Consider the following 115,343-nt stretch of genomic DNA (forward strand, 5'->3'; position numbering starts at 1 on the left):
ATTTTTAAGTTGAGAATGATAATGATTCTTCATTTTTTCCAGGGTTGAAGCTGGTAATTTAAGGACGACTTGTGGCATGTTTAATTCCTTTCTGTAAACAAAAATGGTATGAATAGTATAGCAAAATCTATTTGAAATTAGAACATTTGCAAATTAGATCCATATTGGTTTCCTAATTCAATATCTTCATGTTACTATTAAATTTAGGATTGAGAAACTAGGGGGTATGGACGTGGCACAATCGGACCAAGACAAGAAAAGAATTACAGTGGAGATCAATAAGCGGTCTTACACTATAGTTGGTCATGAAGAACCCCATCATATCCGTATGGTATCCAGCTTAGTGGATCAGAAAATGCGAGAAATTCACGAAGCAAATCCAAGTCTGGATACGGCTAAGCTCGCCGTTTTGACTGCTGTTAATACGATGAATGAATATATAAAGTTAAAAGAAGAATGCACGGAACTGATGGATTATATAGAAAAGAAAGAGGAAAAGGACGACCACAATCATGATTGACTTACTGTTGTTTTTTATATTAATAATTGGAGTTCTAATTGGCCTGAAGAGAGGATTTATTCTCCAGCTCTTCCATCTAATTGGGTTTATTGTCTCTTTTGTAGTAGCGGCTATGTACTACGATGACTTATCCCCAAAGCTAACCCTTTGGGTTCCATATCCTGAATTGCCCGCCGATTCATCCTGGGCTATTTTCATGGAAAATATGCCATTGGAACAAGCGTTCTATAATGCGGTAGCTTTTGCTATATTGTTTTTTGGAGTGAAAATCATTATACATATCATCGCATCCATGTTGGATTTTGTCGCTGAGCTTCCAATCTTGAGTTCATTGAATTCACTATTGGGAGGTATTCTTGGTTTCATAGAGAATTATATTCTGCTTTTTGTCTTACTGTATATAGCAGCATTAGTTCCTCTGGAGATGGTACAGAACGCACTGGATCGTTCTTTCTTAGCTCAGTTTATCATTGAACACACCCCGGTGTTTTCCGAACAATTGAAAACATTATGGATCGAACACGTGGCTGACTGATGATAATGTAGATATGGGTAAACTAAGCCGCTGTGATGAGGATCATAGCGGCTTTTTCTTATGTATATAAGGAGATTGAACAGGAAAATTATCTATTAGAGGAGACGATAAAATATGGCTGTTGATAAAAAGCAAGTAATCAAGTTACTAGATAAGATTGCTGTATATCTTGAGTTGAAAGGGGAGAACCCTTTTAAAATATCTGCCTATCGTAAAGCCGCACAAGCTTTGGAAGCCGATGATCACTCTTTGAATGAAATAGAGGACTTCACTAAGATGAAGGGGATAGGAAAATCTACAGCATCTGTGATACATGAATTTATTGAGAATGGCGAATCGGATACATTAAAGCAGTTACAATCTGAAGTTCCTGAAGGATTAGTTCCATTGCTAGACCTCCCTGGCCTTGGAGGAAAGAAGCTGGCGAAGTTATATCAGGAGTTAGGAATTATAGATGCAGAAACGTTAAAAACAGCAGTAGAAAAAGGTAAGGTAGAAGAATTGGAAGGCTTTGGGAAGAAGTCTGCTGAGAAGATAAAGAAGGCTTTAGAAGAAGCAAATACTCGTCCAGAACGTCTCCCGATTGCTTTAATGCTGCCTCTCGCTGATAAAATAGAAGGTTTTCTTCAGAATGCAAAAACAGTGAAACGCTATTCACGAGCTGGCAGTCTTCGGCGCATGAGGGAGACGATCAAGGATATTGATTTCATCCTGGTCTCTGAAAATCCGGCAGATACAAGAGATGAACTTCTTAACTATCCAGATATAAAAGAGGTAGTGGCTTCAGGGGAGACAAAAGTTTCCATTGTTGTTAATGAAGGCTATGACATTGGAATAGATTTCCGTATTGTTGCCCCTGAGGAGTTCGCAACTACTCTACACCATTTTACGGGCTCTAAGGACCACAATGTTTCAATGAGACAGCTTGCGAAGCAGCAAGGTGAAAAAATAAATGAATATGGCATCGAAAATGCGGAAACAGGTGAAGTTCAGACTTTTGAAACGGAAGAAGATTTCTTTAACCATTTCGGACTTCATTACATTCCCCCGGAAGTCAGGGAGAATTATGGAGAAGTAGAGAAGTATAAAGAACCGGTAGAACTGATTGAATTGAGTGATATACGCGGTGACCTGCATATGCACTCGACTTGGAGTGACGGGGCTCAGTCCATTAAGGAAATGGCTGCACAGGCAAAAAATAAAGGCTATGATTTCATCGCTATAACGGATCACTCCAAGTATTTGAGAGTAGCTAATGGACTTAATGAAGAACGCTTACGCAAACAGCGTGAAGAGATTAACAAAGTGAACGAGTCGATGGAGGATTTCCATATATTTGCGGGTATTGAAATGGACATTCTTCCGGACGGCTCCTTGGATTTTAGTAATGAGTTTCTGGAAGAAATGGATTTTGTTATCGCATCTATTCATTCCAGTTTTAACCAGTCAGAAGAGAAAATTATGGAGAGACTGAATACAGCATTAGAGAATCCTCATGTTGATATGATTGCCCATCCAACAGGCCGCTTAATTGGAAGGCGAAAAGGCTACGATGTAAATGTAGAGGAATTGATTCGTGGAGCGAAGCGCACGGGAACGATTCTGGAATTGAACGCTAACCCTAACCGGCTGGACTTAAACTGGGAATGGTTAATGAAAGCCCAAGAAGAAGGCGTAAATATCGCTATAAATACGGATGCTCACAGTTACCCTATGTTAGAACATATGGAAGTTGGAATTGGCGCGGCCCGAAAAGGATGGCTCAGGAAAGAAACAGTAGTAAATACTTGGACCAAAAAGCAGCTTATGAATAAGTTCGGTATTTGAGTGTTGTTATAAAGGAGACAGATCTACATGAATCAGCGAATCCTTCATGTCTTAGAATATAAAAAAATTATCGATCAATTAAGTGAACATGCAGCCTCCTCACTTGGTAAAGAAAAGGCAGCAGCACTAAAACCTTCCTCTAAACTGGAGGAAGTAAAAGAATGGCAGTTGGAAACAGACGAAGCTGCTCAAGTACTTCGGTTAAAAGGACATGTACCGCTTGGCGGTATTTTTGATATCAAACCTAGTCTAAAAAGAACAACTATTGGTGGTATATTAAGTGCACTAGAGTCTCTGGATGTGGCGAGCACTATTTATGGTGGACGTCAGCTGAAACGGTTTATCGAAGAGGCAGAAGAACCTGAGATGCCTAAGCTCAGGGAAATAGTGACAGGTATTTTGCCCCTCAAGGAACTGGAACAGTCAATACGCAGCTGTATTGACGAGCATGGAAATGTTATGGACGGAGCGTCGGACAAGCTGAGAACCATTCGTTCGAGAGTCCGTACATATGAGAGTCGCGTACGTGATAAAATGGATTCATTTACTAAATCCAAGACTAAAATGCTTTCGGATGCCATTGTAACCATCAGAAATGAGCGGTATGTCCTGCCTGTGAAACAGGAATACCGGGGAGCAATTGGCGGTATTGTGCACGATCAGTCTTCGTCAGGAGCTACACTCTTCATAGAACCCCAATCTGTCGTAGATTTGAATAATCAGCTTCAAGAAGCACGGGTTCAAGAAAAGCATGAGATTGAAAAGATTTTGAAAGAGTTGTCTGAGGAGATTGCGGATCATTATTCTGCTTTATATGAGAATGTAACCCGCTTAGGACACGTTGATTTTATGTTTGCCCGTGCGAAGCTCGGTAAGCAAATGAAAGCTTCTATGCCGTCCATGAACGATGAAGGACGTATTAAAATGCTTCAGGCCAGACATCCATTAATTAATGAGGAGGAAGTGGTTCCCAATGATATAGAAATTGGAGAGGACTATACCTCTATCGTTATTACCGGCCCCAATACCGGAGGGAAGACCGTCACTCTGAAATTAGTAGGCCTATGTACACTGATGGCTCAGTCCGGTCTTCAGATTCCTGCTCTGGATGGTTGTGAAATGGCTGTATTCGAAGAGGTTTATGCTGATATTGGTGATGAACAATCCATCGAACAGAGCTTATCTACTTTCTCTTCTCACATGACTAATATTGTAGATATTCTAAAGCACGTCGATGACAAAACCCTTGTATTATTTGATGAGCTGGGAGCGGGTACCGATCCACAGGAAGGTGCCGCACTTGCAATGTCTATACTGGATGAAGTTGTAAACCGGAATGCTCGTGTAATCGCCACGACCCACTATCCTGAATTAAAAGCTTATGGTTATAACCGTGAAGGTGTAATCAATGCGTCCGTGGAATTTGATATCCAGACTTTAAAGCCTACCTACCGGTTATTAATAGGTGTGCCGGGGCGTAGTAATGCTTTTGAAATTTCGCGTAAGCTTGGATTACATGAATCCGTAATCACGTCAGCTCAGGAGAAAATTGGCGTCGACTCTCAAAGTGTAGAGAATATGATCGCCTCACTGGAAGAATCAAAGCGGGGAGCAGAACAGGATTATGAAGAAGCGGAACGTTTACTGCAGGAAGCGCAAGATCTGCGTAACGAACTGAAGAACAAATGGGATCAGTTCGAGCAAAAACGCGAGGAGCTTTATGAAAAAGCTGAAGAAAAAGCTGAGAAAGCTATTCGTCAGGCACGTGAAGAAGCTGAAACTATTGTCGGGGAAATTAGAAATATGAAATCCCAGGCTGGTATGAAAGAACATGAATGGATTGAGGCACGGAAGATGTTTGACGAGGCTCAACCCGAACTGGCTAAAAAGAAAAAAGAATCAAAACCTGAACCTCAAAAAGAAGTGAAAGAACTTAAATCAGGAGATGAAGTAAAACTTCTTACTTTAAACCAGAATGGGACAATTGTTGAACAGACTGGAAAAAACGAATACCAGGTTCAAGTAGGTGTAATGAAAGTGAAAGCCAAACGAAAAGACTTGGAGTTCATTAAGGCGGAGCAGCCTTATAAAGAAAAACCGATGGCTACGGTTAAAGGGAAAGGGTACCATGTAAAAACGGAACTTGATTTGCGGGGTGAGCGATACGAGGACGCCCTCAATCGACTTGAGAAATATATTGATGACGCATTACTTGCCGGTTACCCAACCGTCTCTATTATACATGGAAAAGGGACGGGAGCATTGAGAACCGCGGTACAAAATTATGCGAAGAATCACCGGAATATAACCAATCACCGTGCCGGTGGAATGAATGAAGGCGGTAGCGGGGTCACCGTACTTGAACTCAGCTAGTAGATTATAAAGGGAGCGTTAAGATATGACAGACTTTTGGGAATATACGTTAATTGAGACAGCCGCGCGCTACAGTGTTGTCATCTTATGTCTGGTCGTCTTTATGGCTATTTTTGAAATCGTCACTTCTTATAATAACTGGAAAGAAATAAAAAATGGAAACCTTGCTGTAGCAATGGCTACAGGAGGTAAAATATTCGGTATTGCTAATATTTTCCGTTTTTCCATTGAACATAATGATTCTCTTCTCGAGACAATGGGGTGGGGGTTGTTTGGATTTATTCTTCTTTTGTCCGGCTATTTTATTTATGAATTCTTAACGCCTTCCTTTAAAATTGACGAAGAAATAGCAACAGATAATCGTGCCGTTGGTTTTATATCATTCATCATCTCGGTAGGTCTTTCGTATGTAATTGGAGCGAATATCATTTAAGGGGCGACATCATGGAAACCTTAGCAAAAGTATTAATGGTTGTTGCAGCTGTTTTTCTACTGATTGGAATTTTATTTTTTATTCTTTATTAGAAGGAAGCCTTCTTCACACGTGAAGAAGGCTTTTTCAATAGGATCTGTTAAACTTACGTGTTGATATTAAGGTAAAGATCCCGATACTGTAAGACTTGATTTCGAGATATTCGTTATGAGGAAGGTACTCCGGGGGACGATTTCGCTTTCCGGCCCTGCACGAAGCAAGGTCGTTCGACGTTGCCACAGGAAGTGCCGATCTTAGTCGAACACCCCTTGTGCTGAACTTCCTCGAGCAAGCTCTGCGGAGGCTCACCGATCATGTTGATGAGGTGAGTGAAAAACTCCTTTCTACCCAGGGGAGTTGTTAAAGTTTGTTGTTGCTTCTCACGAATCGCTTATCGGTGGATGCTTGCCGCGGGCACGGCCTCAGCTAACTAGGTCAAGAAGTTCACTTGACCTAGTGGATCTTCGGCTCGCGCTGTTCCCGCAGGTGTCACCACCGAACGCTCATCGTGGAAGCAACGGAGATCTATCTAAAAAGAGGGGGTATTCTGGAACTTAAAAAAGTAAAAGAAAAGCGTGCTGGAGGAAAGCTAAATCCATCCAGGCCGCTTTTTTGGAGTCTACCTTTCATAAATTCTCAGTTTTCAGCGACCTCATGTTTATCCCGCAGGAGTCTCTCTGTTCCCCTCCGGACCTAGCCGAATCAGAAACTCGAAACCATTTAAGACATTAACGGGTTGATGAGAAAAAAAGCATGTGATCATGAGGCTATTTTCATGCTATAACGATGTGAAATAGCTTGTCATAAAAGCATTTAGGTCCGATTAAGAAGGAGAGCATTCTCTGTTATAAAAGCGTTCGTTATTCTCACCAATCCTATACTTTTTAACGTAACGAACCCAAATTATCTCGAAATCGAGTCTTCCACAATCCGGCCCTATTGCGTAATAAGCTTCTTGTGAAAAATCAACAATAAACTATAATAGAGCTTTTTATTAAAGCGTAACTCGGGAGAAGATCCTTTAGCCAGCTATGACCTAGAGACGCAAAAAGCCATGAGACGGCGTATAAGATGATTGTTATGATAGGCCAATATTTACAGTTAATTTTTTCAAAATTTAAAATTATATTTCAATTTTTTTTCATTAATCGTTATAATGGATATATAAGACTAAAGGGAGGCAATACGATATGGACACTTTTCAACGCCCCTGGCATGAACATTATCCACCAGAAGTACCTACCACTTTGGAATATGACGAAAAGCCACTGCATGATTATTTAGAAGCAAGTGCACAGGCATACGGCGAAAAGAAAGCGCTTTATTTTATGGGTAAGGAATTGACCTATCAGCAAATTTATAAGGAATCACGGTTACTTGCCAGCTATTTACAAGAGAAAGGTTTAAATAAAGGGGACCGAGTATCAATAATGCTACCTAATTGCCCACAGTCTGTGATTGCATATTATGCTATCTTAATGGCAGGAGGAATTGTGGTCCAAACCAACCCCTTATACATGGAGAGAGAGCTTGAGTATCAAATGAAAGATTCTGGAACCAAAATGATTATCTGCCTGGATATTCTTTATCCAAAAGCAGCTAATGTTAAGCCGAACACTCCGCTTGAACATATTATTGTTACCGGAATTAAAGATTATTTACCATTTCCAAAAAACAGACTGTATCCATTTGTACAAAAGAGACAATATCAGGTATTAGTAAAACCGGAACAATCGAGTGACACTCATATTTGGAAGAATATACTAAAAGCAGCAAGTGGAAATGTAACGCCTGTTAAGGTGAATCCCAAAGAAGATTTAGCTCTTCTTCAATATACCGGTGGAACTACTGGTTTTCCAAAAGGAGTTATGCTGACTCATTATAATCTTGTAGTAAACACGCAAATGGCTAAAAGATGGTTGTACAAATGTGAAGAAGGTAAGGAAGTGGTACTCGCCATTCTTCCATTCTTTCATGTGTACGGAATGACATCCGTTATGAACCTTTCCGTTATGATGGGAAACAAGATGGTCCTAATGCCTAAATTCGACGCAGAAGAAGTGTTAAAGGTGATTGAAAAGCAGCGGCCAACTTTATTCCCAGGAGCCCCTACGATTTATATTGCCCTTTTAAATCATCCGAATTTGGAGAAATATGATTTATCTTCAATTGAGGCATGTATCAGTGGTTCAGCGCCTCTTCCTGTAGAAGTTCAGGAAAATTTTGAAAGAATAACAAATGGGAAGCTTGTAGAAGGGTACGGGCTAACGGAGACTTCTCCCACCACTCATTCCAATTTAATATGGGGACGGCGAGTCAGTGGAAGCGTAGGAATTCCTTGGCCTGATACTGATGCTAAAATATACCGGATGGAAGCCGACGTGGAAGCAGAAATCGGAGAAATTGGGGAAATTGTAGTCAAAGGTCCCCAAGTGATGAAAGGCTATTGGAACAAGCCTGAGGAGACAGCGCAAGTTCTCAGTGAAGATGGCTGGTTCCGTACAGGAGACATGGGACGTATGGATGAAGAAGGTTACTTCTATGTAGTAGACCGTAAAAAAGATATGATTATTGCGGGGGGGTATAATATTTATCCTCGTGAAGTGGAAGAAGTATTGTATGAACATTCAGAAATTCAGGAAGCAGTTATCGTTGGTGTTCCAGATCCTTATCGAGGTGAAACCGTCAAAGCATTTATCGTGAAAAAGCAGGGAAGCGAAATAACCGAAGAGGAGTTAGATGAGTATTGCCGTCAGAATATGGCCTCCTACAAAGTGCCCCGCATCTATGAATTCCGTCGGGAACTTCCAAAAACGGCAGTAGGTAAAATTCTGAGACGTACGCTGGTGGAAGAAGAAAAGAGAAAATTAGAGGGTAAAGAAAGCATTCAGTAAATTTTAAAAGAGTGTTAAAAGAAAGTTGACAGATATTTTTCTGGATAGTAGTATAATAGATGAATGACCATTCATTCATTTTCAACAAAGATAGGCAGGAGATTGTAGTGAAAAAGAATAAACCTAAATACAAACAAATAATTGATGCAGCGGTAGAAGTCATTGCTGAAAATGGATACCACTCTTCGCAAGTTTCAAAAATCGCCAAGAAAGCGGGAGTGGCGGATGGTACAATTTATCTTTATTTTAAAAACAAGGAAGATATACTTGTTTCGCTATTCCAGGAGAAAATGGGCCAATTCATAGAGAGAATTCAGGAGGAAACCACTTCTAGACAATCAGCTGAGGAAAAACTTCTTAAATTGATTGAAACTCATTTTGAGCAGCTCGCTGCAGATCATCATTTAGCGATAGTAACTCAGTTAGAGTTGCGTCAATCTAATTCAGAACTCAGACAGCAAATCAATGAAGTTTTAAAAGGGTATTTAAATGTCATTGATGAGATTGTTCAAGAAGGGGTAGAGGAAGGGCTGTTCCGTGATAACCTAGATCGCCGTCTTGTCCGACAAATGATTTTTGGAACCATGGATGAGACGGTGACGAACTGGGTTATGAAAGAACAGCGCTATAACATAGTAGACCAGGCAAAAGAAGTCCATAGTTTGTTTATCCATGGATTAGCCCATTCCAAAAATTAAAGGAGGGAATTTGGTTGTCAACTCTTACATTACAGGTGAAAGAACAAGTAGCAGAAATTACAATACAGAGTCCACCAGCGAATGCTCTGTCCAGTACTATCCTTCAGGATTTGTCAGAAGAAATGGATCGGATTGAACAAGATGAGTCGATTAAAGCCATTTTACTTAAAGGGGAAGGAAAGTTTTTTTCAGCAGGAGCTGACATTAAAGAATTTACCTCTTTACAAGGAGCCTCTGATTATGAAGGACTTTCAAGTAAAGGGCAGGACCTGTTCAACAGAATAGAAAACTTTCATATCCCGGTTATAGCGGCGATTCATGGAGCTGCACTGGGCGGAGGCCTGGAGCTTGCTATGGCATGCCATATACGTTATGTGGCAGATGAGGCAAAGATTGGTCTGCCTGAAATCAACCTTGGGATTGTACCAGGGTTTGCCGGAACTCAGCGACTGCCAAGATATGTTGGAGCTCCTAAAGCATATGAGATGATATTAACAGGCGTTCCAATAACGGGAAGTGAAGCTGCTTCACTCGGTTTGGCAAATCAAAGTTTTCCGGGTGAAGAAGTATTTGAACAAGCTGAAAAGCTGGCTCGTACGATTGCTTCTAAAAGCGGACCGGCGATTAATCAGGTGATGAACTTGATCCCCTATGCTCATACATCCACGTTTAGTGAAGGCGTAAACGCGGAAGCTTCAGCATTTGGAGAAGTTTTTGGCAATGAGGATGCCAAGGAAGGCATTCAAGCTTTTATAGAAAAAAGAAAACCGGAATTTAAAGATAAATAGTCCAGGAGGTTATGTAAATGAACATTTTTGTCTTACTTAAAAGAACCTTTGATACAGAAGAAAAGATAACGGTCGCTAATGGAAAGATTGAGGATGATAGCGCAGAATATATTATCAATCCTTATGATGAATATGCGGTTGAAGAAGCAATTAAGATTCGTGATGAACACGGGGGAGAGGTCACTGTAGTAACAATTGGTGAAGAGGATGCAGAGAAACAATTACGGACAGCATTAGCCATGGGAGCTGATCAGGCCGTTCTTATTAATACAGAAGACGATTTAGAGGAAGGAGATCAGTTTACTACGGTGAAAATTCTGGAAGCTTTCTTCTCTGACCGTGATGTAGATCTTATCCTGGGTGGAAATGTTGCTATTGATGAGGCAAGCGGGCAAGTAGGGCCTCGATTGGCTGAAAGACTTGATATGCCTTGTGTTACGACCATTACAAAAATAGAAATTGACGGCACCACTGTTACGATAGACCGAGATGTCGAGGGAGATGTAGAGAAAGTAGAAACATCGCTTCCGCTGCTTGTTACGTGCCAGCAAGGTTTGAATGAGCCGCGCTATCCATCCTTGCCGGGTATTATGAAAGCGAAGAAAAAGCCATTGGAAGAGCTTGAACTGGATGATTTAGATTTAGAAGAAGACGATGTGGAGCCTAAAACGAAAACTACTGAAATTTTCCTTCCACCTGAAAAGCAAGCAGGTAAAGTTTTGGAAGGTGAAACTGCTGATCAGGTTAAAGAATTAGTATCATTGCTTAAAACCGAAGCTAAAGTACTGTAAATAGAGGACTGGGAAAGGAGAATCGTTATGAGTAAAAAAGTTTTAGTAATTGGGGAAGCTAGAGAAGGATCCCTGCGTAATGTGACTTTTGAAGCGATTGCTGCAGGCAATATAGTTAGTGATGGTGGAGAAGTAGTAGGGGTGCTTTGTGGTTCAGGAGATTTGAATTCAATGGCACAAGAAATGGTGTACTACGGAGCGTCACGTGTGATTACCGTTTCAAACGAAGAATTGAAAACGTATACATCTGATGGGTACGGTCAAGCGATTTATCAGGTAATTCAAGATGAATCGCCTGAAGGCATCATCATGGGTCACACCGCCATTGGAAAAGATGTTACTCCAAAACTTGCAAGCAGATTAGAATCTGGACTAGTTTCAGACGCAACAGAAGTAGTCGTGGAGAACGGAAATATTGTATTTACCCGCCCAATTTATTCAGGTAAGGCATTTGAGAAGAAGGAAGTTACGGATGGACTTGTGTTCGCGACGATTCGTCCAAATAATATCCCCGCCTTAACCCGTGATGATTCTCTGGCTGGGGAAGTCACGGAAAAAGAGGTTGAGGTAACAAATATTCGAACGATCATTAAAGATGTCATCAAAAAATCTTCTGAGGGTGTGGATTTATCAGAAGCTAAAGTTATCGTGGCCGGCGGCCGCGGCGTTAAGAGTTCGGAAGGGTTTGAACCCTTACAAGAGCTGGCAGATACACTTAATGGAACAGTAGGAGCATCGCGCGGTGCTTGTGACGCAGGATACTGTGATTATTCACTTCAGATTGGTCAAACTGGTAAAGTAGTTACTCCGGACTTATATATTGCCTGCGGGATTTCTGGAGCTATTCAGCACTTGGCAGGTATGTCGAACTCTAAAGTAATTGTTGCAATTAATAAAGATCCTGAAGCAAATATCTTTAATGTAGCAGATTATGGGATAGTAGGGGATTTATTTGATGTAGTACCAAAGCTTATTGAGGAAGTGAAACAAATGAAAGTCAATGCATAAAATTTAAAGAGCCGAAGCCAATTAGTTGGCTTCGGCTTTCGTTCCATGTTTAAATAGGGTATAAACAAATTGTTAGTCACTAAAAATAGATAGTGATATACTCTAAACAGAATAAAAGTTCGAGGAGGAATAGAGAATGGCAATTGTAAAAGCAACAGATCAAAATTTCACTAACGAAACAAATGAAGGTTTAGTATTAGCAGATTTCTGGGCTCCATGGTGCGGACCTTGCAAAATGATCGCACCGGTTCTTGAAGAACTGGATGAAGAAATGAACGATCAAGTGAAAATTGTTAAACTTGATGTAGATGAGAACCAGGAAACAGCTGGTAAGTATGGAGTTATGAGTATTCCGACATTATTGCTCTTTAAAGACGGCAAAGTCGTAGACCAGGTCATCGGCTTCCAGCCAAAAGAACAGTTGGCCGAACTCATCTCAAAACACGCGTAAGGAAAATCGTTGATAAGAACCGCGTTGCATAGCAGCGCGGTTCTTTTTATAGGAAGGGAATTCAAATGCACTCTCCTAAGGAAGAAAGCACATTGTAATCGTTTATTTTTGTATAATATTTCCTGCGTATGATACGTTTAATATAGATTTCTAATATATGGAGTGAAATCCTATGAATTCAACAATTAAAGAAAAGCTGGCTGTGTTACCAGACCAGCCGGGCTGCTACCTCATGAAAGATAAAAATGGAACGATTATTTACGTAGGTAAATCCAAAGTTTTAAAAAATCGCGTGCGTTCCTATTTTACTGGAGCACATGATGGAAAAACCCAGCGTCTAGTGAGAGAAATTGTAGACTTCGAATATATTGTTACGACATCTGAGATAGAAGCGCTAATTCTTGAAATGAATTTGATAAAAAAATATGATCCTAAATATAATGTTTTATTGAAAGATGATAAAACTTATCCTTATTTAAAAATCACTGCAGAACGGCATCCCCGTCTGATTGTGACCCGAAACGTAAAAAAAGATAATGGTAAATATTTTGGACCCTACCCGAACGTAATTGCTGCCAGGGAAACAAAAAAATTGCTGGATCGTTTATATCCCCTTAGAAAATGTAACACGATGCCTGATCGTGTTTGTTTATATTATCACATGCATCAGTGTCTAGGTCCTTGCGAATACCCTGTATCTAAGGAAACAAATCAGGAAATTGTACAGAACATTACCTCTTTTTTGAGCGGCGGCCATGCGGATATTAAAAAGGATCTTAAAAAGCGAATGTATGAAGCATCAGAATCTCTTGATTTTGAGCGAGCTAAGGAACTTCGTGATCAAATTGATCATATCGAGTCGGTTATGGAACAGCAGAAAATGACGATGAATGATCAAGTAGATAGAGATATTTTTGGATATTCATACGATAAAGGGTGGATGTGCGTACAGGTGTTCTTTGTACGAAGAGGTAAATTGATCGAACGAGATGTTGCTTTGTTTCCATTCTTTGATGATCCAGAGGAAACGTTCCTCAGTTATATTGGCCGGTTCTATCTCCATCAGAATCATCCTTATCCGAAGCAAGTACTTGTACCTGTGGCTACCAGCACAGAAGTTCTTGAAGGGGTGCTTGAAACCAAGGTTCACATCCCTATGAGAGGGCGTAAGAAAGAACTAGTCGAACTTGCTATGAAAAATGCAAGTATTGCTTTAGAGGAAAAGTTCGCGCTTATCGAAAGAGATGAAGAGCGTACTATTAAGGCTGTAGAGGCATTAGGGGAGCACATGAACATCGAAACTCCACATCGTATTGAGGCGTTTGATAACTCGAATATACAGGGGACAGACCCAGTATCTGCTATGGTAGTATTTATTGACGGAAAACCAAATAAGAAGGAATACCGAAAGTATAAAGTACGTGATGTAAGTGGACCGGATGATTATGACACGATGAGAGAAGTAATTCGAAGAAGGTATAAACGAGTTCTTAAAGAGGAATTGCCTCTACCAGACTTAATCGTGGTGGACGGTGGGAAAGGTCAAATGTCAGCTGCTATGGATGTGCTTGAGAATGAACTTGGACTCGATATTCCTTTATGTGGTCTGGCGAAAGACGATAAACATAAAACCAGTGAACTCCTCTATGGAGAACCACCGGTTATTATGAATCTTGATCGTAATTCTCAAGAATTTTATCTTGTTCAGAGGATTCAGGATGAAGTCCACCGATTCGCTATTTCGTTCCATCGTCAGCTTAGAGGAAAAGGAGCGATTCAGTCTGAATTAGATAAAATTCCAGGAGTCGGCCAAAAACGTCGACGATTACTGCTGAGGCATTTTAAGTCTGTACCTGAGATTAAAAGTGCTGGTCTTCAGGATCTGACTAAATTAGGGATTCCTGAGCCTGTAGCCAATACCATTCTTATCCATTTAAATCAGGAGGAAGCAGAGTCGGCTGAAGAATAGCTGGCTGGTTCTATATTACGTGATTATAGCTGTAAGTTCTATGTATTTCTCTTTTGTGTACTTTTCTTCCAGGCATTCATAGGTTTCACCTGTGAGTGTCTGGATGGTTTCAGCTAAAAATCCGCATTCTATTCTGTAATCAATGTGAAAGAGGTCCTGACATAATCGTTTCTCGATTATATGCCCGGTCAGCCTGAAAATCATTTCTTTTTTCTTTTCTTTGACCAATGAGAGGTCTCCCCACCCCATATATTGAAAAAATTCATAAAGTTCATCGTAATTATTAATCAATGTCTTGCGTGCCATGTTTTTACCCATAAGGTATAACAGGTAAGGGGCATCCTGGCCAAGGAAATCAGGTAAGGTTTGGTAGCGCATGATATCATAACCTGCACCTGTGGTGACAAGCGATGATATGATATTCTGGTCTATTTTTGTAGATTCTTCCAATACACTCATTCCTTTCTATATTATTATCACCCGAAATGCGACATGGCGCAATAATTATTGTTTCATTTTATGGAAAGGAAATAAATGTGTATTTTTGAGCATTTTATAGACTGGCTTTCTTGACGCTCCTAGTGGATAGAAGTACAATAAATATGTCACAAACTGTACATTTAACAGAGGATGAATGGATAAAGGGGATTTGTTTATTATTTTTGAGCGATTGTAAAGCGCTTAACTGTCTGAAAAATTTTCAAATTCATTCTTTCTGTTACTATTTTGAGGGGGGTAAACATGGCGGGAACACGCGGATATGTTAATCGAAGGCTACATTCATTATTAGGGGTAGTTCCCATCGGGATTTTTCTGCTTCAGCACTTAACTGTGAACTTTTTTGCAACACGTGGTCCAGAAGCATTCAATGCAGCAGCTCATTTTATGGAGAGCTTGCCATATCGATATGTTTTGGAAATATTTATTATTTTCTTACCACTATTATTCCATTCAATTTATGGAGTATATATCGCATTCACAGCTAAGAGTAATTTGTCGAACTTCGGGTATTTCAGAAACTGGATGTTTATGCTTCAGCGTATTACAGGTATTCTGACTTTAATTTTCGTAGCTTGGCACGTGTGGGAAACAAGGATTGCCATCGGCTTCGGCTGGGCAGAACTTAACTATTCTTTAATGGAAGGTATCCTTACGGAGCCATTCTTTTTCTGGTTCTACATAGTAGGGGTGATTTCAACTACTTTCCACTTTGCTAACGGTCTTTGGTCTTTCTGTGTAAGCTGGGGAATTACTGTTTCTCCACGTTCACAGCTAGTCATGACTTATGCAAGCATTGTAGTTTTTGTCGCTATATCTTATGTCGGTGTACGTACACTGATTCAATTCGCATACGGAATATAATTATACGCAGATATATAGTATTTAAGGGAGTGAGCTTCAATCATGACTAATCGAAATATTATTGTTGTCGGAGGGGGTCTAGCAGGCCTGATGGCAACAATTAAAGCAGCAGAGCAAGGGGTTCACGTGGATCTGCTCTCTATTGTACCTGTTAAACGCTCTCACTCTGTTTGTGCTCAGGGAGGAATTAACGGCGCAGTTAATACAAAAGGTGAAGGAGACTCTCCTTGGGAACACTTTGATGATACCGTTTATGGTGGAGATTTCTTAGCTAACCAGCCTCCAGTTAAGGCTATGTGTGATGCAGCACCTGGAATTATTCACTTGTTAGATCGTATGGGTGTCATGTTTAACCGTACTCCTGAAGGTCTTCTTGACTTCCGTCGTTTCGGAGGAACTCAGCACCACCGTACGGCTTTTGCTGGCGCTACGACCGGTCAACAGCTTTTATATGCTCTTGATGAACAAGTAAGAAGGCACGAAGTTAATGGACTCGTAACGAAGTATGAAAACTGGGAATTCCTGTCAGCCATTATTGACGATGATGGAGTCAGCCGCGGCGTCATGGGTCAGAATTTAAGTGACCATGAAATTAAAGCATTCCCTGCAGATGCTGTAATTATGGCAACTGGTGGTCCAGGAATCATCTTTGGTAAGTCAACAAACTCTGTCATCAATACAGGGTCAGCAGCAGGGGCGCTATACCAGCAAGGTGTAAGTTACGCTAATGGTGAATTTATTCAAATCCACCCAACAGCGATACCAGGTGATGATAAGCTTAGACTAATGAGTGAGTCAGCACGAGGAGAAGGTGGACGTGTCTGGACTTATAAAGACGGTGAACCGTGGTATTTCCTGGAAGAGAAATATCCAGCTTACGGTAACCTTGTACCAAGGGACATAGCAACTCGTGAAATATTCGATGTATGTGTAAACCAAAAACTTGGTATTAACGGTGAAAACATGGTGTACTTGGATCTTTCTCATAAAGACCCTAAAGAATTAGATGTAAAACTTGGAGGAATCATCGAAATCTACGAAAAATTCGTAGGAGATGATCCTAAGAAAGTACCAATGAAGATTTTCCCTGCGGTTCACTATTCTATGGGAGGCATGTGGGTTGACTTCGATCAAATGACTCATATTCCTGGGATATTTGCTGCTGGAGAATGTGATTATACTCAGCATGGCGGTAATCGCTTAGGCGCTAATTCCCTGTTATCTTCCATTTATGGCGGGATGGTAGCTGGTCCAAATGCAGTAAAATACACGGAAGGTTTGGAAACCATATCAGAGGATATGAATTCAACCCTATTCGAGAAGAAACTGAAAGAAGAACAAGCTAAATTTGATGAAATCATGAAGATGGACGGCGATGAAAACGCGTATCAAATCCACAAAGAGCTCGGGGAATGGATGACTGATAACGTAACAGTGGTTCGTGAGAATGAGAAATTACTTAAGACAGATGAAAAAATACTTGAGCTTATGGATCGTTACAAACGGATCAATATTAATGATACGTCCCGCTGGAGTAACCAGGGAGCAATGTTTACACGTCAGCTTTGGAATATGCTTCAGTTAGCGAGGGTAATTACACAGGGTGCTTATAACCGAAATGAAAGCCGCGGTGCCCATTATAAGCCTGAATACCCTGATCGTAATGACGAAGATTGGTTGAAAACAACGGTAGCGAGCTATGATAAAGAAAATAACAAACCAGTTTTCAATTACGAGGAAGTTGATACTTCATTAATCGAGCCTCGTAAACGTGACTACTCGAAGAGCAAATAAAGGAGGTCATTGATGATGAGCGAAAACAAAACGATTACGTTTATTATTACACGCCAGGATCATCCGGATGAATCTGCCTATGATGAAAAGTTCGAAATTCCTTATCGTGAAAATATGAATGTTATCTCAGCACTTATGGAAATCCGCCGAAATCCTGTGAATGCGGATGGTGAAGCCACCACTCCCGTTTATTGGGATATGGGATGTTTGGAAGAAGTATGCGGAGCATGTTCGATGGTTATTAACGGTACACCCAGGCAGTCCTGTACGGCTCTAGTCGATCAGTTGGAGCAGCCGATAAGGCTTGCGCCAATGACAACTTTCCCTGTAACACGCGACCTTGCGGTTGATCGAAGCCGCATGTTTGATTCACTGAAGAAAGTAAAAGCATGGGTGCCAATTGACGGAACTCATGACCTTGGACCAGGACCGAAAATGGCAGAAAGTAAGCGTCAGTGGGCATATGAGTTATCTAAATGTATGACATGCGGTGTGTGTCTGGAAGCATGTCCAAACGTTAATAGTAAAACTGATTTTATCGGCCCGGCTGCTTTGTCTCAAGTCCGTTTATTCAATTCTCATCCTACAGGTGCAATGAACAAAAGTGAACGATTGCAGACAATTATGGATGCAGAGGGACTTATGGGATGCGGAAATGCTCAAAACTGTGTCCAATCTTGTCCAAAAGGAATCCCTTTAACTACTTCTATTGCTGCTTTATATCGCGACACAGCTATTGAATCCTTTAAGAGTTTCTTTGGTAGTGACTCAAGAGTGTAAGATCATAAGGTAAGTAAAACCCCCTTCCTTTTAGTGGAAGGGGGTTTTGTTTTGGTATATTTAATGGTTTGAGAGGCTTGCCAGTCATAGTATAATAGATATAATTGATTTTGAGGTAAGGGTGATTTTATGCAGAAATTCAAGTGGAGTCACTTGATTGTATTAATGTTCTTTATTATATCCGCTGGTTACTTATCCGTACTTTCCATTACCCAGCCTTTCCTTGGAATCGATTTGGAAAAACAAGGGGACACCTGGGTAATTACACATGTTGACATGGGGAGCTGGGCTGATCGTGAAAATATACCTATAGGTTCAAGCATCTCTAGTATAGAAGGGAATGCACCAGAGGACCATTTTAGTGTTTCTATGTTTGAGGAAGTAGAGTTAGCCAACTCTTTTACAATTCAGACCTCCGAGCAACCACTCGTTTATGAGAACATTGAGCAGAAAGGTCCTCTGCACTGGACTCTTTTTATCATTATCCCAATTTTATTTTTTCTTTCTATACTGGCGATCGCTTATCTTGTTCATAAACGAGTTCCTAAAAGGTATTCTGCGAACCAATTAATTATTTTCTTTTTAACTATAGCGACAGGGTATTTAAGCAATAGTGGGGCTGTGCGGGATGATTTGTACAGCATATTTCTAAACACTTCTTTATTCTTAGTGGCTCCTGTTATCCTCATGCATTTTTTATACAATTATTTTCAAGAGCTAAATATTTATTGGTTTTCCAAGAAAATCGTCTATTCTTTATATGTTTTCGTTATTGCCGTTTCCAGTTTGGAAGGAATATTTTTATATAGCCATAATTATCCTGACGCTTTTGATTCTATCCCTGGATGGCTGCTTCTGGTACTTTACATTTTTTTATTTAGTGTCATTTACAAAGGTCTTTATATTCATAAAGAATCACCTGTGGGGTCCATTTTCAAATACATGAGTGTTGGTATGACTGTTGCTTTCTTCCCCTACATTTGGCTGTACCTTGTTCCTGCTTTACTGTTCGGTGTGAAAATTATATCAATTGAGGTAGGGGCTTTTTTCTTAGTAGCCTTACCAGTAACATTTATGTATCTAATTACTCGCGAACGTCTAATTGATATAAATTTTGTTATCAGCCGCGTTCGTTACTATGCTTTATTATCTATTATCCCGAGTGTTCTATTAACGCTGGGAATCACCTGGCTGATGGAAACAATATCATCTGAAGTTACTTATGTTCAGATTTACTTACTCATTCATATAGGCTTTATTATGTTTCTTTCTATAAAGGAAGTATTGGATTTCCGTTTACAAAGGTATTTGTTTTCGGCTCGGTACAGCTATCAGGAAAGTATGCACCGAATGTCTAAGGACATGAAAGATCAGTCGAACGCCGTTGATTTGATGAAGGTCATGCGAGATGAAATTAAAAATGTAATGAATGTTAAAGAAATTTATATCTATTCTAAGCATAATAAGAAGAATATGTATTGTGTGTACGATCAAATTCCCGATGATATTTTGCAACACTTTGACCGCGAGCTTATCAGTTATAATTATGATATAGGCTCCATTATAGAAACTGAAAAAGGGTTTGGCGTTATTGTAGGATATTCTTTAGAGAAATTAACAATGCTCTGGTGTAAAGGAAAAAAAGATTATACTAACTTGAACCGTGACGAAAAGACCTATCTTCAGACGATATCCCATAACGCAAACATTGCCATTGAAAATATGAATCTTATTGAAGATCTAGTAAAAGAATTGCAAACTCTAAAAAGTGATAATACTCAAAAGTATCCCACATGGTTATCCCGTCTGCTTTTCACGATTGCCGAAAATCAGCGGAAGCAATTGTCTATTGATCTTCATGATACCGTTTTACAGGAACAACTGTATTTATACCGTAAGATGGATGATTTGATCGCGCACCGTCATGCTTTGGAGCCAACCCTTCAAGCAGAATTAAATATGTACAAAGAATCACTGCTTGATAGTATTCACTTAATTAGAGAAACCTGTAATGAACTAAGACCTGCTTTCATAGAAGAGCTAGGATTGGTGCAATCATTAAAAAACTTAATTCATCAATATCAATTACGCTCAAATTTCACGGTATATTTTAGAAGTGATGAATTTAAGGCTGGCTTAGACCAGGAACGTATTCTTGCTATCTTTCGTGTTGTGCAGGAATTACTTACCAATGCTATGAAACATTCTGAAGCTAAAATAGTAAAACTATCATTATCGAATGATGAGGAACTAGTCCACTTATTTTACTCAGATAATGGTCTGGGGATGGATTATTCTTTTAAGCGTGATCTTTTTTCACACATCGGGTTGTCTGGGATTGAACAGCGAGTAAACGGGCTGAATGGAAATCTTGAAATTGACACAGCACCCGGTGCTGGATTTAGAATGACGATAACTTTTCCTTATGCAGCTAAGAAGGAGGTCCATGTATGACTAGAGTATTAATTGTAGATGATCACCCGGCAGTTGGAGCAGGAACTAAAGCTATGCTGGAGCAAGAAAGTGATATGAAGGTAGATGTTATTGACCATTGGGATAAAGTAGAAGGCCTTCTCGAGCAGTACTTGTACGACATTTTGTTACTTGATTTATATATGCCTGGCATGAATGGAATTGAACTTGCCAAGCAAATACGTAAACACTATCCGGATCTCACCTTATTAATTTATACAGGGTTTGATCTCAGTACTCACTTTAATATGCTTGTGGAAGCAGATATTAATGGTTTCGTAAGTAAAACAGCTGCGAGTGAACAACTCGTCACTGCTATTCGTTGTGCACTTAGGGATGAAGTGGTTATTCCGCTCCACCTCTTTAAACAGTTAAGGCGTTCTGAGGCAAGTGTCAGCCAAACGAATGAATCCCAGGAAGGTTCAGGGCTTTCTTTAAATGAAAAGGAACAGTCGATTCTCAAGGAGGTAGCTTCAGGGTTTACCAACCGAGAAATTGCTCAAGCGCTTCATATGTCTCAAAGGAGTGTAGAATACACACTTACTGGTATTTTTAATAAACTTAATGTACGATCAAGAACAGAAGCTCTTTTCAAAGCCCAGGAACTCGGGCTTGTGTCTAAATCATAATAGGTTGACACAACGCAGCCTGTAAAGTCATACGATAAATTGACTAAATAATTCCCCTCGATCCTCATGCTCAAGGACAACAAGGAGGGGTACGCTTGTGAAGGAGGAGGGCTATCGGCCAACACAAATTCTAACCAAGCGGGAGCGAGAAGTTTTTGAGCTTCTGGTCCAAGACAAGACAACGAAGGAAATCGCAAAAGAGCTCTTTATTTCAGAGAAGACTGTGCGGAATCACATTTCAAACGCCATGCAAAAGCTAGGGGTGAAAGGACGCTCACAGGCAGTTGTAGAACTGCTACGTATGGGTGAACTGGAACTTTAAGTCTCCATAGAACAGCAAAGATATGGCTTGTTTGTAATGGGAGGACCTTTCAGGTATTGCTATCTATAGCAATACCTGAAAGGGTTTTTAATAAGGAAGAATTTTTATCTTGAATTTTTGTTTATAAACCACGAGAATGAGACATACAGAGAATTTCGTTAGGAGTGCTGAATGTGTCCAATCAATTACAAGCGTCCATTATAGCGGATGTGGAAAAAGAGCTCAGATACATATCTGGAATTATCAAACAAAGAGGACGAGTAATTCTAAATCACTATCTTATTACCGCTCCGCAATTTGTTGCTTTGCAGTGGCTACTTGAAAAGGGGGATATGACCATTGGTGAATTATCCGATTATATCCACCTTGCATGCAGTACCACTACTGATTTAGTGGATCGCATGGAAAAAAATAAACTGGTTGAAAGAGTTAGGGATTTAAAAGATCGCAGAGTTGTAAGGATTCATGTTCTTCAAAAAGGTGAACAAATTATCCATGAGGTAATTGAAAAGCGTCAAGATTATTTAAAAGAAGTGTTGAAGGATGTTCCCACAGATGATGTGGAAACCTTAAATAACTTATTGCATGTCCTTCATGAAAAAATGCGTGACGCTGATCAGGAGCAATTTGATTAAGGATTAAAAGAGGGATGTTACGTGAAGCAGCAGTCAATTGGTGTAATTGATTCAGGTGTAGGTGGATTGACAGTAGCTCGTGAGCTAATGCGTCAATTGCCAAAAGAATCGTTCGTTTATTTAGGAGATACGCGAAGATGCCCGTATGGACCTAGATCTGAAGAAGAAGTCCGGGCCTTTACATGGCAAATGGTCAATTATTTGCTGGCAAAAAATATAAAAATGCTTGTGGTAGCTTGCAACACGGCTACTGCTTATACACTCGCAGAACTGCAGGATGAACTTGATATACCAGTGGTTGGTGTTATTGAACCGGGAGCAAGAGCAGCTATTAAATTTAGTAATAATAAACGTATTGGAGTTATTGGCACAGAAGGAACAATAAAAAGCAAGGCTTATCCTGAAGCGTTAATGTCCATTGATCAGTCTATCAGGGTCAATGATTTAGCTTGCCCATCATTTGTGCCTATGGTTGAGGAAGGCATTCTTTCTGGACCTGAAGCAGAAGGAATTGTCGCTCGCACTTTGCAGCCTTTAAAAGCTATGAATCATATTGATACGTTAATCTTAGGCTGCACTCACTATCCTTTGATTAAAGATCTCGTTCAAAATGAAATGGGAGATCATATTCAAGTAATAAGTTCCGGAGAAGAGACAGCAAGAGAAGCGAGTTTCATGCTTGCCTATCATAAAATGCTGGAAAAAGGAAAAGAGCCGCCTGTCTATGAATTTTATACCACAGGGGACGTAGAGAAGTTCCGTATCATTGCAAACAGCTGGTTCGATGATCCGGTGGAGATCGTAAGACTGGTAGAATTAGAACACCTACAAAGCACTGCTTATTAAGGATAAGCGGTGTTTTTTTCTGGATTTAGAAAATAGGAGCAGCAAAAAAATCTGTGGTCTATTCCTTTCTTGGGCTCGTATATATGGTAGTACAATCAATCTCAGGAGGGGAAACGATGAAGAAGTCTGGTTACAAACCCTATTTAATTGCGGTTTTGTTATTAATAAGCTCAGGACTTTTAAGCGGCTGCTTATTTGAGGGAGAGCAAACTTTAGAAAAAATGGATCCACCGGAGGAGACTACCGTCACTGAACCAGAAATGGATAGTGAAGCTGCATCACCGGAAGGAGAGACGAAAGAAGAGGGAGAAACTACTGAAGAGGAACCGGCATCCGGTACGGTAGAGAGGGAGCTTTATCTATTGGATGCGAGCGGCATGGTCGTGCCTCAGACGCTAGAACTGCCTGCATCCGAAGAAGCGGCGACTCAGGTACTTGAATATTTAGTTAAGGATGGTCCAGTTACGAATTTACTGCCTAATGGATTTCAAGCTGTACTGCCAGCAGGTACTGAAATTTTAGGGCTTAATCCGGAAGCCGATGGCACAATGGTGGTAGATGTTTCAACAGAATTCAAAAATTATGAGGAGAAGGATGAACAGAAAATCCTTCAAGCCATGACCTACACATTGACGCAATTTGACAACGTAAAACGAATAAAGCTTTGGATCAACGGTCATGAACAAGATGTTATGCCCGTCGGCGGAACCCCGATAACGGATGGGGTTTCTCGTTCCGACGGAATCAATGTTCATGTAGGAGACCAAACAGATGTAGTGGATAGTGAAGCGGTAACCGTCTATTTTCCAACTCAGAATGGCGATCAGATTTATCAAGTTCCTGTTACCACACGAGTTAAAAAGAATGACGATAACTACTCCTCTGTGGTCCAAGCTCTTCTAAACGGACCTGAACTTGGATCGTCACTTCTTCACCCTTTTAATGAAGGTGCACAGGTGATAGGTACAGACTTAAAGAATGGGGTTTTGAAGCTATCCTTTAACGAAGCAATATTATCTGGTGAAGAACAAAAGTCTCTATCTGATGAAGCGTTAGCCAGCCTGGTCATGAGTTTAACCGATCTTTCCGACGTTGAATCCGTAGAAGTGCAGGTGGAGGGTACGGAGCAGGTTATCAAAGAATCAGGGGAACCTCTGGTAGAACCAGTAAGTCGATCAGATATCAATAAATCTGAAGAATTCTAAAATGGAAACGGGTGCCTGCAAAGGTGCCCTTTTTCTTTCTAAAAGCGGAGAAGAACAGACTTACTACCGAGCAGCTATAAATTGTGTTAAGATGGGCTAGGATAATGGAGTAGAAGAAGGAGGCGGCTTTAATGAGAAACGACCAAAGAAAAGTAAATCAATTAAGAAAAGTGACGATAGAAACTGATTATGTTAAACATCCGGAAGGTTCGGTATTAATAAGTTTTGGAGATACAAAAGTAATTTGTAATGCCAGTATTGAGGACCGTGTCCCGCCATTTTTACGAAACCAAGGAAAAGGCTGGATCACGGCTGAATATGCCATGCTCCCGAGAGCGACGGAGAATAGAAACATCCGGGAGTCTTCAAAAGGAAAAGTTTCAGGACGTACGATGGAAATACAACGCTTAATAGGACGTGCGCTCCGGGCAGTAGTGGATTTAGATAAAATTGGCGAGCGCACACTATGGGTAGACTGTGATGTTATTCAAGCAGATGGAGGCACACGAACAGCTTCTATTACAGGGGCATTTGTTGCTGTGGTTCTTGCATTAGGTAAATTAGTCCATAACAAATCCATTAAAGAGCTGCCGATTAGTGATTATTTAACCGCTATATCTGTAGGTGTACTTCCAGAAGGAGAAGAAGTACTGGATTTATGTTATGAAGAAGATAGCAAAGCACAAGTAGATATGAACGTCGTCATGACAGGAAATGGGGAATTTGTAGAACTTCAGGGTACGGGAGAAGAAGCGACGTTCTCTATGCCTCAGCTCCAGGCGATGCTTTCATTGGCTCAAGAAGGAGTTACTGAACTTGTGGAACTTCAGCGGGAAGCAATTGGAGAATGGGCAGAGGTTATTTCTGCTAAACAAGCAGCACAAACGGGGGGTCAATCGTGAAAGAGGTTTTAATTGCAACAAAAAACGCCGGAAAAGTCGGCGAGTTTCAGGAGCTTTTTGCTGCTTATAATATAGCAGTTAAGTCTTTACTTGATTTTGATGAAGAGATAACGGATATTGAAGAGACCGGTACCACCTTTGCTGAAAATGCAGCTATCAAAGCAGAGGCTGCAATGGATCACTATCAAATTCCAGTGATCGCAGATGATTCAGGTCTTGAAATTGATGCATTGGATGGAGCACCGGGTGTTTATTCGGCCCGGTATGCCGGGAAAGAGAAAGATGACGATAAGAACATGGAAAAAGTGCTTGATGAGCTAATAGATACGCCATTAGAAAAGAGAACGGCCCGTTTTGTCTGCGCCATAGCCGTAGCCCGACCGAATGAAGATACCTTCGTGAAAACCGGGGTATGTGAAGGCAGTATTGCTTTAATGTCCAGAGGAACGAATGGTTTTGGATATGACCCGATTTTCATACCAAAAGGGTCTGATCGAACGATGGCTGAGCATACTTCAGAAGAAAAGAATTCCATCAGTCATCGACATTATGCTATCCTGCAAATAGAGGAATGGTTAAAAGATCAATCGTAAAGAGGTGGTCCAGATGCCAAAAGTATTAATCATTAGTGACAGCCACGGGCTGGAACAAGAGTTAATGGACGTGAAGAAACGTCATCAGCATGAAGTAGACGCCATGCTTCACTGTGGTGATTCTGAACTTAGTTATGATTCAAAGGAATTAGAAGGCTTTTATTATGCAAAAGGGAATTGTGATTTTGAGTCTGAAATGGAAAATGATCAGGTGGTTACAGTCGGTGATATTACTTTTATTGTGACTCATGGTCATCTTTATCAAATTAAATCTACATTGATGCCGCTTTCCTACAAAGCTGAAGAAGCAGGAGCTCAAATAGCATGTTTTGGTCATTCCCACATTGCAGGGACTGAAAAAGTGAATGAAAAACTGTTTATTAACCCAGGGAGCTGCCGTCTTCCAAGAGATCGTGAGGAGCCAACGTACGCCATCCTTGAATGGACGTCCCTTGATCAATTGAAGTTGCAATTCTTTCATATCAATGGGGATGTTATGCCGGACTTATATCTGGAAACATCACTTGCAGCAAAGGAATAATTCTTTGCTGCAATCCTGTTGACAAATACAAGAGTTCTTATTATAATAGTTTTTGTCCGCTTAAACGATATAGAAAAATTCGAGTTAATAATTTTTATCAATGCGGGTGTAGTTTAGTGGTAAAACCTCAGCCTTCCAAGCTGATGATGAGGGTTCGATTCCCTTCACCCGCTCCATAACATACTTGATTTTTAGAATACTTAATCTTGTCCCAGTAGCTCAGCAGGATAGAGCAACAGCCTTCTAAGCTGTGGGTCGGGAGTTCGAATCTCTCCTGGGACACTAACTTAAAACAGCTGATTCCTTTTTATAATGAAGGAATCAGCTGTTTTTTTTTTTTAGGTTATACCATCGGTTTAAATTATCCTACTATAAGATGCAACCATTTTTTAAGTATAAAAAGTTAAAAGAATACCATTAGGTAGTATATAAAAGTCCAGTTTTGAAAAAAACCTGGTGCACTTCCATTTAATGGAGAAGGTTATGGAGTTAAAAGAAGCCATAAATGCTCTAAGAGCATTTATGGTCGTGGTAATTTATTCAAGACTACGGATTTTCTAGGATGACAATTTAAATGAATCTAAGCTGCTTTCGGTCAGATCGAATTTCAAGCAACTTTGGTCATAAAAGACTTCCAGGTATGGTTGTGTTTCGAGGGGATAATATCGGATGAAGAATAGGTGATGTCCCGTTAGGTTTCTTAAGTACGAATCAGTAAGTAATTCTTTTAATGAAATCAATTCTTGATTGGGTGTGTTGGCATTCCCTTCTACTGAGCTGAAACCATCGCTTTCAAGTCTATGCAACAAATTCAATAGTAAAACCCTCCTTTTATAAGATAAATAGATCTATACCACTATTATTTGCTTACTGAAGGTTTAACGCAATCAGAGTTTTTGTCGGATTAGACAGAATAAAGTCTCATAGGGGTGGCTGCTTGCTACATTTTGGAGGATTCAGAGAAGTGTAAATTAAGATGGGATCAGAGCTATATATTTATATTTATATTTATATTTACTTTAACCACTACTCTAATTCGATTCTAACTTTTTAATTAATAAAAGCGCTGAAATCTTATGTAAGCTTTCAGCGCTTTAGTTATGAAATTGGAATAGACCGGCTACTGCTTCTAAAGAGGTCGGTCATCAAACTCATAATGAACGGGACTAGGCGCAACCCGTGCTTTTTCAAGCGCTGGAGTATCTGGACGTGCAATTTGATAGACAGCAGCTCCAACAATTTCTGCGGTTTCTTTCAACTTATCTTTACTAATTTTATCCACTGTATCTTCAGGAGAATGATACCATGGCTCAAGGGGGGCATGAATGAATAAAGCAGACGGGATGCCGCGTTCAAAGAATGGGACGTGGTCACTGCGGCCGAGCTGCCCGTATTCCACGACTTCTGCTACCCTGGCTCCCGCAGCTGCTCCTAAATCTGTTGCCAGATTCTTTTCTCCATCAGGTGTAAACATAATTAAATCTCCTGAATCACGACTTCCTATCATATCCATCTGAAAATGGGCGACTGTTCGATGAACTTCATCTTCACTTAATGTGCCTGCATAGTAGTAAGAGCCAATTAGCCCCTTTTCCTCAGCACCGAATGTCATAAATCGCAATTCAGTATCTGTTGGAGTATTGGCCATTATTTTGGCTAGTTCCAGCACTCCGGACACACCTGATGCGTCATCGTTAGCACCTGGACCCCCTGCTACAGAATCATGGTGAGCACCAACCGTAATAATTTGACCATTATCTTTGTTTTTATGAGGTTTCATTGTAGCTATGACATTGTATGAAGTTTTATCAATTACTCCCGCATCTTGAACGGATATTTCTGCATTTACTTCTTCTGATTTGAGTTGGTTCACAAAGGATAAACCTGTTTCGCGGTCTATAGCTACAGCTGGTATATCCTGTCCCTCGTATGTATAACCAAAATCATTGCCTTGTTCTCCTTCTCGGTTAAACATGATCACTCCTATAGCGCCTTTATTTAAAACATTTTGGACTTTTTCATAAAAACTAATAGAGCCTCGTTCAATTAAGGCGATTTTACCTTTAACAGAGTCCGTTACTTCTTCTGAAGATGCTAAACCAACAAATTGAAGTTTGGATTTTACTGTCCCGTTTACTGACCCATTAAAGGTGCGAACGTCTTCGCGAAAAACCGTGTCATTAATAAAGAGGGAAGAAATACCTCCGTACCAGTCTTGAAAAGTAAAAGGCTGTAATTCCGTATCATATCCATAACTTTCAAACTTTTCTTTAATATACTGAACCGCGAGATACTCGCCTTCTGTTCCAGCTTCTCTTGGTTTTTTTGACAGGAAATCTACTCGTTCATAGAGGCGGTCAGCACTAATTTTTTTAATAATCTTGTTATCGAATGCATGATCACACTTGCTGTTAAAAACAGGGGGGGGCAGCATCAACTGTGGCTGGAGCAGAGCTTAAAATTAATCCAGCTGCTAACATCATGTTTATTGCTTTTTTTAGCATTTACTTATTCCTCCTTAATGTGGCTTGTAGTACTCTAACTATATTCCATTTCATAAAAAATGGAAATAGAGTTTCATATAAGATTAATAGAAGGTTATATTTTTGTGCCAACTAAGGACCTATACCAAGAATGGAAGTTTCTGAAGCAAGCTGTCGAATGTATGATTACAAGTGTCTGTTTTATTAATTACGGGTAATAGTAGAACAGGCGAATGATACGTAAGAATCAATTTCCTGAAAAATTTCAGGAAGTGGTATTTTACCATGTATTAAATACCGTTCTGGCGTTTAGAGGAGGGAAAAAATTATTTATGGAACAAATGAATTTGTTTAACGATGACCAGCTGGATATACCGGAAACGGTTCTTTCTCCAATTGAGTGTAATAAAAAATTAAATTCTCAGGACTTTGCAGCGAACCAGAAATTGTTTTCAGAATATGTAAAGTTGATCCAAAGACAACATAAATGTTCATGGTTTGAAGCAAGGCAGCTTTTTTTTAAGATCAGGGATATATCATAGAACGTCCTGAATAATAGCTTAACCAGAGAATGATCCATCTTCCGACAAACAGTATGTAGCCTTATCAATTGGATAATCGCTGAATAACTGTAATGAAGGGGCTTAAATTACAAGCCAATAAACGAATGTCAAATCATAGGATGCCAACTAGAAAATTTATTGTAAAGTGTGAGAGATCAATGACAATTTTATTAACTTGAGCTATTATTCTACAATTTTTGCTATAATACAGGCAGTTGGCACTAAAAATAGAATGTACCTAATTAGATAGAATAATAGAAAAGGAGTGTACTTCTCAGTGAAAAACATAAACAGGTTGTTTAAAAAGGGATTGGCTTTATTGCCGCTCAGTCTGGTCTTGCTGTTAAGCGGCTGTGAGTTAGCTGTTTTCGATCCGAAGGGTCCTGTTGCACAGTTACAAAAAGATCTTATTTTATACTCCGTCTATTTTATGTTGTTCATTGTAGTCGTGGTTTTTGCAGCCTTTACGTATATGGTCGTGAAATATAGAGAGAACAGACCAGGTCGTAAGGAGACTGATTATGACCCCGATATGCACGGAAACAACAAAATTGAAGTGATTTGGACGGTTATTCCATTTATTATCGTTATTGCCTTAAGTATTCCAACTGTGAATTCATTGTTTACATTGGAAAAACCACCAGAGGCAGAGGCAAACGAAGAAGAACAGGAACCACTAGTCATTCACGCAACCACAGCGGACTGGAAATGGTTCTTCAGTTATCCGGAAGAAAACATAGAGACGGTGAATTATTTGCATATTCCTACAGATCGGCCGATTGAGTTTAAATTATCTTCTGCTGATGCTATGACTGCTCTATGGATTCCGCGACTTGGCGGTCAAAAGTACAATATGGCAGGAATGATGAACACTCATTATCTTGAAGCAGATGAAGAGGGTGTCTATAAAGGCAGGAACTCAAACTTCAATGGAGAAGGTTTTACGAAGCAAACATTTGAAGTTTATGCAGAAAGCCCTGAAGCGTATGAGCAATGGGTGAGTGAGACCCAAAACCAGGCGCCAAAATTAACTCAGGAAAGGTATGATGAATTACTCGCGCCCGGTTTGACGGAAGAACATGAGTTTTCCTCTACTCACTTAGCCTGGGTTAATCACGGAAACCCTGAGGGGATGGATTATGCCATTAATCGTCATTTTGAAAAATATGGTGAATTGATGCATTTAGAAAGTCATCAGGATGCTGGAGACTTTATGGATGAAGAAAATAATGACGATCACGAAAGCGACAGAGATCATTAGGAAGCAGGTGAGTAATTTTGCAACTAGACGAATTTTTTGTAACCGGTGAACCGCTCATTTACGCGGGAATGGTTTCCATTGCCCTCGTGACGATCTCCCTTTTATTTTTCCTAACGTATTATAAGAAATGGGGATGGCTCTGGCGTGAGTGGCTTACGACGGTTGACCATAAAAAAATAGGAATTATGTATATTTTAAGTGCTCTTGCGATGTTATTCCGCGGGGGCGTAGACGCTATGATGATGAGGACGCAGCTGGCGTTTCCGAATATGAACTTTTTAAACGCCCAGCATTATGACGAAATTTTTACCACGCACGGTACCGTTATGATTATCTTTATGGCCATGCCGTTTTTGATTGGGCTTATGAACTTTGTTGTTCCTTTGCAGATTGGAGCAAGGGACGTAGCCTTTCCTTATTTAAATGCTTTAAGCTTCTGGTCCTTTTTGTTCGGGGCTATGCTGTTTAACATATCGTTTGTTATTGGTGGCTCTCCAGATGCCGGATGGACAAGTTACACGCCTCTGGCGGGAGCTGCCATGAGTCCGGGACCAGGACAAAACTTTTACCTCCTGGGCTTACAGCTATCAGGTATTGGTACATTAGCAACTGGTATTAACTTTATGGTAACCATCTTAAAAATGAGAGCTCCAAAAATGAGAATGTTTCAGATGCCGATCTTTACCTGGTCCACTTTGATTACATCTTTCATTATTGTATTTGCTTTCCCTATTTTAACGGTTGCTTTAGCTCTAATGACGCTCGACCGTATATTCGGAGCTCAATTCTTTACCTTAACAGGTGAAGGTATGCCGATGATGTGGGCGAACTTGTTCTGGATGTGGGGACATCCTGAAGTTTATATTGTGATACTTCCTGCATTCGGTATATTTTCTGAGGTCATTTCAGCATTTGCCCGTAAGCAATTATTCGGTTACAAAGCTATGGTGTGGGCGATCATATTAATCGCTGGATTGAGTTTCCTTGTATGGGTCCACCACTTCTTTACCATGGGTGCTGGTGCTTTTGTAAACTCGGTCTTCTCTATATCGACCATGCTTATTGCTGTGCCCACCGGGGTGAAAATATTCAACTGGCTGGGGACATTGTATAAGTCTAAGATTAATAACACAGTAGCTATGATGTGGGCGCTTGCTTTCATACCAAGTTTCGTAATTGGTGGTGTTACCGGAGTTATGCTTGGTATGGCATCTGCGGACTATCAATTCCATAACACCTACTTCCTGGTCGCACACTTCCACTATGTATTAATTGCTGGCACGGTATTTGCCTGCTTCTCAGGTCTTGTGTTCTGGTATCCGAAAATGTTCGGTCACAAGCTAAATGAAAGACTCGGAAGATGGAGTTTCTGGTTCTTTGTTATTGGATTCCATGTCTGTTTCTTCCCGCAATACTTTGTAGGTTTAGATGGAATGCCACGTCGTGTCTTTACCATCATTCCGGAGTGGATGCCACTGAACATTATTTCTACAGTAGGTGCATTTGGGATGGGTGTTGGCTTTGCCATTTTCGTATTCACCATTCTTTACAGCTACCGTTATAGTGAACGCGAGAAAACGGGAGATAGTTGGGATAATGGAAGAACGCTTGAATGGGCCACTCCTACTCCTGTACCTTTTTACAACTTTGCAACGCTTCCGCATATCGACAGTCAGGATGCTTACGTGAAGTTAAAACAAGAAGGTAAAACGACGTTTGAAGAAGATAAAGTAGAGCCTATTCATATGCCGAGTAACACGGGACAACCGTTTATTATGATGGCTTTCATGTTTGTATCTGGATTTGGACTTGTATTTGAATGGATGTGGATGGCTATTGGCGGCTTACTTGCCGTATTCGTCATGATGATCATTCGTTCCTTCGACTACGATGAAGGTTTCCATGTTGATGTTGATGAAATCAAGCGTACGGAACGCTCGGCAAGGAGGTTATAATATGAGTTCTCATGAACTGAAAACAGGACCACTTGAATATAGAAGCGAAGAAGGCCGACTGAGCATTCTTGGCTTCTGGATATTCTTAGGTGCAGAAATTGTATTGTTTGCTACACTCTTTGCCACTTATGCAGTTTTATTCGGAAGAACAGCTGATGCTCCTCCTCCAGGGGAACTCTTTGGAGCAGAGATTGTACTGATCATGACGTTTATGCTTTTGACAAGTAGTTTCACTTGTGGAATAGCTATTCACGAAATGAGAAGAGGATCTGCGAAAGGTTTGAGGAACTGGATTATAGTGACCTTGCTTTTAGGGCTTGGATTCTTAGGTTTTGAGATCTATGAGTTTATTCATTATGTGCATGAGGGGGCTACCCTTCAATCCAGTGCCTACTGGTCAGCTTTCTTTACACTAGCAGGAACCCACGGACTCCACGTAAGCCTGGGTATCGGCTGGATTATACTTCTTCTTATTCAATTAAGACAGAGAGGTTTAACACCTAAGACAAGTCGTAAATTCTTTATTATTGGTCTCTACTGGCACTTTTTAGATGTAGTATGGATTTTTATCTTTACAGGTGTTTACCTGATAGGGATGGTGGACTAAATGGCAAATAATAAGAAACGTATTCCTACTCAACACCTTGTCGGGTTTCTGGTTTCAATTACTTTAACTCTAGTTGCTGCTTGGACTGCTCTACAATCAGATTTATCAGCTGTTTGGATTATCACAGGAATAATGGCTTTGGCCATTATTCAGGCAGGTATCCAATTGTTCATGTTTATGCACATGACAGAACGTGAGAGTCAGGGAGGACACGTACCTTGGAATATGATGTTTCATGGAGGCGTTCTGGCTACCATTATCGTAGCCGGTTCATTGTTTACCATGTCCTTTGGCTTTTCTCATGACCATGATGGTGGAGATCATAACCAGCATGAGCAGCAGGAAAACCACAGTGAAAATGGAGAATCTACAGAGCATTCTGGCCATTAAGCCTAAAATGTAATTTAATAATCTGGTGGTGATGTATATGAAATTAAATGAAAAAGTCCATGAATTCGAAAATAATGAAGCCACGGAAATATTATCTCAAAAACATGTTATTGGTTTTATGCTCTGTATTTTACTGACGGCTATCTCTTTATGGGGAGCCTTATATACAGCTTACTCGCCTAAGTTTGTTCTCTACTCCGTTTCAGGACTTGCATTCGCTCAAGCGATTTTCCAACTGTTCCATGTTCAGCTTCAAAAACAAAAAAACGTATAAATAAAATAAACCCTCTACTTATAAAAGTAGAGGGTTTATTTTATTGGAATTCTTTCTGATACTTACCATGGCTGCTGACTACATAAATGATAAACATAATCCAGCCTACCTGTGACAACAGGAGACCAGCGTAAAATATAATCCATAATGGAGAGAAAGTGGCAGGCGCCACACTAAACGCAGCCTGGAAGTAGTAAACCCACATTCCGACCAGCATCAGAGACTGAATAACCGCGAGAGATAACCTTCTTACTTTCAGAAATAGAAAAGGGGTTAGCGTTGATAGCAGTAAGAAAATCATGACAATATCCATTTAGAAACAACTCCTTTTAAGGAAGAATTTAATGTAAGCGCATTCTTATTGTTTCTTTTATTGTAACAAAAAATTCTTAAAAAAGACACATAATGTTCACAAGTTTCTTGAAATGAGTCAGATTCACTAAAAACCTGTGGTTGATACTTTATTTAAACCATTTCTTAAAGATAATCATATTCTAATAAAAAGGAGTGGTTCCACATGTTCTTTTTATTTTATATTCTGCCCGGATTCATCCTTTGTATGATACAAAAGGAACCTGCGCATGAAACGAAAGAGGATCAATCATTTTTTATTTTCTATTTATTGTTTATTCTATTGTTATGGCCCGTTTTTTTTGCATTAAAAGTTTGGAAAATGTATGTTAAGAAATTTTTCACGCAAAAATAAGTATAGTTGGGAAAAGTTATCAAGGATACAGCGTGACTTTTTTTCACACAATAGGACTGCCTATCCGGCTATTTGAGCTAAGGAGTGTGGAAGTCAGATGAAACGACAGAACGTACAATGGTTACCAGTAATTGCTTCCATAGGGGTAGGTGCAGCTACTTACAGTTTAATGACTGGCCAATCAGGACAATTGCAAAACGTACTTCCTGGGTTAGCGAAGGTTGCAGCACCTCAACAGAAAAATCAATCAACAGACCAATTTCCGTTCAGCGGATAATAAAACAGACTGGCTTCTTGTACAAGAGGCCAGTCTGTTTTAAACCATCTAAAAAACGCTACGGCAGTCACCTGTAACGTTTGATGTAGTGAAAGATATGTGTTAGTTAGGTTGTGGAATTTCAATTGCTCTTTTATCAATTTCCTTGGTCAAAAGATATACAAAATCATCATCTAACTGAAGCTTGACGGACTCCAGATAAGTTTCAAGTAGCGTTTGATCATCTAGAAGTGACAAAACGATGCAGCTCCTTAGAAATTTTTAATTGGTGAATTATGATTCACAACTACTTTATTTTAACAAAAAAGAAGACTTGCACATGAGACTAAAGACTCATTTTAGGTGGGCTTGCCAGATAAAGACATAATTCGATTTTCTGGAACATAAAAGAAAGAATGATTCCTATCGAATGACGAGAGAAAATTGCGAATCACGACAACACTTTCAGTATAGGAAGGAAAGCAATTCCATTGTGTTTCAGTAATAACTGCTTTAATATAGCCACATAAGTATAAGGTTTGGGAATCAAATAGAAGGGACTGGGAGTAGGTTTTATTTTTACTATTTTGGTCATAATAGAATATGCTAGAACTCCAATGCTATAGGAAGGGTGTCTTATGGAAAATAATAAAGGGAACATTGTGATGTTCCCCAAATGGAAAACGAACTTGGAAAAGGAAGGTCTTCAGGCGCTTAAAGAAAAACGGTATCAAGACGCTGTTCAATCTCTTCAGCCTCTTCTCGACTATGATGCTGCCAATCATGATGTTTATACGGGCTTATTAATGAGCTGGATTGAGTTGGGCGAGTTCGATGAAGCTGAGGATTTATGTAAGAAACAGATGAAAATAGAAATCGATCATTATTATCACTATTTACATATATACATAACGATTTTATTTCAGACAAACCGGTATCAGGATATCGTGGATCTACTTGACGAAGTCTTCGAAGCAGAAGATGTTCCTCACCAAAGTCGAACTCAATTATGGCAGATGTATGAAGTGAGCCGTAAGCTGCTAGAGGATTACCAGCGAGAACAGGGCGAAAAACTGATTAATGATTTTCTGGCTGCATTGGAAAAAAATAATATTCAAAAGCAATGGTCAATGGTAAACCAGTTTAAGAAACAGCCGGCTTTACCGCATGTAGAGACATTCAGACCAATTCTCAAGGATAATTCAGTTCATCCAATTATCAAATCAGCAGTAATTGAATGGTTCAGAGATAGTCATATAGAAGATCAAATGCAGGTTCAAAAATTCGGTCAGATAATGGAAGTGGTACCCGGGAAACTAAATCAATTACAGTCTGATTACATTATAAAACAAATTCAGATGAGACTTGGGGGAATCGAACAGAATAATCCAAGTATGTATGTCATTCTGGACCGTCTTTTATATAGGTACTGTTATGTACGCTTTCCATTGTTTCCTAATGAGAATGAAGTTGCAATTATTGTTGAAGCCCTCAAACAAATTGGACATCAGTATTTGCAGCTGCCTTACCATGAAAAGACGGATATAGAGGATGTTCAGAAATATATAGAAGAAATTGAATTGTGTGAACAACATTATGCTTTGATCATTGGAGAATAACAAACGAAGGTGAGATTATTCCACTTATATGTACATATCTTGAAAGCCCGTTTGTTTATGTTATAATATAATGGTTGCAAATGAGATTCGTATGTATAAAGAGTCATAGAATCAATGAACAATCGTCCATTGACGAAATTGAATGAATAGATGTTGGAGGGAATTTTTTATGTCAGCAAAATGGGAAAAGCAAGAAGGTAATCAAGGTACTTTAACAGTAGAAGTACCAGCAAGTGAGTTCGACCAAGCACTTGATCAAGCCTTCAAAAAAGTAGTAAAAGATGTACAAGTACCTGGATTCCGTAAGGGTAAAGTACCTAGGAAATTATTTGAGCAACGTTTCGGGGTGGAATCTCTTTATCAGGATGCTCTTGACATTGTGCTTCCTCAGGCGTACTCAAATGCTGTAGAAGAAACTGGGATCGAGCCGGTAGATCGTCCGGAAGTAGATGTTAAGCAGATTGAGAAAGGTGAAGACCTGGTATTTACAGCTGAAGTAACCGTTAAGCCCGAAGTTAATCTTGGAGAATACAAAGGCTTAGAAGTTGAAGAGCAAAGCACAGAAGTTACAGAAGAAGATGTGCAGAATGAACTGAAACAACTTCAGGAGAAACAAGCTGAACTTGTGGTTAAAGAAGATGGTCAAGTTGAAGACGGCGACACTGTAGTTATGGACTTTGAAGGCTTTGTTGATGGAGAGGCTTTTGAAGGTGGACAAGCTGAAAACTATTCTCTAGAAGTAGGATCAGGTTCATTTATTCCAGGTTTCGAAGAGCAACTGGTAGGTAAGAAAGCAGGAGAAGAAACAGAAGTGACTGTAACTTTCCCTGAAGAATACCATGCAGAAGATCTTGCCGGAAAAGAAGCTACATTCAAAGTAACCATTCATGAAATTAAAGGAAAAGAATTCCCAGAGCTTGATGATGAATTTGCTAAAGATGTTGATGAAGAGGTTGAATCTCTTGATGAACTTACTAAGAAAACACGTGAACGTTTGGAAGAGCAAAAGAAAACGGATGCTGAAAACCAAAAACGTGACACACTTGTAACAAAAGCTTCTGAGAATGCAGAAGTAGAAATTCCAGAATCTATGGTTGATACTGAGCTTGATCGCATGGTTCAAGAGTTTGAACAGCGCCTTCAAATGCAGGGTATGACCAAAGATATGTACTTCCAGTTCACAGGGCAAGATGAAGACGCACTTCGTGAACAAATGAAGGAAGATGCAGGCAAGAGAGTTAAAACCAACTTGACTCTTGAAGCAATTGCTGAAGCTGAAGATGTAAATGTTGCAGATGAAGATGTTAATGCAGAGCTTGAGAACATGGCATCCATGTATCAAACAGATGTAGCTCAGTTAACTCAGATGCTTGGCGGAAATACAGACATGATCAAAGAAGATCTTAAGGTACGTAAAGCAATTGACGTATTAGTTGAAAACAGCAAAACTAAATCTGAATAAGATGAGCTGGAGACAAGGGGCGGGATTGCTCCTTGTCTCCTCCTATATTTCCTCATAGTAGAGTATAGGTTAAAGAATTAGTGGATATTATGAATGATACTTCCTGTGTTTTACATACACTATAGAGGTATCCTTTTGTTTGACTTATCCATTACATATCTACATAATGAGGTTGGTGCAATAGAGATTCGCACACCTCTAATAGGTATTGCTTTTTTGTTAGGAGTTATTTTGGTATGATGAGCAAAAGAAACTGAATCGTTTAAGGTCATATCTTAAAGCTTCAGTCGCAACTATTGCGTCATTTTATTAAGGGGTGAAATGTATGTTTAAATTCAATGAGGAAAAAGGACAGCTAAAGTGTTCTTTCTGCGGTAAAAGTCAAGAGCAGGTTCGCAAGCTCGTGGCAGGACCAGGGGTATATATATGTGATGAATGTATTGAACTTTGTACAGAAATTGTTGAAGAGGAACTTGGAAATGAAGAAGAAGTAGAATTCAAAGAGGTACCAAAACCACAAGAAATCCGTGAAATTCTTAACGATTATGTCATTGGTCAAGAACAGGCTAAGAAAAATTTATCCGTGGCTGTTTACAATCATTACAAGCGTATTAACGCAGGGACGAAAAATGATGATGTAGAGCTTGCCAAGAGTAACATCCTAATGCTTGGGCCTACAGGAAGCGGTAAAACACTTCTTGCTCAAACACTTGCCCGTATATTAAATGTTCCATTTGCCATTGCAGATGCTACTTCACTAACGGAAGCTGGTTATGTAGGAGAAGATGTGGAAAACATTCTTCTTAAATTAATACAAGCAGCCGACTATGATGTAGAAAAAGCTGAAAAAGGTATAATTTACATTGATGAAATTGATAAAGTGGCTCGTAAGTCTGAAAATCCTTCTATAACACGCGATGTATCAGGTGAAGGCGTACAACAGGCTTTACTGAAGATTCTTGAGGGTACGCAGGCTAGTGTTCCTCCACAAGGAGGCCGCAAACATCCTCATCAAGAATTTATTCAGATCGACACGACCAATGTACTGTTCATCGTTGGAGGAGCGTTCGATGGAATTGACCAAATTATCAAACGTCGCTTGGGACGAAAAGTAATAGGATTTGGCTCGGAACAAAATGTTGATGAGAATGAAAAGAAAGAGTTGCTTACAAAAGTACTCCCTGAGGACTTGCTTAGTTATGGTTTGATTCCTGAATTTATCGGCCGTTTGCCGGTAATTGGAAGCCTTGAGCAATTAGATGAAGATGCACTTGTAGAGATTCTTACAAAGCCTAAGAATGCACTTGTTAAGCAATATCAGAAATTGTTCCAAATAGACCATGTAGAGCTGGAAATTGAAGAAGAAGGTCTTCGTGAAATTTCACGCCTGGCCATTGAACGTAAAACAGGTGCCCGCGGCCTGCGTTCTATAATTGAAGGCATCATGCTTGATGTTATGTATGAATTACCTTCACGTGATGATATTGAAAAATGCATCATTACTAAAGAAACAGTTACAGCGGAAAATGGCCGTCCTAAGCTTATTTTGACTGATGGAACGGTCGAGGATGAGAATAAAGAGTCTCCTAAAGAAAGTGCTTAAGTAAAACTTTGGAGAGGTATTTTCTCTTTAACTTCAAGCCGCGCTACGCCTAGCTGTAGCGCGGCTTCATTTTATACTTTGCGAAAAGAGAAAGGTCGATCATTAGACACCGCACATTTCATTGGATACCTTGCAGCTATCCTGATTAGAAACTCTTGCGATAAAGCTTGGTACATAAAGGATGAAAGAAGCACTTCTTGCTCATAATATGGGTATCATTTGAAGAGGCTGCCCCCTTCACGCTTCAATGTGAAGGGGGTTCGGCATTGGAAACTAATAGTTTTCCTGCGTTTACTTTCCAAAAAGTTTTATATATGATTAGAATACGTATTGGCATTATACGGAGGTGCAAAGAATATGACAGACAAACAGAAAAATCAAATCCCCCTCCTTCCTCTTAGAGGATTGTTAGTGTACCCATCTATGGTACTGCACCTGGATGTTGGAAGAGAAAAATCGGTTAATGCATTAGAACAAGCCATGATGGAAGATAATGAAATCTTCCTTGTGTCACAAAAAGAAGTGAATATTGATGACCCGTCTTCTGATGATATGTACTCTGTTGGTACAGTGGCACGAGTGAAGCAGATGGTGAAACTGCCTAATGGTACAAATCGTGTACTCGTAGAAGGACTTTATCGTGCAACAATTGATGAAGTAAGTGAAGGTGACGAGTTTTATCAAGCAAATATTCACAGACTTGAGGATGAACACGAGGATAAAAACGAAGAAGAAGCTTTGATGCGCACGTTAATGAGTCAATTTGAACAATACGTAAAAGTATCAAAAAAGGTAAGCCAGGAGACCTACAATACGGTATCAGACATAGATGAACCAAGTCATCTGGCAGATATCGTAACATCTCACTTGCCCGTAAAACTAAAAGATAAGCAGTCCATTTTAGAAACTGAGAATGTGAAAGCGCGTCTTCAGAAATTAATAGAACTTATAGGGAACGAACGTGATGTCCTGCAAATCGAACAAAAGATCGGGCAGCGTGTTAAGAAATCTATGGAAAAAACACAAAAAGAATACTACTTACGTGAACAGATGAAAGCGATACAGAATGAGCTGGGTGATAAAGACGGCAAGACGGGCGAAGTTGCTCAATTGAAAGAAAAGATTGAAGAAGCTAAGATGCCTGAACGAGTAGAGAAAATAGCATATAAGGAACTAGGCCGCTATGAAAAAGTTCCACAAAGCAGTGCGGAAAGTTCCGTTATCCGTAATTATATTGAGTGGCTTGTTTCTCTTCCGTGGACCGCTGAAACAGAAGATAATCTGGACGTTAAGCATGCAGAGAAGATTTTGGATGAAGACCACTATGGATTAGAAAAGGTAAAAGAGCGCGTGCTTGAATATCTAGCTGTGCAAAAACTTACTCAATCCATTAAAGGCCCAATTCTATGTCTAGTCGGTCCTCCAGGGGTAGGTAAAACATCACTTGCAAAATCCATAGCACGTGCTATAAATCGTAATTTTGTCCGAATCTCACTTGGTGGAGTGAGAGATGAAGCTGAAATAAGAGGACACCGGAGAACGTATATCGGGGCGATGCCGGGTAGAATTATTCAAGGAATGAAGAGGGCAGAGACCGTCAATCCTGTATTTCTTATGGATGAGATCGATAAAATGGCCAGTGATTTTAGGGGAGATCCTTCATCTGCCATGCTGGAAGTACTTGATCCTGAACAGAATAGTACTTTTAGTGACCACTTTATTGAAGAACACTATGATTTATCAAAAGTTATGTTTGTAGCTACAGCCAATACTATGTCTTCTATACCGGGACCATTACAGGACCGTATGGAAGTAATTAACATAGCTGGTTATACGGAGGTAGAGAAACTTCATATCGCAAAAGAGCATTTGCTTTCTAAACAAATAAAAGAAAATGGTTTAAGTAAAGGACAAATTCAAATCAGAGAAGATGCTTTACTTAAATTGATCAGAACTTATACACGTGAAGCTGGAGTACGCGGATTAGAACGCGAACTGGCAAGTATATGCAGAAAAGCTGCTAAAATTATTGTGTCTGGCGAAAAGCAGCGTGTTGTGGTTACAGAGAAGCAATTGGAAGAACTGCTGGGACGTCCTAAATTCAGATATGGCCAAGCTGAGCTTGAGGACCAGGTTGGAACAGCTACAGGCCTTGCGTACACTGCTGCAGGAGGCGATACGCTCTCCATTGAAGTATCTATTTACCCAGGGAAAGGAAATCTTACGCTTACAGGTAAACTCGGAGACGTTATGAAGGAATCCGCACAAGCGGCTTTCAGTTACATTCGCTCCCGTGCACAAGAGCTGAATATCGATGCTGACTTTGTAGAAAAGAATGATATTCATATTCATGTTCCAGAAGGAGCAACACCTAAAGATGGACCTTCTGCAGGGATCACAATTGCTACTGCTCTGGTCTCTGCACTTACCGGACGGCCTGTTCGGAAAGAGGTGGGTATGACGGGAGAAATAACGCTGCGAGGACGAGTGCTGCCAATAGGTGGATTAAAGCAGAAATCATTAAGTGCCCACAGGGCTGGTCTTTCTAAAATTATTATTCCTGCTGAAAACGAAAAAGATTTAGAAGATATTCCGGAAAGTGTTCGTGAAGGGTTAACGTTTATATCGGTTAAGCACTTAGATGAAGTCTTAAACCAAGCGCTGGTGGAGGAAGTCCATGAAGGTTAATTATGCAGATATTGTAATTAGCGCAGCAAGTAAAAAACAGTATCCTAAAGCTCCGATTCCAGAAATTGCCTTGGCAGGAAGATCAAATGTAGGGAAATCTTCGTTTATAAACAAGATGATTCAAAGGAAGAATCTGGCTCGAACTTCATCTAAACCCGGAAAAACGCAGACATTAAATTTTTATATAATTAATGATCTGTTTCATTTCGTAGATGTTCCAGGATATGGCTATGCTAAAGTATCTAAAAAAGAGCGTGCCAAATGGGGAGAAATGATGGAAGAGTACTTTTCAGAAAGAGAGCAGCTGCGCGCAACTGCTCTGATCATTGACTCCCGCCATAAACCTACGGAAGATGATGTTATCATGTATAACTATTTAAAACATTTTGGATTACCGGTAATGGTTATTGCGACAAAGCTGGACAAACTTAAGAAAAGTCAAAAACACAAACAGCTAAAAACGATTCAGCAGGTTTTGGAAATGGAAGAAGAGGATACTTTGATTCCTTTTTCCTCTGAAACCGGAGAGGGAAAAGAACTTGCGTGGAAAACTATGCTGGGACACTTGAATATGTAAGGAAAGCCACTCCTTTAATTAGGAGTGGCTTTTTTAACGTATAACGATTATGCCCTTTTGTAAGGTCATTGCTATCTTCATTTATGATTTATTTCTTTAAGGAGTTCTAAGGAAGTGGAGATCGTTTATAGATGGCTAATTCTGATGAAATTACAACTTTAAGAATTCAAGATAATTTCAAGCAATTCCATGCATTTATAAGGAATTAACTGTAATTACATAACCCAATCCTTCATTTCCGATATTTTGGGGGGATATGCATTATTTTAAATTTTGGGAAAACTTTGAATGATAGATATAATTAACATTATTGCCAATATAACAATTAGATAACAATTTAATGAAGGGATGGATTGGGATAATATGAAAAAGTACTTATTTATGTTACCTCTTACTATTATTATGATCTTTGCTTTGGCTGCTTGCGGAAGCAGTGAAGAGGGCGGAGAAACTTCGGGTGATTCAGAAGAAGGCCCGGAGGAATCGAGCGGATCTAATACAGATTACGGTTTAGTCGAAGAAGGTAAATTTACTTTCGCCTCTTCTGGAGAATTCCGTCCATTTAGCATGACAGATGCGAGCGGGGAGATGTCAGGTTTTGATATCGATGTGGCAAATGCAATAGCTGAGGAACTGGACCTTGAACCAAATCCTCAAAAACAGAAATTTGCCTCTATTGTAGAAGGTGTTAAAACAGGCCGCTTTGATGCTGCCGTAGCAAGCCATACGATCACAGATGCTCGTGCAGAACAAGTAGCTTTCTCAACACCGTATTATTATTCTGGAGCTCAAATTTTCACACGCCCTGGAAGTGATATTGAAACCCTTGAAGATTTAGAAGGGAAAGAGATTGCCGTTTCCAAAGGTTCAACTTACAGTAAATTTGCTGAGGAGGCAACGGAAAATATTAAGACATATGATAGTGATGTTGTGGCCTTACAATCACTTGCAAAGGGCCGTCATGACGCAGTTATCACGGACTTCTTAACAGGTAAAGAAGCTATGCAGCAAGATCTTGAAATTGAGGCTAAAAAAATGATTGAACGCAGTGAACAGGCGGTAGCCGTAGCAAAAGATAACGATAAGCTATTAGAAGACATCAATGCAGCTCTCGAAAAACTTCGTGAAGATGGTACCCTTGCTGAAATTAGTAATGAATACTTTGGTGACGATATTACCACTAAACCTGAGTAATTGATGATTTTAGTTATACGGAAGTCTAAAGAGTGCGCGTGTGCGTACTCTTTTTTGACATTAAAAAGGAGTTGAGGTTATGTACTTACAGTTTATTTCTTTTTGGGGAGGGTTTTGGGAAGCTCTTGTAAACAGCCGGGAGTTATTTTTTGAAGCTTCTCAGCTTACCCTTGCATTAACAGCCGTTTCCATATTTATTGCAATATTTGTCGGTTTATTCTTTGCCTTATTAAAAATTTCTAATATTAAGCCTCTGGAATGGATCGCGAATGCTTATATTTACATCGTAAGGGGAACACCGCTTATTGTGCAGATTTTTGTATTCTACTATGGCTTGACCAACGTATGGATGATTAGTGGATTCTGGTCGGTTTCCTTGGGGCTTGCATTCCATAATGGTGCCTATATTGCTGAAATATTCCGGGGGTCTATACAATCCATAGGTAAAGGTCAAACAGAAGCAGGACGTTCTCTTGGGATGAGTCAAGCATTAACGATGAGAAGAATCATTCTCCCTCAGGCATTCCGGCGGGCGTTGCCCCCGCTCGGTAATCAGTTTATTATTGGGTTAAAAGATTCATCTCTAGCTGCGTTTATAGGAGTTTCAGAGATATTCGCTGTTGCTACCACACAAGGGGCAAATACTTTTGATTATATGACATGGCTGCTTGTAAGTGCTGTGTATTATTTAATTCTTGTCTTCCTTCTAACCCTTGTGGTTAGCTTGATTGAGAAGAAAATGGCTGTTAGTGGCGATGAGTAACTATAGAGGAGGGGTGCAGTTTGGCTAAGCAAATGATAGAAGTTAATAAATTAAATAAATATTTCGGGGACAACCATGTTCTGAAGGATATTGATTTTCATGTAGAAGAGAGTGAAGTGGTCGTTTTAATTGGTGCCAGTGGCTCGGGAAAGAGTACAATGCTTCGCTGCTTAAACTTTTTAGAAATGAAAAACAGTGGAGAGATCTTTATCAAAGGAAATGAAGTTAACCCGAAAAAAGACAACGTTAATGAAGTACGACAAAAGGTAGGTATGGTTTTCCAGCACTTTAATCTTTTCCCTCATAAGACTGTACTTGGAAACGTTATGGAAGCTCCTACCCAAGTGAAGGGACTGTCCAAATCTCAAGCTAAAAAAGAAGGAAAAGAATTGCTTGAAAAGGTAGGGCTTGCTGAAAAAGCAAATGATTATCCCTCTCGTTTGTCTGGGGGACAGAAGCAGCGCGTAGCTATTGCGCGTGCCCTGGCTATGAAGCCAGAGATCATGCTATTTGACGAACCTACCTCAGCTCTTGATCCAGAGCTTGTAGGTGAAGTATTGCAAACGATGAAGGATCTGGCTAAAGAGGGGATGACAATGGTTGTAGTTACCCACGAGATGGGCTTTGCTCGCGAGGTAGCAGATCGTGTAGTTTATATGCACGAAGGTAAAATTGTTGAAACAGGCGCACCAAAAGAAATTTTTGAAAACCCGAAGGAAGAAAGAACACAAGCTTTTTTAAGCTCTATTCTATAATAAAAAGCCGCTGGGGCTTAAACCACAGCGGCTTTTTGCAACTATTTTTTTAATATATATATCCCGGAAATAATCAGGACCAGCGGCCAGTACCTAATAATAGTTTGAAAACCAGTATGAATCCATTGAAACCACCCAGGATTAACTGGCCATAATAAAGCAAAAAAACCGAACCCAAGGAATAATAACGCAGGTATCAGTCCTTTTCTGGCACCAGCATACCTGATAAGAAAAGCCGTACCTATAACCAGAAAGTAAAAGGGCCAATCATCTGTCCAGAACTCTACATGTCGGATCGCGTGGAAATGAATGCCGAATCCCAGTAGTAAGGCCCCGGTAAAAAGACTCGAATGATCTTTTATTATATAATAATGTAATAAAAAGGAAGTTCCAATAATAATGAGTAGAGTAGGCCATGAGTAAAACTCAGATAAGTAGGGGATATTTAGTTGGCTGACCAGGAAATATAATCCAAAACCAATGAGTAAAAAACCAACTAAAGAATTCTGTTTAGTCATCTAGCGATCCCATCCATTCCTATAATAGTAATTTTGTTTACTTGCGCAATGAGCCTGGGTTTGATATATTACAAACGGATTATAATTTAAATTTATTCTAAAGAAATAGTAAAAATATTCTTTACCAACGTATCTATATCCTATCACATCATTTTCGAATTCTGTTCATATTTTTGCGGGAAAATAGGTGCGGATTTATGTTATACTAGTTCATATGTGAAAGTCTGGAACGTTTAATGGGGGTAGATGAAATGCATATTTTAGCTGTTGGTCTCAACTATAAAACGGCCCCTGTGGAAATTAGGGAAAAACTCACTTTTTCGGATAAACACTTAACGGAGGCTATGCAGGAGCTAAACAACCGTAAAAGTGTACTGGAAAATGTGATTATTTCTACATGCAATCGTACGGAAATCTATGCAGTGGTAGATCAACTGCACACAGGACGCTATTATATTAAACAATTCTTAGCAGATTGGTTTAATGCAGATAAAGATGAATTCTCTCCATTCCTATCCTTTTATGAAACAGATGGGGCAATTGAACATTTGCTTCGAGTGACCTCTGGTCTTGATTCAATGGTGCTGGGAGAAACCCAAATATTGGGTCAAATGAAACAAGCTTTCATAAATGGTCAGGGAGCAGGAACCACCGGGACGATCTTTAATCAATTGTTTAAGCAGGCAGTAACGATGGCTAAAAAAGCCCATAAAGATACTGAAATCAGTGAAAATGCTGTTTCGGTGAGTTACGCTGCGGTTGAGCTTGCCCGAAAAATATTCGGGGATCTTGTTCATAAGCATATTGTGATTCTGGGTGCGGGTAAGATGGGAGAGCTTGCTGCTAAAAACCTGCACGGATCCGGAGTACGTAAAGTAACCGTTATTAACCGTACCCTTTCTAAGGCACAGGTAGTAGCTGACCAGTTTAATGGACAAGCACGGACCATGGAAGATCTGGACTCTGTTCTTACAGACGCTGACATCGTAATAAGTTCCACAGGAGCTACAGATTATGTAGTGACTAAAGAGAGAATGGAGCCTATTCACCGTAAGAGAAAAGGAAAACCTCTCTTCTTTGTAGACATTGCGGTACCAAGAGATTTAGATCCAGCCATGGAAAATCTGGAGAGCGTATTCTTATATGATATTGATGATCTTCAAGGCATTGTTGACGCTAATTTGGCTATACGCAAGCAAGCAGCTGAAGAAATTGAAATCATGGTGGAAGCTGAAATTGTAGAATTTAAAGAATGGCTTCAGACTATTGGAGTCGTGCCTGTAATCTCCGCTTTGCGCTCTAAAGCCCTTGGCATTCAAGCAGAGACGATGAAAAGCATTGAACGAAAAATGCCTGAACTTACGGATCGTGAAAGAAAAGTCCTTAGTAAACATACGAAAAGCATTATTAACCAAATGTTAAAGGAACCTATCCTGCAGGCTAAAGAATTAGCGGCTCAGCCTGATTCAGAAGAAACATTGCGCTTGTTCACTCAAATATTTGGGATCGAAGCTCAGGTTGAGGAAGAAGTAAAAGAGCAGACGAAAAAAAACCAATCAGCTGTGAAGCAAGAAGATGAGACAGGCCAATTTTTTCCTGTCGCCAACTCTATTGTTAATCCGTAAGGGTGGATGTCCATATGTTCGAGCTTAAATGGGTGTACGAACTCATCCTATTACTTTATGGACTTAGTTTAATTGGATATTTCATTGACTTTGTGCAGACGAACCGGAAGGCTAACCGAGCAGCCTTCTGGTTACTTAGTATGGTTTGGGTTTTACAAACCTTTTTTTTATTGACACAAGTTTTGATAGACGAGAATTTACCCATAATGACCGTATATGATGGTTTATATTTTTATGCCTGGATTTTAGTAACGTTCTCCTTAATTATTAATCGACTGTTTAGAGTGGATTTTCTAGTATTCTTTACGAATGTGGTTGGGTTTCTTGTTGTACTCATCCATTTATCCACCAGAGCCCAGAATGATTTAAAGGACCGGGGAGTGGAGCTCGTAAATGAGATGCTTGTGGTTCATATCAGCTTAGCCATTATTTCTTATGGTTTTTTTACACTATCATTTATATTTTCAATTATGTACTTGCTGCAGTACCGTCTTTTAAAGAAAAAAAAGTGGAATGCTAAACTGTTTCGTTTAGGTGACTTAACAAAACTGGATCACTTTTCTTATATATCGGTTATACTGGGAGTTCCTCTGTTGTTAATTGCTATAATCTTAGGCGTTACCTGGGGATATATATCACCTGATACATTTTACTGGTATGACTCAAAAACATTAGGCTCGTTCCTTGTACTTTTCGTGTATATCGTTTACCTGGTTTTAAGGGTGGTAAAAGGTTATCAGGGACGGTCCATTTCTATATTCAACTCGGGCGCTTTTTTATTTCTATTAATTAATTTCTTTTTATTTGGTTCATTATCGAATTTTCATTTTTAAGGAGGTAGTCACATGAAGAAAATAGTGATCGGTTCAAGAAAAAGCAATCTAGCTATCACTCAGACGGAGTGGGTAATCGAACAACTAAAAAATATAGATCCCAGTTATGAATTTGAAATTAAGAGAATTTCTACAAAAGGGGATAAAATTCTGGATGTGACATTATCTAAAGTTGGAGGGAAAGGGTTATTTATTAAAGAGATAGAACAAGCCATGTATGATGGTGAAATTGATATGGCTGTTCACTCGATGAAGGATATGCCCTCAGAGGTAGCTTCTGGTTTAACTGTTGCTTCCGTGCCAATTAGAGAAGATCATAGAGATGCATTTGTATCGAATGGTAATGTTGCGCTTAAAGACTTGCACGAAGGAGCCATTGTGGGAACCAGCAGTCTGCGGAGAAGTGCTCAGATCAAAGCTGTGAGACCAGACGTTGAGGTGAAATGGATTCGCGGCAACATTGATACACGTCTTCGAAAATTGAAAGAGGAAGATTTTGATGCGATTGTCTTAGCAGCCGCAGGATTAAAACGTATGGGATGGGATGATAATCTTGTAACCGAATATTTAGAACCGGAAGTGTGTGTGCCTGCCGTAGGGCAAGGAGCGCTAGCGATACAGTGCCGGGAAAATGATTCTTCGTTACGGGATTTCCTTATGCAGATTAATCATGAATATACAGCTACAACCGTATCGGCTGAACGTAAGTTTCTCCATGATCTTAATGGCGGTTGTCAAGTTCCAATCGGAGGATATGCATATAGAAAGGGCAGCGAGATTGTATTGAGTGCGTTGGTAGGTACTCCTGATGGTAAAACCATTCTTCACGAAACTGTGAGTGGAGAAGACCCGCTGGCTGTAGGAAAAGAAGCTGCTGATCGTCTCAAAGCTCAAGGAGCTCAGGAAATTGTAGATCAGGCTAAAGAGGAGTATGACCAGTAATGAAGCCTCTTGCGGGGAAAACGATTCTTGTCACAAGAGGCGCATCCCAGGCAAGGCCTTTTGTAGACCGGATAAATAAGGAGGGGGGAGAAGCTTTACAAACCCCTCTCCTTCATTTTCAATTAAATGACTCGAAGGAGAATCAAGAGATCCTCAAGAAACTTCACAACTATGTATGGGTTTTTATTACAAGCTCTAATGGTGTGAAGTTTTTTTTCGAGCTGGTAAATCAATCCGGGATTTGTATTCCGGATACATTACGATTTGCTATTATTGGAGAAAAGACAGCGCGTACACTTAAGACTTATGGATACGATGCTGATTTTATGCCATCCAGCTTCCAGGCTGATACAATGGCTGAAGAGTTTTTCAGAGAAAAAAGTACTCCAGGCATGATCCTATACGTCAGGGGAAACCGCTCGAGGGATGTTCTCCCAGAAAAATTCGCAGAACAGCAGGTCTTTTTTCAAACAATCACGGTCTATGATACGCTACTATTGAAAGAGCATCAGAAACAGATTCGTCAATTGATCTGTAATCATGAGATTGACGCACTAACGTTTACAAGCCCATCCACCGTCCAGGCCTATTTTGCTATCATGAGAGACATGCCTGAAACAGGTCGGGACCTTCCTTGTTTTTGCATAGGACCCACGACCGCCAGTCAGGCAGAGCATTTCGGTTTTCAAAAAGTCTTTTTACCCGAGCATTATACAATGGAAGATATGGTTGAGAAGATGGTGCAATTTTTTTCATAAGAAGGGAATCGATACTATGGCAGAGTTAGATTTTAAACGCCATCGCCGTCTGCGGCGGACAGAGTCAATGAGAGCGTTAGTTCGGGAAACGCATTTACGTAAGGACGATTTGATCTTCCCCATATTCGTAGTTGAAGGGGAAGGGGTTAAGAATGAAGTAGCTTCCATGCCTGGGGTTTATCAAGTGTCGCTTGAGTATTTAACAGAAGAGATGAATGAATTAACCCGTGTGGGTGTTCGTTCTGTTATTGTTTTCGGAGTGCCGAATGAGAAAGATGAAGTAGGCAGCCAGGCTTATCACGAAGAAGGAATCGTTCAAAGGTCCATCCGACTGATTAAGGAAGAGGTTCCTTCATTAACTGTAATTGCAGATACGTGTTTATGTCAGTACACAGATCACGGGCATTGTGGTATCGTTCGTGAAGGCGATATTGACAATGATGAATCGCTTCAATATATTACTCGGACAGCAGTTACTCAAGCTGAAGCAGGGGCGGACATAATCGCACCTTCCAATATGATGGATGGTTTTGTCACCGCTATTCGAAAAGGACTGGATGAGGCCGGGTACAGCCAGATTCCGATCATGTCCTATGCAGTGAAATATGCTTCTTCATTTTATGGTCCTTTCCGGGATGCAGCTCATAGTTCTCCGCAATTCGGTGATCGAAGAGCATATCAGATGGATCCATCGAACCGATTGGAAGCCATTCGGGAAGCAGAATCGGATGTAGAGGAAGGTGCAGACTTTCTTATTGTGAAGCCTGCTCTTGCTTATTTAGATGTTATGAGAGAAGTTAAGGACCGCTTTAATCTTCCACTCGTTGCTTACAATGTGAGCGGAGAGTACTCTATGATTAAAGCTGCCGCTCAAAATGGCTGGGTGAATGAGCAGGAAATTGTTCTCGAAAAGCTTACCTCTATGAAGCGGGCAGGTGCTGATCTCATTGTTACTTACTTTGCCAAAAATGCAGCTAAATGGTTGGACGAATAAACCACTGATTTTAGAAAGGATGAGTCGCTATGAAACAATTTGACCGCTCTTCAGCTGCTTATAATAAAGCGGTGGATTTAATGCCGGGCGGAGTTAACTCTCCGGTGAGGGCATTTAATTCTGTAAACATGGATCCTATATTTATGGAAAAAGGAAAAGGGTCTAAACTGTATGACCTGGATGGTAACGAATTCATCGATTATGTACTTAGTTTTGGACCTTTAATCTTAGGGCATGCGGATGAAAAGGTAGTAGAGTCTTTGAAAAAAGTAACCGAGCAAGGTACGAGCTTTGGTACTCCTACCGAAATTGAAAACCATCTTGCAGAGTTAGTTATTGAACGTGTTCCATCCATTGAAATGTTAAGGATGGTCAATTCAGGTACAGAAGCCACAATGAGCGCACTGCGTGTTGCCCGTGGGTACACTGGTCGTGACAAAATTCTCAAATTCGAAGGGAATTATCACGGGCATGGTGACTCACTCCTTATCAAGGCAGGCTCCGGTGTTGCCACTTTAGGGCTGCCTGATTCTCCGGGAGTTCCAGCATCCATTGCTCAAAATACGATCACGGTTCCTTATAATGATTTAGAAAGCGTGCGCTATGTTTTTGAAGAATATGGAGAGGACTTGGCTGCGGTCATTATTGAACCAGTATCCGGAAATATGGGTGTCGTCCCTCCTCAGGAGGGTTTCCTGCAGGAACTTCGCGAATTAACAGAGAATAATGGAACTGTACTGATTTTTGATGAAGTAATGACCGGATTTCGAGTCGGCTATCATAGTGCACAAGGTCATTTTGGTGTTACACCGGATATGACCTGTCTTGGGAAAGTGATCGGCGGCGGCTTACCTGTCGGAGCATATGGAGGTAAGCGTCATATTATGGAACGAGTGGCCCCGGTTGGAGACATCTATCAAGCTGGTACTTTGTCAGGAAATCCATTAGCTATGACAGCTGGTTACGAAACGGTTTCGTCGATGACAGAAGAAGCTTATGAAGGAATTAATAAAAAAGTGGACCGGCTGGTAGAAGGATATGAAAAAGCGGCCAAAGCAAATAATATTCCGTTAACGGTTAACCGGGCAGGATCTATGGTAGGATTCTTCTTTTCAAATGATCCTGTAATCGATTTTGAAACAGCGAATGCATCTGATCTCGAAATGTTTACACGTTATTATCAAGGGATGATTGAAGAAGGAATCTATCTTCCCCCTTCCCAATTCGAGGGACTCTTCCTATCAACGAAGCATACAGAGGAAGATATAGAGAAAACAATCAGGGCAGTAGAAAAAGTATTTGCATCCCTGTAAATGAGAAATGTACTAGGCATGGCCGTATTCGGTCATGCCTTTTTCTGCACCCTCCATGTATATAAACTCAGTTACCGCATAAGGTGGTAATAGAGGCTTGGGTTTATTATATTCTGGGAGGGGCAAATCCATTGAAAAATAAACAAAACGTATTTTCTTTTTATTTAGACGAAGCGATATGGTTTAAGGAAGGACAGGGAGTCAGGGAACTAATTGGAATCTCACTGGAGCCTGAAATCGTAATTGAGGAATATGGAGATGAAGTGCGTTTAAAAGGAACGGTTGATCTGGCGGGAGAATATGTACCCCACCAATCTGATCATAAATATGAAGAGGCTGCCCCGCTGCAGTCGGTAAGGACAATGGATCATGTGGAATCAGGCGAAGAAGGGGTCTATTATTTTTCTCATTCATTCCCTGTAGAAATTACAGTACCGCTCGAACGGATTTCCAGTCTGGAAGATGTCCTCATTGATATAGAAAGTTTCGATTATGAACTTCCAGCGAATAATCAGCTAAGGCTGCATGCTCAGTTAAATATAAACGGAGTCGAGCAAAAAGCAAATGCCGCGGATAACTCGGAGACGTTTGATGAGTCGGCGACGCTTGGCCCGGTGGATTACAAAGAAGAACGTAAGGAAAAAGAGAATCCTGTAGTTCCTGAAAGGGAAGCCCCTGTGGTTCAGCTGACGAATCGGAATGATCTGTCGGCTCAGGAGATAGAAGCACATGAAGAAGGACGATGGCCTCATAAAAAATCACAGAATTTCGCAGAATTTTTTGGTCATGATAAAAAAGAAGAAACGCTTGAGGTCTCATCTGAAAGTACTAGTGTGTGGCATGAAAATATCGCGGAAGAAAATGTGAGCGCTTCTTCATCTTATATGGAATCCTCGACTAAAGGCTCTGAGGAAAAAGAGGAAGCTCCAGGCGGACTTGATGGAATCAAGCAGATATTTAAACACCTGTTTCCTAACCGGGAAGAGACTTATACTCAAATGAAAATGTATATCGCTCAAGAAGATGAAACGCTAGCTTCTATTGCTGAAAAATATGAAGTATCCATCCACCAGTTGGAAAAAGTAAATGAACATAGAGATGAAGTTTCCCCTGGTCAAATTGTATATATCCCTAGTTAAATCCATTTATAACGAAAAGCGAGAAAAACTCCGACAATAATTCCTAATAAGAAGACATCAAATGTTGTAGGAAAAAAGATTGTCCGGATACATTGGAAAACCAGAATTGGTAATAAAGCTTTTTCGATAACGAATAAACAAGTACGGCACCATGGTGGAAGACGATATCTGTATAAGCGGCTCAACGACCATCAACCTCCTTTCATTGCATATTTACGTTTTTTTCACAAATAGTTGACTAACATAATCATTTCTATATACAATATGTAATAGAAGTATTATACGTGAAATGCCATGACAGGGAAGAGTACATGGACATATCCTTCAGAGAGGAAAACGGATGGTGAGAGTTTTCCAGGATCTATGTTGGTGGAAGGTCGCCCTTGGAGCAGCTTCTTTGAACGAAAAGTAGAAGGAGCCGGTTAGAAGCCGTTATTTTTTTAAGTGTACAGATATGCACAGCATGTCTGTAAATTAAGGTGGTACCACGGAATTAGATCTCTTTCGTCCTTTTGAGGACGAAAGAGATTTTTTTATTTTATTAAAATAGATGATATAAGGAGGAAGATCCATATGAGTCAAACAGATCTTTCAATGCCCACTAAGTATGATCCGGCATCCGTTGAAAAGGATCGCTATCAGTACTGGGTGGACGGTAAGTTTTTCGAAGCGTCAGGAGATAAGAATAAGGAACCTTATACCATTGTTATTCCTCCTCCGAACGTTACAGGTAAATTACATTTAGGTCACGCATGGGATACGACTCTTCAGGATATTTTAAGTCGTGTGAAGCGGATGCAGGGATACGACGTTCTCTGGCTGCCTGGGATGGATCATGCCGGTATTGCCACACAAGCCAAAGTAGAAGCAAAACTGAGAGAATCCGGAACTTCCCGCCATGAATTAGGAAGAGAAAAATTCCTTGAGAAATCATGGGAATGGAAGAAAGAATATGCCCAATTTATCCGGACTCAATGGGAAAAGCTGGGTCTTGGTCTCGATTATTCGCGCGAACGGTTTACACTGGATGACGGGTTGTCCGAAGCGGTTAAAGAAGTGTTTGTTAAGCTTTATGAAAAAGGTTTAATTTATCGAGGCGAATATATTATTAACTGGGATCCAGCTACTCGTACCGCTCTTTCTGATATTGAAGTAGAGTATGAAGATGTCCAGGGAGCCTTTTATCATATGCGCTACCCTCTGAAGGATGAAGAAGGCGGAATTGAGATCGCAACAACTCGCCCCGAAACGATGCTTGGAGACACGGCTATTGCTGTTCATCCAGAAGACGAACGCTACCAGCAATTAATTGGAAAGAAAGCTATACTACCTATTGTGGGAAGAGAAATTGAGATTGTGGCAGATGATTATGTAGATATGGAATTTGGTTCAGGGGCTGTTAAAATCACTCCTGCTCATGATCCGAATGATTTTGAAATTGGAAATCGCCACAATCTGGAGCGTGTCCTCATTATGAATGAGGATGGCAGTATGAATGAGAATGCAGGAAAATATCAGGGTATGGATCGATTTGATTGCCGTAAGCAGATCGTCAAAGATCTTCAGGCAGAAGGAGTTCTTTTTGATATTGAAGAACATCTTCATTCAGTTGGTCACTCCGAACGCAGTGGGGCTGTTGTGGAACCTTATCTGTCTACTCAATGGTTTGTGGATATGAATCCCCTGGCTGAAGCTTCTGTAGATTTACAAAAAGGGGAAGACAAAGTGCAATTTGTGCCCGACCGCTTTGAAAAACCTTATTTACACTGGATGGAGAACACGCGTGACTGGTGTATTTCGCGTCAGCTTTGGTGGGGCCACCGAATTCCTGCCTGGTACCACAAAGAGTCAGGTGAGATATATGTAGGCAAAGAAGAACCGAAAGATCCGGAAAAGTGGATACAGGATGAAGATGTTCTTGATACGTGGTTCTCCTCTGCTCTTTGGCCATTCTCCACTATGGGTTGGCCGGATGAAAAAAGCGATGATTATAACCGCTACTTCCCGACTAATGTATTGGTTACCGGCTATGACATTATTGGGTTCTGGGTAAGCCGAATGATTTTCCAATCCATTGAATTTACAGGACGTCGTCCATTTGAAGATGTTCTTATCCACGGACTGGTTCGGGATGCGGATGGTCGTAAGATGAGTAAGTCCCTTGGTAACGGTGTAGATCCAATGGATGTAATCGACCAGTACGGTGCGGACTCGCTTCGATACTTCCTATCGACAGGGTCTTCACCTGGTCAGGATTTACGCTTTCATTGGGAAAAAGTAGAATCCACATGGAATTTTGCTAATAAAATTTGGAATGCTTCCAGATTTGCATTAATGAATATGGGCGATTTGAAGTATGAGGATATTGATTTATCTGGTGAAAAGTCTGTAGCTGATCAGTGGATTCTGACTCGATTAAACCAAACAATTCAGCAAGTTACACAAAATATTGATAAATATGAGTTTGGTGAAGCCGGAAGACAGCTGTACAACTTCATTTGGGATGATTTTTGCGATTGGTATATTGAAATGGCTAAGCTTCCTTTATACGGGGAGGACACGGCAAGAATTCATACCACAAGGTCTATTTTAGCTTACACGCTTGATCAGATCATGCGTATGCTGCATCCATTTATGCCCTTCATCACTGAAGAAATCTGGCAGCATCTGCCTCATCAGGGGGAATCCATCACCCAGGCTTCATGGCCTGAGGTACGAGATGAATTCCATAACGAGCAAGCCGTGCAAGAAATGGATCGTCTCGTTTCCATTATCCGGTCAGTTCGTAACATCCGAGCAGAAGTAGATACTCCGATGTCTAAAGAAATTCAGTTAATGATTCAGGCGAAGGACGAGGACGTAGTAAGTGAACTTGAAAAGAACCGTGACTATCTGGAGAAGTTCTGTAATCCAAGCGAATTGACGATTGCGACTGATCTTCAGGCTCCTGAAAAGGCTATGTCATCTGTTGTTACAGGAGCGGAGCTATACCTTCCGTTAGCAGGTTTAATCAATATTGAAGATGAAATCAAACGACTGGAGAAAGAATGGAAAAAATGGGACCAGGAAGTTAGTCGTGTTCAGAAGAAACTGTCTAATGAAGGGTTTGTAAAAAAAGCTCCAGAACATGTTGTAGAAGAAGAACGAGAAAAAGAGAACGATTATTTAGATAAGCGTGCCAAAGTAGAAGCGCGTATCGAGGAACTAAAAGCATAAATGAAGCTGGAGGGTATTCTTAGGAGTACTCTCCTCTTTTTGAAAAGAGGGAATGATATGCCAAACTACCAGGAAGCCATCCAATGGATACATTCTAGAGAAAAATTTAAAGTCAAACCTGGATTAAAGCGGATGGAGTGGATGATGGAAGAACTGGGTCACCCAGAGAAAAAGCTGAACGCTATTCACATCGCGGGCACAAATGGAAAAGGCTCGACAGTAACTTTTTTAAGTAATTTACTCCAAACGCAAGGTTACGATGTAGGAACATTCACATCCCCCTACATTATAAGATTTAATGAAAGAATCAGTATGAATGGGGAAGCCATTCCTGATGCTGAACTTGCTGCTTTAACAGAAGCAATCAAACCTTTGGCAGAAAAATTGAAAGACACGTCTCTTGGTGAACCAACAGAATTTGAAATTATTACGGCCATGGCTGTGCTTTATTTTTCTCAAAAACATCTAGACTTCATTTTGTTTGAAGTCGGTCTAGGTGGTCGGTATGATTCCACGAATATCATTCAGCCGCTTTTAACAGTAATTACAAATATCGGACTTGACCACATAAATATTTTAGGGAATACACGTGAACAGATTGCTTACGAAAAAGCAGGGATAATCAAACCCAATACTCCATTGATTACTGGCGCTAAAGAAGAGTCTGTCTTAAGTGTTTTGAAAGAGCAGGCTTCTTTGTATAAGGCTCCTGTGTCAATCTTAGGGAAAGATTTTCAAGTGGAACATAAAAAAAGCTCACTTGAAGGGGAATCCTTTGAATTTATTAATTCATCATTTCATTCCGGAGATCTGCTTAGTCCTATGAAAGGCCGGCATCAGGTAGATAACGCAGCTCTCGCCCTCCAGACGATGGAGCAACTGAAACAAAGGGGGGCAGATATAAATCGTACTCAATACAGCAGAGGTTTGCTTAGAACTTACTGGCCGGCCCGTTTTGAAACCATTTGTACAAATCCTGTAACCATTATTGATGGCGCTCATAATGAAGAAGGGACACGGGCTCTTGTGGATACTATGAAACGACATTTTAGCGGAAAACGTGTCCATCTTATTTATTCTGCTTTAGAAGACAAACCAGTGGTAACTATGCTTGAAATTCTAAAAGAGATAGTCGATGTCGCCTATATGACTACCTTTGAGTTCCCAAGAGCTATGACAGGAAGTGAGCTAACTGAGCTCTCCCCTATAGCTGATACTATAACTGTCTCTGATTATGTTCAGGCAATCAGGCAGGCTATGTCCACGATGAAAACAGGAGAAGTTTTACTCGTCACGGGATCCCTCTATTTCATATCAGAAATAAGGAAATATTTTGAATATTAACTCCTTGTATGGTAACATTTTAGTTACTTAATTTTTCCTATAATAGGAAAATGTGATCAAGGATGGGGTGCAAAGATGGAAAGGGACAAAAGAATCAAGATATGGGTACTTTGGGCTTGTCTATGGCCTTCGAGCATCTACTTGCTGTATCGTTGGCTGGATCCGCCCCTCCACGTAAATATATGGGAAATTGGGGCTTTTGTCATACTTGCCTCCATCGTAGCCCTCTTTCCTCTGCGAATTGGGGATAACCCTGTATTCTTTACTCAGGGAATTGCATTTGCGGCTTTTTTACAATATGGATTATTTGTAGAAATTATCATCTCCCAAGTATCTTTGCTCTTTTTACTTTTGAAGGTTCGCGTGGACCGTACTTCCTCTCATCGAATTCCTATCAATTTCCTGATGTTTCTTGCTATATCCGTCCTATCAGCTCAAGTATATTATGCTTTGGGCGGAGAGCATGCGGGAGAAGCCGTTTCCTCTATAACGAATGCCATCCCGATCATTACATACGCGTTATCACAAATTGTTCTCAATCAGCTTTCGTTGAAAATAATTACAAAGATCCTCTATAAGCAGAAAATTGTTTGGTGGGACAGCGGTTTTGTCTGGGACATAGCCACTGCAGGTATTGTGCTCCCTGTTGGGTTTGTCCTTTATATTGTTTTCCTTGAATTTGGGATAAGTGCAATGTTTTTTGTTGGAATTCCTTTTATCTTTATTTCCGGAATGCTAATGCTCTTTCATAATAGCAATGAGATTAATTCCTACTTAAAGAGAACTAGTAAGATTGGACATGAACTTACGGGGAAACTTGGGGTTAAAGATGTTCTTGACTTATTTGTAGACCGTCTCAGCGAATTGCTGCCTCTTGATTATATTTATGTTTATGATGTATTATCTGAAAATCAATTAAAGCTAATCCGCTTCTTTGATTGTTCCGGGGGAATGAATTTTTCAGAGGTGCAGATGAACAGTAGTGAAGGCGTTAGCAGGGCAACATGGAAAAAATCGGGAAGCTTCCATTATAAAAAGAGAGCTGAGTGGAAGCATATGACGAATTCATCTACTCCTAAGAATGCGGAAAGTGTCCTTTCTGTACCTGTAGAAAGAAATAACGAGATTGTAGGCATTATAACTATTTACTCTAAAAAGAAGCGAGCATTTGTACAATTTCAGTTTATGATTCTTAGGATTCTTAGCAATTACCTTGGGGTTGCTATCGATAATGCGAGGCACTATGAGCAGCGCAAAGAAGAAAGTGAACGATGCCCTCTTACGGGCCTTTACAATTATCGTTACTTTGAAAATTATTTGCAGGATTTATTTTTGCAATGGGAAACTGATGATATAAAGAAGCCAATTGCTCTTATTCTTTTAGACATTGATCATTTTAAGCAAGTTAATGATACCTATGGACATGAAAGTGGCAATGAAATTCTTTGTCTGCTTTCTGAAAGACTTCGAATGGTTTTAAGTAATAGAGGAGTTCTTGCTCGTTATGGCGGAGAAGAATTTGTGATTCTTCTCCCCGGATATGCGGCTGGTCAATCCATTAATTTAGCTGAAGAAATTAAACACGCCATATCTTCAGAATCTTTCTATTCTCACGATCACATATTAAAATGGGAGAAGGTACAGGAGATTAACATTACGGCCAGTATAGGAGTCGCGGTTTATCCAGATGATTGTGAAGAGCCCTTAGAATTAATTCGCCATGCTGATCGAGCAATGTATGTAGGTGCGAAGCAGCAAGGAAGAAATAAGGTAGCAAATTATAGTCAAATGAACACAAACGTCCAATAATCGTTATTGGGCGTTTTTAATATAGTATTAAACACTGGCTGTTCTTTTTTATTAAGAATTTATTATACAATCGAGCCGGATAGTTGAAAACTCAGTTTCGAGATGTTGTGTGGAAAAGGGGTTCCAGGGACCGGCTCGCTTTCCGCGGCCCTGCACGACACAGGGTCGATCGACCCTACTTCATGTAGGGTCGTAGGAAAGCGAGTTGTTTCTGTAGCCGACCTCCTTCTTTTTTTTGGAAACGGACCCGAGTTATCTCGAAACTAAATCTTACACGAACGGGAGTTTATCTGTAATAAACTCACTATAAGTTTTAACAAAATTGGTATAATGAGACAGGACAGACTGAGCTTCTTATTTTATAATTGAATGTAGTTAAAGAGAAAGGAGGAAATAGTCAGTTAAAAAAGAATAAACCCACTCCTATGGATCCCACACAGTACTCCACAACAAAGGCGATAAGCTAACTTAACAAAAACATCCTTCTAGTATTACCATCTCCCCCCCCGAAAATTATCGATCCGAAAGGAGAAATTGATGAACACTTTGCTCTCACTCTATATATTTACAACTGGGCTGATCCTAGGCTCTTTTTACCATGTAGTCGGAATTCGCCTGCCAGTAAGAACTCCCTTTCTTACTGGCCGCTCCCAATGTCCTCATTGTCAAACTAAGTTGCAGCCTATTGATCTGATCCCTCTTTTCTCTTATCTTCTCACCAAAGGTGCATGCAGGCATTGCTGTACTCACATATCCCTCTCTTATCCACTTGTAGAAACCTTAACAGGAGTTTTGTTTTTATTTTCATACATCGTTTATGGATGGACCCCTTCCTTTTTTGGTGCCTGTTTACTCATTAGTTTAAGTATCATGGTAACTGTCAGTGATCTTAGATACATGCTAATTCCAGACCGTCTCCTTATATGGTTTACAGCTTTATTTACTATCTATAGATTCGTATATCCACTTCACCCCTGGTATTCCTCAGTTAGCGGAGCGTTTATTTCCCTTCTTTTGATTGCTTTTATCATTATTCTTAGCAAAGGAGGGATGGGTGCTGGAGATATGAAACTTTTAGGAGTGCTTGGAATTCTCCTTGGAACTCAACATGTACTGGTGACGTTTTTTATAGCTGTATTCATCGGTACGGTGACTAGTCTGCTCATGGTCAGTTTGAAACGCAGTGGTCGTAAAGACCCCGTGCCATTTGGTCCTTCAATTGTTTCTGCGGCAGTTATTGTGTATTTTTATGGAGAAAATTTAGTTGTTTTATACCTGTCATCCTTTTAGGCCTGGGTACCTCAAATCGTATATTTGTTAAGAAGCTTACTGGACGGAATAGGTAACAAGTGAAATTGTCGAAACAATCCTGACAAATTTCAACGTTGTTTTTGTGGTTGCTGTGATAGGGTTGGGACAAACCTTGCAGGAGTGATTAAACGATGGAATCGAATAAAAAAATAACCATATCTTTCCGAAATGAAAAGGAAAAAGTTCCTGAAAATGAAATAATTCAGGCCAAAGAGGAGGTTGCGGCTTCAGATCCACGACCAAATCAGATAGAAGAGATACCGGTATTAGAAATTCGAAAACCAAACCAATCACCCCCTAAGAAAAAGAGGTATGAGAAGAATTCAGTAAAGTATCTGGTCATTGCTGCTTCATCAGCACTCTTATTAAGCTTAGGACTTGGCTTTCTACTCCTGCGTATGTTTGTTAGCCTGACAGACGAAACTACAGCGGGTAAAGAAATGGTACCGGCCTCAGCCCCTTCTGAAGAAGCCGTTACAGAGCAAGTTGCTGCTGTAAATCCCAACGCTGTTGAAGCCTACTTGGTTCAGGCAGGAGTGTTTACAACAGAAGAGAAAGCTGTCCAGTGGAAAAGTAAATTGACTGCTCTTTCAGTTTCTTCTATGGTTTGGGAAAGGGACCATCAGTTTTATTTATTTGCAGGAAGCGCGCAGACAGAGACTGAAGCTTCTCAAATAGCTGCGGAGTTATCTGCACGTAATATCGAAACGTACGTAAAACCCTGGTCTGTATTGAAGGGAGAGGGCTCTTTTAAAGGAGAAGAAGCTAAAACGTTTGAGATTATGATCGATCACTTGGAGAATTTTTCGATTGATCAGCTATCTGATGCAGATCGTCAGAAGCTGCTTAGCACCCTGGAGAAAAAGGATCCTAACTCTCCGTTACTCTCCCCACTACAAGAATGGGATCAACGAGACGATTATCATTTAAATTGGCTGAAGGTAGCTTATTCTCTTGAAAAAATGATGGAATAAAAAATAAAGGTATCTCAATGTAACGAATTTTTAAGAAATTCACTATTGGATTCTTCTTTTTTACTTGTTTTTAGTAACTGGAAATTCGGTTTAAGTAAATCAAAGACTAACAAAGATTCCTGTAAAATAAGAATACCTCATGTAGAGTAAGGAGCTTAGTTAATGCCAACACTTATACTTGGATCGCAATCACCCAGAAGAAAAGAATTACTTAAAGAAGCCGGGTACGAGTTTTTACTGCGAGTCTCCGGAACAAACGAAGAATTAGAAAAAGGTGTACTGCCAGAACTAGCGGTCAGTTATTTATCTAAGCAAAAAAGCTTGGCTATCCCTATTGAGGAAAATGAAGTACTGCTTACAGCCGATACCCTCGTATCCATAGATGGAGAAATCCTTGGAAAACCCGCTGATGAGAGTGAAGCTATTCGTTTTCTTACGAATTTAAGCGGTCGCACACACCAAGTGCATACAGGAGTCACAGTGCGTTCTAAGGAACACATCCAAACATTTGTTGTCAGAACAGATGTTACGTTCTTTTCCCTATCGGATAAGGAAATTCATAAGTATATGGAGTCTGGGGAAGCTTGGGATAAAGCAGGTGGTTATGGCATACAGGGGAAAGGAGCGCTTTTTGTAAAGTATATTCAAGGAGATTACTACAGTGTAGTAGGCTTACCTATAGCTAGAGTTGTAAGGGAGCTTGAAGCTTTTGGAGTGCTGCTGGACTAACGTTCTCTACATGAGGAATGAGTTGTAAGGGAGCGAAGAGGGTGACAAATGCAAGTATTATGATTAAGGATGTACCCAAGGAGGATCGTCCCAGAGAAAGACTTTTGGAAATAGGCGCTTCTCATCTTTCCAACCAGGAGCTACTTGCCATTCTTTTAGGAAGCGGCACCAAAAGAGAGTCGGTAATGGATTTGGCTCAGCGTCTTCTTATTCACTTTGAAGGCATTTTATTACTAAAAGATGCGACTTTTGAAGAATTGACCGCTATCAGGGGGATCGGTGTAGCGAAGGCCGTTTTGATCATGTCGGCTATTGAAATAGGGAAGCGGATGCAGCAAATGAAGCCAGTGGAAAGATATATGATTCGCAGCCCTGAAGACGGAGCCGATTTCGTTATGGAAGAAATGCGTGACTTAAAACAGGAGCACTTTATTTGTTTATTTCTGAATACTAAAAACCAGGTACTCCATCGCCAAACCATCTTCATCGGAAGCTTGAACGCTTCGATTGTTCATCCTCGTGAGGTTTTTAAAGAAGCCGTGAAACGCTCGGCTGCCTCTATTATATGTGCCCATAACCATCCTTCCGGAGATCCTACTCCTTCTCAAGAGGACATTCAGGTAACAAGACGATTGCAGGAATGCGGAAAGATGATCGGTATCGAATTACTGGATCATCTTGTTATAGGAGATCGAAAGTTTATATCTTTAAAAGAAAAAGGATACCTGTAACACTATCTATTTTATCTAATTTTTCGTATAATTGAATAGATGGAGATAAAAGGCGCCATTTATAGGAACTTCTTATAAATAGGCGCTTCTTCTAATCCACGAAAAGGCTTATGCCTGACCCCGCCTGAGCAATGCGGGCACTTAGAAAGGAAGATTGAATTGGGTCTATTTGGTTTTTCTCAAGACTTAGGGATTGATTTAGGTACTGCGAATACACTTGTTTATCTAAAAGATAAAGGGGTTATTGTAAGGGAACCTTCTGTTGTAGCCAAAAATAATCAAACAGGTGAAATTCTGGCCGTAGGGAATGAAGCTCGTAAAATGATCGGCCGTACTCCTGCGTACATAACTGTCATTCGTCCAATGAAGGACGGAGTCATAGCGGATTATGAAACCACAGCTCAAATGATGAAATACTACATTCAAAAAGCGCTGAAAACCAGATCTTCATTTGCGAGTAAGCCCAACATTATGGTCTGTGTTCCATCCGGTATAACTATGGTGGAAGAACGTGCAGTCATTGATGCTACTAAACAAGCAGGTGCTAAAGAAGCATTTCCAATAGCAGAACCTTTTGCAGCAGCGATCGGAGCTGGACTTCCTGTATGGGAGCCTACAGGGAGCATGATTGTAGACATTGGCGGAGGTACCACGGAAGTAGCCATCCTTTCCATGGGTGGAATCGTAACCAGTCAATCGATACGTGTAGCCGGCGACGAAATGGATGATTCTATCATTCAGCACGTCAGGAAAAAGTATAACCTTATGATTGGGGAAAGAACGGCAGAAGAAGTAAAAATGGAACTCAGCGGTGCGGGCAGTATTCAGGGAAATGATGAAATGGATATTCGCGGCCGTGACCTGCTTACAGGTCTTCCTAAAACGATTACGGTTCATTCGGAAGAAATTATTAATGTCGTGAAGGATACAGTGGATACGATTATTGAAACGATTATTAATACGTTGGAAAAGACTCCTCCTGAACTTGCTTCAGACATTATGGAACGCGGCATTGTCTTAACAGGTGGTGGAGCATTACTTAAGAATTTGGATACTGTCATCAGTGAACGTACAGAGATGCCTGTCTTCATTGCAGAAGAACCATTGGATTGTGTAGTCATTGGAACTGGAAAGTCTCTCGAAAATATCCACCACTTCAGAGCCCAGCCTAATGTAGCAAGCCGAGCGAAAATGGAGTAGGCGGTCAAGATATGCCAAGCTTATTCCGACGAAAAAGATTAATGGCAGTATTAATCGGCTTCATTGTATTGGTTGCTTTGATCGGATTTTCGATTCGGGATCGTGACTCTTTAACTACGCCTGAGAAATTTTTAAAAGATACGGTAGGATGGATGCAGAGTATTATCCATAAACCTGTTAGTCTAGTTGACAACTCCGTGGACAATATTCAAAATATGTTTGAAGTATATGAACAGAATCAGGTTTTAAAAGCACGTCTTTCCGAGTACAAGGGTGTTATCAAAGATAATCAGCGGTTAAAGAATGACAATGCGGAGCTGCGAAAAACGATGGGGAAAACAAAAGCATTGAGTGATTATTCACCTATCCAGGCGACAGTTATAGCCAGAAGCTCGGACAGGTGGTTCGAGCAGATGACCATTAACCGAGGTGAAGAACATGGAGTGGCCAAGGATATGGCTGTATTGACCAGTGAAGGAATGGTAGGGAAAATTAAATCCGCTGGAGCCTTTCACTCGACTGTTCAGCTATTGAGCGGGTTTGATCGTTCGAATAAGATTTCATCCTGGGTGGTAAGAAAAGATAAAAACGAGGCATTTGGTTTAATAGAAGGTTACGATGGAGAAAGCGGCAGGTTACTGCTGAAAGGGATTAAGCTGGACGAAGAATTGAAAAAAGGGGATACAGTTATCTCTTCAGGTCTCGGCGGTGTTTTCCCTAGTAATCTGCGAATTGGTACAGTGGAAGAGGTTGTTAACGATCAGTTCGGTTTAACGAAAACCGCATACGTAAAACCTTTTGCTGATCTATTTAATATCAACCATGTTATCGTGGTTGACCGCTCGATGCAGACCGTTGAAAATGAGGATCAGAAAGAGGATGGAGATTCATGAAAAGGTATTACATCGCTCTGATCTGTCTGCTTCTTCTGGTTATGCAGGGGATGGCTATGAGTTTATTACCCTCTAAGCTTGTATATTCAAATCTATTAATGACCCCCCACTGGGTACTTCTTTTCTTATTAATAGTTGCTATATTTTTTGACCGGGACAAAACTTATTTTGCCGTCTGGTACGGGATGGCGTTTGGTCTATTGCTCGATATTGTATATACTGGCATACTTGGAGTTTACATGGTAACTTATGCACTGGTTATCTACGTGATCCACGGTATTAATAAGACGATTCATTCGAATTTTATCGGAGCTTCACTATTAGTGATCCTGGGGATCATTTTATCCGATACATTACTATACGTAATCTATTCATTTGTACAAATCACTTCCATGCCATGGGGTACTTACCTTATCCTGCGACTGCTGCCTACTGTGGCAGCTAATATGATCTTTTTTATTATTTTATATCCTGTCGTGAAGGATCGGGTTACACAGTGGTCAGAAGTAATAAATAACGCTTAGAATTTTGTAAAATGTCTAAGGTCTGAGGTGACAGCCTGTGACGGCAAACGATCAGAAAGTATTAATTAAAGGGACTAGAGATGGATTGACACTTAGTTTAGACGATCAGTGTGCTTACAAGGATATTCTAAAGGAATTACAAAGTAAGCTGTCTATGAAAGGCATTACTGATGAAGAACCTATGATTCATGTGACAATTCAATTAGGTAAACGTTTTGTGACAAACGAACAGAAAGAGGAACTTGTCGACCTTATTAAAGAAAAGCAAAAGCTTGTGGTTGATCGTATTGAATCTGATGTTATAACGAAAAAAGAAGCTCTTGAATGGAAAGAGAATACAGAAATTACTCCCATCGCCAAAACCATTCGTTCTGGACAATTGGTTGAGGTGCGCGGGGATTTGCTGTTAATTGGAGATGTTAATCCAGGTGGTAGTATATCGGCGACTGGCAATGTATATGTGCTTGGCAGCCTCAAAGGTGTGGCTCATGCCGGGGTTGAAGGTGACACAGAGACGGTGATTGCTGCCTCTTATATGCAGCCGAGCCAATTGCGAATTGCCGACCAGGTGAGCCGTGCTCCTGATTATGAAACGGAAGGTGTATATATGGAGTGCGGATTTATTGATGAAGAAGAAGGGAAGATTCGCATCGACCGATTACAGGAAGTTGTGAAGAAGAAACCCGAGCTTGCGAGTTTTGAAAGGAGAATGACGAATGGGTGAAGCGATAGTAATTACCTCCGGAAAGGGAGGGGTTGGAAAGACCACAACTACCGCCAATCTGGGGACCGCTTTGGCCTTACAGAACAAAAAAGTTTGTCTGGTGGATACTGATATTGGTCTCAGAAATTTAGATGTTGTGATGGGGCTTGAGAATCGTATTATCTACGATATTGTAGATGTAGTAAATGAGCGTTGTAAAACGAAACAAGCTCTTGTAACCGATAAACGTTTTGACTGTCTGCATCTATTGCCGGCAGCCCAGACATCTGATAAATCCGAGGTATCTCCGGAAGGAATTAAAGAAATTGTAGAAGAGCTAAAGCAAGACTATGACTACATTATTATCGATTGCCCTGCCGGAATTGAGCAAGGGTATAAAAATGCTGTGGCCGGCGCTGATAAAGCTGTGGTGGTTACAACTCCTGAAAAATCAAGTGTTAGGGACGCAGATCGCATAATCGGACTTCTTGAACAAGAAGAAATAGAAGCTCCGAAACTTATTATTAATCGTATAAGAAATCACATGATGAAAAGCGGAGACATGCTGGATGTGGACGAAATCGTTTCGGTCCTATCCATCGATTTGCTTGGTATCGTGGTAGATGATGACTCAGTCATTACCGCATCTAATAGCGGAGAGCCAGTAGCAATGAAGCCAAATTCCAGAGCTTCGATAGCTTATCGGAATATCGCCCGGAGAATATTGGGTGAAGCGGTGCCGCTAATGAATTTAGATGAAGATAATGGAATGTTCTCAAAAGTAAAACGCTTCTTTGGAATGCGCACTTAAAGTTTGGAAAGAGCGGCCTGTTTTTGATAAAACGGGCCGCTCTTTTCTTTGGGCAGCGGACAAGCTTTTACACATATATCCCTCTCTATCTCCATAGAATGTAAAAAAAGGTGGCGGAAAGAGAGGGATTATTTTGAGGAAAGACATTGAACATGTCCGTAAAAATATATCAGCTCGTAAGAAAAAAAAGGTTCAGGGCAGCTATGAGTTTCCTAAAAAATCGTTTGTTCCACCTCAGGATGAAGAAATGCATGGCTATCCACCTTTGGTCACAAGTAGTGATCATGAAAAAAAGCGACCTCTTCCTGAGTTCCGAAAAGAGACAAGTCGTCTGGGGGTTCAGTTGTTTTTTTCTGTCCTATTATTTGCTGCTGTAGCATTAGGTAAACAGACAGACATTGCTTTCCTTGACGGTCCTGAGGAATGGGTAACTTCTCAACTTCAGGAGGACTTTCCATTTGCTACAGTGACGGCCTGGTATAGTGACCGCTTTGGAGAGCCTTTACAGGTGGTTGCTCCAAAACAATCCTCCACGGAGGAAAACCTCGCCATGCCTGTGAATGGAACCGTCACCACATCTTTTCAGAATGATGGAAAGGGAATAGTGTTAACAACGGAAAATAATTCTGAGATTAAGGCTGTCAGAGAAGGAACCGTTATTTTTGCAGGAAATGATAAAGATACTCAAAAAACAGTGATTGTGCAGCACGAAGATGGCTCGAAAAGCATTTATGGATATTTATCCTCCATTGATGTTCATCTTTATGAACATGTACAAGCCCAAAGGAATGTAGGTTCTGTTAAATCGGAAGAAGGGAAATCAGCGGAGTTCTTCTTTGCCATTGAGAAAGATGAAAGATATTTAGATCCTGTAGAGGTAATAAAAGTGGATGAAAGTTCTTAATTTGCTTCCAAGCATTCATATTCATCCTCTCTTCTTTCTATTAGCTATTTCTGCATTCCTGACTGGGGCTATTTATGAATTTGTTATCCTGTTTTCTATTGTAATGATCCATGAACTGGGGCACTTTTTTACCGCTAAGCATTTTGGATGGAGAGTTACGAAAATAGAGTTCTGGCTGTTCGGGGGCGCTGTGGTCAGTGAAGAACATAATACACGTCCTTTTCGTGAGCAAGTAACCGTGATTATGGCAGGACCGCTGCAGCACATTTGGATATTTGCTGTACTTACGATCTTGCAAATAACTATGGGACCTCATCCGCTCTTAAGTGTAGCTGGTTTTTATAATGGAGTTATACTCCTGTTCAACCTTCTTCCGATCTGGCCATTAGATGGAGGGAAAATAATATTTTATATGATGAATCAGGCAGCAAGCTTCAGAAGAAGTCTCATGCTTACTTTATTCTTTTCATTTCTTGCTATACTTCTGATTGGCAGTTGGCTTACGCTGGACGAACGATGGACGTTTGCGGGTATTCTTCTGGCTGCTTTTTTAATTGTGGAAAATGTTCTGGAATGGAGAAGACGATCTTACACACTAATGAGGTATTTAATGCATTGTGCTCTTGAGGACCGCCGTCATTTAAGACCTATATATATAAATGTCCCCAAAGAAATGCTGGTACGAGATGCACTGAAAAATATTAGAAGCAACCGAAATCATCTTTATGTATTGAAAGAGTCTCCCCTTTTCTATATAGTAGATGAGCAAGAATGCCTGCAAGCGTATTTTGAAAAGAAAGATTCTGATTTACGTTTAAGGGATCTACCTAAAATTGCATTATGAAGAGGGATGACATGAGGGAAATCGTTTTCCATACACTAACTTCTGAGAAAACAGGAGTTGTCATAGAGAACAATCATATCAATGAATATGTGATAGACCGCCCCGGAGTAAAGGCACTTACTGGGGCTGTTTTTGTTGGCAAAGTGCAGAACATTGATTATGGACTTCAGGCGGCCTTTGTTGATATTGGAGAAGATAAGCATGCTTTTCTCGGGATGCCTGCTATTCCATGGGCTAATGAATCGATTCATACCACTTTAAAAGAAGGAGAGTATTTATTTCTTCAGGTAATAAAGGAATCTAAGGGTAATAAAGGCCCGCAGGTTAGTGCAGATATCACTCTTCCAGGCCTTTATACAATCTATCAGCCCTATGGTGGGAAAACTTCTATTTCGAAGAAACTAACGCCTGCTTCAACAACTCACCTTCAATCTGAACTTGAGGAAAAGCTGAGCACTGTAGAAGGCTGTATTATCCGTACGGCTGCCGCTGATGTTAACCCTGCTCAAGTGCTCAAGGAGTTGGAAGTGTTAAAGGGGCAGTGGTCGCAAATAACAACTCAGCAGCTTAGAAAACCTCCGCGTCTTATATGGAAAGATGAGGTTATTCCTAACCAGTTAATTAGAAAGTTCCCACTAAATTCCTTGGAAGCTATCATCGTAGATGAGGTTGAGGAAAGCGAACGATTAAAAAATACATATCCATCAATTAAGGATAAGATTAGCTGGAACCCTAAACGAACAAATGAAGTAGCGCGTAGGTTACAGGATGTGCAAATGGAGCTTATCGACTCTCACTTGGAGATTGATGGCGGAATCGAGATTGTAATAGAAAGAACGGAAGCGATGACAGTTATTGATGTAAATAGTTACAAATATAAAGGAAAAGCTTTTTCCAACTCACAAACTTTAGATGTGAACAGGCGGGCAGGGAAAGAAATTCTCAGGCAGCTTCGGTTAAGAAATATCTCTGGAATAATAATGGTTGATTTTATATCTATGAAGGAGACTTCTGCTGCAGAACATCTCCTAAAAGAGATGAAGAATCTGGCGAAAAAAGATTTAGTAAGAACGCAGATTTTAGGGATTACACGCTTAGGTATCATGGAAATTACTCGGAAAAACGAATGGATGAGTCCCCTCCAATTATTACAGGAAAATCCAGAACCTGTGCTTACGATCGAAACGGCCGTTTTCCGTCTTGAACGAGAGCTTCTTTTTGGGGTTGGAAAAAACCAGGAAGCTATTCTGTTATCTATAAATCCTCAACTTAAAATCGTAAAAAAACAATTGCTTTCAGGCAGTATATCTAGTAAAATTCCACAGGAGCTGTTTGTTAGGGAGGATCCAAGCGTTTCTCACTATCAAATTGAGCTTGAAGGGTCCGTAGACATGATTCGTGAAATGATTCATAAGCGCGGTTATCATGTTGACAACGTGTTTTGAACTGTGGTAACATTGTTTTGTTATTCTAGTAGCACTCCGATGCTACAACCGCACAGAACAGGTTTAAAAAAACCGTTTCCGGTACCTGAATGGCGAGTCTGAGTAAATCGAGGAGGTGCAAGTATGTACGCAATTATTGAAACTGGTGGTAAACAAGTTAAAGTTGAAAAAGGCCAGGAGATCTATGTAGAGAAAGTAAACGTAGAATCTGGTGACACTGTAACTTTTGACAAAGTTTTATTTGTAGGTGGAGAAGATTCTAAAATCGGTGCTCCTTACGTTGATGGGGCTTCTGTAACGGCTAAAGTTGAGAAACAAGGTCGTCAGAAAAAGCTTACCGTCTTCAAATATAAGCCTAAAAAGAACTATAAGCGCAAACAAGGTCACCGTCAGCCGTACACGAAGCTTATCGTTGAAGATATCAACGCGTAAGGGTCGGACGGTATGATTAACGTGGCGTTGTTTCGTTCACAGGGAGATATCACAGGTTTTGAGATTTCTGGACACGCTGAGAGCGGACCTTATGGTCACGATCTAGTATGTGCAGCAGTATCAGCTGTTTCCTTTGGAGCAGTCAATTCACTGGTGAGCCTTTGTGAATTTGAACCACATGTCGAGCAGGGCGGAGAAGGCGGTTTTCTTAAAATTATTCTTCCTGAAGGACTGAATAAAGAATCTTATGCTAAATCCCAGTTGCTTCTTGAAGGCATGCTGGTTTCGCTTCAGACAATTGAACATGAATACAACCAATATATTACAATATCAAACCAATAAGGAGGTGGAGACCCATGCTACGTCTTGATTTGCAGTTTTTTGCCCAGAAAAAGGGTGTAGGTAGTACAAAAAACGGCCGTGACTCTGAGTCTAAGCGTCTTGGAGCTAAGCGTGCAGACGGACAAACGGTAACTGGTGGTTCTATCCTTTACCGTCAACGCGGTACAAAAGTTTACCCTGGAGCTAACGTTGGCCGCGGCGGCGATGACACATTGTTCGCTAAAGTGGACGGAGTTGTTAAATTCGAACGTTACGGACGCGACCGCAAAAAAGTCAGCGTTTATCCTGTTGCTCAGGAAGCGTAAACTGAATAGTGTACGGGTTCATACGTAAATTGAAGCCGCGCTGTGCCTTTTGCATAAGCGTGGCTTTTTTTGTTATATAAATTCGGAGATCGTTTTAGTTTCCTGCCTATATTTGCTATACTTTTTATTATTATGGATGACCGAAGGAGCTGATCCCCGTTGGATGACAAAGAGATCATTACGCTGCTCAGACATAAGCGTCATGACTGGATGAATCAAATTCAGCTGCTTCAGGGATACGCATCTCTGGGGAAGCAGGAGCGTTTATTAGAGCAAATCGACGACATAAGAGAAGAAGCAGAAAATGAAAGAAGGATATTGAATAGTGATGCCGTTGTTTTTCCTATTTGGCTGATATCGTTCAATTGGAAGTACGACTCTTACAGAATAAAATACTCTTTGAGTGAAGAAGTTGATTTATCCCGTCATGATCAAAAGTTGACGGCTTATGGCAAGCGTATGATTGAGCTGATGAATGACTATCGAGTGGACGATGAACTATATGAGGGGACCGTCCAAATCTATAAGGGCATAGATGAGCATTCGCTAGGGGTAAGCTGGGAGTGGGAAGGTCGCTTTCAGCAAACAGAGGCCTTTATTAAAGAGTTGAATCAAGCAGGGTTTATAGCCACCATTTTAGAAGAAAAAGAACTATCTATCGATATGACGATAGGTTGAAGAGGTGAAGAGTATGTTTGTAGATCAGGTTAAAGTATTTGTTAAAGCTGGAGATGGAGGGAACGGTTTAGTTGCTTACCGTCGTGAGAAATATGTTCCAAAAGGCGGACCAGCCGGTGGAGACGGTGGAAATGGTGGGAACGTTATCTTTGAAGTAGATGAAGGGCTGAACACCCTAATGGATTTTCGTTACCAGCATCATTTCAAGGCGGCTCGTGGAGAAAATGGTATGAACCAGAAGCAGCATGGTAAAAATGCGGATCCTCTAGTGGTCAGCGTTCCTCCTGGAACAACCGTAAAGGACGCGGACACAGATAAGGTCATTGCTGACTTAACTGAACATAAACAGCGCGCCGTAATAGCAAAAGGCGGAAGAGGCGGCCGTGGCAATGCCAGGTTTGCTACAGCAAGAAATCCTGCACCAGAAATTGCTGAGAATGGTGAACCTGGAGAAGAACTAGATGTGGTCGTGGAATTAAAATTGTTGGCTGACGTAGGGTTAGTAGGATTTCCTAGTGTAGGGAAGTCAACATTTCTTTCTGTGGTAACTGCAGCAAAACCTAAAATTGCAGATTATCACTTTACAACTTTATCACCCAATCTAGGGGTGGTGGAAAGTCAGGATCACCGCAGTTTTGTAATGGCGGACCTCCCTGGGCTGATTGAAGGCGCCCATGAAGGCGTCGGGCTTGGTCATCAGTTTTTACGGCACGTGGAGCGAACGCGTTTGCTGATTCATGTCGTGGATATGTCGGGTCTGGAAGGGCGCGATCCTTATGAAGATTATGTCACGATCAATAATGAGCTATCTTCTTATGACAAGAGACTTGAAAATCGACCTCAAATCATTGTTGCCAATAAGATGGATATGCCGGATTCGGCAGAGAATCTGAGGGCATTTAAAGAGCATCTAGATAAAGATGTTATGGTTTTTCCTATATCTACAATAACTCGTGAAGGGCTTGATGAGCTTCTTTATACAGTAGCTGACAAACTTGATCAAATACCGAAGCAGGAAGAATCTGTTGAAGAAGTCGATGAGCGAGTCGTTTATAAATTTGAAAAGGAAGAAGCTCCTTTCCAATTGACAAGAGCAGACGATGGAGCTTATGTATTATATGGTGAAAAAATTGAATCTTTATTCAGACGAACGGATTTCTCCAGAGATCAGTCCATTAACCGGTTTGCCAGACAAATGCGCAGTATGGGTGTGGATGATGCTTTAAGAGAACGAGGAGCGAAAGATGGGGACACAGTCAGGGTACTTGATTATGAATTCGAATTTGTAGATTAATGAGGGGAGAGGATTGGATGGCGGATTATAACGAAAAATTTTATTTAGTCCGTAGCGACATTCTCCCTGAAGCCATGAAAAAAACCATAGAGGCTAAAGCGCTGTTAGAACGTGGTAAAGCTGAATCTATATTTGAAGCTGTTCAGCATGTAGGACTGTCCAGGAGTGCTTTTTATAAATATAGAGATGCAGTATTTCCTTTTCAGGCAATGGTAAAAGAGCAGATGATTACTCTCTTCTTTCATTTAGAAGACCGAGCGGGTACGTTATCCAATTTATTGCGCACGGTGGCACAGTCCGGGTGCAATGTTCTTACCATTCACCAGACAATTCCATTACAGGGAAAAGCGAATGTTACTTTGTCGCTGAACACGACTGGAATGGTTGGTACAATAGAACGGATGCTGCAGCAGCTTCATAAACTCGACTTTGTGGATCGAGTAGAAATTCTAAGTACGGGAGCTTAATTGGAGGGGAAGATATGGCCGAACAACGGATTGGGTATTTAGGACCTAAAGGAACATTTACAAAAATGGCTGTCGATGGCTTGTTCGATGGTGGTACTTATATTGGATATGAAAGCATACCAGCCTGCCTGGATGCAGTGGAAAACGGCGAAGTAGATACGGGAGTTGTTCCCCTTGAAAATGCTATAGAGGGCTCTGTCCACTTGACCATAGATTATTTGGTTCATCAGGTGAATCAATCCATTATTGCTGAATTGACAGTACCGATCAAACAGCATTTGCTTGTGCATCCGGATCATCATGACCATGAGCTTAAGAAAATTTACTCTCATAGTCATGCGATTGCTCAGTGTCATCAGTATTTGCACAAGAATTATCCGCAGGCAGACCTGGAATATACTGCTTCCACTGGAAGGGCTGCTGAAATTGTAGCGGATACAGGGACGGGAGCAGCAGCCATTGGAAATCATCTGGCTGCAGAAGAAAATGGGTTAAAGATTCTTGCTGAAAACATTCATGACTACGATAATAACCATACGCGTTTCGCAGTCGTCCAAAAGAATCCGATGACACTAAAGGTAAAAGACCAATTCGTAACAAAGCAGAAGACCACAGTAATGGTAACGCTGCCTAAAGACTATGTGGGGGCTCTTCACCAGGTCCTTGCAGCCTTCGCCTGGAGAAAGATGAACTTATCTAAAATTGAATCAAGACCAATGAAAACCGGACTTGGCAACTACTTTTTCTTAATAGACGTTGATCAGCCGTACGACCAGATTCTCTTTCCTGGAGTGCAGGCCGAACTAGAAGCTTTAGGGTGTCAGTTAAAAATTCTCGGAACTTATCCAAGTTACCAATTAGATATTCCTTCTCCTATTCGGAGAGCTTAATTTATGCCTCGTCGAAACCTTGTTTATATCAAGGTTTTGGCGAGGTTCTTTTTATTATTCAAAAGAAATATAGGCTTTTTCATCAATCTTTTGTCTTGAACTGCATAGAGTGTTATGAAGCTATTATTGCCTTTTTAGTTTTTAGATTCACAGGAAGGGAGTTGCAATGGTGAGAATTCACATTGTGCAAAAAGGGGATACACTCTGGAAGATTGCCAAAAAGTATGGGGTAGATTTTGAAGAATTGAAATCAGTTAATACCCAGCTTTCTAATCCTGATATGATCATGCCGGGTATGAAGATTAAGGTTCCACAAGGCACGAAGCAAGTCAAGAAAGAAGCTCCTAAGCAGATGATGCCGAAGAAAGAAATGCCTTCCATGCCACCTTATAAAGACACATCACCTAAACCGATTCCTGTCATCAAAGAGGACGAGAAAAAGCCTGTCAAAAAAGGTGTTATGGATAAACCGATGATGCCTGTACAGCCTATTCAAATGAATATGCCGATTCAAATGCCAAGTATTGACCAGCAAATGCAAAATTATTACACGACTTTTCACTTACCTCAAATGCCAATGCCGCAAGCTCCTAAAGAAGAAGAAATGCCTTCAGAGGAGTCGCCAAAGGAGGAGGGGAAATCACAGTATCAGGAGCCTGTTCAACAGCCTTACTTCCAGCCGATGCAGCAGCCGATGCAGCAGCCAATGCAGCAGCCGATGCAACAGCCAATGCAGCAACCGATGCAGCCGCAACTGGTGCATACTGACTTTTATTGCTGCCCCCCTCATCCTGTAATGATGCCAGCTTACATGCCTATGCAGATGCCATCTCAGCATAACATGCCTATGTACCCTCACCAGCAAGACTATATGGGAGCAGAATATGAGGAAAGTTCCTCACCTATGGTCCAGGGAGCTCAATCAGGAGGGGACTGCGGATGCGGCGTGGATGGTGCTGGGGGACCTCAGGATTGGTCTCCGGCAATGGGATATGGAGGTCAGCCTATGTATCCGGGTTATCACCATCATGGCTACCCTCAAGCCTATGGTCCTATGCAATACCCAATGGGCGGTTGGGGCCCGCAGCAGGGCGGAGGCCCCTATGGAATGGGTCCGTACAACATGCCACAATCGATGGGGAGTGGTGGTTACTCGCAGGCAGGGCCAATGGGACCGTATCAGGGTCCTTGGCGGGACGATGATGTAGATGAAAGTTGAGCATACAGAAGGCGATTCATATACGGATCGCCTTTTTCAATGGCTCTTGCAAGAAGAGAAATTACCAATTAGATTAGAGAAGGTAATTAAGCCTAAAGTTTATAAAGTTCGCTATAATGGTCAGCCTATGATATTAAAAGGATACAGGAGAGCGCAAACGTTAGAACAGCAGATCAGCTTCTTTCAGGATTGGAACTATGCCTCAATAGCAGCTGCTCGTCCTCTGCCTTTTCAAGATAATATCTACACAAAAAGTAAGCTTGGGTGCGCGTGGGGCCTTTTTGAATGGATCCAAGGTAAACATGCAGATTTTGACAACCATTACGACAGAGAAAAGGCTGTGCAAGTGCTGCATCAATTTCATCGCACTACCAAAGGGATCGCTACTTTAGCTATCCCACGAGATCCCCTCTATATTAAATGGGAAAGACGTTTGGAGCAATTTGAGGAAACTCAGGATATCTTTTCAGAGTACAGAAAAAGAAGTGTCTATCAAGAGCTTCGTTTAAACATGATCATCCAACTTGAACGCTTTTCGAATCATCCATGGGGAGAAGTAGAAGAAAAGGCATGGGAAAATAACGAATGGCTGCACGGAGATGTCGCTCATCATAACTTTATTATTAATAATAAAAATGAAATTAAATTAATTGACTTTGATTTGTTGCACACTGGGCCTCACCTATATGACCATATTCAATTGGGGCAGAGGTTTCTTCCTTATCTGGAGAATCAGCGAGCTTTGCTTCTTCAGTATTTCAAGCACACTCCTGACCCTGAAATTTGGTTAAAAGGAGTATTGGTTCCTGCTGATATTCTCCGGGAATGGCTGTACGGTTATAGGCGATGTCTCAGGGGTGAAGTATCTCTTTCCAAGCATATAAAAAAATTAGAAAAAGCGTGGGAGGGCCGGAAGAAGTTTGTCCGATATGCTGAACATATGCTAAGATAAAGTATCATATGTGTGAGAGGATGAACAATCCGGTGGAACATAAAGTTAATGAATTAGTTACATGGTTAAGAGAACAAGTGGAACAGGCAAATGTAGAAGGCTTACTTGTAGGAGTGAGTGGGGGAATTGACTCTGCGGTAGTCGCAAACTTAATCAAGCGCGCTTTCCCGAATCAATCGCTTGGAGTTATTATGCCTTGTAAAAGTCAGGGGAGCGACCAAAAACACGCTGAATTAGTGACTAACGCATGTGGCTTATCCTCTATAAAAGTAGATTTGACTGAAACTCATGATGTTATGTTTCAAACAATCAAAAACCAACTGGAAGCAGATGGAACTTTTGACGAAGATCAGGAGAAACTGGCAGACGCAAATTTACGTGCAAGGTTGCGTATGAGCACACTATATACCATCGCTCAGAACCATAAATATTTAGTAGTAGGTACAGATAATGCTGCTGAATGGTACACCGGATATTTTACTAAATACGGGGATGGAGGAGTTGATCTCGTACCATTAGTTCACCTGCCTAAAGGTGAAGTGCGCGAGATGGCTGCTTATTTAGATGTACCTGATGCTATTATTAATAAACAACCAAGTGCAGGGCTTTGGGAAGGCCAGACGGACGAGAATGAAATGGGAACAAGTTATAATAAAATTGATGCCTTCCTACGCGGGGAAGAAATTCCTGAAAAAGATAGAAAGATTATAGAGGCCATGCATAAAAAAACGGTTCACAAACGGACTCTTCCGCCTTCACCGCCGCAATAAAGGGTTGGGTAAAATTAACTGTTTAAAACGTTCTTCTTAAACCATAGTAATGGTAAAAGGAGAATGTTTTTTTATGAGGAAATACTTTATGGTTCTAATGTTTACGATTTTACTAACAGCTGGGTGTGGCGCACAGCCTGAAAAAAAGGCTGGAGACGATACCACTTACTATGAACCCATCACCTATGGAGGGGACCCTGGCATTAAACGAAGAGGGCAGATTCCTACTGGAGAAGACAGCTGGTTCAAACGTACAGCAGAAGAAGAATTCCGTAACTCCAAATTTAAAGAGACCAACAGAGGGCATGATAATGCGTTTAACAACGAAGAATCAATGGTGATTATGGAGAAGGTCAATGAATTAGAAGAAGTCACTATGACTCAGGCATTTACGGATGATAAGAAAGTGTACCTCGCGGTAATGATTAATCCATATGACCGCAGGGATCAGTCCATTCCTAAGAAGGTTGAGGCAAAAGTCAAAGAAATCACAGATAAACCAATCATCATCTATACCAATAATAATAATTGGGATCACATGAAGGATTTGAACGCCAGGTTAAAAGCTTCACAGGCTCCAGCTCAACTAAAAAGTCAGATCACAGATTTCTTTCAGCAAAACCAGACCGGTAAGTAAGTTGCTTTATTCTCACCGGGAAATTGTGGTATATTGATGAAGGAAAAGATTTGCTTTGGAGAGGAGAATGTCCATGGCTGGTCATTCAAAATGGAGTAATATAAAACGCCGAAAAGGTGCTCAAGACGCCAAACGGGGTAAGCTTTTTATGAAGCTGGCAAGAGAGATATTCATGGCTGCCAGGCAAGGCGGCGGGGATCCAGAGATGAATCCCAATCTCCGCTTAGCTGTAGATAAAGCTAAATCAAATAACATGCCAAATGAAAATATCGATCGTGCGATTAAGAAGGCAACAGGTGATCTTGAAGGAGTTAACTACGAAGAGTACACGTATGAAGGATATGGTCCTGGTGGAGTAGCTGTGATGGTAAAGGTGTTAACAGATAATAAAAACCGAACCGCTGCAGATGTGCGACATGCCTTTAATAAAAACGATGGAAATCTGGGTGAAAATGGCTGCGTCTCCTTTATGTTTGACCGCAAAGGCTACTTAGTGGTGGATCGCGGGGAAACAGAGGTGGACGAAGAAGAGTTGATGCTTGAGGCAATTGAAGCCGGAGCGGAAGAAATGGAAACAACAGAGGATCAATTCGAAATTTATGCTGAACCTGAAACCTTTTCTGAAGTGAAGGCTGAGCTTGAAAAAAGCGGGTATTCATTTGTGACGAGTGAAGTTACGATGATTCCGGAAACGTACACTCCTCTGGATGAAGAGGGCGTAGAAAAGATGCTTAAATTAATTGATATGCTTGAGGATAATGATGATGTGCAAGAGGTATATCATAACTTAGACGCAGATGAAGCCATCTTAGAGAAATTATCTTAATCGCTGTCTTTCTATTATAATAACTTCTGTTCCTGGACATACTAGGGGCAGAAGTTATTTTTTAGTTAGGGGGAACCTGCGATGAATCGATGGTTATGGATTATACCGGCCAGTTTAATTTTTGCAGGATGGCAATGGTTTGCTGCGGAAGAAGAAGTCTCTCTTAGAGCAGAGGATTTATCTTATCAAAGAACGGTAATTAATAAAACAGAAGAAAATGCTGTGGAAACTCTAGTTAATCCGGAACCTTTAACGATAAAGGTAATATTAAAGCAGCATTATCTCGATGGTGTAACGGAGACCATTAATAAGGAAGAAACAATATGGTCTATGGTGGATTTCTGGTCCACTTATGAAGGATGGTCCATAGAATCTCAGGAGCTGGATCAGATCGTTTTCAAAAGACAAGTGGAAGATATCTCACCACTGACTAAACAACAGGGGTATTTCGGACTTACGGAAGATGGAGAATTGGCCGTATTTGAAGGGGCTCCCTCCCAGGGGAAGGTTATAGAGTCCTTTAAACCTATCCCTATAGAACCATTAGAATCGAAGAGGAAGTCAGAATTGAAAGATGGCATTAAAATCAAAGATGCCTCTCATTTCGAGCAAGTCGTTAAGAAGTATGCTGGAGAAGAACAGCCGCTATGAATAGTCATAGACGGCTGTTTTATTTTGTGAGCTGGCAGCCGAGATTATTTGTGAAACAAGTCATTAAAGCTTCAGAAACATGGCAGGAATCTACATTCTTCTTGCGGTTCTGTCATGGGCGAACATGTGCTTGTGTGTTACAATAGAGAGTGCTAAGCAATACAGGTAAGAGAGGAATTCCAACTATGATCACTTATGTAAAAGGACAATTAAGCTTAATTGAAGATGCGTCTATAACTCTTGAAACAGGCGGTATCGGTTATGAGATTCTATGTGCTAACCCTTACAACTTTCAAGATTATTTAAACCACGAGATAAAAATTCATACATACCACTATATACGAGAGGATCAACAAATATTATTTGGCTTCAGAAAGAAGGAAGATAAACAGCTGTTCGCCCAGCTTTTAAATGTTTCAGGGATCGGTCCAAAGGGTGCTTTAGCTATACTTGGTACGGTTAGTGTACCCGAATTTGTTTCAGCTATTGAACAGGAAGACGATAAGTACTTAACTAAATTCCCTGGTGTCGGGAAGAAGACCGCTAGACAGATGATATTGGACTTAAAAGGGAAATTGATTGTATGGCTGCCTGATGAGCAGAATGAAGATACAATTTTCTATCAAGAGGAACTGACTTCAAAAGAGAAAAGAGAGCGTATAGAAGATGCACTTGAAGCATTAAAGGCTTTGGGTTATACAGAAAAAGAAATTAAATTGGCACGAACAGAACTTCAAAAAACTAACGAAGGCAGTGTTGATGATTATGTAAGACAAGGGTTACAAATACTGATGAAGTCATAATTGAAAGGGGGAACTAACGTGGAAGATCGAATGATTTCCGGCGAGTTGCAGGAGACAGATCAGGACATTGAACTTAGTTTGAGACCAGAAACGCTCAAACAGTATATTGGTCAGGACCAGACTAAACGAAATCTGCATATTTTTATTGAAGCAGCAAAGATGAGAGAGGAACCTCTGGACCACGCACTTCTCTACGGCCCTCCGGGGCTTGGGAAAACGACGCTTGCTTCTATTATTGCCAATGAAATGGGTGTGCAGTTCAGGACAACGGCTGGACCTGCCATTGAGAGGGCCGGAGATCTGGCCGCAATTTTATCTTCACTAGAGCCTGGGGATGTTCTTTTTATAGATGAAATTCATCGATTACCAAGATCAGTAGAAGAGGTGCTCTATCCTGCGATGGAAGACTTTTGTCTGGATATTGTTGTAGGCAGCGGGCCCAGTGCGAGATCGATGCGCCTTGATCTCCCTCCCTTTACTCTGGTGGGAGCCACCACAAGGGCCGGATTATTATCTGCGCCGCTTCGTGATCGGTTCGGAGTCCACAGCAGGCTGGAATATTACGAAACAGAGGCATTGTGCTCAATAGTAGAGAGGACAGCTGATATTTTTCATGTAGAAATTGATTTTAATGCTGCTGTGGAAATTGCCCGTCGTTCTAGGGGAACACCGCGGATTGCCAACCGCTTATTTAAACGGGTACGGGATATAGCTCAGGTCAAAGGTGAATCCGTGATCTCTCTCGAAACGACCCAAGAAGCGTTAGAAATGCTTCAAGTAGACGCTGAAGGCCTGGATTATATAGACCACAAGCTTTTAAAAGGCATTATGGATGGATTTCGAGGGGGACCAGTAGGGCTTGATACTATTTCGGCTACAATTGGAGAAGAGTCTCAGACGATTGAAGATGTGTACGAGCCGTTTCTTCTACAAATTGGCTTTATACAAAGAACTCCTCGTGGGCGAGTCGTAACACCTAAAGCATACGCTCACTTCCATAGGGAGGTGCCCGGAACTTGACTGGGTTCGGAAAAATATTTATTGTTATAGGGATTGTGTTTATTGTGATAGGACTTTTATGGAGTTTTGTTGGCAGACTTCCAGGGGATTTGTCTTTTAAAAAAGGGAATACCACCTTTTATTTTCCAATTATGACGTCCATTGTTGCGAGTATTGTTCTATCACTTATATTTTATATTATTGGTAAAATACGCTAAGGAAGAATAGGGGATTTAAATGGATATTAAGCAGTATGATTTTGAACTGCCCGAAGAGCTTATTGCTCAGGTACCGCTTCAGGATCGTTCTTCTTCACGCCTCATGGTTTGCGACCGGAGTGCTGAAACAATAGAACATTACCATTTTTCAGATATTGAAAGGCTATTAAAGCCAGGCGACTGCCTCGTTTTAAATGATACACGTGTACTTCCGGCCAGGCTATTTGGTGCTAAAGAAGACACGGGAGGAAAAGTAGAGGTTCTTCTCCTCCATCAAGATACGAAAGACGAGTGGGATGTACTTATCAAACCTGCTAAAAAAGTAAAACCAGGTACCCGTATTGTGTTTGGGGATGGACAGTTAATAGCTGAATGCACGGAGATGCAGGAACATGGAGGAAGAAAAGTCAGGTTCTCTTATGAAGGGATTTTTATGGAAGTGTTGGAATCCCTTGGTGAGATGCCGCTTCCCCCATATATTAAGGAGCAGCTGTCGGACAGGGAACGTTACCAGACTGTGTACGCGAAGGAAGAAGGGTCTGCAGCAGCACCTACTGCCGGTCTTCATTTTACGAACGAACTACTTGAAAACCTTCAAGCTTCCGGTGTAACGATAGCCTATCTCACCCTTCATGTCGGACTTGGAACCTTTCGTCCTGTTAGTGTCGATAAGGTGGAAGACCACGATATGCATGCTGAGTTCTACCAGGTATCTCAAGAAACGGCTGACCAATTGAATCAGGTGAAAAAACAGGGAGGTCGAATAATCTCTGTAGGTACTACCTCCACAAGGACTTTGGAAACCATCATCCGTGATTACGGAACTTTTCAGGAAGCTAGCGGCTGGACGGATATATTTATCTACCCACCCCAAAAGCTGAAAGCGATTGACGGACTGATTACGAATTTTCATCTGCCTAAATCCACGCTGATTATGCTGGTCAGTGCCTTTGCAGGTCGTGAATTTGTTCTGGAAGCATATGCTAGAGCTGTGGAGAATAAGTATCGATTCTTCAGCTTTGGAGATGCGATGTTAATTGTTTAGTTAGATTATTGCTTGAAGTGGAGAAAGGACAGAAATAATGGCAATCACATATGAATTAATTAAAACATGTAAACAAACGGGTGCACGTCTCGGAAAAGTTCATACACCTCACGGATCATTTGAAACTCCAATGTTCATGCCTGTAGGCACGCTTGCAACGGTAAAAACGATGAGCCCTGAGGAACTTGAGCAGATGGGGGCTCCAATTATACTTTCCAACACGTATCATCTTTGGCTGCGCCCCGGGGAAGATATCGTTGAAGAAGCAGGAGGTCTTCATTCTTTCATGAATTGGAATGGATCCATCCTGACAGATTCAGGAGGATTTCAAGTATTCAGCTTAAGTGACTTGAGACAGATTGAAGAAGAGGGTGTTCACTTCCGTAACCATATTAGCGGAGAAAAATTATTTCTCTCACCTGAGAAAGCTATGCACATCCAAAATTCACTGGGTGCTGATATTATGATGGCTTTTGATGAGTGCCCTCCTTATCCTGCTGAGCATGACTATATGAAAAAGTCAGTGGAGCGGACAAGCCGGTGGGCGGAGCGATGCCTGGAAGGCCATCAGAGACCTCATGATCAGGGACTATTTGGGATTATCCAAGGTGGAGAATATGAAGATTTACGCCGGCAAAGCGCAAGAGATCTTACATCATTGGATTTCCCTGGCTATGCCATTGGAGGACTTTCCGTTGGGGAGCCAAAGGATGTTATGAACCGGGTGCTTGATTTTACTGCGCCTCTTTTGCCTGATGAAAAACCACGCTACTTAATGGGAGTAGGTTCGCCTGATTCTCTAATTGATGGCAGCATGCGGGGCATTGATATGTTTGATTGTGTTCTGCCTACCCGTATTGCACGTAATGGTACATGTATGACATCTAATGGACGTCTGGTTGTCCGAAATGCAAAATTTGCCCGTGATTTTCGTCCCATTGATGAAAATTGTGAGTGTCATACATGCCGCAATTACAGCCGGGCATACATCAGACACCTGGTTAAGTCGAGTGAAACGTTTGGCTTTAGATTAACTACTTATCATAACCTTTATTTTCTGTTAAAATTAATGAGGCAAGTGCGTGAAGCCATTAAAGAAGATCGACTCGGAGACTTTAGAGAAGAATTCTTTGAACAATATGGTTTCAATAAACCAAATGCGAAGAACTTTTAGAAGGGGGGAAATTAAATGGATACATTAGTCGGTTTATTACCAATTATTCTAATGTTTGTCATTTTCTATTTCCTATTAATTCGTCCGCAGCAAAAGAAACAGAAAAAAGTACAACAAATGCAGGCGGACTTGCAAAAAGGCGATAGAATCATCACAATCGGAGGTCTCCATGGTACGGTCCATGCTATAGATGAAGGATCTCTAGTTATTACGGTACAGGATGGAACGCAAATGAAATTCGATCGTTCATCTGTTCGTGAGAAACTAAATCAGGACTAAAGATTACAATCCCGCTGTATTTGCAGCGGGATTTCTCATGTTCAATTACCTTTTTGCCGTTCGTCTTGGCAAATTTACCCCAATCATTCCTCCGAGCCAGGCTGCTAGAACCAATCCTCCGAAATAACTGAGCTGTGGCAGAGATATAAATTGATTTTCAAAAATGATTTGGAATAAAGCCATAGCCGTAACGAAAATAAGACCTGTCATAACCCCGGAAAGCCACCCTTTCTGCTCACCTTTATAAGCAGCCATCATTCCACCAAATGCTAGAATACTCAAACCGGTGATCAGCGCAGCTTGATTGAGCGTTTGATATTCCATAGATGTAAAACGAAGGAAAATAGCCAGTACAGCCGCGGAAATAATCATCAGCAGAAGGATAGAGCCAATTCCATATCCAAGGACGCCTTGCGTGAATTTTTTCATAATAAAAATCTCCCTTCTTAAGCTTGTCATTATCACTATATGCATGTTTAAGCCTTAGATAGAAGTAGATATTTTCTCTCTTCCTTGAATACGTATAGAGTAAAGTCCTTATAAAAGGGGAAGGTGTATGGCAACTTTACTTGCATTACTCATATTCGTAGCGAGCTATGTATTAATCATGACGGAGAAATTGAACAGGGCCCTGGTTGCACTCGCAGGTGGAGTCCTCTTATTAATGACGCATGTGTATGAATGGAAAGAAGCATTCGGTTTTATCGATTGGGAAACGGTGGCTTTATTATTTTCGATGATGCTATTGGTTTCTATAACCCAGAAGACGGGAATTTTCACGTACATGGCCATTCGTCTAGCCCAAATGGTCAAAGGACGGCCTATCCCCTTGATGGCTGTAACAGCTACTTTCACAGCTGTCGGATCAGCTTTTTTGAATAACGTCACCATCGTTCTTTTATTAGTCCCTGTATTGCTCACACTTGTCGAAAGGTTGAAACTGCCAGCTTTTCCTTATTTATTGATTACCATATTTAGTTCAAACATAGGCGGCACAGCTACTCTTATAGGTGATCCTCCCAACATTATGATCGGACAGGCCGTCGAACACTTCACCTTTGCATCTTTTATTTATCATCTTGGACCAGTAGTGCTGTTGATTTTTGCTGTGGTGTTAATTATATTCATGCTTTTGTTTCGTAAACAGTTAACATATGATCGAGAGCTCGCTGGTGCGTTGATGCAAATGAACGCAAGGGAACACTTAAAGGTCTCCCCATTGTTATTTCAGTCCGTAAGTGTACTATTACTGACGATAACTGGATTTATGTTGTATCCATTTGTGCATATGGATATTACAACGATTGCGGTAAGCGGAGCCTTATTGCTATTATTTTTGACGGATAAAGAACTTGATGTTGAACACGTCTTTCAGGAGGTTGAATGGGTCACCTTATTTTTCTTTATGGGGTTATTTATGCTTGTAGGTGGCTTAGAAACCGTTGGAATTATCGATGAATTGGCACGTGGTATGGTATGGTTGTCCGGCGGAGATCTCCCAATTACTTCTATTGTTATGCTATGGAGCTCAGGCTTGCTTTCAGGAGTCGTGGACAATATTCCTTTTGTCGCTGCTATGATTCCTGTCGTGCATGAACTACAGGGGTATGGAATGATGAATGTCGATCCTGTTTGGTGGTCGCTTGCTTTAGGGGCTTGTCTAGGAGGAAATGGAACGCTGGTCGGTGCCTCCGCTAATGTCGTAGTTGCTGGTATAGCTGCGAGTCACCGTCAGCCTATATCATTTATTAAATTTTTGCTGTATGGAATACCAGTTCTAATACTGTCCCTAGTGATCGCATCCATTTATGTCTACTTCCGATATTTACAGCCTTTCTATTCATAAAAAAAGTGAGAATGGGTCATCTTATAAGAGAGTAAGCCTGTTGAAAGGTCGTGGGTTTTCATGGTGTATGTCTCTCTTATAGTAAGAACTCTTCTCACTTATTTAATTATACTTCTAGTTTTTCGTTTTATGGGTAAGAGAGAAATTGGTGAGTTAAGTGTTATGGATTTAGTTGTTTTTATTATGCTCGCAGAAATCGGGGTATTTATTATTGAACAACCCGATTCTTCGATTTGGAAAGCAGTTGTTCCTATGGCTGTATTATTAGCTATACAATTGGGCAGTGCCTGGGTTTCCCTGAAGAATCAAAGGTTTAGAAGCTGGTTCGATGGAAAACCTTCCGTTATTATTAAACATGGTAAAGTAGACGAGTATGAGATGAAAAGGCAGCGCTATAATTTCAACGATTTACTTATACAATTACGTGAGCATGGGATTCAACAAGTAAATGATGTAGCATATGCCATCCTCGAACCTTCTGGAAAACTATCGGTTTTTGAGAAAGATGACTCTGGTCATTCCTCATATGCTGTCGTCTTGATCGCGGACGGAGAAATCCAATATAGCGGTCTTAAGAATATACGTAAAAACAAGAACTGGCTGCTAAATGAACTTAAAAAGCAAGGGTATGAGTCTTTAGATCAAATTTCATTATGTACCATTAATGATGAAGGAGAGGTTTCTATTGACGAAAAAAATCAATACAAATAAAATAACCGCTTGCTTAAAAAGCGGTTATTTTTTATGAAGGATTTTTTTCCAAGGGATTAATCTCCACTCTTCTTTGCTTAATAGCTTAAACCAAAACAGGAGAATCAGGTAAATAAGCGTAAGTGTTATTCCCATCCATAATAACTGAGCGATCGGCTTGCTTTCATGAAGCAGATGCTGCTTCATTGTAAAACCAACATAGCCGGTGATGCCAACAACCAGTGCGAAACGGGTGAACATACCAAGCGGAAGAGTCATGACTTTGTATTTAATGAGTACTCCAAGATGTAAAAGAGTAACAACGACAACACCCACCACCATAGCTATGGCCACGCCATGAATGCCGAACTCGGGCCGGGAGCTTAAACTTACTAATACAATGAATTTAATAATTGATCCAATTAAGGTGTTCCACATGGCAGGCTGGGCTAGATCTAATGCTTGTAAAGTTGCCTGTAGAGGAGTCTGAATATAATGCAGCAAAAAGAATGGTGCCATAAACTGCAGCATAAAAGCTGCCTGACTAGTGCCGTAAACTGTCATAAGTATAACAGCGGGGAAAATCATAAAAACCACTGTAATGACGCCTCCAGAAGCTAAGGAGAGGCGGATGGACTGCATAATTCGGTACTGGATGGTTTCTTTTTTTCCTACTGCTGCTGCTTCACTAATAGAAGGTACAAGGGCTGTTGAGAGCGCATGAGTTAAAAAAGTAGGTAAGAAAAGTAAAGGAAGAACATATCCAGTAAGCTCCCCGTAAAGCTTAGTTGATTCTGCTGCAGCGAAACCAGCTATAGCAAGGCTTTGGGCAACAAGAATAGGCTCAAAGAAATAGGTAAGGGAACCGATAAAGCGGCTCCCCGTGGTAGGAAGCGCAATAGCCATTAACTCTTGAAAAGTTTTTTTACCTTGTCCGACATGTTTTTTCCAAGTCTTGCGCAGTTTAAACGATTTTTGCAGATTGAACTGTCTTAACATATAAATCAATGAAACGAATTCACCTAAAACCACGGCCGCCATAGCTCCTGCTGCCGCATATTCGACACCATAAGGGTAAAGGAGTTTGGTTAAAACAAGCACGCCACCAATACGAACTATCTGCTCAATAACCTGAGAAAGAGCCTGGGGCTTCATATTCTGTCTTCCTTGGAAATAACCTCGAATAACCGATGCAACAGCAATAATCGGTATAATCGGTGTGACGACTAATAAAGGGAATAGAGCACGCGGGTCAGTTAGAAAATAGGAAGCGATAACAGGGGCGAGTATAAATAATGCGCCTGTAAAGATAATACTTAAGGAACCTGTAATCGACAAAGAGACTATTAAGATACTTTTAATTTTCTTCTCATTGCCTGTGGCTTCGGCTTCCGATACGCGTTTTGATATAGCGACAGGGAGACCGAACTGTGTAATGGTAATCGCGAGAATTAGAGTAGGCAGGGCCATCATATAAAGCCCCACTCCTTCAGCTCCCATCACACGAGCAACCACAATCCGATTGATAAACCCAAGCAGACGAGTGACCAGCCCCGCAGCTACCAGGATGAGGGCACCGTGTAAAAAGGTTTGTTTAGACATAAAAACAATCCGCCTTCTCAAAGAATTAAAATTCCGCTACAATGAAGTATATGCTTAGCCTTGGACAAGGCATGACAAAGGTTTAGAATTATCGAGAAGAGGAGGCGGGAGGGCCAGCGAAATTAGCGGAAATCAATTATAATAGTTAGGTGTAATAGTAGCAGCCGAGAAATTGTGCGAAGTTGTTTAAAAACAGCTGGTCACTCTGGTGATACATAAATGATTAGCGGATACACAGGCTCTATCAAGAGCTTGGGTAGAGGATCGGATGTAGATGTAGCATGCAAAATTGGGTGGATAGATTCTCATGCGGTCTATAGAAAGGATTTTGCATGTTGTCAAATATAAAAATAATAGTAAAATTGGTACGGATGGATAAACAAAGGAAACCCTAATACTTAGGGGTGAGACACGTACTTACTGCGAGTACATAAGCTTTTCAATAATGAATAGGAACGGAAGATATAAAAGGAGGAAATGAACATTATGGTGAAACGGGGGCGTATCGTCGCCTTTTTTCTAGTGGTGCTTCTATTAGCAGCTACAATAGGGACGACTGTAACAGGTGTTACTAAAAATATAAACTTAGGACTGGATCTGCAGGGCGGATTTGAAATCCTGTATGATGTGGAGCCTTTGAACGAAGACCAGGAAGTTAACGAAAATGTCCTGGAAGCGACCGTTGAATCCCTGAACAGACGAGTGAATACACTAGGGATTAGTGAAACGAATATTTCCATTGAAGATGGCGGACGTATCCGCGTACAGCTTGCCGGTATTCAGGACCAGCAGGAGGCAAGAGATTTACTAGCTACTACAGCTGAACTTTCTTTCCGCGGCGCGAATGGAGAAGAATATTTAGATGGATCAGATTTGGTTGAGGGAAGCGCCCAGCAAACTTATGATCAGAACAATAGTCCGGCCGTTTCTCTTGGCGTAAAAGATCCTGGTAAGTTTTATGACGTTTCTGAAGAGATTGTTAATACACCTGATGACCCAAGCACACCTTACCCAGAAAATGTTCTGGTCATCTGGCTGGACTACAATGAAGAGACGTCCTTTGCTGAGGAGTATGGGAAGGCCGATCCGGCTTATCTTTCAGCACCAAGATTTCCAGATGGACCAGTCAGAAGTTCCACCGTGCAGATTACTGGAGATTTTACAGTAGAGTCGGCGAAAGAATTAGCGGATCTCTTAAACGCAGGTTCGCTTCCGGTAAATTTGGAAGAAACCTATTCTACCTCAGTAGGAGCACAATTTGGTGAGCAGGCAATGAATAAAACGATCGTTGCCGGGGCAATTGGTATAGCCACTATTTTCTTATTCATGATGGCGTATTACCGCTTTCCTGGAATTATAGCTGTTGTGACATTGACCGCATATGTGTATTTAATATTAGTGGTCTTTGAAGCCATGAATGGGGTGTTGACCCTGCCAGGTATAGCCGCACTCATTCTCGGTGTAGGTATGGCGGTTGATGCCAATATTATCACCTATGAAAGAATTAAAGAGGAATTAAAAGCCGGCAAATCAGTGATGTCAGCATTCAAAGCTGGTAATAAACGTTCTCTCGCTACCATTCTCGATGCGAATATTACCACACTGATTGCAGCTACCGTTCTTTTCATCTTTGGCACAAGTTCTGTAAAAGGCTTTGCTACGATGCTGATCGTAAGTATCTTAGTCAGTTTTATTACCGCTGTATATGGTACGCGTCTTCTTATGGGGTTATGGGTGAAGAGCCGCTTCTTAAATAAACGTCCGAAATGGTTCGGTGTGAAGCCGGAAGATATCCATTCTCTAGAAGAAGGCGAAGAAGTTGAAGCAACGGTTATGAACCGTAAGTTCGACTTTGTTGGCTTGAGGAAAAGATTCTTTACAATTTCTATTATCTTGATTACAGCCGGCATTCTGGCTCTTGCTGTTTTCCGACTGAACCTCGGTATTGATTTTACAAGCGGCTCAAGGGTCTCCATTTTATCCGATGGCAATATCAATGCTTCTCAAGTTGAGGAGACTATGGAAGAAGAGTTTAATGTTGCTCCTAAGAAAGTAGTAATCTCCGGAGACAATGATGAAATTGCTGTTGCTCGTTTTGACAGCGAGTTAAGTAAAGATAAAATTGGGGAAATTCAGAGCTACTATGAAGACGAATTTGGCAATACGCCAAACGTAAGCACGGTCTCCCCTGTAGTTGGTCAGGAATTAGCTAAGAATGCGGCATTGGCTGTTCTGTATGCTTCTATCGGGATTATTATTTATGTAACCATTCGATTTGAGTTCTTCTTTGCGATGACCGCTATCATCGCCCTGCTTCACGATGCTTTCTTTATCATTGCGCTGTTCAGTCTCACGAGACTTGAGTTTGATATTACCATTATAGCTGCGATATTAACGATTGTCGGTTATTCAGTTAACGATACCATTGTTACATTTGACCGGATTCGTGAAAACTTGAAGCTGAAGAAGAAGGTCAAGTCCTTTAAAGAACTCGCTAAAGTTGTAAACGACAGCTTGATGCAGACTTTAGCCAGAAGTATAAATACGGTTATCACTGTAATCTTTGCAGCGATTATGCTCCTCTTCTTCGGAGCTTCGTCGATTACAAACTTTGCATTCGCTCTTGTGGTAGGACTGCTTGCTGGTACGTATTCTTCCTTATTCATTGCCTCTCAGATATGGCTGATTTGGCGTGGGAAGAACATTAAAGATAATCCGATTCAGTTTGTTAAGAAGAAGAAAAACGATGGACCTCAAGTATAATTATATGAAACAGCCTCATCTCTTGGTGAGGCTGTTTTTTTGATTGAAAATTAGAGAATTTGGGTATAGATATATGAATGGTACTAGTTGATCTAACGAGTTGTATATTTGATTTTGGTAAAAGATCAAAGGCTAAACGGGTGATCTATGGTCTTTCATATGAAGATCAAAGTCCAATGGCTAAAGGAGGAAGAAACGTGAAAGGGCAATCTTATATTATTTTTGCATTTGTATTTGCTTTAATTATAGCTATTTTTGCTGTCATCAATGTGGACCCTGTTCAAGTTAATTATATGTTCGGTACAGGTGAAGCACCCCTGATCCTGGTTATCTTAATATCTGTATTATTAGGCGGGCTTGCTACAGCGTCTGTAGGAGCTGTCCGATACTTTAAGTTAAAGAGAGAAAATCGCTCTTTAAAGCAAAAAGTCGATCAATCTAACGAGCCGGTAACTTCCTCTGGTTTTGATGAAGCCCCGGATGAGTCGGTAGAGGCTAAAGAGGAAAACGAGAATAGAAATGTAACGTAAAAGTCGTTTGCCACCCCTGGTCCCCTCTTGTATAATAGATGGGTCAGGGGTGAACTTATGATACAAAGTAAGATGAAATGGCAGTTTACATATAATGAGAATGTCGAAGGATTCGAGATTCAGCAGGGACTAACTTCGCTAACCCAGCAAATGCTTGAGAAACGCGGAATTGTTGAGCCAGACGCTGTGGAACAGTTTTTGAACCCCTCTATTGATTATTTACATGATCCATTCCTTATGGAAGGTATGGAGAAGGCAGTAGAGCGGGTTAAAACCGCGATTTATCGGGAAGAATCCATTCTTGTCTTTGGAGACTATGATGCGGATGGTGTAAGTTCAACTACTTTAATGATTGAAGCCTTAAGAGCAGCTGGAGCGTATTGTGACTTCTATATACCGAACCGCTTTACAGAGGGATATGGACCAAATGAAGAAGCGTTCTTATTCGCAAAGGATTCTGGATATTCCGTTATCATTACAGTAGATACCGGAATTGCAGCCATCCATGAAGCTGAAGTAGCTAAACAGCTAGGAATAGATCTGATTATAACTGATCACCATGAAGTTCAAGAAGTATTACCAGATGCCTATAGCATCATTCACCCAAAAACGTCCAGCCAGTACCCATTTCAAGAATTGGCGGGGGTAGGTGTTGCTTTTAAATTTGCGGAAGCTTTACTGGGAAGATTTCCTAAGGATTATCTGGATCTGGTCGTCATTGGAACCATTGCTGACCTGGTTCCGCTTCAGGGAGAGAACCGAGTACTTGCTTCAATGGGACTTGCAGCTATTTCCCGATCAAAACGCCCGGGGGTACTGGCTTTGCGTGAAGTTTGCGGCATCGAGGGTGAGATGAATGAAGAAACGATTGGATTTACCATCGGCCCTCGTATGAATGCTGTAGGACGTTTGCAAGATGCTACGCCGGCAGTAGAATTGCTTCTATCTAAAGACAGGGAGGAAGCTCAGCAGATTGCTTCATTTATTAATCAGATTAACCAGGAACGCCAGAAAATAGTGGCTGAGATTGCCAAAGAGGCTGAAGAACTGCTATCTTCAAGGTCTGAGAATCTTGAAAACGTAATTGTGGTTGCTAAGGAAGGTTGGAACCCGGGAGTATTAGGGATTGTTGCATCTAAACTTGTACGTCAATTCGACCGACCTGCTATTGTTCTCGGAATTGACCCTGAAAAGGGAGAAGCAAAAGGGTCTGCTCGAAGTATCGATGCGTTTGATCTCTTTGCTAATTGTATGGAAGTCAGGGACCGTTTTCTACATTTCGGAGGTCATGCCCAAGCGGCAGGAATGACTTTAGAGGTAGAGAAAATTGACGAACTAAGAACAGCTTTGAACGATCTCGCAGAGCAAAAATTAACGGAGGATGACTACCAGCAAGTATTGGATATTGAAGCCACTCTTGAACTGGGGGACATCTCTATCAAACAAATTGAAGAAATCGATCAGCTCCGGCCTTTTGGGATGGGAAATCCTAAACCGCTATTTCATTTAATGCATACTCCTAAAGAGCTCAGGCTGATCGGAAGTAAAAAAAATCATTTGAAATTACAATTTCAAAAAGAACAGTCACGAGTGGATGGTATTGCCTTCGGTATGGGAGATGTTTATCCGCACCTGACTCCTTCAGACCCTTTAGAGGTAGTCGGTGAATTGGGAATTAACGAATGGAATGGTCGAAAAAATCTTCAGATTATGGTGAAAGATTTACGTGTGAATGACTGGCAGTTATTTGATCTGAGGGGATCAAAGCATGTGGAGAAAAAACTTGTAATACCTGCAAATGAGTATTATGCAGCGGTATCATTTCAGGGAGAATCGAATGCACCTCACAACATTCCTGTGTCCACCCCGGAAGGATTTACAGAGGGTGAGATGGTTGATGGACTATTGTTATTAGATTTACCTGAGCGGATAAGTCAATTAGAGGAACTTCTCAGTCGTGTTTCTGTAAGTAAAGTTTTTGCCTGTTACCGTCTGGAAGAAAGCACCTTTTTAAAAACCTGGCCGACCCGTGATCATTTCAAATGGTTTTATGGTATGCTGTTGAAGCGTAAGGAATTCAATCTTAGACAGGAAGGTGAACAGCTGGCTAAGAGAAAAGGCTGGGATCACTCTATGGTTGAATTTATTTCGAAGGTGTTTTTTGAACTTGAATTTGTTAGAATAAAAGATGGAATTGTAACGATAAATTCAAAACCTTCGCAGAAAGATTTAAAAGAGTCTACCTTATATAAAGAGCGTGAAGAGCGTATATACATGGAACAAACCTTGTATTATTCCACTTACAAGGAGTTAAAAGAATGGTTCAATAAGTATCTGAACCAGAGTTCCAAGCATTCCAAGGAGGAAGTAGTTAATGGATTATAAAGAACATATCGCTATTGTAGAAAACTGGCCTAAAGAAGGCATTCAATTCAAGGATATTACTCCTTTGATGGACAACGGTCCAGCATTTAAATCGGCGGTGGACGATATCGTTGATTATGCAAAAGATAAAGAAATAGATATCGTAGTTGGACCTGAGGCACGCGGATTTATTGTCGGCTGTCCTGTTTCCTATGCTTTAGAAATTGGTTTTGCTCCTGTCCGTAAAGAAGGGAAGCTTCCAAGAGAGACGATCAAAGTAGATTATGGCCTTGAATATGGCAGTGATATCCTTACGATTCATAAAGACGCTATTAAACCAGGTCAGCGTGTCATGATTGTGGATGATCTCCTTGCCACGGGGGGCACAATTGAAGCGACGATTAATCTTGTAGAACAGTTGGGCGGAGTGGTTGCCGGCTGTGCTTTCCTGATAGAACTTACGTATTTAGATGGACGCAGTAAGCTTGATGGGTACGATGTATTAACATTAATGCAATACTAACTTAGAAAGAGTGCCCTCAAATAGGGCGCTCTTTGTTTTACAGGTGAGGGGACAGCATCTATCTCTTTACATTTCACCTGCTTTTTTTGATAATATAAATCAAATATCTTTTTAAAGAAAGTCTACAGAAACCAGGGTGATTGAATGGCGAAAGATACAGTTCTAACAGCTGAAGAAGTAATAGAACAAGCAAGCACATACTTGAATGAGGATGACCTTGCCTTTATTCGCCGTGCCTATCAGTTTGCTGAAGAGGCACACAGCGACCAGTTCCGTAAATCCGGGGAGCCTTATATAATCCACCCTATTCAGGTGGCAGGTATTCTAGTGAACCTGGAAATGGATCCGGAAACGATAGCAGGAGGGTTTCTTCATGATGTAGTTGAAGATACAGAAGTGAGTATTGAAGAAATAGAGAAAGCCTTCAATACGGAAGTATCTATGCTAGTCGATGGGGTTACGAAGTTAGGTAAAATTAAATACAAATCTAAAGAAGCTCAGCAAGCTGAGAATCACCGGAAAATGTTTGTGGCAATGGCCAAAGACATCCGTGTTATTCTTATCAAGCTGGCTGACCGCCTTCACAATATGAGGACGTTGAAGCACCTTCCTGCTGAAAAGCAAAGAAGAATTTCCAATGAGACTTTGGAGATTTTTGCTCCTTTGGCTCATCGTCTTGGTATATCTACAATCAAATGGGAGCTCGAAGATACAGCGCTGCGTTATTTAAATCCACAGCAATATTACCGGATTGTACACCTAATGAAACAAAAGCGTAACGAGCGGGAACATTACATTGAAGAAGTTATTGATGAGATCCGCAGTCAGTTGAAGGACGTTAATATTGATGCAGATCTTAATGGAAGGCCTAAGCACTTATACAGTATTTATAGAAAAATGGTTTTGCAGAATAAACAATTTAATGAAATTTATGACCTGCTTGCTGTTAGGATTACGGTAAACAGTATAAAGGACTGTTATGCTGTTCTTGGGATCATTCACACTTGCTGGAAGCCGATGCCTGGTCGCTTCAAAGATTATATTGCTATGCCAAAACCTAACCTTTATCAATCTCTGCACACGACTGTAATTGGTCCAAAAGGCGATCCTTTGGAAGTTCAAATCCGCACCCATGATATGCATGAGATTGCTGAGTATGGCATTGCTGCCCATTGGGCTTATAAAGAAGGGCGTCAAAGTACGGCGGAGCAATCGTTTGAAGAAAAACTGACCTGGTTTAGAGAGATTTTGGAGTGGCAAAGTGAAACTCATGATGCCGAAGAGTTTATGGAATCTTTGAAAGTCGATTTATTTTCAGATATGGTCTATGTGTTCACACCAAAAGGGGATGTAATTGAGCTGCCTTCTGGTTCTGTCCCTATTGATTTTGCTTATCGTATACACACCGAAGTTGGAAATCAAACGATCGGGGCAAAAGTAAACGGTAAAATGGAACCCTTAGATTATGTTCTTAATACCGGGGACATTTTGGAAATCATGACTTCCAAACACTCCTATGGACCATCCAAAGACTGGATTAAACTGGCTCAGACTTCTCAGGCAAAAAATAAAATTAAGCAGTTTTTCAAAAAACAGAGAAAAGATGAAAATATCGGGAAAGGAAAAGAGTTGGTTGAGAAGGAAATTCGGAATTTCGGAATTCAGCCTAAAGATGTACTTACTCCTGATAATTTAATTCGTGTTTCTGAGAAGTTCAATTTCAGCAGTGAAGATGATATGTTTGCTGCTGTAGGTTATCAAGGAATTACAGCTGCCCAAATCGCAACCAGGATTACAGAAAGATGGAGAAAACAGAAACAAAAACAGCAGAACCTGGAACAAACATTGGCGGATGTAAGTACTACTGAAATTAAAACGCCCGCTAAGAGCGGTAAGAAAGATTCAGGAGTGCGTGTGGAAGGAGTAGACAACTTGCTCGTTCGGTTGTCTAAATGCTGTAACCCTGTACCTGGTGATGATATCGTGGGATACATTACGAAAGGGAGAGGTGTTTCTGTTCACCGAACGGATTGTCCTAATGTGAAAACGGAAGAAGCACAAACCCGGCTTCTTCCTGTTCAATGGGAAACGTCGGTCACGGATTCAAAACAGTACCATGTTGACCTTGAAATATGGGGATATGACCGCAGAGGACTTCTGAACGAAGTTCTGCAGGCAGTTAATGAGACGAAAACTAATATTACCGCGGTTTCTGGTAAATCCGACAGAAACAAGATGGCCACCATTCATATTACAATTCTGATCCAAAACACAAGTCATCTACGGAGAATTGTGGAGCGTATCAAGCAGATTCAAGAGGTTTATACGGTCCGACGAGTTATGCAGTAATCGGACGCAAAAGGGGTGGCATTGAAATGAAAGCAGTGGTACAGCGTGCTTCAAGAGCGAGCGTAGAAGTCAATAACGAGGATGTTGGTTCAATTCAAAAAGGACTAGTCGTTCTTCTTGGAGTGACTCATGAAGATACAGAAGAAGATGCAAGGTATTTAGCTAAGAAAATTCCTTACCTGAGAATTTTCGAAGATGATGATGAAAAAATGAACCATTCACTTGTAGACTTAGGTGGGAAGCTTTTGTCTATTTCTCAATTCACTTTGTTTGGAGATTGCCGTAAAGGCCGTCGCCCAAATTTCATGCAGGCAGCAAAACCTGATCAGGCCAAAGAACTCTATGAAACGTTTAATCATATGGTCGAAAATGAAGGTGTTGGAGTCGAAACAGGAGAATTTGGCTCTATGATGAATGTTGCCTTGACTAACTCTGGTCCAGTAACGTTGATATTGGACAGTAAAGAAAGATAAGAAGATAAAGCCCTGGAATTCGTTATAAACTTCCAGGGCTTTATGTTTCGTTTTGGATATTTTGATAATTTAATTTGAGAAGTACCGAACTAACCCTCTTGTTATTCCCTGGCCGACAGTTGTGTGATAAGAAGGCGAGGTCACTACATCTTCCTCAGACTTATTGGAAATGAAGCCAAGTTCTAAGAGTACAGCGGGTTTGTTGTTTTCGCGTAACACATGAAAATTTCCAAGTCTTACCCCTCTGTCTGTCAAACTAGTTTCATGAACCATTTCCTGCTGAATCAATGACGCAAGATGTTTATCTTTAAAGTGATAATAGTAGCTGCTGATTCCATTTGCAGAAATATTTACAGGGGAACTATTAAAATGGAGGCTGATGAAAGCGTCAGCGTGTGATTTTAGAGAATGATAATTGCGAACTGCAAGCGCTAAATATTCATCTTTCTTTCGTGTTAATATAACATTTGCTCCCTGACTTTCCAGCTGTTGTTTCAAAGCATTAGCGGTTTGTAACGTTAAGTCTTTCTCCAAGATTCCTGTGAAACCAATAGCTCCGGGGTCACGCCCGCCATGGCCGGCATCAATTATGATGGTTTTACCATTCAGAGTAGGTTCAGGATCGGAAGCCGTTTCATAATTTACTGCCTGCTTCTGCTGGGTTTTTACAATCCAGTCTGCCACAAAAGCCTTCTGATTCTGAAAACGGATCTCATACCATGAACCTTCTTTTCCGATAATTTTAAATTCCTCGTTCTTATGTCCGCGCCCCAGAATAGAGGCTTCTGTTGAAGGACCGCTTCTAATATTAGTGCCATTGTAATTCAACGATAAATGTGAGTTTTCCTTATTATCAATAGTTTGATTGTTTTTCTGAACCAGCCATCCGGCTACCCAGCCCTGACGATCATTACTGAGTTGAATTTGAAACCACTGCCCCTGTTCATTTATGTATTCATAAACTTCATCTTTATGAACCTGGGTGAATTGTTCATGGTTTGTCCCTGGACCGCTTCTAACATTGACCACATCCTCTTTGACGATCATCTGATCGGCATAGACAATGAAATCATTTGAACTAAGAATTCCGAAAATTAGAACAAGTAACATAAAACATGTTTTCTTCATATTAATTTCACCCCCTTATTTTTTGGCCACGTGTATTATTCGACAGGCATGATAAACGTACCTGCCCAAGGAATTAAAATATAGTAATAAATATTTTAGAGAATGGCTTGACATCCTAATGAAAAAGCCTATATGATAGTAATCAATTCTATAATGATACGACTAAAACCATTGAGGGAAAAAGTAGCCCATTCCCACGTAACCAGAGATGGAATGCCAGATAGGCTGGAAGCATTCCTTTATGATGGATGGATGAAAGACATTTCTTAGGTTCTGCATCGAAATAAAGTAGGTGTAGACGTACCGCAGGCGTTAACTGTCTTTGAGTGGAAGCTGAATGCTTCAATCAGGGTGGCAACGCGGGTAAATCCCCGTCCCTTTTCCTATTGGCAGGAAAAGGGGCGGGGGTTTTTTATGGTATTTTATGGTGGAAAGTATAAAGGAGGAGTATTAATGAGTATAAATGCCCCAAGAGGTACACAGGACATTCTTCCTGGCGCCTCAGAAAAATGGCAGTATGTAGAGAAAAAATTGGTGGACTTGTGCCGCCGCTATCACTATAAAGAAATTAGGACTCCTATCTTTGAACATACAGAGTTATTTCAACGTGGAGTGGGAGATAGTACAGATATTGTCCAGAAAGAAATGTACACATTTGAGGATCGTGGGGGACGAAGTGTTACACTGCGCCCTGAAGGAACGGCTTCGGTAGTGAGATCTTTCGTTCAAAACAAAGTGCATGGGTCACCTAATCAGCCGACAAAATATTTTTATATAGGTCCTATGTTTCGATATGAGCGACCTCAGCAAGGAAGACAGCGACAATTTGTCCAATTTGGAATTGAAGCTCTCGGAAGCGATGATCCAGCGATAGATGCTGAAGTTCTGGCGCTGGCTCTTGATTCTTATCGCGAAATGGGATTAAGTTCCTTACGTCTTGTGTTAAACAGTCTTGGAGACCTTGAGAGCAGAGAAGCTCACAGAAACGCACTGATTCGGCATTTTGATCCACATCGCGATGAATTATGTGCAGATTGCCAAGTCCGTCTTGATCAAAACCCGCTTCGGGTTTTAGATTGCAAGAAGGACAGAGATCATCCGGCTATGGCAACGGCACCATCTATCCTGGATTATTTAAATGCGTATTCAAAAGATTATTTTGATAAGGTGAAAGAATATTTAGATGTAATGGACATTGAATATGAGATCGATCCTAACCTGGTTCGCGGGCTGGATTATTACAATCATACTGCTTTTGAAATTATGAGCGACGCTGAAGGGTTTGGAGCGATTACAACCCTGAGCGGCGGCGGACGCTATACCGGTCTCGTGGAAGAAGTTGGAGGTCCAGCTACTTCCGGCATTGGTTTTGCCATGAGTCTGGAACGATTATTAATGGCTCTGGAGGCTGAAGGTGTTGAGCTTCCGATCGATGAAGAGCTGGATTGCTATCTGGTAGCTTTAGGCGAAGAAGCAGAGAAGGTTTCGGTCCGTGTGGCTTATCAATTGAGAAAAGCGGGCATTCAGGTAGATAAAGATTACCTGGGCAAAAAAATGAAAGCCCAGTTTAAAACCGCAGACCGCCTTGGTGCAAAATTTGTTCTTATTCTGGGTGATCGTGAAGTTGAGGAAAATGTGATAAATGTGAAAGATATGGTAAGTGGAGAGCAAAAAGAAATTCCACTGGATGATATTGAAAATCATATGAAGAAACAGCTGTTAGGAGGCGAATAAATATGGAACGTGTGCAGAACGGATCCTTACGTAAAGACCATTTAGGTCAAGAAGTCACTTTGAAAGGCTGGGTGCAAAAGCGCAGGGACCTGGGAGGTTTGATTTTTATCGACCTTCGCGACAGGTCCGGACTTGTTCAGGTAGTATTTAATCCGGAAACATCTGAGGAAGCATTAAATACTGCTGAAAATGTTCGCAGTGAATACGTGCTGGAAATAATAGGAGAAGTAGTTGCCAGGGATGAAAAGACGATTAATCCGAGTATCGGCACAGGAGAAATCGAGGTGGCAGCTCAATCTGTTTCGATTCTAAACAAAGCGAAAACACCGCCATTTATGATTGAAGAACAGTCCGAAGTTTCTGAGGACCTTCGTTTGAAATATCGCTATCTTGATCTTAGAAGAAAGGAAATGCAGGAAACCTTTAAGCTTCGTCATCAAGCCACCCAATCCATCCGTAACTTTTTAAATGAAGAGGAATTCCTGGAAATGGAAACTCCTATGCTTACAAAGAGCACGCCGGAAGGAGCAAGGGACTATCTTGTACCAAGCCGTGTACACGAAGGCCAGTTTTATGCATTACCTCAATCACCGCAGTTATTTAAACAAATGCTGATGATGTCTGGTTTCGAAAAGTATTATCAGATTGCCCGTTGTTTCCGCGATGAGGATTTACGCGCGGACCGACAGCCAGAATTTACGCAAGTGGATATTGAAACATCGTTCATGTCTAAGGAAGAAATTATGACGATGACCGAACGCATGATGACAAAAGTAATGAAAGAAGTTAAAGGAATCGAGGTTTCTACTCCATTTCCAAGGATGTCCTATGAAGAGGCTATGGAGCGTTATGGGTCAGATAAACCCGATACACGATTTGGTTTAGAACTTGTAAACTTGTCGGAAGAGGTTAAGAATTCTGGATTCAAAGTATTCAGTGGAGCTGTTTCTTCAGGTGGTCAGGTTAGTGCCATCAACGTTGAAGGTAAGGCTGATGAGTTCTCTCGTAAAGATATTGATAAAATGACGGAAGATGTTAAAGTATACGGAGCAAAAGGACTGGCATGGCTTAAAGTAAAAGATGGGGAATTGAACGGACCTATCGCTAAATTCTTTACAGAAGAAGAGGCTTCCCTAATTAAAGCGAAGACAGGAGCAGCAGACGGAGATCTTCTACTATTTGTAGCGGATAAAACATCGGTTGTATATGACAGTCTTGGAGCACTGAGACAGAAGTTAGCCCGTCGTCTTGATTTAATTGAAGAAGATCGCTTTAATTTCTTGTGGGTTACCGACTGGCCGCTGCTGGAGTACGATGAAGAGGAAGAGCGATACTTTGCCGCTCACCATCCATTTACGAAACCAGCGGAAGAGGATATGGACCAGCTGCACAAAAATCCTCAGAATGTACATGCAGAAGCCTACGATATTGTATTAAATGGTTATGAACTGGGTGGAGGTTCGCTGCGTATCCATCAAAGAGAGGTACAGAATCAAATGTTTGAAGTACTTGGATTCAGTCAGGGAGAAGCGGAGGAACAGTTCGGTTTCTTACTTGAAGCTTTAGAATATGGAGCACCGCCTCATGGAGGTATTGCCCTTGGATTTGACCGATTTGTTATGCTTCTTGCCGGTCGTACGAATCTTCGAGATACCATTTTATTTCCAAAGACAGCTTCAGCAACAGATCCAATGACCAATGCACCCGGAAGTGTAAGCAAGGCTCAATTAGACGAGCTTCACCTGCAATTAAAGCCTGAAGAATAAAAAGAAAATCTGTTTTAAATCTAGCTTGTTATTGTTGATAAGGATATATATATATGCTATGATTGTCTTACAAATTAAACGGATCAATCCTGATGTGTACGTTGTTCGAATGTACGTTTTGACCGAACATTTTTGAAACGGGAGCCCGGTGTTTCCATACGGAATGCATGCCTCTTAACCATCACTGATGGGAGGACGCAGGAAGTGTGGAACAGGGCACCCACCTGCCTGGAGCGGGTTCAAAACTCATGATACAACGGCACAATTGGGATTGGTCTTTTAATTTACTTACATAAGAACAAAAAAAGAAGCCCTCTAAGAGGGCTTCTTTTTTTATCTTGCCACATTTTCCAGATTACCGTTTTTCTCCATACGGAACTGAGGTTTATAAGCATAGTCCTGTTCTTCAAACATGACCATTTTTCTTGCTCGATCCATAATTTGGATTAATGCCTGGTAATCTTCTGTCATAGTTTCTAATTGTCTATTTAACTGCTGGTTCTGATCTATCAGTTGTTTATTTTGTTCTTGAAGCTCGAGCAATTGTTTTTTAGCTGAATCACTGCCCAAGGTTTCTTTTTGAAGGTTTTTCAAGAATTGAATGACATCTGAGAGCTGGATCTCGAGTTCTGGCTGATAGTGCATCGCTGGCTGCTCACTCACAATCTTACTTTCTTCGAATATAACAGGTTCTTCTGCAGGTTCTGACTCATAAGTCATACGTGCAGGTATTTCTTTGTAAACGGGCTTCTGGTGGGCTTCGTTACGTTTCTTCTCTTTCCTTTGCTTTTTAGCCAGTTCTACGGCTTGCTCATATTTTTGACGAACTTCGGCATTCCACCTGAATCCGCAAGCAGCGGATGTACGGTTTAATGCATCTCCTACTTCGTCAAACGCTTTTAATTGGGTGCTTCCTTCTCGAATATGGCGAAGAACCGTTTCTGCTAGTAATAAGTCATCTTCATGAGACCATGCATCTTGTCTTACTTTAGGCATATTTTCCACTCCTGTATGTTTTTCCAGGTTAGTATGATAAAGCTCTTTTTTAAGTTGGAATGCTTTGCTTTGTCCACACCTAGAAAAGTAGTTTTTCAGATTTAGTTGTAGTGTAGCCAACAGAAAGTGGAAATATACTTAAGTAGATTTACGATTTTTTATTTTTTTCCATACTTGCTGAAGAGCTTGTTCAAATTTTCCGGTGGCTTTTGGTTCGTAATACGTGCGATTCTTAATGGTATCAGGTAAGTATTGTTGATCCACCCAGCCGTTTTCAAAATTGTGCGGATACTGATATTCTAGTCCTCTGCCTAATTGTGAAGCTCCCTGATAATGAGAGTCTTTCAAATGGGCAGGAACTTCTCCACTTTTACCATTTCGAATGTCTGATAGGGCTGCATCGAGTGCTTTATAGGCACTGTTTGACTTAGGGGACAAAGCAAGTTCCGTAACGATAACAGACAAAGGAATACGGGCTTCGGGGAAACCAATTCTTTCTGCTGCCTGTATAGCGGAAAGTGCTCTTGGACCAGCTTGGGGATTGGCAAGTCCGATGTCCTCATAGGCAATGACCACAAGCCTGCGGCCAATACTATCGAGATCTCCGGCTTCTATCAAACGTCCAAGGTAGTGAAGAGATGCGTCTACATCGCTCCCTCGAATTGATTTCTGAAAAGCGGAAAGTACATCATAGTGGGCATCTCCATCCTTATCATGAGAAAAGCTTTTCTTTTGCATACACTCCTCAGCAATCTCCAAGTCAATAGGGATACGTTTGTCTTCCATAGGGGTGGAGAAAGCGGCAAGCTCTAGTCCATTCAAGGCGGCTCTAAGGTCTCCATTCGCCGCAAGGGCAAAATGATCGACAGCCTCGGAGGTAAGTTCAAGTTCTAAATCTCCAATCCCCTGTTCTTTATCTTCTATGGCACGTTGAATCGCTTGTTTGATTTCATCAGGAGTGAGTTTGTAAAGTTCGAATAGATGGCAGCGGCTCCTGATCGCTGGATTAATGGAATGATAGGGATTACTTGTCGTACAGCCGATTAGAGTTAACCTATTACTCTCAAGATGAGGAAGCAGAAAATCTTGCTTTGCTTTATCCAGGCGATGGACTTCATCAAGGATGAGGACGAGCTGCCCATGCATCTTGGCTTCTTCAACAGCAATTTCCATATCTTTCTTTTTGTCAGTTACTGCATTTAAATTTTTGAAGGGGATTTTTAGACTTTTAGCTAGTGCGGTAGCCATTGATGTCTTACCCGTCCCGGGAGGACCGAATAGGATCATGGAAGCCAGGCGATTAGCTGTTATCATTCGGTGGATCGTTTTACCTTCGTCCACCAGGTGGGACTGTCCAATAATTTCGTTTAAATTGGAAGGACGCATGCGGAATGCGAGTGGTTGCTGGCTCATACATCAAGCTCCTTTTTAAGTATGTTTATGCTAAAGTTAATTGCTGATTTTTATAAGATGATATTCTGTTATACGTTACGTAGAAAAGGAATGAGTACCTCTTCGCGCTTCTTGGCTCGACATGAGTGTGCAAAGATGATGTTCGATGAAGAGGATCCATTTGTTGAACCGTCAAACTTGTTCATAAAGAAGCGATCTATTTTGCTTCCTATACAATCCCCCTTTAAATCGAGCAAAGGGTTTATGCATAGGAAAGGAACTTATATTACGAATAAAGCCAACATTGAACTATAACAGATTTAGTTATAAATGTAAGGTTAGATGGATTACTGAGAAAATGCAAGAGACTTGCCATTCATGCTATAATAACGTTTGGTATAATAGAGAGAGGAGGGATTAGGTTGAGTTTAAACCACCCTCAGGTGCGTGAAAATTTTGTTAGGTGGACTTTTTTTATAGTAGGAGTGATTATCCTTGGTCTTGGTATATCCATGACCATGCAAGTAAAGGATTTCGGAATCGGTCCCTGGGATGTTTTCCATTACGGCCTGTTCCTTCAGTTTGGTTTAACAGTAGGAACCTGGTCCATTATCGCCGGGCTTATCATCGTCACTTTACATGCTTTCTATAAGAAGAGATTCCCGCAGATTGGTACCATATTAAACATGATTTTTATTGGTATATTTATTGATTTTTTTAATTGGCTGCTTCCAAGTCCTGAAATCGTGACCGTTCAAATTATCGTATTTATTCTAGGTACTATTGTTATTGCCTTAGGAATTGGTATATATGTATCTTCGGGCATAGGAGCAGGACCGAGAGACAGTTTAATGTTAATGATCTCTGAAGCAATGGGTTGGAAAGTTTCAACCGTGAGAAACGGCATCGAGGTTACAGTGGCTGTGCTTGGTTTCGCTCTTGGCGGTCCTGTAGGAATTGGAACTGTATTTATTGCATTATTTTTAGGAACTTTTGTAGGATATACGCTGCCAGCATCTCAAAGATTGTTACAGTTTTTAATAATGAAAGGTGACTTATATGAAGATATCTACCAAAGGCCGTTACGGTCTAACCATAATGATTGAATTAGCCAGGAAATATGGAGATGGTCCAATATCTCTAAAGCAGATTGCAAGAGACAATGGACTTTCTGAACATTACTTGGAACAGTTAATTGCTCCTTTGCGAAATGCAAGTTTAGTTAAAAGCGTAAGGGGGGCTTACGGCGGCTATATGCTGACAAAAGCACCTCACGAAATTACTGCAGGAGATGTTATTCGTATCCTGGAAGGACCGATTACCCCTGTGGAAGGCATTGAAGATGAGGAACCCGCCAAACAGGCTCTATGGAAAAGAGTGCGTGATGCCGTTAAGGACGTACTGGATACGACAACTCTTGAAGATTTGAAAGATCATGTAGACGATCAGACTCAGGATGCGTACATGTTTTATATTTAATAGTGGAGGTGAGAATGAATGAAGGGAATTTATCTGGATCATGCTGCTACTTCTCCCGTTCACCCAAAGGTAGTGGAGTCTATGATTCCTGTTTTGGAAGAGACCTATGGCAACCCCTCCAGTGTTCACCAATTTGGAAGGCAGGCAAGAAAAATTCTTGACGAAGCAAGAAAGGTAATTGCGAAGAGTATTCATGCAAACGAAAAAGAAATAGTTTTTACAAGTGGTGGTACAGAAGCTGATAACTTAGCCATAATTGGTACAGCCAGAGCCCGCGAACAGGAAGGTAAGCATATCATTACCACTCCAATTGAACATCATGCTACATTACATGCAGTCGAATATCTTGAAGAAGAAGGTTTTGAAGTTACGTATTTACCTGTTGATGAACATGGTGCGGTTCGTGCGGAAGATGTAAAGAAATCATTAAGAGATGATACGATTCTAGTTTCCATCATGATGGTAAATAATGAAACAGGGGTTATGCAGCCTGTAAGAGAAGTTGCTGAACTCCTGAGAGAACATTCTACTTCTTTTCATTCTGATATTGTTCAGGCATACGGTCTTATGGAAATTGATGTAACAGAACTGGCGGTGGACTTGATGGCGGTTTCAGGTCATAAAATAAATGGTCCAAAAGGGATTGGTTTTCTTTATGTCAGGGAAGGGACTAAGCTTGAGTCCCTGCATTATGGTGGAGAGCAGGAAAGAAAAAGGCGTGCAGGGACGGAGAATCTTCCGGCTGTGAAAGGACTCCAAACAGCAGTGGAACTGATTGAAGGAGAGCGCAGCCAAAAAAGGAAGCAGTACAAAGAATTAAAAGAAACATTTCTGCATGCTTTAAACGAAGAAGGCGTGAATTACTCAATTAATGGTGCGGAAGAATATAGTACTGAATCCATTATAAACGTTAGTTTTCCAGAAATGAACGTGGAAACAATGCTCACAAACTTTGACTTATCGGGAATTGCTGCTTCAAGCGGCAGTGCTTGTACAGCTGGGTCCGTAGAACCTTCACATGTACTTTCGGCTATGTATGGTACTGGCGACCCTCGAACGACTAATTCAATTCGATTCAGCTTTGGCCAGAGTAATAGCAAAGAGGAGCTTATACAAGCAGCGCAGAAAATCAGTCAAATTGTACAAAGACTGAGCTTAACAGGAAGGTGAAAAATATGAAAGAACCGAAAGACACTCGTGTTGTGGTCGGAATGAGCGGAGGAGTCGATTCCTCTGTAGCTGCTCTTTTATTAAAAGAGCAGGGCTATGATGTAGTCGGAATCTTCATGAAAAACTGGGATGATACTGACGAAAATGGAGTCTGTACGGCAACGGAAGATTATGAAGATGTAATTAGAGTGTGTAATCAACTCGATATTCCTTATTACGCCGTTAACTTTGAAAAACAGTACTGGGATAAAGTATTCACTTATTTTCTTGAAGAATACAAAGCAGGGCGCACGCCTAATCCTGACGTTATGTGTAATAAGGAGATTAAGTTTAAGGCATTTTTAGACCATGCCTTATCTCTTGGGGCAGATTATCTAGCCACTGGACATTATGCTCAGGTGCAGGAGAATAATGGAGTTCATGAAATGCTACGTGGGATTGACAGGAATAAAGATCAAACGTATTTCCTGAACCAGTTGACTCAGGAAATGCTTGAAAAAGTAATGTTTCCTCTCGGCCATTTAGAAAAGAAACAGGTGAGAGAAATAGCAGAGCAACATGATCTGGCTACGGCTAAAAAGAAAGATTCAACAGGAATCTGCTTTATAGGTGAGCGGAATTTCAAAGAATTCTTGAGTGAATACCTTCCGGCCCAGCCTGGTAACATGGAAACGCTGGATGGTGAAGTGAAGGGACAACACGAGGGGCTTATGTATTACACTCTCGGTCAGCGACAGGGTCTTGGAATTGGAGGCGCTGGAGATCCGTGGTTTGTAGTAGGTAAAAATGTGGAGGAAAATATATTATACGTTGGACAAGGTTTTCATCACGATGCTTTATATTCTGATGGTTTAATTGCTTCTGAAGCAAACTGGACTACTGGACATGTTCCAGAAGAAGCCATGGAATGTACAGCAAAATTCCGTTATCGACAAGAGGACAGCCATGTGACGGTACAACCTATGACAGATGGACGCTGGAAAGTAATCTTTCATGAACCGGAAAGAGCCATTACTCCTGGACAAGCTGTCGTGTTCTACGATGGAGAAGTTTGTCTGGGCGGTGCCACAATTGATACGGTTTTAAAAGAAGATGCTGCTGTCACTTATGTCGGCTGAGGAAATGGTCATGTCCGTTATTCAGGACATGACTTTTTTACATATATTAAAAAAGGAGCGAGAACATGGATAAATTAAAGCAAGGTATTGAAGAGATGCAAAATCATAATTATGAGGAGGCGGCCCGTCTTTTCACTGAATCCATTGATGAAAATCCTAAACAGCCGGTGGGTTATATTAACTTTGGAAACCTGCTTATGCACATGAATGATTATGAACGTGCAGCCCGTTTTTTTAATAGAGCTATTGAGCTTGACGGAGAAGCCGCTACAGCTTATTACGGACTGGGAAATGTTTATTATGAACAGGAAAAGTTCACCAAAGCTCAAGAACAGTTTCTTCAAGCCATTCAAAGTGGTTTAGATGAAGCCGATGTCCACTTTATGCTGGGGATGACTTTTGTGCATCAGGAATATACGAAGCTTGCTCTTCCTTATTTACTTCGAGCGGCTGAGCTGGCTCCCGAAGATGTAGATATCCAATTTCAATATGGTCTCTGTTTAGCCCAGAACGGTCAGATTGAAGGTGCTGAACAGGCTATGAAACGTGTGCTACAATTGGAGGAAGAACATAGTGACGCTTACTACAATCTAGGAGTGGTAGCTCTTCATAAAGAAGATGCGAAATCAGCACTCTTCCATTTTAATCGAGCACTTGAAATTCAGCCTGAGCACATGCTGGCTTCTCATGCAAAGGCCCAAGTGGAACAAGCGTTAAACGAGTAATAATTGAAGGAGAAAGATGGCATGACACAACAAACGCTCTTTTCTGAATCGAATGAAGATCGTCCTTATGTTAAAGGTGAGCTCAATCGAATGATCTTTCATAATGAGGCTGAGCATTTTTCCATTGCAGCGATCACCATAACTGAAACAAATGAAGATACAGATGTGGACTCACTGGTGATTAAAGGACACTTTTCTCCTCTGGAAGAAGGAGAAACCTATATCTTTTATGGTCAATTCCGTAACCACCAGAAATTTGGACTGCAATATGAAGTAGAAATGTATAACCGTGTCTTGCCTGAAACAAAAGATGGGCTAATTCACTATTTATCAAGTGATTTATTTCATGGCATAGGTAAGAGGACGGCTGAGCGTATCGTTGATCAATTAGGAGAACAAGCGATATCGTTTATATTAGAAGACAGAGATGCTTTAGATAAAGTACCTAAGCTTACTAAGGAAAAAGCGGATCAATTATATAACTCCCTAAAGGAGCATCAAGGGTTTGAACACGTGATGATTCATCTTTCTCAATACGGTCTCGGGTTAAAGTTATCTCAGAAAATTTATGAGGTCTTTAAGGATCAAACCCTTGCCATTATTGAAGAAGATCCTTACCAGCTTGTATTTAAAGTCGAAGGTTTCGGTTTTCATCGTGCAGATGAAATGGCTAGGATGCAGAATCTATCTCATGATCACCCTACCAGACTAAGAGCAGCATGTTTATACATGATGCAAAAAAGCATGTCTGCCGGCCACACTTACCTTCCTACTGAAGAATGTCTTGTCCAGGTTGATCAGTTACTAAACACAGGACTTGAAGCTTCTATCTCATTCGATCAGTTATCCGAGCAAATCATCCATCTGGGGCAGGAAAAGTATGTATATATAGAAGAAGAGCGTATTTACTTACCTACGCTATATTTCGCAGAGAACGGATTTTGCCGTAATATCGAACGAATTCTAGAAGGAGAGTTGGAAACCCAGCATACGCAGGCAGATCTCATGAAGATTATTGGAAGCATTGAAGAAGAGGAAGCAATGAGTTATGGAGAAGACCAATTTAATGCAATTGAGAAAACGTTACAGTCCAAGCTTATGATTCTGACTGGAGGCCCCGGAACTGGAAAAACAACGGTTATCAAGGGAATTATCCAGTCTTATGCTGAGTTAAATGACGTCTCGATTGATCCGGAAGACTATGATTCTGATCAGCCTTTCCCTTTTGTCTTGGCTGCACCAACAGGACGGGCTGCTAAACGTATGACGGAGTCAACTGGCATGCCTGCAAGCACCATCCACCGATTGCTCGGATGGGATGGTCATGAACAATTTGAGCGCAACCAGAATAATCCTTTAGAAGGTAAGGTTCTCATCATTGATGAATTTTCGATGGTGGATATTTGGCTTGCCAACCAATTGTTCCGTGCTGTTCCTTCAGGTATGCAGGTACTCCTAGTAGGTGATGAAGATCAACTTCCTTCTGTAGGCCCCGGTCAAGTACTTGCCGATCTGCTTGCTTCCGAACAGCTCCCATCATCCAAACTGACGGAAGTGTACCGTCAAAAAGAAGGTTCAAAAATCATTCAGCTTGCTCATGAGATAAAAAATAATCAGTGTACTGCAGTATCACTGGCTAAAGAGCATGATTTCAATTTCATCCCTGCACGTGAGAATCAGCTTGCTGATATAGTTACTCATATTGTAAAAAAAGCGATCGATAAGGGTATTAACCTTAGAGAATTGCAAGTCCTTGTTCCGATGTACCGTACAGAAGTTGGCATTCATAAGCTGAATTCAGAGATACAGCGAGTGGTAAATCCCAAAAGTAAGCAGAAGCGTGATATCCAATTTAATGATCAAACATATCGAAAAGGAGATAAAGTCATTCAGTTGGTTAATCAGCCCGAAGACGGCGTCTATAATGGAGATATAGGCGAAATTGTGGCGATATTTCGCGAGGAAGAAAACGTAGATGGTGTAGAACAGGTCGTCGTGGATTTTGACGGAAAAGAAATCGTTTATCCAAAAAAAGATTTGAACAATGTAATGCTCGCATATTGTACATCGATCCATAAATCGCAAGGAAGTGAGTTTTCAATTGTCATTCTTCCAGTAGTACGAAGCTACAAAAGGATGCTTAGGAAAAATTTGCTCTACACAGCTATCACCCGTTCTAAGCAATCGCTAATTATCTGTGGAGATCGCAATGCATTTCTCGAAGGCGTAAAGTCTACGGATACAAACCTTCGTTATACAAGGCTAAAAGAAAAACTTCAGGAGAAGGTGGTTCCGGAAGTGCCGGAAAATGAGGAAGAAGAATTGTCCCCTTACGATTTTATGTGAAGTTAAGGAGGAAATAAACTATGGAATCCACACTGGGAATGTCCGGCAGTACTATTTTAAGTGACCCTGGTCAGTTTGAGCAGTTATTTAAATCAGGAATTGACCATATTGAAATCGGAGAATTTCCAGATGAAGCATCTTTTTATCGCTTTCTTAAAATGGCGAGACGGAATCAAGTCTCTTTTGGAATTCATTCGCCCCTTATTAGAGGGAATAGCAAGTACGACCTAATCGAACATGTATCTATGGATCCTCTGGAGGCTCGAATAAATTTTGAAAAGGAAGTCGCTTTGGCAGCAAGTGTCGGAGCGGAATACATTCTAGTTCACTTTCCATATGTCAAAGGTACTGTGAGCTCAAATCCTCGGCCTATGATTGAAGAAGGACTTCGTTTTCTATCTGAGCTGCAGAAAAAATACAAACTCTCTATTGTCTGCGAACCTAAACTTGGTCATAACCGTTCACCTGCAGGGATTCACTACCTTCATCAATTCCCTGAAGAGGTGTGGGACACCTATCAATTATCTATCTGCATTGACATGGGAGATTATCGAATGGCAGCGGGTGATAAATGGAAAGAGTACATCTTTCCTTTGCTTCCGTACACAACTGTTGTCCATGTACATAATGTAAGTTTTTTAGATGATAAATACTATTGGGTACCAATTCATCCAGATCTAAATATAAAAAATGGTCACTTTAATATGAAGCCAATGATTGAAATACTGGCTGAAAAAAAAGGAAAATATTTTATCCTGGAGCATACTCCTCACTCCAGGCCAACTGAGGCATATGTGGCGGAAGGAATGGAGTGGCTTCATAATCTTATAGAATAATGTATGAATTTATTTCGGAAGGACATACTGTTTTGTAAAAAAGGAGTATGTCTCCCCATGAAATGTCCGAATTGTAAGAGCAAAAACCTTGGTAAAATAGGGAACGAGCAATATTATTGTTGGAATTGTTGTCTGGAGTTAGCTATTGAAAACGGTAAAATGAACATAAACCAAATTGAAGAAGATGGCAGTCTAAGCTCTCTTAATGACATATTCTATCAACAAGGATCTTAAGCAAGGATGAGTGATCAAACAGCCAAGTGGGTACGTCGGTTCGTCATCTTCTTCATTATACTTCTCAGTCTATTACTACTAGCCTGGCTGTTTCCCTATTATGATCATATTATGATCATGATTGGAAGAATCCTTCTGCCCTTTATCTTGGCTCTTGTGCTTTCCTTATTGCTGCATCCTCTTGTGAATCTGCTGGAAGAGACGGGGATCTCAAGATCTCTTGCTATTTTGTTTATATTCCTCGCTTTTTTTTCTTTAGTAAGTTTAGGAATCTATAAAGGCTACCCCCGTCTGTTAACACAGGTAAGACTGTTGAGTGAGCAGATTCCTGCTTTAACGGAATCTTATCAAGTATGGACAAAGCAGTTATACGCTCAAACTGAAAGGTTTCCAGATGGTATTCATAAAAAATTGGATGGCAGTTTTTCAGATTTCGAAGAATGGATTAGCACTAAATTAATGAACTTGCTTACAGGTTTAAGCGGTATTTTTGATATGGTCTTTTTAGTTGCTGTCATTCCCGTAATGACATTCTATTTTTTAAAGGACTACAAGATGATCGGTAGCTCTTTAGTGACTTTATTACCCGTGTCCTGGCATGATGAAGCCCGGAGACTGACCAGGGAACTTAATCATTCTTTGGGAGGATATATTCGCGGGCAGCTTCTAATCAGTCTATTTGTAGGCGCCCTTGCCTCGTTCGGATTTTGGCTGGTGGACCTCCCGTATCCTCTTATTCTTGGAATTATAGCAGGAATAACGAATATTATACCGTATTTTGGTCCTTTACTTGGGGCTGTACCAGTCTTGGTTGTAGCTGCTACTATTTCAGTGAAACTGCTTATTTTTAGTCTGTTGGTAGTCCTTGTGATTCAAGTACTTGAAGGCAATTTGCTCTCTCCATATATTATGGGGAGAAGTATTCACATCCACCCATTGGTCATTATCTTTGCTTTGCTTGCAGGGGGTGAACTTGCAGGAATTCCTGGATTAATTTTAGCTGTGCCTGTTCTTACATGTCTAAAAGTAATTGTTAGTGAAGTTCATAAAGGACGCATTCATATTGACAGATAGGGAACAGTTATCTATAATAGCGCATATCGACACTATACGAACGAAAAACAGTGAAGGAAATAAGTAAGCAATTACCCATAATTAGAGAGGCATACTCCAGGCTGAGAAGTATGCTATGGACAGGGTTGCTGAAAGCTATTCCTGAGTGCGGTTAATCCCCGCCGGAGTCGCGCCTCGTTATTGGCGTCTGAGGTGATAGACAGTTTAATGTCTATAATCAGGGTGGTACCGCGGATTTAAACTCCCGTCCCTGCCGATGGCAGGGACGGGAGTTTTTTGTTCGTACAGATAAAATAGAGTGTTTATAAAAGAGCATAAAGCTTGTTGCATTTATTAATAAGGAGGTAACGACATGAAATCATGGACATCTGCTGAAGTCCGACAAATGTTTCTGGACTTTTTTAAAGAAAAAAATCACAGTGTGGAACCAAGTGCTTCTCTTGTTCCTCATGAGGATCCTACACTTCTTTGGATAAACAGTGGAGTGGCTACGCTGAAGAAATACTTTGACGGGCGGGTTATTCCTGAGAATCCTAGGATTGTGAACGTACAAAAATCCATTCGGACCAACGATATAGAAAATGTAGGGTTTACAGCCCGCCATCATACTTTTTTTGAGATGTTGGGTAACTTTTCTATTGGAGATTATTTTAAAGAGGAAGCGATGAAGTGGGGTTGGGAATTCCTGACCAGTGAAGATTGGATTGGATTTGACGAAAGCAGGTTATCTGTTACCGTTCATCCAGAAGATGATGAAGCCTATACGATATGGCGCGACATTGTCGGGATTGATGAAGAGCGAATTATCCGTATTGAGGAAAACTTCTGGGATATTGGGGAGGGCCCGAGTGGTCCAAATACTGAAATCTTTTACGATCGTGGTGAAAAATACGGGAATGATTCTCAAGATCCTGAACTTTATCCGGGTGGCGAAAATGAACGCTATTTAGAAATCTGGAATTTAGTATTCTCCCAGTTTAACCATAATCCTGATGATACTTACACACCCTTACCGAAGAAAAACATTGATACAGGCATGGGCCTTGAGAGAATTGTCTGTGTTATTCAAGATACGCCTACCAATTTCGAAACAGATTTATT

Annotated in this window: 111 protein-coding genes, 2 tRNA genes, 1 other RNA gene and 4 other annotated features (2 of these 118 running past the window's edge); of the genes, 102 read left to right on the top strand and 12 right to left on the bottom strand. The window is 40.8% G+C overall.

The features are described from left to right. Positions 1-78, bottom strand: partial view of a ribonuclease HIII gene (rnhC, locus tag ACTWP7_RS02800; RefSeq protein WP_443121939.1) — the start only. Its footprint begins 855 nt before the window's first position; only the first 78 of its 933 coding nucleotides appear in the window; the start codon lies at positions 76-78; its stop codon lies beyond the left edge, outside the window. Between the two features lie 148 nt (positions 79-226). Here rnhC and zapA point away from each other — a divergent pair, with 148 nt between their 5' ends. The 12 genes from zapA (at position 227) to uvrC (ending at position 14,326) form a co-directional block, all read left to right on the top strand. Further along, positions 227-520, top strand: coding sequence for a cell division protein ZapA (gene zapA / locus ACTWP7_RS02805; RefSeq protein ID WP_041601379.1), 294 nt, complete (start codon positions 227-229; stop codon positions 518-520). Beyond that, a complete protein-coding gene (locus ACTWP7_RS02810) occupies positions 513-1,055 on the top strand; it encodes a CvpA family protein (protein ID WP_014643959.1) in 543 nt (180 codons plus the stop codon). Before zapA ends, ACTWP7_RS02810 begins: the two co-directional genes overlap by 8 nt. Before the next feature lie 114 nt (positions 1,056-1,169). Next, complete coding sequence (gene polX, locus ACTWP7_RS02815; protein ID WP_014643957.1) at positions 1,170-2,882, top strand: DNA polymerase/3'-5' exonuclease PolX; 1,713 nt, start codon at positions 1,170-1,172, stop codon at positions 2,880-2,882. 27 nt (positions 2,883-2,909) lie between these two features. After that, complete coding sequence (locus tag ACTWP7_RS02820; protein ID WP_014643956.1) at positions 2,910-5,255, top strand: endonuclease MutS2; 2,346 nt, start codon at positions 2,910-2,912, stop codon at positions 5,253-5,255. Between the two features lie 25 nt (positions 5,256-5,280). After that, complete coding sequence (locus ACTWP7_RS02825; RefSeq protein WP_014643955.1) at positions 5,281-5,688, top strand: DUF350 domain-containing protein; 408 nt, start codon at positions 5,281-5,283, stop codon at positions 5,686-5,688. 1,229 nt (positions 5,689-6,917) lie between these two features. Beyond that, on the top strand, positions 6,918-8,621 hold the full coding sequence (locus ACTWP7_RS02830) for a long-chain-fatty-acid--CoA ligase (protein WP_443121940.1): 1,704 nt from the start codon (positions 6,918-6,920) through the stop codon (positions 8,619-8,621). Between the two features lie 107 nt (positions 8,622-8,728). Further along, positions 8,729-9,319, top strand: a complete 591-nt coding sequence (locus ACTWP7_RS02835) for a TetR/AcrR family transcriptional regulator (RefSeq protein WP_014643953.1) — start codon at positions 8,729-8,731, stop codon at positions 9,317-9,319. A gap of 14 nt (positions 9,320-9,333) precedes the next feature. Continuing rightward, the gene (locus ACTWP7_RS02840) at positions 9,334-10,107 is read left to right on the top strand and encodes an enoyl-CoA hydratase (RefSeq protein WP_443121941.1); all 774 of its coding nucleotides are present in this window, start codon (positions 9,334-9,336) and stop codon (positions 10,105-10,107) included. A gap of 17 nt (positions 10,108-10,124) precedes the next feature. Next, positions 10,125-10,898, top strand: a complete 774-nt coding sequence (locus ACTWP7_RS02845) for an electron transfer flavoprotein subunit beta/FixA family protein (RefSeq protein WP_014643951.1) — start codon at positions 10,125-10,127, stop codon at positions 10,896-10,898. A gap of 27 nt (positions 10,899-10,925) precedes the next feature. Beyond that, complete coding sequence (locus ACTWP7_RS02850; protein ID WP_443121942.1) at positions 10,926-11,906, top strand: electron transfer flavoprotein subunit alpha/FixB family protein; 981 nt, start codon at positions 10,926-10,928, stop codon at positions 11,904-11,906. Positions 11,907-12,042: 136 nt separating this feature from the next. Further along, positions 12,043-12,357 carry a thioredoxin gene (gene trxA, locus ACTWP7_RS02855; RefSeq protein WP_014643949.1) on the top strand — a complete coding sequence of 105 codons (315 nt, stop codon included), beginning with the start codon at positions 12,043-12,045 and terminating at the stop codon, positions 12,355-12,357. Positions 12,358-12,529: 172 nt separating this feature from the next. Then, entirely contained in the window at positions 12,530-14,326 is a 1,797-nt protein-coding gene (uvrC, locus tag ACTWP7_RS02860) for an excinuclease ABC subunit UvrC (protein ID WP_443121943.1), read from the top strand. 15 nt (positions 14,327-14,341) lie between these two features. On the opposite strand, the gene ACTWP7_RS02865 is transcribed toward uvrC, so the two are convergent. Further along, the gene (locus tag ACTWP7_RS02865) at positions 14,342-14,785 is read right to left on the bottom strand and encodes a YslB family protein (protein ID WP_443121944.1); all 444 of its coding nucleotides are present in this window, start codon (positions 14,783-14,785) and stop codon (positions 14,342-14,344) included. Positions 14,786-15,067: 282 nt separating this feature from the next. On the opposite strand from ACTWP7_RS02865, the gene ACTWP7_RS02870 reads away from it, so the two are divergent. The 14 genes from ACTWP7_RS02870 (at position 15,068) to ACTWP7_RS02935 (ending at position 26,689) form a co-directional block, all read left to right on the top strand. Further along, entirely contained in the window at positions 15,068-15,688 is a 621-nt protein-coding gene (locus ACTWP7_RS02870; protein ID WP_014643946.1) for a succinate dehydrogenase cytochrome b558 subunit, read from the top strand. Between the two features lie 42 nt (positions 15,689-15,730). Further along, entirely contained in the window at positions 15,731-17,482 is a 1,752-nt protein-coding gene (sdhA, locus tag ACTWP7_RS02875) for a succinate dehydrogenase flavoprotein subunit (RefSeq protein WP_443121945.1), read from the top strand. 15 nt (positions 17,483-17,497) lie between these two features. Then, positions 17,498-18,262, top strand: coding sequence for a succinate dehydrogenase iron-sulfur subunit (sdhB, locus tag ACTWP7_RS02880; RefSeq protein WP_443121946.1), 765 nt, complete (start codon positions 17,498-17,500; stop codon positions 18,260-18,262). 129 nt (positions 18,263-18,391) lie between these two features. After that, complete coding sequence (locus ACTWP7_RS02885) at positions 18,392-20,716, top strand: sensor histidine kinase (protein ID WP_443121947.1); 2,325 nt, start codon at positions 18,392-18,394, stop codon at positions 20,714-20,716. Beyond that, on the top strand, positions 20,713-21,363 hold the full coding sequence (locus ACTWP7_RS02890; protein ID WP_443121948.1) for a response regulator transcription factor: 651 nt from the start codon (positions 20,713-20,715) through the stop codon (positions 21,361-21,363). The genes ACTWP7_RS02885 and ACTWP7_RS02890 overlap by 4 nt, the downstream gene beginning before the upstream one ends. A gap of 97 nt (positions 21,364-21,460) precedes the next feature. Further along, positions 21,461-21,685, top strand: a complete 225-nt coding sequence (locus ACTWP7_RS02895; protein WP_014643940.1) for a helix-turn-helix domain-containing protein — start codon at positions 21,461-21,463, stop codon at positions 21,683-21,685. 173 nt (positions 21,686-21,858) lie between these two features. Then, complete coding sequence (locus tag ACTWP7_RS02900) at positions 21,859-22,320, top strand: MarR family winged helix-turn-helix transcriptional regulator (RefSeq protein ID WP_443121949.1); 462 nt, start codon at positions 21,859-21,861, stop codon at positions 22,318-22,320. Positions 22,321-22,341: 21 nt separating this feature from the next. Continuing rightward, a complete protein-coding gene (gene racE / locus ACTWP7_RS02905; RefSeq protein ID WP_443121950.1) occupies positions 22,342-23,166 on the top strand; it encodes a glutamate racemase in 825 nt (274 codons plus the stop codon). A gap of 116 nt (positions 23,167-23,282) precedes the next feature. After that, positions 23,283-24,371 carry a GerMN domain-containing protein gene (locus tag ACTWP7_RS02910; protein WP_443121951.1) on the top strand — a complete coding sequence of 363 codons (1,089 nt, stop codon included), beginning with the start codon at positions 23,283-23,285 and terminating at the stop codon, positions 24,369-24,371. A gap of 131 nt (positions 24,372-24,502) precedes the next feature. Next, positions 24,503-25,273 (top strand): ribonuclease PH, encoded by a 771-nt coding sequence (gene rph / locus ACTWP7_RS02915; RefSeq protein WP_443121952.1) that lies wholly within the window; start codon positions 24,503-24,505, stop codon positions 25,271-25,273. Then, the gene (locus tag ACTWP7_RS02920) at positions 25,270-25,866 is read left to right on the top strand and encodes an XTP/dITP diphosphatase (RefSeq protein WP_443121953.1); all 597 of its coding nucleotides are present in this window, start codon (positions 25,270-25,272) and stop codon (positions 25,864-25,866) included. Before rph ends, ACTWP7_RS02920 begins: the two co-directional genes overlap by 4 nt. A 13-nt stretch (positions 25,867-25,879) precedes the next feature. Then, on the top strand, positions 25,880-26,407 hold the full coding sequence (locus ACTWP7_RS02925; RefSeq protein ID WP_443121954.1) for a metallophosphoesterase: 528 nt from the start codon (positions 25,880-25,882) through the stop codon (positions 26,405-26,407). 102 nt (positions 26,408-26,509) lie between these two features. After that, positions 26,510-26,583 (top strand) — tRNA-Gly (locus ACTWP7_RS02930). Between the two features lie 32 nt (positions 26,584-26,615). Then, positions 26,616-26,689 (top strand) — tRNA-Arg (locus ACTWP7_RS02935). 847 nt (positions 26,690-27,536) lie between these two features. Here ACTWP7_RS02935 and ACTWP7_RS02940 read toward each other — a convergent pair. Continuing rightward, entirely contained in the window at positions 27,537-28,841 is a 1,305-nt protein-coding gene (locus ACTWP7_RS02940; protein WP_443121955.1) for a M28 family peptidase, read from the bottom strand. 282 nt (positions 28,842-29,123) lie between these two features. On the opposite strand from ACTWP7_RS02940, the gene ACTWP7_RS02945 reads away from it, so the two are divergent. From ACTWP7_RS02945 to ACTWP7_RS02970, 6 genes are all read left to right on the top strand, one after another. Then, on the top strand, positions 29,124-29,432 hold the full coding sequence (locus ACTWP7_RS02945) for a hypothetical protein (protein ID WP_443121956.1): 309 nt from the start codon (positions 29,124-29,126) through the stop codon (positions 29,430-29,432). 298 nt (positions 29,433-29,730) lie between these two features. Further along, positions 29,731-30,714, top strand: a complete 984-nt coding sequence (gene qoxA, locus ACTWP7_RS02950; RefSeq protein WP_443121957.1) for a cytochrome aa3 quinol oxidase subunit II — start codon at positions 29,731-29,733, stop codon at positions 30,712-30,714. Between the two features lie 17 nt (positions 30,715-30,731). Continuing rightward, complete coding sequence (gene qoxB / locus ACTWP7_RS02955) at positions 30,732-32,669, top strand: cytochrome aa3 quinol oxidase subunit I (RefSeq protein WP_443121958.1); 1,938 nt, start codon at positions 30,732-30,734, stop codon at positions 32,667-32,669. Between the two features lies 1 nt (position 32,670). Further along, on the top strand, positions 32,671-33,276 hold the full coding sequence (gene qoxC, locus ACTWP7_RS02960; RefSeq protein WP_443121959.1) for a cytochrome aa3 quinol oxidase subunit III: 606 nt from the start codon (positions 32,671-32,673) through the stop codon (positions 33,274-33,276). Then, positions 33,277-33,666 (top strand): cytochrome aa3 quinol oxidase subunit IV, encoded by a 390-nt coding sequence (gene qoxD / locus ACTWP7_RS02965; protein WP_443121960.1) that lies wholly within the window; start codon positions 33,277-33,279, stop codon positions 33,664-33,666. It begins immediately after the preceding gene. Positions 33,667-33,703: 37 nt separating this feature from the next. Next, on the top strand, positions 33,704-33,940 hold the full coding sequence (locus ACTWP7_RS02970) for a hypothetical protein (protein WP_443121961.1): 237 nt from the start codon (positions 33,704-33,706) through the stop codon (positions 33,938-33,940). Positions 33,941-33,980: 40 nt separating this feature from the next. Here ACTWP7_RS02970 and ACTWP7_RS02975 read toward each other — a convergent pair whose 3' ends face one another. Further along, positions 33,981-34,253 (bottom strand): hypothetical protein, encoded by a 273-nt coding sequence (locus ACTWP7_RS02975; protein WP_443121962.1) that lies wholly within the window; start codon positions 34,251-34,253, stop codon positions 33,981-33,983. Between the two features lie 490 nt (positions 34,254-34,743). On the opposite strand from ACTWP7_RS02975, the gene ACTWP7_RS02980 reads away from it, so the two are divergent. Continuing rightward, entirely contained in the window at positions 34,744-34,923 is a 180-nt protein-coding gene (locus tag ACTWP7_RS02980; protein WP_443121963.1) for a hypothetical protein, read from the top strand. 102 nt (positions 34,924-35,025) lie between these two features. On the opposite strand, the gene sda is transcribed toward ACTWP7_RS02980, so the two are convergent. Further along, complete coding sequence (gene sda / locus ACTWP7_RS02985) at positions 35,026-35,160, bottom strand: sporulation histidine kinase inhibitor Sda (protein WP_443121964.1); 135 nt, start codon at positions 35,158-35,160, stop codon at positions 35,026-35,028. 380 nt (positions 35,161-35,540) lie between these two features. Between sda and ACTWP7_RS02990 the strand changes: the two genes are divergently transcribed. The 8 genes from ACTWP7_RS02990 (at position 35,541) to ACTWP7_RS03025 (ending at position 45,563) form a co-directional block, all read left to right on the top strand. Beyond that, positions 35,541-36,521, top strand: a complete 981-nt coding sequence (locus ACTWP7_RS02990; RefSeq protein WP_443121965.1) for a tetratricopeptide repeat protein — start codon at positions 35,541-35,543, stop codon at positions 36,519-36,521. Positions 36,522-36,690: 169 nt separating this feature from the next. Further along, positions 36,691-37,983: a trigger factor gene (gene tig / locus ACTWP7_RS02995; protein ID WP_014643923.1), complete on the top strand. Its 1,293-nt coding sequence runs from the start codon at positions 36,691-36,693 to the stop codon at positions 37,981-37,983. A gap of 325 nt (positions 37,984-38,308) precedes the next feature. Beyond that, complete coding sequence (gene clpX, locus ACTWP7_RS03000; RefSeq protein ID WP_014643922.1) at positions 38,309-39,586, top strand: ATP-dependent protease ATP-binding subunit ClpX; 1,278 nt, start codon at positions 38,309-38,311, stop codon at positions 39,584-39,586. 357 nt (positions 39,587-39,943) lie between these two features. Further along, positions 39,944-42,274 carry an endopeptidase La gene (gene lon, locus ACTWP7_RS03005; RefSeq protein ID WP_443121966.1) on the top strand — a complete coding sequence of 777 codons (2,331 nt, stop codon included), beginning with the start codon at positions 39,944-39,946 and terminating at the stop codon, positions 42,272-42,274. Then, on the top strand, positions 42,264-42,851 hold the full coding sequence (yihA, locus tag ACTWP7_RS03010; RefSeq protein WP_014643920.1) for a ribosome biogenesis GTP-binding protein YihA/YsxC: 588 nt from the start codon (positions 42,264-42,266) through the stop codon (positions 42,849-42,851). The genes lon and yihA overlap by 11 nt, the downstream gene beginning before the upstream one ends. A 363-nt stretch (positions 42,852-43,214) precedes the next feature. After that, positions 43,215-44,045 (top strand): transporter substrate-binding domain-containing protein, encoded by an 831-nt coding sequence (locus ACTWP7_RS03015; RefSeq protein ID WP_443121967.1) that lies wholly within the window; start codon positions 43,215-43,217, stop codon positions 44,043-44,045. Positions 44,046-44,124: 79 nt separating this feature from the next. Then, entirely contained in the window at positions 44,125-44,808 is a 684-nt protein-coding gene (locus ACTWP7_RS03020) for an amino acid ABC transporter permease (protein WP_014643918.1), read from the top strand. Positions 44,809-44,840: 32 nt separating this feature from the next. After that, positions 44,841-45,563: an amino acid ABC transporter ATP-binding protein gene (locus ACTWP7_RS03025; RefSeq protein WP_014643917.1), complete on the top strand. Its 723-nt coding sequence runs from the start codon at positions 44,841-44,843 to the stop codon at positions 45,561-45,563. A 41-nt stretch (positions 45,564-45,604) separates the two neighbouring features. Here ACTWP7_RS03025 and ACTWP7_RS03030 read toward each other — a convergent pair whose 3' ends face one another. Then, positions 45,605-46,081 carry a LiaI-LiaF-like domain-containing protein gene (locus tag ACTWP7_RS03030; RefSeq protein ID WP_443121968.1) on the bottom strand — a complete coding sequence of 159 codons (477 nt, stop codon included), beginning with the start codon at positions 46,079-46,081 and terminating at the stop codon, positions 45,605-45,607. Between the two features lie 251 nt (positions 46,082-46,332). Between ACTWP7_RS03030 and hemA the strand changes: the two genes are divergently transcribed. The 7 genes from hemA to spoVID all read left to right on the top strand — a co-directional run bounded on the left by hemA (position 46,333) and on the right by spoVID (position 53,685). After that, on the top strand, positions 46,333-47,706 hold the full coding sequence (gene hemA, locus ACTWP7_RS03035; protein ID WP_443122134.1) for a glutamyl-tRNA reductase: 1,374 nt from the start codon (positions 46,333-46,335) through the stop codon (positions 47,704-47,706). Positions 47,707-47,720: 14 nt separating this feature from the next. After that, the gene (locus ACTWP7_RS03040; RefSeq protein ID WP_443121969.1) at positions 47,721-48,539 is read left to right on the top strand and encodes a cytochrome c biogenesis protein; all 819 of its coding nucleotides are present in this window, start codon (positions 47,721-47,723) and stop codon (positions 48,537-48,539) included. Between the two features lie 12 nt (positions 48,540-48,551). Continuing rightward, positions 48,552-49,481: a hydroxymethylbilane synthase gene (gene hemC / locus ACTWP7_RS03045; RefSeq protein ID WP_443121970.1), complete on the top strand. Its 930-nt coding sequence runs from the start codon at positions 48,552-48,554 to the stop codon at positions 49,479-49,481. Beyond that, a complete protein-coding gene (locus ACTWP7_RS03050; RefSeq protein WP_443121971.1) occupies positions 49,481-50,239 on the top strand; it encodes a uroporphyrinogen-III synthase in 759 nt (252 codons plus the stop codon). Before hemC ends, ACTWP7_RS03050 begins: the two co-directional genes overlap by 1 nt. Before the next feature lie 16 nt (positions 50,240-50,255). Then, positions 50,256-51,233: a porphobilinogen synthase gene (gene hemB / locus ACTWP7_RS03055; protein WP_443121972.1), complete on the top strand. Its 978-nt coding sequence runs from the start codon at positions 50,256-50,258 to the stop codon at positions 51,231-51,233. A gap of 29 nt (positions 51,234-51,262) precedes the next feature. Then, a complete protein-coding gene (gene hemL, locus ACTWP7_RS03060) occupies positions 51,263-52,546 on the top strand; it encodes a glutamate-1-semialdehyde 2,1-aminomutase (RefSeq protein WP_443121973.1) in 1,284 nt (427 codons plus the stop codon). A gap of 131 nt (positions 52,547-52,677) precedes the next feature. Further along, on the top strand, positions 52,678-53,685 hold the full coding sequence (spoVID, locus tag ACTWP7_RS03065) for a stage VI sporulation protein D (RefSeq protein ID WP_443121974.1): 1,008 nt from the start codon (positions 52,678-52,680) through the stop codon (positions 53,683-53,685). On the opposite strand, the gene ACTWP7_RS03070 is transcribed toward spoVID, so the two are convergent. Next, positions 53,682-53,870, bottom strand: a complete 189-nt coding sequence (locus ACTWP7_RS03070) for a hypothetical protein (RefSeq protein ID WP_041601371.1) — start codon at positions 53,868-53,870, stop codon at positions 53,682-53,684. The two genes, spoVID and ACTWP7_RS03070, sit on opposite strands and share 4 nt — an antisense overlap. A 100-nt stretch (positions 53,871-53,970) precedes the next feature. Then, positions 53,971-54,200, top strand: a binding site (T-box leader). A 58-nt stretch (positions 54,201-54,258) separates the two neighbouring features. On the opposite strand from ACTWP7_RS03070, the gene ACTWP7_RS03075 reads away from it, so the two are divergent. The 34 genes from ACTWP7_RS03075 to yajC all read left to right on the top strand — a co-directional run bounded on the left by ACTWP7_RS03075 (position 54,259) and on the right by yajC (position 85,104). Then, a complete protein-coding gene (locus tag ACTWP7_RS03075; RefSeq protein WP_443121975.1) occupies positions 54,259-56,901 on the top strand; it encodes a valine--tRNA ligase in 2,643 nt (880 codons plus the stop codon). 57 nt (positions 56,902-56,958) lie between these two features. After that, positions 56,959-58,245: a bifunctional folylpolyglutamate synthase/dihydrofolate synthase gene (locus ACTWP7_RS03080; RefSeq protein WP_443121976.1), complete on the top strand. Its 1,287-nt coding sequence runs from the start codon at positions 56,959-56,961 to the stop codon at positions 58,243-58,245. Between the two features lie 75 nt (positions 58,246-58,320). Beyond that, positions 58,321-60,054, top strand: coding sequence for a diguanylate cyclase (locus ACTWP7_RS03085; RefSeq protein ID WP_443121977.1), 1,734 nt, complete (start codon positions 58,321-58,323; stop codon positions 60,052-60,054). A gap of 537 nt (positions 60,055-60,591) precedes the next feature. Beyond that, a complete protein-coding gene (locus ACTWP7_RS03090; RefSeq protein ID WP_443121978.1) occupies positions 60,592-61,344 on the top strand; it encodes a prepilin peptidase in 753 nt (250 codons plus the stop codon). A 152-nt stretch (positions 61,345-61,496) separates the two neighbouring features. Beyond that, positions 61,497-62,339 carry a hypothetical protein gene (locus tag ACTWP7_RS03095; RefSeq protein ID WP_443121979.1) on the top strand — a complete coding sequence of 281 codons (843 nt, stop codon included), beginning with the start codon at positions 61,497-61,499 and terminating at the stop codon, positions 62,337-62,339. 162 nt (positions 62,340-62,501) lie between these two features. Further along, the gene (locus tag ACTWP7_RS03100) at positions 62,502-63,068 is read left to right on the top strand and encodes a Maf family protein (RefSeq protein ID WP_443121980.1); all 567 of its coding nucleotides are present in this window, start codon (positions 62,502-62,504) and stop codon (positions 63,066-63,068) included. A gap of 59 nt (positions 63,069-63,127) precedes the next feature. Continuing rightward, entirely contained in the window at positions 63,128-63,799 is a 672-nt protein-coding gene (gene radC / locus ACTWP7_RS03105; RefSeq protein ID WP_443122135.1) for a RadC family protein, read from the top strand. A gap of 159 nt (positions 63,800-63,958) precedes the next feature. Next, a complete protein-coding gene (locus tag ACTWP7_RS03110; protein WP_224892903.1) occupies positions 63,959-64,999 on the top strand; it encodes a rod shape-determining protein in 1,041 nt (346 codons plus the stop codon). 11 nt (positions 65,000-65,010) lie between these two features. Beyond that, entirely contained in the window at positions 65,011-65,892 is an 882-nt protein-coding gene (mreC, locus tag ACTWP7_RS03115) for a rod shape-determining protein MreC (RefSeq protein WP_443121981.1), read from the top strand. Beyond that, a complete protein-coding gene (gene mreD / locus ACTWP7_RS03120) occupies positions 65,889-66,416 on the top strand; it encodes a rod shape-determining protein MreD (RefSeq protein ID WP_443121982.1) in 528 nt (175 codons plus the stop codon). Before mreC ends, mreD begins: the two co-directional genes overlap by 4 nt. 37 nt (positions 66,417-66,453) lie before the next feature. Beyond that, positions 66,454-67,140, top strand: coding sequence for a septum site-determining protein MinC (gene minC, locus ACTWP7_RS03125; RefSeq protein ID WP_443121983.1), 687 nt, complete (start codon positions 66,454-66,456; stop codon positions 67,138-67,140). Next, a complete protein-coding gene (minD, locus tag ACTWP7_RS03130) occupies positions 67,133-67,930 on the top strand; it encodes a septum site-determining protein MinD (RefSeq protein ID WP_014643896.1) in 798 nt (265 codons plus the stop codon). Before minC ends, minD begins: the two co-directional genes overlap by 8 nt. A 133-nt stretch (positions 67,931-68,063) precedes the next feature. After that, on the top strand, positions 68,064-68,834 hold the full coding sequence (locus tag ACTWP7_RS03135; protein WP_443121984.1) for a peptidoglycan DD-metalloendopeptidase family protein: 771 nt from the start codon (positions 68,064-68,066) through the stop codon (positions 68,832-68,834). Further along, on the top strand, positions 68,821-69,678 hold the full coding sequence (locus tag ACTWP7_RS03140) for a site-2 protease family protein (RefSeq protein ID WP_443121985.1): 858 nt from the start codon (positions 68,821-68,823) through the stop codon (positions 69,676-69,678). The genes ACTWP7_RS03135 and ACTWP7_RS03140 overlap by 14 nt, the downstream gene beginning before the upstream one ends. A gap of 11 nt (positions 69,679-69,689) precedes the next feature. After that, a complete protein-coding gene (locus ACTWP7_RS03145) occupies positions 69,690-71,123 on the top strand; it encodes a ribonuclease E/G (RefSeq protein WP_443121986.1) in 1,434 nt (477 codons plus the stop codon). A gap of 36 nt (positions 71,124-71,159) precedes the next feature. After that, positions 71,160-71,233 (top strand) — a sequence feature (ribosomal protein L21 leader region). A 13-nt stretch (positions 71,234-71,246) separates the two neighbouring features. Beyond that, on the top strand, positions 71,247-71,555 hold the full coding sequence (gene rplU / locus ACTWP7_RS03150; protein WP_014643892.1) for a 50S ribosomal protein L21: 309 nt from the start codon (positions 71,247-71,249) through the stop codon (positions 71,553-71,555). A gap of 12 nt (positions 71,556-71,567) precedes the next feature. Continuing rightward, positions 71,568-71,897, top strand: coding sequence for a ribosomal-processing cysteine protease Prp (locus tag ACTWP7_RS03155; protein ID WP_443121987.1), 330 nt, complete (start codon positions 71,568-71,570; stop codon positions 71,895-71,897). Between the two features lie 14 nt (positions 71,898-71,911). Continuing rightward, complete coding sequence (gene rpmA, locus ACTWP7_RS03160; protein ID WP_014643890.1) at positions 71,912-72,202, top strand: 50S ribosomal protein L27; 291 nt, start codon at positions 71,912-71,914, stop codon at positions 72,200-72,202. A gap of 159 nt (positions 72,203-72,361) precedes the next feature. After that, complete coding sequence (locus ACTWP7_RS03165) at positions 72,362-72,880, top strand: Spo0B domain-containing protein (protein ID WP_443121988.1); 519 nt, start codon at positions 72,362-72,364, stop codon at positions 72,878-72,880. A 13-nt stretch (positions 72,881-72,893) separates the two neighbouring features. After that, positions 72,894-74,174 (top strand): GTPase ObgE, encoded by a 1,281-nt coding sequence (obgE, locus tag ACTWP7_RS03170; RefSeq protein ID WP_443121989.1) that lies wholly within the window; start codon positions 72,894-72,896, stop codon positions 74,172-74,174. Between the two features lie 17 nt (positions 74,175-74,191). Next, positions 74,192-74,641 carry an ACT domain-containing protein gene (locus ACTWP7_RS03175; RefSeq protein ID WP_443121990.1) on the top strand — a complete coding sequence of 150 codons (450 nt, stop codon included), beginning with the start codon at positions 74,192-74,194 and terminating at the stop codon, positions 74,639-74,641. A gap of 14 nt (positions 74,642-74,655) precedes the next feature. Beyond that, entirely contained in the window at positions 74,656-75,531 is an 876-nt protein-coding gene (gene pheA / locus ACTWP7_RS03180) for a prephenate dehydratase (RefSeq protein WP_443121991.1), read from the top strand. A 169-nt stretch (positions 75,532-75,700) separates the two neighbouring features. Continuing rightward, on the top strand, positions 75,701-76,750 hold the full coding sequence (gene safA, locus ACTWP7_RS03185; protein ID WP_443122136.1) for a SafA/ExsA family spore coat assembly protein: 1,050 nt from the start codon (positions 75,701-75,703) through the stop codon (positions 76,748-76,750). Further along, entirely contained in the window at positions 76,740-77,702 is a 963-nt protein-coding gene (locus ACTWP7_RS03190; RefSeq protein ID WP_443121992.1) for a phosphotransferase, read from the top strand. Before safA ends, ACTWP7_RS03190 begins: the two co-directional genes overlap by 11 nt. Before the next feature lie 32 nt (positions 77,703-77,734). Next, the gene (nadE, locus tag ACTWP7_RS03195; protein WP_443121993.1) at positions 77,735-78,472 is read left to right on the top strand and encodes an NAD(+) synthase; all 738 of its coding nucleotides are present in this window, start codon (positions 77,735-77,737) and stop codon (positions 78,470-78,472) included. A gap of 73 nt (positions 78,473-78,545) precedes the next feature. Continuing rightward, the gene (locus ACTWP7_RS03200) at positions 78,546-79,109 is read left to right on the top strand and encodes a YhcN/YlaJ family sporulation lipoprotein (RefSeq protein ID WP_443121994.1); all 564 of its coding nucleotides are present in this window, start codon (positions 78,546-78,548) and stop codon (positions 79,107-79,109) included. Positions 79,110-79,182: 73 nt separating this feature from the next. After that, complete coding sequence (locus tag ACTWP7_RS03205) at positions 79,183-79,935, top strand: YebC/PmpR family DNA-binding transcriptional regulator (RefSeq protein ID WP_443121995.1); 753 nt, start codon at positions 79,183-79,185, stop codon at positions 79,933-79,935. Positions 79,936-80,016: 81 nt separating this feature from the next. Continuing rightward, entirely contained in the window at positions 80,017-80,586 is a 570-nt protein-coding gene (locus ACTWP7_RS03210; RefSeq protein WP_443121996.1) for a BofC C-terminal domain-containing protein, read from the top strand. Between the two features lie 185 nt (positions 80,587-80,771). Beyond that, on the top strand, positions 80,772-81,389 hold the full coding sequence (gene ruvA, locus ACTWP7_RS03215) for a Holliday junction branch migration protein RuvA (RefSeq protein ID WP_443121997.1): 618 nt from the start codon (positions 80,772-80,774) through the stop codon (positions 81,387-81,389). Between the two features lie 18 nt (positions 81,390-81,407). After that, on the top strand, positions 81,408-82,409 hold the full coding sequence (gene ruvB, locus ACTWP7_RS03220; protein WP_014643878.1) for a Holliday junction branch migration DNA helicase RuvB: 1,002 nt from the start codon (positions 81,408-81,410) through the stop codon (positions 82,407-82,409). Beyond that, the gene (locus tag ACTWP7_RS03225) at positions 82,406-82,606 is read left to right on the top strand and encodes a DUF2905 domain-containing protein (RefSeq protein ID WP_014643877.1); all 201 of its coding nucleotides are present in this window, start codon (positions 82,406-82,408) and stop codon (positions 82,604-82,606) included. Before ruvB ends, ACTWP7_RS03225 begins: the two co-directional genes overlap by 4 nt. Before the next feature lie 19 nt (positions 82,607-82,625). Then, entirely contained in the window at positions 82,626-83,651 is a 1,026-nt protein-coding gene (queA, locus tag ACTWP7_RS03230) for a tRNA preQ1(34) S-adenosylmethionine ribosyltransferase-isomerase QueA (protein WP_014643876.1), read from the top strand. A gap of 37 nt (positions 83,652-83,688) precedes the next feature. Then, positions 83,689-84,825: a tRNA guanosine(34) transglycosylase Tgt gene (gene tgt, locus ACTWP7_RS03235; protein WP_443121998.1), complete on the top strand. Its 1,137-nt coding sequence runs from the start codon at positions 83,689-83,691 to the stop codon at positions 84,823-84,825. Between the two features lie 15 nt (positions 84,826-84,840). Continuing rightward, positions 84,841-85,104, top strand: coding sequence for a preprotein translocase subunit YajC (gene yajC, locus ACTWP7_RS03240; RefSeq protein WP_089748968.1), 264 nt, complete (start codon positions 84,841-84,843; stop codon positions 85,102-85,104). Positions 85,105-85,149: 45 nt separating this feature from the next. Here yajC and ACTWP7_RS03245 read toward each other — a convergent pair whose 3' ends face one another. Next, complete coding sequence (locus tag ACTWP7_RS03245; protein WP_443121999.1) at positions 85,150-85,533, bottom strand: TIGR04086 family membrane protein; 384 nt, start codon at positions 85,531-85,533, stop codon at positions 85,150-85,152. Between the two features lie 127 nt (positions 85,534-85,660). Between ACTWP7_RS03245 and ACTWP7_RS03250 the strand changes: the two genes are divergently transcribed. Both ACTWP7_RS03250 and ACTWP7_RS03255 read left to right on the top strand, forming a co-directional pair. Continuing rightward, on the top strand, positions 85,661-86,950 hold the full coding sequence (locus ACTWP7_RS03250) for an ArsB/NhaD family transporter (protein ID WP_443122000.1): 1,290 nt from the start codon (positions 85,661-85,663) through the stop codon (positions 86,948-86,950). Positions 86,951-87,010: 60 nt separating this feature from the next. Then, positions 87,011-87,661 carry a YetF domain-containing protein gene (locus tag ACTWP7_RS03255; protein ID WP_443122001.1) on the top strand — a complete coding sequence of 217 codons (651 nt, stop codon included), beginning with the start codon at positions 87,011-87,013 and terminating at the stop codon, positions 87,659-87,661. A 24-nt stretch (positions 87,662-87,685) separates the two neighbouring features. On the opposite strand, the gene spoVB is transcribed toward ACTWP7_RS03255, so the two are convergent. After that, positions 87,686-89,242 (bottom strand): stage V sporulation protein B, encoded by a 1,557-nt coding sequence (gene spoVB, locus ACTWP7_RS03260; RefSeq protein WP_443122002.1) that lies wholly within the window; start codon positions 89,240-89,242, stop codon positions 87,686-87,688. 486 nt (positions 89,243-89,728) lie between these two features. Between spoVB and secDF the strand changes: the two genes are divergently transcribed. From secDF to dtd, 6 genes are all read left to right on the top strand, one after another. Continuing rightward, positions 89,729-92,005: a protein translocase subunit SecDF gene (gene secDF / locus ACTWP7_RS03265; protein WP_443122137.1), complete on the top strand. Its 2,277-nt coding sequence runs from the start codon at positions 89,729-89,731 to the stop codon at positions 92,003-92,005. Between the two features lie 197 nt (positions 92,006-92,202). Continuing rightward, positions 92,203-92,535, top strand: coding sequence for a LapA family protein (locus tag ACTWP7_RS03270; protein ID WP_014643868.1), 333 nt, complete (start codon positions 92,203-92,205; stop codon positions 92,533-92,535). 57 nt (positions 92,536-92,592) lie between these two features. Continuing rightward, entirely contained in the window at positions 92,593-94,920 is a 2,328-nt protein-coding gene (recJ, locus tag ACTWP7_RS03275) for a single-stranded-DNA-specific exonuclease RecJ (RefSeq protein ID WP_443122003.1), read from the top strand. Then, positions 94,910-95,422 (top strand): adenine phosphoribosyltransferase, encoded by a 513-nt coding sequence (locus tag ACTWP7_RS03280; RefSeq protein ID WP_014643866.1) that lies wholly within the window; start codon positions 94,910-94,912, stop codon positions 95,420-95,422. Before recJ ends, ACTWP7_RS03280 begins: the two co-directional genes overlap by 11 nt. 144 nt (positions 95,423-95,566) lie before the next feature. Beyond that, positions 95,567-97,771 (top strand): RelA/SpoT family protein, encoded by a 2,205-nt coding sequence (locus tag ACTWP7_RS03285; RefSeq protein ID WP_014643865.1) that lies wholly within the window; start codon positions 95,567-95,569, stop codon positions 97,769-97,771. 26 nt (positions 97,772-97,797) lie between these two features. Then, positions 97,798-98,244: a D-aminoacyl-tRNA deacylase gene (gene dtd, locus ACTWP7_RS03290; RefSeq protein WP_014643864.1), complete on the top strand. Its 447-nt coding sequence runs from the start codon at positions 97,798-97,800 to the stop codon at positions 98,242-98,244. A gap of 69 nt (positions 98,245-98,313) precedes the next feature. Here dtd and ACTWP7_RS03295 read toward each other — a convergent pair whose 3' ends face one another. Further along, entirely contained in the window at positions 98,314-99,372 is a 1,059-nt protein-coding gene (locus ACTWP7_RS03295) for an N-acetylmuramoyl-L-alanine amidase (RefSeq protein ID WP_443122004.1), read from the bottom strand. A 162-nt stretch (positions 99,373-99,534) separates the two neighbouring features. Further along, positions 99,535-99,754 (top strand) — a binding site (T-box leader). A gap of 71 nt (positions 99,755-99,825) precedes the next feature. Here ACTWP7_RS03295 and hisS point away from each other — a divergent pair. The 3 genes from hisS (at position 99,826) to ssrS (ending at position 103,148) form a co-directional block, all read left to right on the top strand. Next, positions 99,826-101,106 carry a histidine--tRNA ligase gene (hisS, locus tag ACTWP7_RS03300; RefSeq protein WP_443122005.1) on the top strand — a complete coding sequence of 427 codons (1,281 nt, stop codon included), beginning with the start codon at positions 99,826-99,828 and terminating at the stop codon, positions 101,104-101,106. Between the two features lie 2 nt (positions 101,107-101,108). Further along, positions 101,109-102,872, top strand: coding sequence for an aspartate--tRNA ligase (gene aspS / locus ACTWP7_RS03305; protein ID WP_443122006.1), 1,764 nt, complete (start codon positions 101,109-101,111; stop codon positions 102,870-102,872). 83 nt (positions 102,873-102,955) lie between these two features. Beyond that, positions 102,956-103,148, top strand: a non-coding RNA gene (ssrS, locus tag ACTWP7_RS03310) — 6S RNA. Between the two features lie 57 nt (positions 103,149-103,205). Here ssrS and ACTWP7_RS03315 read toward each other — a convergent pair. Then, a complete protein-coding gene (locus ACTWP7_RS03315; RefSeq protein ID WP_443122007.1) occupies positions 103,206-103,868 on the bottom strand; it encodes an RsfA family transcriptional regulator in 663 nt (220 codons plus the stop codon). 138 nt (positions 103,869-104,006) lie between these two features. Next, the gene (locus ACTWP7_RS03320) at positions 104,007-105,281 is read right to left on the bottom strand and encodes a replication-associated recombination protein A (protein ID WP_443122008.1); all 1,275 of its coding nucleotides are present in this window, start codon (positions 105,279-105,281) and stop codon (positions 104,007-104,009) included. A 401-nt stretch (positions 105,282-105,682) separates the two neighbouring features. Between ACTWP7_RS03320 and ACTWP7_RS03325 the strand changes: the two genes are divergently transcribed. The 9 genes from ACTWP7_RS03325 to alaS form a co-directional block, all read left to right on the top strand. Further along, positions 105,683-106,366, top strand: coding sequence for a YczE/YyaS/YitT family protein (locus ACTWP7_RS03325; RefSeq protein WP_443122009.1), 684 nt, complete (start codon positions 105,683-105,685; stop codon positions 106,364-106,366). Further along, a complete protein-coding gene (cymR, locus tag ACTWP7_RS03330) occupies positions 106,320-106,739 on the top strand; it encodes a cysteine metabolism transcriptional regulator CymR (RefSeq protein ID WP_014643856.1) in 420 nt (139 codons plus the stop codon). The genes ACTWP7_RS03325 and cymR overlap by 47 nt, the downstream gene beginning before the upstream one ends. Before the next feature lie 18 nt (positions 106,740-106,757). Further along, entirely contained in the window at positions 106,758-107,909 is a 1,152-nt protein-coding gene (locus tag ACTWP7_RS03335; RefSeq protein WP_443122010.1) for a cysteine desulfurase family protein, read from the top strand. Positions 107,910-107,914: 5 nt separating this feature from the next. Next, a complete protein-coding gene (gene mnmA / locus ACTWP7_RS03340; RefSeq protein WP_443122011.1) occupies positions 107,915-109,027 on the top strand; it encodes a tRNA 2-thiouridine(34) synthase MnmA in 1,113 nt (370 codons plus the stop codon). 65 nt (positions 109,028-109,092) lie between these two features. Further along, positions 109,093-109,752, top strand: coding sequence for a tetratricopeptide repeat protein (locus ACTWP7_RS03345; RefSeq protein ID WP_443122012.1), 660 nt, complete (start codon positions 109,093-109,095; stop codon positions 109,750-109,752). 21 nt (positions 109,753-109,773) lie between these two features. Then, entirely contained in the window at positions 109,774-112,098 is a 2,325-nt protein-coding gene (gene recD2, locus ACTWP7_RS03350) for an SF1B family DNA helicase RecD2 (protein ID WP_443122013.1), read from the top strand. A 20-nt stretch (positions 112,099-112,118) separates the two neighbouring features. Further along, the gene (locus ACTWP7_RS03355; protein WP_443122014.1) at positions 112,119-112,934 is read left to right on the top strand and encodes a sugar phosphate isomerase/epimerase family protein; all 816 of its coding nucleotides are present in this window, start codon (positions 112,119-112,121) and stop codon (positions 112,932-112,934) included. Between the two features lie 240 nt (positions 112,935-113,174). Further along, a complete protein-coding gene (locus tag ACTWP7_RS03360) occupies positions 113,175-114,242 on the top strand; it encodes an AI-2E family transporter (RefSeq protein WP_443122015.1) in 1,068 nt (355 codons plus the stop codon). A 41-nt stretch (positions 114,243-114,283) separates the two neighbouring features. Continuing rightward, positions 114,284-114,497, top strand: a binding site (T-box leader). A 97-nt stretch (positions 114,498-114,594) separates the two neighbouring features. Beyond that, positions 114,595-115,343, top strand: the beginning of a protein-coding gene (alaS, locus tag ACTWP7_RS03365) for an alanine--tRNA ligase (RefSeq protein WP_443122016.1). The gene runs 1,888 nt beyond the window's last position; 749 of the gene's 2,637 nt are visible here — the first part of the coding sequence; its start codon is at positions 114,595-114,597; its stop codon lies beyond the right edge, outside the window.

The sequence above is a fragment of the Halobacillus sp. B29 genome (assembly GCF_052246755.1).
Taxonomy (GTDB): domain Bacteria; phylum Bacillota; class Bacilli; order Bacillales; family Halobacillaceae; genus Halobacillus; species Halobacillus halophilus.

Excerpts from the sequence above, each read along its gene's own strand:
- zapA (WP_041601379.1), top strand. The coding sequence starts at position 227 with ATGGACGTGGCACAATCGGACCAAGACAAGAAAAGAATTACAGTGGAG.
- ACTWP7_RS02810 (WP_014643959.1), top strand. The coding sequence starts at position 513 with ATGATTGACTTACTGTTGTTTTTTATATTAATAATTGGAGTTCTAATT.
- polX (WP_014643957.1), top strand. The coding sequence starts at position 1,170 with ATGGCTGTTGATAAAAAGCAAGTAATCAAGTTACTAGATAAGATTGCT.
- ACTWP7_RS02820 (WP_014643956.1), top strand. The coding sequence starts at position 2,910 with ATGAATCAGCGAATCCTTCATGTCTTAGAATATAAAAAAATTATCGAT.
- ACTWP7_RS02825 (WP_014643955.1), top strand. The coding sequence starts at position 5,281 with ATGACAGACTTTTGGGAATATACGTTAATTGAGACAGCCGCGCGCTAC.
- ACTWP7_RS02830 (WP_443121940.1), top strand. The coding sequence starts at position 6,918 with ATGGACACTTTTCAACGCCCCTGGCATGAACATTATCCACCAGAAGTA.
- ACTWP7_RS02845 (WP_014643951.1), top strand. The coding sequence starts at position 10,125 with ATGAACATTTTTGTCTTACTTAAAAGAACCTTTGATACAGAAGAAAAG.
- ACTWP7_RS02850 (WP_443121942.1), top strand. The coding sequence starts at position 10,926 with ATGAGTAAAAAAGTTTTAGTAATTGGGGAAGCTAGAGAAGGATCCCTG.
- trxA (WP_014643949.1), top strand. The coding sequence starts at position 12,043 with ATGGCAATTGTAAAAGCAACAGATCAAAATTTCACTAACGAAACAAAT.
- uvrC (WP_443121943.1), top strand. The coding sequence starts at position 12,530 with ATGAATTCAACAATTAAAGAAAAGCTGGCTGTGTTACCAGACCAGCCG.
- ACTWP7_RS02865 (WP_443121944.1), bottom strand. The coding sequence starts at position 14,785 with ATGAGTGTATTGGAAGAATCTACAAAAATAGACCAGAATATCATATCA.
- ACTWP7_RS02870 (WP_014643946.1), top strand. The coding sequence starts at position 15,068 with ATGGCGGGAACACGCGGATATGTTAATCGAAGGCTACATTCATTATTA.
- sdhA (WP_443121945.1), top strand. The coding sequence starts at position 15,731 with ATGACTAATCGAAATATTATTGTTGTCGGAGGGGGTCTAGCAGGCCTG.
- sdhB (WP_443121946.1), top strand. The coding sequence starts at position 17,498 with ATGAGCGAAAACAAAACGATTACGTTTATTATTACACGCCAGGATCAT.
- ACTWP7_RS02885 (WP_443121947.1), top strand. The coding sequence starts at position 18,392 with ATGCAGAAATTCAAGTGGAGTCACTTGATTGTATTAATGTTCTTTATT.
- ACTWP7_RS02890 (WP_443121948.1), top strand. The coding sequence starts at position 20,713 with ATGACTAGAGTATTAATTGTAGATGATCACCCGGCAGTTGGAGCAGGA.
- ACTWP7_RS02910 (WP_443121951.1), top strand. The coding sequence starts at position 23,283 with ATGAAGAAGTCTGGTTACAAACCCTATTTAATTGCGGTTTTGTTATTA.
- rph (WP_443121952.1), top strand. The coding sequence starts at position 24,503 with ATGAGAAACGACCAAAGAAAAGTAAATCAATTAAGAAAAGTGACGATA.
- ACTWP7_RS02925 (WP_443121954.1), top strand. The coding sequence starts at position 25,880 with ATGCCAAAAGTATTAATCATTAGTGACAGCCACGGGCTGGAACAAGAG.
- ACTWP7_RS02940 (WP_443121955.1), bottom strand. The coding sequence starts at position 28,841 with ATGCTGCCCCCCCCTGTTTTTAACAGCAAGTGTGATCATGCATTCGAT.
- ACTWP7_RS02945 (WP_443121956.1), top strand. The coding sequence starts at position 29,124 with ATGATACGTAAGAATCAATTTCCTGAAAAATTTCAGGAAGTGGTATTT.
- qoxC (WP_443121959.1), top strand. The coding sequence starts at position 32,671 with ATGAGTTCTCATGAACTGAAAACAGGACCACTTGAATATAGAAGCGAA.
- qoxD (WP_443121960.1), top strand. The coding sequence starts at position 33,277 with ATGGCAAATAATAAGAAACGTATTCCTACTCAACACCTTGTCGGGTTT.
- ACTWP7_RS02970 (WP_443121961.1), top strand. The coding sequence starts at position 33,704 with ATGAAATTAAATGAAAAAGTCCATGAATTCGAAAATAATGAAGCCACG.
- ACTWP7_RS02975 (WP_443121962.1), bottom strand. The coding sequence starts at position 34,253 with ATGGATATTGTCATGATTTTCTTACTGCTATCAACGCTAACCCCTTTT.
- ACTWP7_RS02980 (WP_443121963.1), top strand. The coding sequence starts at position 34,744 with ATGAAACGACAGAACGTACAATGGTTACCAGTAATTGCTTCCATAGGG.
- ACTWP7_RS02990 (WP_443121965.1), top strand. The coding sequence starts at position 35,541 with ATGGAAAATAATAAAGGGAACATTGTGATGTTCCCCAAATGGAAAACG.
- tig (WP_014643923.1), top strand. The coding sequence starts at position 36,691 with ATGTCAGCAAAATGGGAAAAGCAAGAAGGTAATCAAGGTACTTTAACA.
- clpX (WP_014643922.1), top strand. The coding sequence starts at position 38,309 with ATGTTTAAATTCAATGAGGAAAAAGGACAGCTAAAGTGTTCTTTCTGC.
- lon (WP_443121966.1), top strand. The coding sequence starts at position 39,944 with ATGACAGACAAACAGAAAAATCAAATCCCCCTCCTTCCTCTTAGAGGA.
- yihA (WP_014643920.1), top strand. The coding sequence starts at position 42,264 with ATGAAGGTTAATTATGCAGATATTGTAATTAGCGCAGCAAGTAAAAAA.
- ACTWP7_RS03015 (WP_443121967.1), top strand. The coding sequence starts at position 43,215 with ATGAAAAAGTACTTATTTATGTTACCTCTTACTATTATTATGATCTTT.
- ACTWP7_RS03020 (WP_014643918.1), top strand. The coding sequence starts at position 44,125 with ATGTACTTACAGTTTATTTCTTTTTGGGGAGGGTTTTGGGAAGCTCTT.
- ACTWP7_RS03025 (WP_014643917.1), top strand. The coding sequence starts at position 44,841 with ATGATAGAAGTTAATAAATTAAATAAATATTTCGGGGACAACCATGTT.
- ACTWP7_RS03030 (WP_443121968.1), bottom strand. The coding sequence starts at position 46,081 with ATGACTAAACAGAATTCTTTAGTTGGTTTTTTACTCATTGGTTTTGGA.
- hemA (WP_443122134.1), top strand. The coding sequence starts at position 46,333 with ATGCATATTTTAGCTGTTGGTCTCAACTATAAAACGGCCCCTGTGGAA.
- ACTWP7_RS03040 (WP_443121969.1), top strand. The coding sequence starts at position 47,721 with ATGTTCGAGCTTAAATGGGTGTACGAACTCATCCTATTACTTTATGGA.
- hemC (WP_443121970.1), top strand. The coding sequence starts at position 48,552 with ATGAAGAAAATAGTGATCGGTTCAAGAAAAAGCAATCTAGCTATCACT.
- ACTWP7_RS03050 (WP_443121971.1), top strand. The coding sequence starts at position 49,481 with ATGAAGCCTCTTGCGGGGAAAACGATTCTTGTCACAAGAGGCGCATCC.
- hemB (WP_443121972.1), top strand. The coding sequence starts at position 50,256 with ATGGCAGAGTTAGATTTTAAACGCCATCGCCGTCTGCGGCGGACAGAG.
- hemL (WP_443121973.1), top strand. The coding sequence starts at position 51,263 with ATGAAACAATTTGACCGCTCTTCAGCTGCTTATAATAAAGCGGTGGAT.
- ACTWP7_RS03075 (WP_443121975.1), top strand. The coding sequence starts at position 54,259 with ATGAGTCAAACAGATCTTTCAATGCCCACTAAGTATGATCCGGCATCC.
- ACTWP7_RS03080 (WP_443121976.1), top strand. The coding sequence starts at position 56,959 with ATGCCAAACTACCAGGAAGCCATCCAATGGATACATTCTAGAGAAAAA.
- ACTWP7_RS03085 (WP_443121977.1), top strand. The coding sequence starts at position 58,321 with ATGGAAAGGGACAAAAGAATCAAGATATGGGTACTTTGGGCTTGTCTA.
- ACTWP7_RS03090 (WP_443121978.1), top strand. The coding sequence starts at position 60,592 with ATGAACACTTTGCTCTCACTCTATATATTTACAACTGGGCTGATCCTA.
- ACTWP7_RS03095 (WP_443121979.1), top strand. The coding sequence starts at position 61,497 with ATGGAATCGAATAAAAAAATAACCATATCTTTCCGAAATGAAAAGGAA.
- ACTWP7_RS03100 (WP_443121980.1), top strand. The coding sequence starts at position 62,502 with ATGCCAACACTTATACTTGGATCGCAATCACCCAGAAGAAAAGAATTA.
- radC (WP_443122135.1), top strand. The coding sequence starts at position 63,128 with ATGATTAAGGATGTACCCAAGGAGGATCGTCCCAGAGAAAGACTTTTG.
- mreC (WP_443121981.1), top strand. The coding sequence starts at position 65,011 with ATGCCAAGCTTATTCCGACGAAAAAGATTAATGGCAGTATTAATCGGC.
- mreD (WP_443121982.1), top strand. The coding sequence starts at position 65,889 with ATGAAAAGGTATTACATCGCTCTGATCTGTCTGCTTCTTCTGGTTATG.
- minD (WP_014643896.1), top strand. The coding sequence starts at position 67,133 with ATGGGTGAAGCGATAGTAATTACCTCCGGAAAGGGAGGGGTTGGAAAG.
- ACTWP7_RS03140 (WP_443121985.1), top strand. The coding sequence starts at position 68,821 with ATGAAAGTTCTTAATTTGCTTCCAAGCATTCATATTCATCCTCTCTTC.
- ACTWP7_RS03145 (WP_443121986.1), top strand. The coding sequence starts at position 69,690 with ATGAGGGAAATCGTTTTCCATACACTAACTTCTGAGAAAACAGGAGTT.
- rplU (WP_014643892.1), top strand. The coding sequence starts at position 71,247 with ATGTACGCAATTATTGAAACTGGTGGTAAACAAGTTAAAGTTGAAAAA.
- ACTWP7_RS03155 (WP_443121987.1), top strand. The coding sequence starts at position 71,568 with ATGATTAACGTGGCGTTGTTTCGTTCACAGGGAGATATCACAGGTTTT.
- rpmA (WP_014643890.1), top strand. The coding sequence starts at position 71,912 with ATGCTACGTCTTGATTTGCAGTTTTTTGCCCAGAAAAAGGGTGTAGGT.
- obgE (WP_443121989.1), top strand. The coding sequence starts at position 72,894 with ATGTTTGTAGATCAGGTTAAAGTATTTGTTAAAGCTGGAGATGGAGGG.
- ACTWP7_RS03175 (WP_443121990.1), top strand. The coding sequence starts at position 74,192 with ATGGCGGATTATAACGAAAAATTTTATTTAGTCCGTAGCGACATTCTC.
- pheA (WP_443121991.1), top strand. The coding sequence starts at position 74,656 with ATGGCCGAACAACGGATTGGGTATTTAGGACCTAAAGGAACATTTACA.
- ACTWP7_RS03190 (WP_443121992.1), top strand. The coding sequence starts at position 76,740 with ATGAAAGTTGAGCATACAGAAGGCGATTCATATACGGATCGCCTTTTT.
- ACTWP7_RS03200 (WP_443121994.1), top strand. The coding sequence starts at position 78,546 with ATGAGGAAATACTTTATGGTTCTAATGTTTACGATTTTACTAACAGCT.
- ACTWP7_RS03205 (WP_443121995.1), top strand. The coding sequence starts at position 79,183 with ATGGCTGGTCATTCAAAATGGAGTAATATAAAACGCCGAAAAGGTGCT.
- ACTWP7_RS03210 (WP_443121996.1), top strand. The coding sequence starts at position 80,017 with ATGAATCGATGGTTATGGATTATACCGGCCAGTTTAATTTTTGCAGGA.
- ruvA (WP_443121997.1), top strand. The coding sequence starts at position 80,772 with ATGATCACTTATGTAAAAGGACAATTAAGCTTAATTGAAGATGCGTCT.
- queA (WP_014643876.1), top strand. The coding sequence starts at position 82,626 with ATGGATATTAAGCAGTATGATTTTGAACTGCCCGAAGAGCTTATTGCT.
- tgt (WP_443121998.1), top strand. The coding sequence starts at position 83,689 with ATGGCAATCACATATGAATTAATTAAAACATGTAAACAAACGGGTGCA.
- yajC (WP_089748968.1), top strand. The coding sequence starts at position 84,841 with ATGGATACATTAGTCGGTTTATTACCAATTATTCTAATGTTTGTCATT.
- ACTWP7_RS03245 (WP_443121999.1), bottom strand. The coding sequence starts at position 85,533 with ATGAAAAAATTCACGCAAGGCGTCCTTGGATATGGAATTGGCTCTATC.
- ACTWP7_RS03250 (WP_443122000.1), top strand. The coding sequence starts at position 85,661 with ATGGCAACTTTACTTGCATTACTCATATTCGTAGCGAGCTATGTATTA.
- ACTWP7_RS03255 (WP_443122001.1), top strand. The coding sequence starts at position 87,011 with ATGGTGTATGTCTCTCTTATAGTAAGAACTCTTCTCACTTATTTAATT.
- spoVB (WP_443122002.1), bottom strand. The coding sequence starts at position 89,242 with ATGTCTAAACAAACCTTTTTACACGGTGCCCTCATCCTGGTAGCTGCG.
- secDF (WP_443122137.1), top strand. The coding sequence starts at position 89,729 with ATGGTGAAACGGGGGCGTATCGTCGCCTTTTTTCTAGTGGTGCTTCTA.
- recJ (WP_443122003.1), top strand. The coding sequence starts at position 92,593 with ATGATACAAAGTAAGATGAAATGGCAGTTTACATATAATGAGAATGTC.
- ACTWP7_RS03280 (WP_014643866.1), top strand. The coding sequence starts at position 94,910 with ATGGATTATAAAGAACATATCGCTATTGTAGAAAACTGGCCTAAAGAA.
- ACTWP7_RS03285 (WP_014643865.1), top strand. The coding sequence starts at position 95,567 with ATGGCGAAAGATACAGTTCTAACAGCTGAAGAAGTAATAGAACAAGCA.
- dtd (WP_014643864.1), top strand. The coding sequence starts at position 97,798 with ATGAAAGCAGTGGTACAGCGTGCTTCAAGAGCGAGCGTAGAAGTCAAT.
- ACTWP7_RS03295 (WP_443122004.1), bottom strand. The coding sequence starts at position 99,372 with ATGAAGAAAACATGTTTTATGTTACTTGTTCTAATTTTCGGAATTCTT.
- hisS (WP_443122005.1), top strand. The coding sequence starts at position 99,826 with ATGAGTATAAATGCCCCAAGAGGTACACAGGACATTCTTCCTGGCGCC.
- aspS (WP_443122006.1), top strand. The coding sequence starts at position 101,109 with ATGGAACGTGTGCAGAACGGATCCTTACGTAAAGACCATTTAGGTCAA.
- ACTWP7_RS03315 (WP_443122007.1), bottom strand. The coding sequence starts at position 103,868 with ATGCCTAAAGTAAGACAAGATGCATGGTCTCATGAAGATGACTTATTA.
- ACTWP7_RS03320 (WP_443122008.1), bottom strand. The coding sequence starts at position 105,281 with ATGAGCCAGCAACCACTCGCATTCCGCATGCGTCCTTCCAATTTAAAC.
- cymR (WP_014643856.1), top strand. The coding sequence starts at position 106,320 with ATGAAGATATCTACCAAAGGCCGTTACGGTCTAACCATAATGATTGAA.
- ACTWP7_RS03335 (WP_443122010.1), top strand. The coding sequence starts at position 106,758 with ATGAAGGGAATTTATCTGGATCATGCTGCTACTTCTCCCGTTCACCCA.
- mnmA (WP_443122011.1), top strand. The coding sequence starts at position 107,915 with ATGAAAGAACCGAAAGACACTCGTGTTGTGGTCGGAATGAGCGGAGGA.
- ACTWP7_RS03345 (WP_443122012.1), top strand. The coding sequence starts at position 109,093 with ATGGATAAATTAAAGCAAGGTATTGAAGAGATGCAAAATCATAATTAT.
- recD2 (WP_443122013.1), top strand. The coding sequence starts at position 109,774 with ATGACACAACAAACGCTCTTTTCTGAATCGAATGAAGATCGTCCTTAT.
- ACTWP7_RS03355 (WP_443122014.1), top strand. The coding sequence starts at position 112,119 with ATGGAATCCACACTGGGAATGTCCGGCAGTACTATTTTAAGTGACCCT.
- ACTWP7_RS03360 (WP_443122015.1), top strand. The coding sequence starts at position 113,175 with ATGAGTGATCAAACAGCCAAGTGGGTACGTCGGTTCGTCATCTTCTTC.